Raw genomic sequence first — 115,343 nt, 5'->3', positions numbered from 1 at the left:
AGACGGATGGTTTCCGATTGAATCCATGAAGGAGGGAATAGGATGGAACGTAAAGTGCATATCATTCCTTACCAAGTGATCAAGCAGGAGCAACAGGTGAATGAAATACCGCGAGGTGTGGAGCTGATTCAGGCCCCTGCGGTGTGGCATCGAACCCGAGGCCAGGGAGTGAAGGTGGCTGTGCTGGATACGGGCTGTGATGCGGACCATCCTGATTTGAAGGAACGCATTATTGGTGGCCGGAACTTCACAGATGATGATGACAGTGATCCGAATATTTTCACGGATTACAACGGTCACGGTACGCATGTAGCAGGCACAATCGCGGCAGCAGAAAATGAGGATGGTGTGGTGGGTGTCGCCCCGGAGGCGGATTTGCTCATTATCAAGGTGCTGAACAAGCAAGGCTCCGGTCAATACGACTGGATCATTCAGGGAATTCATTATGCGATTGAACAAAAGGCAGACATCATTTCAATGTCGCTTGGTGGTCCCGAGGATGTGGCTGAGCTGCATGAAGCGGTGCAGAAGGCAGTGGCAAGTCAAATTTTGGTCGTCTGCGCAGCAGGTAATGAAGGAGACGGTGACGACAGAACGGACGAGCTGGGATATCCCGGCTGCTATAATGAGGTGATCAGTGTAGGTGCTGTGAACTTTGACAGACATGCTTCCGATTTCAGCAACTCCAATAATGAGGTAGATTTGGTTGCGCCGGGGGAAGATATTTTGTCTACTGTTCCGGGCGGCAAATATGCGACCTTCAGCGGTACTTCAATGGCTACCCCGCATGTAGCTGGGGCTTTGGCGCTGATTAAGCAGTTGGCGAACGCGAGCTTTGAACGGAATCTCACCGAGCCGGAGCTATACGCCCAACTGATCAAGCGCACCATTCCACTCGGCCATTCTGCTAAGCGGGAAGGCAACGGTCTGTTGTACTTGACGGCGGTTGAGGAGCTTTCCCGTATTTTCGACACTCAGCGTGTGGCAGGGATATTGAGGACAGGATCATTACATGTTAAATAAGCCGTAACTGCGGTTATATAGCGGTTCTCCTGAAGGGGGAGCTGCTTTTTTTGTGTTTCAGAATTAGATAAACCTTATTTACAGCGTGTTCAAATGTCGGGTAAGATGTATCTCAAAGATATGGGATGGATTATAAGCGGAGGAACTGATATGAACGATATTATTGCAAAAGCCAGCGAGCTAAGGCGCACAGGGCAGGCGGAGGAAGCGCGGAAGCTGTTATTGAAGGCATTGGAGCAGGAGCAGAATGATGCTGAGCTGTGGTATCAGACGGCTTGGACACATGATGCATTAGGATTGGAGAGGGAAGCAGTATCCTTTTACGAAAAAGGTCTGGGTATGGCGTTATCGGCAGAATCGAGGAAAGGGTCGATCCTGGGATTAGGCAGCACGTACCGTGTATTGGGAGAGTATGACAAGGCGAAAGCGTGGCTGGAAACAGGCATGAACGAGTTTTCGGATTACAGGCCGTTTCGCGTATTTTATGCGATGGTGTTATACAATCTTGGAGAACATGGGAAGGCCATGCAGGGCCTGTTAACGGAGCTGGCTGAAACGACCTCGGACTCACCAACACAAGCGTACTCACACGCGATTCAATATTATGCAGATAAGCTGGATCAGATTGAGACGTAAGTATGAAATGATGAGAAAAACAATAGATAATCATTATCGCGCATTTATTCGGAAGTGCATACTAAAAAAGATCGTAGCCGGAGAGCATCAAGTATCTCTTCCGGGCTGCGATCTTTGGTTTTTACTTGGGGTTGGCGGAGTGGCGCGTCATGTACATCTCCAGTTCAATTTATATAGACTGTACCTTGTTGAGTCATGCCCTGTGATTATTGCGCACCTTCAGTAATGGCGATTTCTTTCTCCAGATTTTCTCTGGACAGATTGGCGGTCAAATAATCTGGTGTTTCGGGTAGGACGAGGTGCAGATTGGATTTTTGACAAACACGAATTGTGCACTTGTCGACAACAAAATCAAAGACATGCCCGCCTCCGGTACGCTCGTCGTTAATAAAATGCAAATGGAACCCGGCCACTCCAATTCCTTGAGCATATGCAGGTGTCCAAAACCCGGTAATCACGCCGGAAGCGTCGTTAAAAGAGAAGGTGGGCTGTGATTTGGTCGCTTCGATAAAAGGTTTGTAAGGTTTCACTTGGTGAGGCACGGTACGTGTCTTCACTTCACGAAAAGTGCCATCCATACGGAAGGCGTAGAACAGATTACGGCTTGGAAACAGCTTTAGCAGCAGGGCTTCCAGCTCTTCACGATGCATGGGACGATCAATAGTATATGTGAAATCTTCACGGAAAAAGGTGACTGTGGAAAAGGGAGTTGTCTCTTCCGGTTTTACACGATGGGCCGTACCGTCTGGAAGCAAGTGATAAAACTCACCATCGAACGCAATCATCTCTCCATTCAGTTGATCAAAGGTACCGATCCCGAAATCCCCGTGCTTTTGCAGTTCCTTGAAGGAAACGACTCCGTCATAAAGACCATCCAATAAAGCGAGCATGGTGGACGTTTGGTAAATATCATGATCAGCTTCTTGCTTTGTTTCCAGTTCTGCAACGGTCATGGCAATACACTTCCTTTTGTGATTGGATACATTTATTTTCTTTCTTTTTCAATAATAAACGTAAAATTTCAGTAAATAACATGGATAACCCAAAAAACTCATAAAAAAACGTTAAACTCCATTCATTGTCACGAAGCCGTCACGATTGGGCAACTGTGAAGTCAGTTTAACTGATTGGGCAGCAGTTTACGTCCCAACTGGATATTATCCTGATAATCAATCGGAATATCGACGACCACGGGGCCATCGGTATGTAATGCCTGTTGCAATACGCTTTCCAGTTCTTCAGGGGAATACACGCGCAATCCGGTTGCCCCGAAGCTTTCGGCATATTTCACGACATCCACATCTCCGAATTCTACGCCGGACGTTCTGCCGTATTTAATCTGTTGCTGAAAAGCGACCATGTCGTAGGTACCGTCTCTCCATACAATATGCACAAGTGGGGAGTTGAGACGTACGGCAGTTTCAAGCTCCATGGATGAGAAAAGAAATCCTCCGTCGCCAGAAATGGAAACGACTTTTTGACCGGGATTGACTAGTGTGGCAGCAATGCCCCAGGGAAGAGCTACACCGAGCGTCTGCATTCCGTTACTGAACAGAAGGCGACGCGGCTCATAGGAGCGGAAATACCGGGCCATCCAAATGTAGTGTGAACCCACATCGCAGGTGACCGTGACGTTATCATCAATCAGGCTGCGCAGCGTACGAATGAATTGTAATGGATGAATCAGATAGTTGTGCTTGCGAACAGGAACGGCGGCTTGCTCGTTCAGCTCGTGACGAAGACGATTCAATTGGGCGCATGAGGCTTCAGACAGCTTTACTGTAGGCAATTCTTCTGCGAGACTGCGCACGATCAGGGCTATATTGCCGATCAGTTCGTAATCCGGTTGATAATCATGGTCAATATCCGCCTGATGATCATCGAGATGAATGAGGGTCCGGTTTGCAGGAATGTTCCAGTTTTTCGGATCGTATTCAATGGGGTCATAGCCGATAGTCAGCACCAGATCAGCGGCTCCAAGGAGCATGTCACCCGGCTGATTGTGGAACAGACCGACTCGGCCAAAATAATGATCCTCCAATTCGCGGGAAATGGCTCCGGCAGCCTGGAAAGTTTCGACGACAGGCAAATCCGTGTTCTGAATGAGTGCGCGAATAGATGCTGTAGCTTCGGGAGTGCTCGCTTTCATACCAAGCAAAAGAACAGGCAGCTTGGCTTGGCTGATTTGGTCTGCTACTTGTTTGATAAGTCCGGCTGGTGCAGTTCCAAGCTGTGGGAGGGACAGCTTCTCAATGGCGGTCACTTCGGATGACGAAGTCAACACGTCCTGAGGTAGACTGACGAAGGTTGCTCCAGGCTGTGCTGAGGTCGCAATCCGAAATGCGTTGGTAATGGCTTCTGGTATACTATCGGGATGCTCTACTTCCACACTGTATTTGGTGATAGGCTCGAATAACCCGGCGTTATCCATCGATTGGTGAGTGCGTTTCAAACGCTCGGATCTTGGAACTGCGCCAGCGAGAGCGACAACAGGATCACTTTCCGCATTAGCGGTGACAAGTCCTGTAGCCAAATTCGACGCACCGGGACCGGAGGTGACGAGACATACGCCCGGTTTACCAGTTAGGCGACCGACAGCGGCTGCCATAAAGGCGGCATTTTGCTCGTGACGGCATAGGATCAGTTCCGGGCCGCGCTCTTGAAGGACATCGAAAACCGAGTCAATCTTGGCACCTGGAATACCAAAAATATGCGTTACACCTTGTTTTATCAAGCAATCAACAACGAGGTCAGCTCCTTTCGTACCGGTTTTAGCATGGATAGTTTGCACTTTTGTGCTCAACGCGATCACCTCTTCATTGGATATGGTTATGAAATACTTTCAATGTAAAACATTGGTTGTATATGACAATTATAATACAATAACTGGTACTTTCAAGAGCAAAATTTTCTGAAAAAGAGCAAAAATATATAAAAACGTTTTCAAAGCGCGGTTTAAGAGGGAAAATAAAAGTGCGGAGATTTGGGAATAAAGAATTTTCAAACAACGCTCCATGCCCAAAAATAAGTGAGGGTCATTTTAATGAAAATGACAAGATGAAGGGGAAGAGGGAGTGTAAGTTGAAACGTTTCATATAGTCTGAAATAAAGCCGGACGAAGAAAACAGATCTGCAGAGGTTGTGGCAGGTCTGTTTTTTTTGTTCCTCCACATGATAAAAATCACTTTCCTCTGCAAAGGATAGCGGTTACAATGTAATTGTTGTTAACGTAAACATTAAATTTAAGGAGAAGTAATCAAGGGTGATTCGACATGCAGGTATCGTATTATAGCGGTATCATTTGATATAAGTAGGTAACCTGCTATGCGTTATAGAATGCTATTACTGAATAGCAGCAAGATCGAATTCTTTTTTTTTGTTCACGTTAACAATTATTCAGAAACATGATTAAAGAAGGGACGAATAAGCCATGACCAAAGCATTTTTGGACGACAATTTTTTGTTGAGCAATCCAACCGCTGAAACTTTGTATCATCAGTATGCCAAGGATTTACCGATTATCGACTATCATTGTCATTTAAGTCCACAGGAGATTTACGAAAATAAAACGTTCAAAAACATTACAGAAGCATGGCTGTACGGAGATCATTACAAGTGGAGACTCATGCGGGCCAATGGAGTTGAGGAACGCCTGATTACCGGAGATGCGGAAGACTATGACAAATTTTTGGCTTGGGCCAAAACCGTACCTACACTGATTGGCAACCCGCTGTATCATTGGACGCATTTGGAGCTTCAGCGCTTTTTTGGTGTCCATGAGCTGCTGAACGAACAGAATGCGCCTGTGATTTGGGAAAAGGTGAACCAAAAGCTGCAAGGCAAGGGCTTTGGGGCACGTGATCTGATTGTGAATTCAAAGGTAACCGTTGTGTGCACTACCGATGATCCGACGGACCATCTCGAGTATCATAAGCAAATTAGCAAGCTGACGGATTTTCCAGTAGCTGTACTGCCAAGCTTCCGCCCTGACAAAGCACTGGAAATTAACCGTGAAACATTCCAGCCTTGGGTGGCTCGATTGGGTGAAGTGAGCGGACTGGATGTTTCCGGTCTGGAAGGATTTTTGAACGCGCTGGCGAGCCGGGTCCGTCACTTCCATGCTGCTGGAGGGCGGGTGTCCGATCATGCACTGGATACGGTCGTTTATGAAGAAACAACACGTGAGGAAGCGGCAGCGATATACAACAAGGCGCTGGAGGAAGGCCATGTGACTCCATTAGAAGAGGCGAAATACAAATCGTACGTCCTGGTATTCCTTGGGAAACAGTATGCAGAGCATGGCTGGGCTATGCAGTACCATATTCACGCACTGCGTAACAATAACACAGCCATGTTCCGCAGCTTGGGACCGGATACAGGCTATGATGCAGTGAATGACGGCTCCATCGCTCGTCCGCTGGCGGCATTGCTGGATGCACAGGAGCTGGCAGGAGGTCTGCCGCGAACAATTTTGTATTCACTCAACTCAGTTGATTATCCGGTGCTGGCAAGTCTTGCAGGCGGTTTCCAGTCTGGTGGAACACCTGGTAAAATCCAGTTTGGTACCGCTTGGTGGTATAACGACCATATCGAAGGCATGCTGGAGCAATTGAAGCTGCTCGCAAACTATGGCGTGCTGTCCCGCTTCATTGGTATGCTGACGGATTCCCGCAGCTTCCTGTCCTATACACGGCACGAATATTTCCGGCGGATACTCTGTGATTTGATCGGAACATGGGTACAGGAGGGCAAGGCACCTGAGGATATGGAGCTGCTCGGAGAAATGGTACAAAACATTAGCTACAATAATGCGAAGCAATATTTTAATTTCCCGACGGTTGTTCACAGCAAGTGATGATGTACAAGAGGAACTTGTAAATTCACATTTCAATAGATGCCCTTGCCGGGAGGCAATTCAAGCTCCGGGTAAGGGGGATTGAAAACAGAATACGTATCAAACAAGAATGTGAAAATAATTACAAAGATAGAGGAGTGAGCAGCTATGGGAGTGCCTATCGTTCAGGAGAGCATCCAAACTGACAACAAGACAGGTGAGCATATCAGCCTGAAAGAAAAGATTTCTTACGGTATGGGTGACTTTGGAAACGGCTTTATGTTTGATTTGGGGCAGTTGTACCTGTTGAAATTCTTTACGGATGTAGCAGGTGTTTCAGCGGGAGCAGCCGCAGGCATTTTTCTGGTCAGCAAGCTGTTTGCCGCCATTTGTGATCCTATTGTCGGGTCCTTTGTGGATTATCGCAAACATATCGGTCCGCGTGGGAAATTCAGACCCTTTCTCATTGTTGGAAGCGTTATCCTTGCTATTCTTACGGTTCTTACCTTTATTTCACCGAACATTTCACCAACAGGCAAGCTCATTTATGCCTATGCGTCCTATATGATCTGGGGAGTCGGTTACTCCATAGTGAATATTCCATATGGCTCACTAGGGGCGGCTATTACACAGGATACTATTCAACGGGCATCACTATCATCCTTCCGTCAGGCAGGCTCACTGGGCGCATTATTCGTAACCAGTGTCATTGTCATGCCGCTTATTTTACTGTTTCCTAACCATCATGTTGGATATCCAGTCGTGATGGGGATCATGTCACTCATTGGTGTGATCGCTTTCATCGTATGCTATCGGGGAACGAAGGAGCGTATTGTCAGTCAGTCGGGACCGAAGGAAAAACTTTCTTTTGGTGTGATCGTGCATACCTTTACGACCAATAAGCCTCTGCTGGTACTCGTGTTGATGACGATTTTCACCATATCCGCGTACAATATCAAGTCCGCGTTACTGATCTATTTTGCCGAATATAATTTGGGACATGTAGAATTAATGGCTTATATGAATTTTATTATAATCGGTTCATCGTTGCTGGGTGTATTGTTCCTGCCCAAGCTGGTGCGGCGCTTCGGTAAACGAAAAACAGCCATGCTTGGGATGCTGGTCAGTGTCATTGCCGACTCCATGAACTTCTTTATGCCTTCAAATGTATATATTTTCACCATTCTGGCCAGTATTTCGTTCATTGGTATTAGTATTCCTAACGGGGTTACCTGGGCCTTTGTCTCCGATATCATTGACTACGGCGAATGGTCATCCGGGGAGCGGAAGGAAGGGATTACCTACTCACTGTTTAACTTTTCACGCAAATTGGCTCAATCCTTGTCCGGCTTTCTGTCCGGTATCGGGCTGGCGTTTATCGGATATGTCCCGAATGTAGTTCAAACCTCTGGAACGCTGCTCGGAATCAAGGCGCTGCTGTGTCTCTATCCGGCTGTTGCCCTGCTCATTGCCATGCTGGTAATCGGTAAAATGTACAAGTTGACAGACAGCAGACACGCAGAAATGGTTCAAGAGCTACAGCGTCGACATGCTGATAACCGCGTATAATTTGTGAAAGTCTTCTTTTCCGGGCGGCTCTTGTGGTATGGTGGGTATATAATTTTTTAGAGCCTCAGTAAAGAAAGGATACGTATATGGCAGCTACCATTAAAGACATTGCCAAATTGGCGAATGTTTCCCATACGACCGTCTCCCGGGCGCTCAACAACAGCCCGCTGATCAAAGAAGATACTAAACGCAAAATTATGGAGCTGGCGGAGCAACTCAATTACATTCCGAATTTTAACGCCAAAAGCCTTGTTCTCCAGCGCTCGCATACAATTGGCCTGTTTTTCACCAGTATTTCGGAAGGCACTAGCTCCAGCTTTTTTGCGGATACTATCCGCGGGGTTAATCATGTCATCGGGGTGGATTACAATCTGTTTGTGCGAGGGATTGACGATTACGCCGATTTTTCGGCCATTCACCGCAAGCGTTTTGACGGCATTATCCTGATGAGTCAGAGCGAGGCAGACAACCCGTTTATTTATCATGTGCTCGGTCAGGGTATTCCGCTTGTGGTACTGAATCGACAGGTGTCCGGGGCAGGTATAGTGAATGTCATTTCCAACGATAAGGAAGGGTCTTACGCGGCCGTTTCCTTTCTCATTGAAAGCGGACATGAACGCATCGCGATCATTGAAGGGGTAGAAGGCTTTAAGTCCACCCAGCAACGGCGCGAAGGTTTTATGAATGCGCTGATTGACAGCGGCAAGCCGATTCGGCACGAATACATCGTGCATGGTCATTATGACACCGAAAGCGGAAGCCAGGCGATGAAGCAGTTGCTTTCCCTGGAGGAACCGCCGACGGCGGTGTTTTGTTCTAACGATGACATGGCTATCGGGGCGATAAACGCGGTATTCGAGCATGGCCTAAAAGTACCGGATGATATCTCTGTCATTGGCTTTGACGATATCGGCTTTTCGATGTATACGACCCCGCCGTTAACGACGGTCAAAAGACCGATTGAGCAGATTAGCGCGCGTGGAGCCGCATGTATTTTGGAACGAATTCAGTCACCGTCGAACGAGGGCGAGCTCATATTTATGGAAACTGCGCTCATGAAGCGGAAATCGACGGCAGACAGGTAGCGTTAAGCTTGATTTTATTGGAAAAAGGCAGGCCAAAAAGGGCAGGTTCAGTGCATGACGCGCTGTTCTTGCCCTTTGGTATTCAAATCTGTGCGAGTGCGGCGGCTTTCTATCTTAAAAGATTGGTTTTCGCCAGTTCAATAATTTCGTCACCGCGCCCGTTCAGCACAGCTTTCATCATCCACAGTGTAAAACCTTCAGCCTGTTTGAGATTAATCTTGGGTGGCATGGATAGCTCCTGACGGTTTACCACCACATCCACCACCACAGGACCATCGTGAGCCAATGCTTGTTGAATCGCGTCCTCCAGCATCGCCGGATCTTCGACTCGAATTCCCTTGAGACCCATAGCTTCCGCCACTGCGCCAAAATCAGGATTCACCAGCGTGGTGCCGTTTTCCAGAAAACCGGCTGCTTTCATTTCCAGCTCAACAAAACCGAGGGCGCCGTTATTGAAAACAATGACTTTTACAGGTAACTGTTGCTGTTTCAGGGTGAGGAGATCGCCCATCAGCATCGTCAATCCGCCATCGCCAGAGAGAGCAATCACTTGTCGGTCAGGCTCAGTGGCTTGTGCCCCAATCGCTTGCGGCAATGCACTTGCCATCGTTCCGTGATTGAAGGAGCCGATCAGTCGGCGCTGGCCGTTCATTTGTAAATAACGTGCTGCCCACACGGTAGGCGTACCCACATCACAGGTGAAAATGGCATTTTCATGTGCGGCATCACTGACTACCTTGGTGAGATATTGCGGATGGATCGGTGTATGACCGGGTTTACCAACCGCCAGTTCATCCAGTTCCTGACGCACCTTGGTATAGTGGGAGATGGTTTTTTCCAAATGCTTGGTATCATGTTTTGTCGTTAAAAGAGGAAGCAGCATTTCGAGTGTTGCTTTTACATCCCCGCACAGCCCATACGTTAAAGGAGTGCGTCTGCCGAGGTGGGCAGGCTCTATATCCACTTGCAGCACAACTGCATTTTCGGGATAAAACTGTCTGTAAGGAAAGTCTGTTCCGAGCATAAGCAAGACGTCACAATCCATCATCGCATGGTATCCGGAAGAATATCCGATCAGACCTGTCAAGCCTGCATAATAAGGATTGTTATACTCCAGGTATTCCTTGCCTCGAAGGGCAGCGACCATAGGGGATTTCAGCTTGTCGCACAATTGCATGAGCAACTCATGGGATTTAGCACAGCCGGAGCCGCATAACAAAGTGATTCGCTTACCTTCATTCAGGTACTCGGCCAGCCGGGAAATTTCCGAAGCTGACGGATGCACCACGGGTGCAGTGGGATGGTAGACATGTTCGGGAATAGGTGCCTTTTCCGCTGCTAAAGCTGCCACATCCCCAGGAAGAACAATGACGGAGACACCTGAACGTGAAACGGCCTGTTGTATAGCCATCGTAACGGTTCTTGGAATTTGTCGTGGAGTCGTAATGACTTCACAGAAGTGGCTGCATTCCCCGAAAAGATGCTCGGGATGTGTAGCCTGGAAATATTCGCTTCCAATTTCGTCGCTTGGAATGTGGGCCGCAATAGCGAGTACAGGTACCCGATTGCGGTGACAATCATATAATCCGTTAATAAGATGCAGATTTCCGGGACCACTGCTGCCAGCGCAAACTGCAATGCTGCCGCTAAGATCAGCATCTGCCCCGGCTGCAAAGGCAGCCACTTCTTCGTGCCGCACATGAATCCATTCAATTTGACCGTTGCTTCGAATGGAATCGACCATATTATTTAAAGAATCTCCAACGATACCATAAATTCGCTTGACCCCTGCATTGACTAAAACTTCTACAATAGTATCTGCGATTGTCTTCATAGATGTTCCTCCTGCCTAGTAAGTAATGTTATCCTGCCCGTGCTATCTTGCATCTATTCTAATTAGCCTTAACCGTCTTGGTTCAGATGCGAAACAGCGGGAAGATAATCATAGATCCGAAAAAGGTTGCATAGTTTATATGTTAACGTGTTCATATTATTGTCATTAATAATTTATAAAACCAAAAATATTGAGAAAACTATTTTGTTAACGTGTGCATTGTGATAAAATGTTGTTGAAATCATTAAGGTAATAATGGGAGGTTACTCCGGATGAAACAAGTAGATGAATTGGACCAATTAAACAGAAAAAGCTTTATCGTGACAGAACCGTATCCTGAAAGAGTGCTGCAATTCGGGGAAGGGAATTTCCTGCGTGCTTTTGTAGATTGGCAATTTGACAAAATGAATAAGCTGGCCGATTGGAATACGGGTGTTGTCATTGTACAGCCGCAGGCAGGAGGTCTCGTAGAGAAGCTTAATGAGCAGGATGGCCTGTACACGGTTATTCTCGAAGGGATGAAAGATGGGCAGGCCGTGAAGGAGCATACCGTTGTAGAATGCGTCACCCGCGGGCTTAACCCGTACGGCTCAGATTGGTCAGAATATGAGGCGTTGTCCCAAAAACCGGAGCTGCGCTTTGTCGTATCGAACACGACGGAGGCAGGAATCGCTTACGGACCGGAGGATCGGCTGGAAGATCGCCCGCAAAATAGCTTTCCAGGTAAGCTGGCTGCTTTGCTGTATAAGCGCTTTCAATTTTTCAATGGAGATCCAGGCAAGGGCCTGGTTATCATCCCATGCGAGCTGATCGACCGCAATGGAGATGCGCTCAAGGAAATTGTGTTGAAATATGCAGATCAGTGGAAACTTGGGGCTGAGTTTACAGCTTGGCTGGAGGAAGCGAATACGTTCTGCAACAGCCTTGTGGATCGGATTGTGCCGGGTTATCCCAAAGACCGGATCACAGAGATTCAAGCAGAGCTGGGTTACAAGGACAGCCTGGTCGTTGTCGGTGAACAGTATCACCTGTGGGTCATCGAAGGACCACAATGGCTCAAGGAAGAATTACCTGCTCATCTGGCTGGACTGAACGTACTGATCGTCGATGATATGGCACCATACCGTACACGCAAGGTGCGCATTTTGAACGGGGCACATACGGCGCTTACGCCTGTCGCTTATCTATATGGTTTGGATACGGTGGGGCAGGCGGTCGAGCATGATGTCGTGGGTGCTTTTATCCAGTCACTCATTCGAGAAGAAGTCATTCCAACGCTGGATTCGCCAGCAGCGGAATTGAATGTATACGCCGATGATGTTGTTGAACGGTTTCGTAATCCGTATGTGAGTCATTATGTCATGAGCATTGCACTCAATTCGATATCCAAGTTTAAGACACGTAATTTGCCTTCCCTGCTTCAATATGTGGAGCAGCATAAGGCATTACCTGCCAAAACGGTATTTTCGCTGGCGTCTTTATTCGTATTTTACCGTGGAAAGAGAGACGGCGAGCCGATTGCTTTGGCAGACGAAGCGGAAGTGTTGACCGCGTTTGGCGAGCTGTGGAGCGGATATGACGGAACACCTGCCGGAGCCAAGCAACTAACGGCGCAGATACTGGGCAAGCAGACCTGGTGGGGGCAAGACCTCAACCAGATTGCAGGATTGGCTGAACAGACGGCACAGCATGTGTATGAGATTACAAGCAGGGGAATGAAGGAGACGCTGGATTCTCTAACCGGGAACAGCGTGCCCAGAGCATAAGCAAGGAGGAGACTGGAATGCTGGAATTCATTCAAATTCATGATCAAGATAACGTGGCTGTCGCTTTGCGTGATTACAAGCAGGGTGAGACGTTGGCGTGGGGAGCACATGGAGAACAGCGCGTAGTGCTGGCTGAGGATGTGGCACGTGGGCACAAAATTGCGTTGCAGGACATTCCTGAAGGTGGAAATGTGCTGAAATACGGATATCCGATCGGTCATGCCATTCAGCCCATTCAGGCAGGGCAGCATGTGCATACGCATAATACAAAGACGAATCTGACGGGCGTGGAGGAGTACACTTACAAGCCTAAGCCAGCGCTTCATTTATATGAACAGGAGAGTCGTACGTTTCAGGGTTATCGGCGAAAGGACGGTCGCGTGGGGATTCGCAATGAGTTGTGGATTGTGCCAACGGTTGGTTGTGTGAACGGGATTGCCGAACTTATTTTAAATCGTTTCAAGCAGGAAGCGGGCGATATTTCGCCTTTTGAAAATGCACTTGTGCTCAAGCATAACTACGGCTGTTCCCAGTTGGGAGACGATCATGCACATACCCGCACGATTTTGATTGATGCAGTCAAGCATTCCAATGCGGGTGGCGTGCTGGTTCTTGGCTTAGGTTGCGAGAACAATGAAATGAAGGAGTTTAAGGAAGCCATCGGGGAATATGACCCGGAACGGGTGAAGTTTTTACTTTCCCAGGAAGTATCGGATGAAGTGGAGGAAGGGGTACGACTGCTTCATGAAATTTATGCGGCAGTACAGGAAGATCGGCGAGAGCCTGTACCTTTATCTGAGCTGAATATCGGCTTGAAATGCGGCGGCTCTGACGGCCTATCCGGTATTACCGCCAACCCGCTGCTCGGTCGGCTGTCGGATTATATGGCCGCGCAGGGCGGAACGACGGTACTGACTGAGGTACCGGAAATGTTCGGCGCGGAGACGATTCTTATGGAACGTGCGGCAGACGAGGAAGTATTCGGCAAAATCGTGCATCTGATTAACGATTTCAAGCAATATTTTCTGGATTACAAGCAGCCGGTATACGAAAATCCGTCGCCGGGCAACAAAGCAGGAGGCATCACGACACTGGAAGATAAATCGTTGGGTTGTACGCAAAAGTCCGGTTCTTCTACGGTCACCGATGTCATTCAGTACGGGGAGCGTCTCAAAACCAAGGGACTCAACCTACTCAGCGCACCGGGGAACGATCTGGTTGCTTCTTCGGCGCTTGCGGCAGCGGGCTGCCAGCTCGTTATTTTCACAACTGGACGCGGTACGCCTTTCGGTTCCTTCGTTCCGACGATGAAGGTTTCGACCAACTCGCCGCTGTATAAGGCCAAACCCCATTGGATCGACTACAACGCCGGTTCACTGGTGGAGGATGTTAGTATGGAGGATGCGCTCCGCAGCTTTGTGGATTACATTGTCGATGTAGCCAGTGGAACCTGGGTGAACAACGAGAAGAACAATTTCAGAGAGCTGGCTATTTTTAAAAATGGTGTTACGTTGTAAAGGATTACAACGAATGGGGAGGCGGAAGGATTCCGCTTCCTTTTTTGTGTTGGCGTGACCTGCTTCGGCATAATGCATAATTGGAATTTATTATCATAAAAAGCTTGCGGCATAGTTGATTTTATGATATAACTTAATTAAGTAATAATTACGTAATTAAGTTATTATATCATATCATGAACGGTATTCAGTTCATTCTTTTATTTTGCGAACTTCTATTTGGTGAATATGAAAAGTCGGACAAGGAGGTGGGGAGGGTGGATGATCTTGTTCACTCCGACATCACAGATTTAGACACACTTGTTAACATGATTAAGCTGTCATTTTCGTTTAACGACGGAGCCAATATGATTGCTTTATGTGATCATCTGTACGACCGTGCCAGCCAGAAGTATCAGGAGTTACAGTTCTACAAAGCGCACAAGAAATCCGTACAACCCATACATACCAAACGTCCACTAGTATATTACTATGGATACAGTCATCTGATGAAAGGAATGGCCTTTCAGAAACAGGGTAAATATGATGAAGCCCGAGATTGCATTGAAAAGTATGCGGAATTGGGCTGGTTTAATGGTCTTGATCCTCACGGGGAAGCGGAAGTCGAGTATTATCGCCATGCCGCCAAAGCCAATCTGTACGCCCTTGATATTTTGTCAGGTCGTTTTGAAGTGTTGCAGGAATACGTTCAATTTCTTCAGGACAATCCGGAAGAACTGTTACCGGGGCTTCTTTCCATTGTAGAGGGGGCATCCAGGCACGACTATCCTTTAGAGGCTGTGCTTGAACCCTTTGCTGAACAAATTGACGATTTCAAATATCTCGAAGAGCCTGTGAATGTGTCTTATTATTTTCGCTTTTGCTATCAATTGTCTCTCTACTACATCAAGCAGCAGCGGTTTACGGTTGCGCTGAACTATATTCTGCAATCCCTCATGCTGTCAGATACCCTGGGTATGGAACATGAGCATGAGTTCAGGAAGTGTACCGCGATATTTGAGATTTTCAGATCCCAAGCTACGGCAACACAGCAAGACCAATATATAACTATTTTAAAAGGAGTGTTAAAGGATGAAAAAATTGATTTCACAGCCTCTGTCGCTCAGTCTGTTTAGCTTGCTGGTGTTTGTTACAAGTCATGACCTCATTTCCGTGTTTTATCATGGAGCAAATCATTAATTGGACAGAAGTAAGTAGAAAAGAAGCTCTCTGACAACTAGATAAATGATGTATAAGTATGCCAAATAGCAAGCAAGCTCATTAGGAACCGGGCTTGCTTGCTATTTGGTGTTTCATGAATACTAAGCCGTAGTAGGCTTATGCAGAACACCCTGATCTGATGAATGCAATGAAATTTTCAACTGCTGGTAGGTCGGGAATGTTTCTTTCATTTGGTATGGACTGCTCTTTAAGGCCCCATCCAATGCTTGTAGCAAGGAGCTCACGAATTGCTCTGGAGAAAAGAAAATACTTTGTCCGACCATATGAACGTGAAGCTCGTTATGGTCACGGTTGCTCACTGACAAAAGCAATCCACGACCCTGGAAACCAGTGCCGATCGCTCGTACCTTGTTTATGCCCGAAAGCAGCATTTCCGTTTTCAACGCACGACCCTGTTCCTCTATAAACACGGAAATCAGGCGTTTATCCGTCACGATAATAATTTGGTTCCCCCGAAACGTATGGGTAAGATGCACAAAATCTTTATACACTCCAATTGCCTGCTCATCGGGAGAGATGATCCCCAAACGCACAAACTCTACTAACTCGGCAGCATCAGGCTCCTGATGATTTTTAATCCGTTTCTTGATACTAAATTGAATCGTGAGGATACACAAAATAGTTATGACAAAAGAAGTCAGTCGGGCATGAAACACGAAAAACATCAGAGCGGTAGAGATGCCTACTATCCATTGTGCCCAGGTGAGATAACGCAGCTTTTGTTGAACCGTAAGGCGATAGTACCAGTAGCCCTTTCCTGGCTGATATTCCGAAGTAAACCGGGTCATACCGCGCAACAGCCTTAAAGCATAAGCGGATAAAACCGTTATCCCCAGGGAAAGAATCGTCAAAAGCCATTCTTGAGCCGCAATGCCGACTAAAGTACACAGGCCAAACAAAATGATTCCCGCCCAGCAGGCTACCTTTTTAATCCGTATCTGTTTTTGAATCGAACGAACCAATTCTTCCATTCTTCTTAATCCTCCTGATCTAGATGTATAGGTAATGATTGGAATAATATATAGGCATATCGTACCATTGGATAGTCTTCTTCGTAAATCAATAGATTGTAAAAAATTCGCAACAGGCCAAAAATATTCTGCGACTCGGAATGCTGCTACCTGAACTTTAGACACCAAAATCAAAAAAATTGGTACTACTCATGAACAGCAGATGCCTCTAAAATAAGAAATGTAAGTGCTTACATTATAGAGGAGGGAGGTCTGTCGTATGCGTACAGAATGGAGGCCGCGACAACAGCCGCCGAGCCAACCCGGAAAAGGGAGAGCACTGGCTCGTAAATGGGTGCAACAAAGACATTTGCAGACCATGGCGCTGTTAGGTGTGGTATGGATGATTATTTTTCATTACATTCCGATGTACGGCATTCTGATTGCCTTCAAGCATTTTGACATCATTGGCACCATATCAAGCGCACCTTGGGCGGGATTGGAGCATTTTCGGGCCTTTCTGGAGGATGATAACTTTTGGTATGTTGTCAAAAATACGCTGGGCATCAGTCTGCTCAAGCTGGCAATCGGGTTCCCGTTGCCCATTTTATTTGCTTTGTTCCTGAATGAAATCCGGTCTACGCGGTTTAAAAAGTCCATTCAGACCATTTCGTATCTTCCTCATTTTTTATCATGGGTTATTCTTGGCGGGATCTTAACGACGTGGCTGGCAGATACCGGGATGATCAATCATCTGTTGCTGGCTTGGGGCTGGATCAACCAGCCGATCAGTTATTTGGCGGAGCCGAGCTACTTTTGGGCCATTGTCGTCAGCTCGGATATCTGGAAGGAGCTTGGATGGTCAGCCATTATTTATTTGGCAGCCATAGCGGGTGTATCGACGGATATGTATGAAGCGGCGACCATTGACGGAGCTGGACGGTTTCAGAAAATGTGGTACGTCACGCTTCCTGCGATCAAGGGCACGATATCCATTTTGTTTATTTTGGCGGTCAGCGGAATATTGAACTCTAACTTTGACCAGATTCTCGTATTACGTAACTCACTGAATGAAAGCGCAAGTAATGTTGTGGATATTTATGTATATCAGGTGGGCATACAGCAGGGGCGTTTCTCATATTCGACCGCAGTGGGGTTGCTGAAATCGGTTCTTGCTCTTATTTTGCTGCTGATCGCCAATTCGGTCACCAAGCGGATTAATAATACATCCCTATTCTAAAGGAGGACGGCTGCATGCAGCTATTGCAACGCAAAACGACAGGCGAAGCGATATTCGATGTCGTGAACAGCGTCTTCATGCTGATCATATGTTTTGTAACGTTGTATCCGGTGTGGTACGTGCTGGTGAACTCCTTTAACGAAGGAGCAGACGCCATGCGGGGCGGTATTTACTGGTGGCCGCGAGTATTCAGTCTGGGGAGCTATCAGGCCGTGTTTGCGAACAACGGTATTATGACTGCAATGGGGGTGACCATCGCCAAGACGGTAATCGGCACGATTGTACATGTGTTTTTTACCGCCATGATTGCATATGCATATTCCCGTAGGGAGCTGATTGGGCGCAAGCTGTATATGCTGATCGGTACGATAACCCTGTTTTTTGGCGGGGGATTGATTCCGACGTATTTGCTGATACGTGATCTCGGGCTGTTGGACAGCTTTTGGGTTTATATTATTCCGGCGATGTTCAGCTTTTTTGATCTTATAATTTTTATGGCTTTTTTCCAAGAGCTGCCGGATGCATTGGAGGAAGCGGCGAAAATAGACGGGGCGAACGATTTCAGTATCTTTTGCCGGATTGTGCTTCCCGTATCCATGCCCGTGGTAGCGACGATTGCGCTTTTTCATGGGGTGTACCAGTGGAACGATTATTTTACCGGAATGATCTATATCAATAATACGGACCTTCAGCCGATTCAGACGTATTTGTACCGGGTTGTTGCCCAATCCAGCTCTAATCAGATGATGTCTGCTGCACCGGGGATTGTTGCCCAGTCCGTCACTTCGCAGTCGATCAAGCTGGCGACGATGGTCGTGACGACACTACCGATTGTACTGGTATATCCTTTTCTGCAAAAATATTTCGTCAAGGGTCTGATGATCGGCTCGATCAAAGGATAGCACATCATCCAAGGGGGAGATTTATGATGAACATTCGCAAATGGCAGAAGGGGCTGCTGGCTGCCGTTCTGCTGGCGGGTTCGCTCGCGGCATGTACGTCCGGAGGAGGCGGAGCTGTCACGGAATTGAAGGACGAGAAGACAAAGGCTACGGCAGATGAGCCGGGATGGAAGGCGGATACCGAGCCGATTACGTTTGACTGGTATTTGAACTTTTCCTGGTTCCCGAACAAGTGGGGCACGGATGAGACCTCGAAGTATGTTACGCAGAAAACCGGGGTCAGCGTCAATTTTATCGTACCTGCAGGGAATGAAAATGAGAAGCTTAATACCATGCTGGCCTCGGGCAAGCTGCCTGATTTTGTGACGCTCGGTTGGGGAGAGGATGCAGTCAAAAAAATGATTGAGGGCAAAATGGTGCTTCCACTCAACAAGCTGGCTGAGAAATACGATCCGTATTTGATTAAAATGGCAGACCCGGCGAAAATGTCCTGGTATCAGCAACCGGACGGAAATGTATACGGCTATCCCAACGCTTCCTCTTCACCGCAGGATTATCAAAAATACGGGCAAAATTTTGTTTCTAACCAGACGTTTATGGTGCGGAAGGACATGTATGAGGCGATTGGTAAGCCGGATATGAGAACACCGGAAGGATTTTTGGAAGCGCTTCAAAAAGCGAAAGAGAAATTTCCTGATGTGAACGGTCAGCCGCTGATCCCGATAGGGTTTCACGAATTTACGGACAACGGGAATTACTCTTTTGAAGACTATTTACTCAATTTTCTAGCCATTCCTCATGAAAAGGACGGAAAGCTATACGACCGCCGTTCAGACGAAGAATATATTCGGTGGCTCAAAACCTTCCGTCAAGCGAATGAGCAGGGGCTGATCGCCAAGGATGTATTTATCGACAAGCGTCCGCAAATGGAGGAAAAGGTAGCACAGGGACGGTATTTTGCCATGCTGTATCAGCGCTCCGACTTTGCTGGACAACAGGCTACATTGTATGCGAAGGACCCGAACTCCGTCTATATCGCGGTCGATGGGCCCTCGAACAGCAAGCTGGATCCGCCTGCGCTGGCTGGACCGGGTATTTCTGGCTGGACGGTAACGCTCATTTCCAAGGATGTCAAAGACAAGGAGCGGGCTATTGAATTCCTGACCTATCTGATTAGCGAGGAAGGGAACCGTGACCTGTACCTCGGGGAGCAGGGGAAGCTGTGGGATACGGTTAACGGTAAGCCAGCCTTTAAGCCGGAGGTGCTGGAGCAGATGAACAAGGACCGCGCTGCTTTTGATAAAAAATATGGTGCTGCCTTCACCTTCTGGATGCTGATGGACACGAATATGAATTTGCAGTGGGCGCCGCCCAGCGTGGAGCCATACAAGCAGCCGGAGGATTGGACGAAGGGCAAGACGAAAGGCTTCTCCCAATACGACAACATCAAACCGACCGGAACATCGGCAGAGGGCATTGCGTCAGGACGGATAGATCAAATCTGGGGCAAGGCATTGCCAAAGCTGCTGCTGGCTTCCTCGGATGAGAAATTCGACCAATTGTTTGCCCGCTTTTTGGAAGATCGCAGAAAAGCCGGTTATGACAAGGTCATGGCTTATCAGCAAAAGGCCTATGAAGAAAACCTCAAGAAAATAGAGCAGTTCACCAAATGATCTGATTTATTGAACCGATAAGGATGTGATTTCATGCCAAGCCGCAGACGTTCACGAATAAGAAGACCGCTACTCCGCGAAGTATGGCGGTGGCTGACGGATACGGCGGATCGGCTTGGTGGCTGCTCTCTGCAAGTCAAGCTCATTGTCGCATATATCGCCGTTATTTTAATCCCGGTTGTATTATTCTCGCTATATACCTTTCACCAGCTATACGAGAACACCATGCAAGAGATTACCGCCCAAAATCAGTATGTGCTGGATACAGAGCTGGCCCATATTCACAGCAATATGGAAATTATGGAGCGAACCGCACAGCTTGCGATTTCAGATCGCAACGTACTCCGTTATTTGACTGAGGAACGTGAAATGAGCAGTGATGAGCTGGTGCAATTCAACATGAACGTGTTTCCGAATTTGCAGCATTTGCTGTACAGCAATCCCAATGTGGCGAATATTCGGCTGTATACGAGCAATCCACACGTACGCGAAATATGGCCGATGATTTTCAACGAGTCACGATTACCTATGGTTTCCTGGCTGAAAACAGCCCAACATCAGCGAGGAAAAATCTGGTGGGAAATGTATCAGGGACCGAAAAGCTTGCTTCGAGGGCAAGCACGACAGGAAAGCGAAACGGTGCAGTATATGGCTTTGCTGCGTGAAATTCAGGCTGCAGGAAGTGCTGGAGAAAGACACGCGGGCTTGGTGGAAACGAACATGAGGCTGGAGTTATTTTCGCCCAGAGTATTTGATACTCCGCAAGATAACCGTGCATCGTCACAAATGCTCATATGGGGCGGCAGCGATTCCAGCCCATGGAACAGCGGCAAGCTCATGTCTTTTAACGATATAGCGACAGCCTCCTCTCCATTCGATGCGCTTCCCATACCTGAGTCCGATTTGCGCCATCTGTTTCAGTCCCGCGTTCAGGGACCAGGTGGTGCTTTTGATTTTACTTATGAAAATAAGCCTTATCTCGGTCTGTACCGTTCTATAGAAGGGCTGGACGCTTATCTGCTAAACGTGGTAGCGCTGGACGGTTCGCTGGGTGATCTCCGTCAGAAGCGCAATGCTATGCTGCTTATTATTTGTGTGCTGATTTTGTTGATGTCACTTATTTCCTACACCTTGCACGCTTTTATCCTCAAACAGCTTCATACACTGCGGGAATCCATGAAGAAGGTACAGCAGGACGGAGACTTTCAGCTTCGGATTCCCGTGTATGGACAGGGAGAGGTGGCGGAGCTGGCCCTGTATTTCCGCAGTCTGCTGAGTCAGATTAACGGGCTTATTGCCGAGGCAGTACACAAGCAGGCTGCTGCTCAGGAGGCTGAATTGCAAGCACTCAAGCATCAAATTGATTCCCATTTTCTTTATAATACGCTGGAAAATTTAAAAATGATGGCAGAGCTGGAGCGTCAGTATCCGTTGTCGGATGCCTTGACCTCTCTTGGCTCGATGATGCGTTACAATCTCCAATGGTCCGGGCCATATGTTGCGCTGCGGGACGAAATTCGCCATATTCAGCATTATGTGGCTATTATGAACATTCGCCATGACAACCAAATTGGTCTGGAGGTTCATCTGCCGCCAGCGTATATGGAGCAGGAAGTGCTGAAAATGTCGCTACAGCCTGTGGTGGAAAATGCCATCAAGCACGGCTGGAGTGCATTACACAATGAAATGGTTGGATGGGAACAGCCTGAACGGACTTTCAGCATTACCATAGAAGCCTGCATGATGCAGGAACGATTTGAACTGCGCATTCGGGATAATGGAGCAGGGATACTTGAAGAGAGAAGACAAGACATTATGTCAGGTCTGGCACAAAAAGATATGGATTCTCGTGAGCCGGGAGTGAATGGAGGGATCGGTTTGCGCAATGTGCATCGTCGCCTGACTATGCATTATGGCGTCGGGTACGGCATCAGACTGGACAGCATCCTTGGACAATCGACGACAGTGACCCTGATTTTGCCCAGACGTCACATGATGAGAGGGGTGGACAATGGCGACCAGACTATTGATTGCGGATGACGAAAAGAACATTCGAATGGGCCTTCAGGCCATGATTGAACGGGAATTTTCCGGCTTATATGAATGTGCACTAGTCAAGGACGGAAGAGAGGCTTGGCAGCATGTACAGCACTATTCACCTGAGCTGGTCATTACGGATATCCGTATGCCTGTCATGGATGGCATTATGCTGATGCAGCATATCCGCGAGCTGGAGCCGGGACGCAGACCTATGGTAATCATTCTCAGTGGATATGATGAGTTCCAGTATGCAAGAGAAGCAATTCGCTGCGGAGCACGGGAGTATTTGCTCAAGCCGATTGTCAGGGAGGAGCTGTTCGGTGCGCTGACAACCTTGAACGAGGAATTGGAGCAGCACGCAGGTCAGGACAGACTGGAACAGAGGAACCCTATCATAAACGATAATATTGTCGGAGTGGAGAAGGATAGACGGGCCGGAAGCATGGATGGAGCTAGTGTCATCGCCGATAGAAGCGGTAGTATGACGCGAGCTATCCAATACATCCATGCTCATTACAGCGAGGATTTGAATATGGCGGTAGTATCCAATTCGGTATCGTTGAATTACACGTATTTTAGTCAGGCGTTCAAAGCCTGTACAGGCATGAGCTTTGTTCAATATGTAAAAAAATTGCGCATTGCAGAGGCCAAGAAACTGCTGGGGTGTCAAGGCGGCAAGATTTATGAAATTGCGGCTGCCGTAGGCTTTAACAATGCAAAGCATTTTAACAAGGTGTTTCGTGAGCTGGAAGGGATGACGCCGCAGCAGTTTCGAGTGAGGAAGCTTACGGGTAATTAGAAGTAAGGATGCGGAAAACTTCGCTGCCTTTTTACCCTTATCCTGATATAATGAAAATAAGTATAACCATGGCCTTCAAACAGAGATTTTATACACGAATCAGATGAATCGCCGGACGGAAGGGGAGAGCATATGGTTATTTATGAAACGGACCAAGCATATATGATGACGACGCAACATGACCATGCCCATATTTCAGGTGAGCTGGCTTCACAGTGGGAAGAAAGTGCTTTTAAGAATAGACGACATAAGCAGGATTTTGTATATGCAGCACGGGAACATGACCGAGGGTGGATTGAGTTGGACGCCGCTCCTTTCTGGAATGATCAGGTGTCTGCCCCCTATACGTTTATTGATTTTCCACTCAATCCACGTTTTGTGTTCTATCGTCTCGGAATTGATGAAGTCGAGCAAGTGAATTCCTATGCGGCACTGCTGTGTAGCCTGATGTACAAGGAACTCGTCGGACGGACCGAGCATAAGGATGCTCAGGACAAGCAAGTGACGCGTGCTTATCAGGTGGCGGAGGAACAGCGTCGGCACAGGCTCAAACAGGAGATGTCATTTGGTGTAACCTTTGACCATCAGGTGCGGACGGATGTACGCAGAATGTTGTTCTGCGACGAATTGAGTCTGTTTCTGTGCAGCCGTGAGCCGGGTACACCTGCTGCAGATTATGAATGGTTTGCTGACGGATTGAGCTTTCCGGCGGTTCGCCATGAATGTGGGCGAGTCCGTGCCGAGTGGCTGTCGGATCAGGCTGTGGGCCTTTCCTTTTTCCCTTTTAATGGAAAGGTGGGAATAACTCATACCTTCAAGAAAGTAGATAAAGAGCAAATTCGTATAGCAGGTCTTTTACACGCCTACCGATCCTCCGAATGGATGCATCGAACCTTTACGGTCGAACATATTATGGAAGTAGAAGAACATCAGGAGAATGCCTGACCATCTTCAAATACTGCTTCGAACGGGCATTGTGTTCGTGGACGCAGAGGAAGTCAGAGCAAAGCCTCCCTGAATGCCTATTCAGAGAGGCTTTCTTTTTCTTAATTTAAAGCTTTACGATGTCCTTGCGCGGTTGATCAGGGTCTGTGCCTTGTTCAATACTTTATCACGCGCTCCTTTATTTTTCATCAGATACGCAACACCCATTCCCAATGCAGCTACCACCCATTTTTTATTCTTCATGATTCATGCCTCCTTATGCTCATGTTGTCATACACAAACGATTTAAAATCATCCAAAATGTGAAATGATGAACGGGATTTCACGATTTAGTGCTTCATTGCGCCCGTTCCGCATAACTATGATTTTACCCTTTCCATCAAATCTTACCCGTTCCTTCGGCTATGAAACGATTACGACTGCCTATTCACGTTTAATGGATATTACCAAGTATCCTGCCGCAATTGCTTCAGATGCACATGACAGGGAGGTCTTTGTTATGAGAAAGAAGGAAGTAGTTGCCATGCTGCTCGCTGGCGGACAAGGCAAAAGACTCAAAGGACTGACCCGTACACTTGCCAAACCGGCTGTATTTTTTGGAGGAACCTACCGCATCATTGATTTTCCCCTCAGCAATTGCACTCATTCCGGTATTGATACCGTGGGCGTGCTGACCCAATATGAACCGCTGGTGCTTCATTCCTATATCGGTATCGGCAGCGACTGGGATTTGGACCGACTGGACGGAGGAGTTTTCGTTTTGCCACCCCACGAAAAGGAGAATGGAAACAATTGGTATAGAGGTACGGCGGATGCTATTTATCGGAACCTCCATTTTTTGGATCAATATGACCCGGAGCATGTACTCATTTTGTCTGGAGATCACATTTATAAAATGGATTACAGTCGCATGCTCGATTATCACAAGGAAAAGGGAGCAGACTGCACCATTTCCGTAATCGACGTCACAATTCAGGAAGCCAAACGTTTCGGGATTCTGAACGCCGATGATGATCTGAAAATATACGACTTTGAGGAAAAGCCGGAACAGCCAAAAAGCACGCTGGCCTCCATGGGCATTTATTTGTTCAAATGGGAGGTGCTGCGCCGATATCTGCTGGAGAGCGCGAGTGATTCTGAATCCTCGCATGATTTTGGCAAGGATATCATTCCGTTGCTGCTCCAGCACGGGCGGTCGCTGTATGCGTATCCGTTTGCCGGGTACTGGAAGGATGTAGGCACGATTCAGAGCTTGTGGGAGTCCAACATGGATCTGCTTGCTCAAGACCCGCCTCTGGATCTGAACGACCCTTTCTGGCGCATCTATACCCGTAGCCCCAATCAACCGGCCCAGTATATAACCCAACGGGCGATTCTGAAAAACAGCATCGTGAATGAAGGCTGCGTGGTGGACGGAGAGGTCAGGCATTCCGTGCTATTTTACGGAGTTGAGGTAGGAGAAGGGAGTGTTATTACCGATTCTGTCATTATGCCAAACGTCAAAATTGGTCGCAATGTTCGCGTTCACCGGGCCATCGTGAGCGAAAACATAATTATTGAAGACAACGCGGTCATCGGATCTGAGGGCAGTTCGGATGAAATTGTTTTGTTCGATCAGGAAAGCCAGCTTCATGCACGAATATAACCCGGATAAGGACGGTGTCCGCTATGAGCCGACTCATTGGAGTCATCAACCTGGATCACGAACTGGATCAGTTGAAGGAGTTGACCTATTTCCGGTGCGGGGCCGCAGTACCCTTTGCCAGTCGATATCGGCTCATTGATTTTACCTTATCTAACATGATGCATGCAGGGGTGCATGATATTGCACTGTTCATCCGTCGCAAATACCGTTCGCTTTTGGATCATCTGGGTGAAGGACGGCCTTGGGATCTGGACCGCAGACGGGGCGGATTGTTCATTTTACCACCGGACTGGAATGATCCGACGGATGCATCACTTGGAGATTTGCAGCATGTACACAACAATCTGGACTTTTTTCATCGTTCATCGGGTCAGACCATTGTTCACGCCGGAACGCAGCATGTCAATAAGGTTGATATTGAGGATGTATACCGTTACCATCGGGAGAAGAACGCGGACGTCACCCTTGTGTACAAAGCAATAGATCAGCTCGAATCTGAGCACGCTCCCTGTGTTCGACTGGAGATTGATGAGGACGGACGGGTGACGGGCATTCATCAGGAGCAGGATCATCATAATATTTATCTGGAAATTTTCGTCATGGACAAAAGCCTGTATCTTGATCAGGTGAAGCATTGCATTGCTCATCAGGATAACCATTTTTTCCGGGATGCCATTCAGAAAAACCCTAGTGGTCTGCGCATTTATGCATATCCCTATGAAGGCTATCATGCCGTGATTAATTCCATTGAGAGTTACTATAAAAACAGCATGAAGCTGCTGGATCAGCAGCAATATCAAGCGCTGTTCCAGAATCAGCCGGTGCATACGAAAATCAAATATGAAGCTCCAACCCGTTATACGGACACTGCCGAGGTGGATCATTCGCTTATCGCCAACGGCTGCACGATTGGGGGCAAGGTGGAGAACAGCATCCTTTTTCGCGGGGTACGGGTGGAGGAGGGCGCACGGGTAAGCAACTCGATCATTATGCAAAAATGTGTCATCCGTAAAGGCGCAGTGGTGGAGAATGTGATTTTGGATAAGGATGTGCAGCTTTCACCGGATCGTACCCTGATTGGAGACGCCAGAGTACCCTATGTCATTGCCAAAAATAGCGTGATTTAAAGATATAATTCAGCATTTAAAACGGAAATAACAGGAGGTCACACCTTTGTTCAGCAATAAAGAAGCATTTAAGCAGGCTTTTCGAGAGCAACTGGTCGGAAGGCTGGGCAAGACGATGCAGGAAGCCCAGGCGGAAGACATATACAAGGTTTTGGGCGGTATGATCCGCGAACAAGTCGGCAGAAATTGGGCGGAAACGAACCAAGCCTATAAAGAAGGACAAGAGAAGCAGGTCTATTACTTTTCACTGGAATTTTTGATAGGCCGTCTGCTGGGCAGCAATTTGCTGAATTTGGGCGTGCTGGATATGGTCCGGCAGGCACTGGGAGAGCTGGGCTGGGATCTGGAAGAGATTGAAGAACAGGAGGCAGACGCGGGGCTGGGCAATGGCGGTCTCGGCCGTCTGGCGGCTTGCTTCATGGATTCGCTGGCATCCCTTGGCTATGCAGGACATGGCTGCGGCATCCGTTACAAGTATGGCCTGTTCGAGCAGCGTATTGTGGACGGAAACCAGGTGGAGCTGCCTGATTACTGGCTGCAAAAAGGAAACGTCTGGGAGGAGCGCCGCCCCGACAAGAAGGTCGAGGTTCAGTTCTGGGGACGTGTGGAAACTCGGGAGGAGAACGGTCGTCTTGTATTCGAGACGCAGGATGCCGAAACGGTCTGGGCAGTTCCGTACGATATTCCGCTTGTGGGCTACGGACATGCGCAGGTGAATACGTTGCGGATCTGGAGCGCGGAATCAGCACTCGACCCTGTCCGAGGGCCGATTCGAGGCGAGGGCGGTTACTACCGCTTTCTCGACTATAATCGCTCGGTGGAATCCATTTCGTCGTTCCTGTACCCGGATGATTCGAATTATGAGGGCAAGCTGCTTCGCTTGAAGCAGCAGTATTTCCTCTGCTCGGCCGGCTTGCAAAGTATTTTGCGGACGTTTGAGAAGCTTCGGTTGCCCTACAGCCAGTTGCCTGACAAAATAGCGCTGCATATTAACGATACACATCCGACGCTCGTAATACCGGAGCTTATGCGTATTTTGATGGACGTGAAGGGCTTGGGCTGGGATGAAGCGTGGGATATTACGACGCGGACGGTTTCGTATACGAATCATACGATATTGAGCGAGGCGCTGGAGCAATGGCCTATCAATATGGTGCGGGAGTTGCTTCCGCGAGTTTCTCTTATCATTGAAGAGATTAACAAGCGTTATTGTGCAATGCTGCTGGAGCGTTATCCGGGACAGGACATCAAAATTGGTGAAATGGCGATTATTCACGGTGAGCAAATTCGCATGGCCCATCTGGCGATTGTCGGCAGCTACAGCGTTAACGGAGTGGCTGCGCTGCACACGCAAATTTTAAAGGAGCGGGAAATGAAGCCGTTTCACGAGCTGTACCCCGGCCGCTTTAACAATAAAACGAACGGAATTGCCCATCGCCGCTGGCTCATGCACGCGAATCCCGAGCTGGCAAGCTTGTATGATGAAACGATAGGCACACGCTGGAGAACCCGTCCACGCGAGCTGATCGATCTGCTTCGTTACAGCAGGGACGAGTCGTTCAAGGAGCGGATACAGGCGATTAAGCGAAGTAATAAAGTCAGGCTCGCTGAGCATGTTTTTGCTAAACAGGGCGTGCGACTGGATACGTCCTCGATTTTTGATGTACAGGTCAAACGATTGCATGGATACAAGCGACAACTGCTTAATATTTTACATGTGATGCATGTTTACAACCAGCTCAAGCATAATCCTTCTCTGGATGTGGTACCGCGTACGTTTATTTTTGGGGCTAAAGCTGCTCCCGGCTATTATCTTGCCAAGCAAACGATTAAGCTCATTAACAACGTGGCGGACACGATCAATCGGGATGTGGATGTCAGGGACAAGCTGAAAGTCGTTTTTCTGGAAAATTATTCGGTTTCACTGGCCGAGCTGATTATTCCTGCGGCGGATGTCAGCGAGCAGATTTCCACAGCAGGTAAGGAAGCCTCAGGCACCGGGAACATGAAATTTATGATGAATGGTGCACTCACCCTAGGCACGCTGGATGGAGCCAATGTAGAAATGCATGAAATGGTGGGCGACGCCAATATGTTCATTTTCGGACTGAAGGTGGATCAAATCGAGGCGTATTACCGGGACGGACAATATTCAGCACGCAAAACAGCCAACAGTGACGAAAGATTGCGTGAAGTGCTGGATCAACTGGTGAACGACGCTCCTTTTACGCGGCATGAACGGGAGTTTGAGGCTATTTATCAATCCCTGATTGATCATAATGATGAATACTTTGTGCTCAAGGACTTTGCCGCATATGTAGATACTCAGGTGCAGATCGAGCAGGTGTACCGGAATCCGTCCGAGTGGACGCAGCGTGCCATTGTAAACATGGCGCATGCTGGTAAATTTTCCAGTGATTGCACTATTCAGCAGTACGCGGCGGATATTTGGGACATTATACCTCTCCAAAACGAAGTCAACAAGCGAATCTTGTCCTAAAACAGCGAAACAGGCGGAATGGCATTGCTTTTCGAACGCTGAGGGTTATAATGACAGTATAGACATAAGTAAGGATGGGAGGCTGTATAACCTCATTCCTGAACTTGAATTGTACTGTTAAAGGAGTCCTCCTATTGATAAAGCTCAATCCGAACAGGCTCAAATCTAAACAATCAAAGAAGAAATATAATGTGCTTCAAAATATATGGCGGGCGATTCGTCTGAATTTCATCAAGCTGTTGCGTGCGCCGGGTGGAGTGAAGAAAATATCTCTGGGCTTTGCCATCGGCTTCGCTCTGGAGATGATTGTCATCTCCACGGCTTCACTGGTGTATCTCGTGTTTTACCCGGTTGTTCGGTTGTCCGGCGGTTCGCTGCCTGCGGCAATTGTGGGCAACGTTGTAGGTAAGCTGACCTTTTTGCCGATTGTGCTGATGCCGTTCGCCAAGCAACTGGGAGCTTGGGTTTATCCGTCCCATTACCCGGTCCATGTCCGGGGAGGTCGGCTTCACGAGCATTCCTTTATGGAGCTGTTTCATGGAAACTGGTCTGTATTCAGAGACCTGCTACATGGAGGATTGCATATTCTGATCGGCATGTCGATTTTTGGCGTGGTCCTAGGGATTATTTCGTATTTTGTCATTCAATTTCTGTATAACCGTTCACTGCACAAACGGCTGGAAAAGCGGAAACTGCGTCACGGCGCAGCCTTTTCAGGGGCCAGATTATTAAAAAACGGATAATGTAGCGATGAAGAAGCTCCTTAAGCCTATGAACTAGGCCTGAGGGGCTTTTTTGGTTTGTTTGTGATGGGGGAGGAATGACATGAATGTGTTCGCCATGATCATGGCTAGTGAACGAGGAACGGAACCACACAGTACCGACAGTATCAGCTTAGCTATATCGTTGGCTATCAGAACGGTGAGTTGAAGATTGTAAGTGGTAAGGCTATTTTACAAAAAGCTCGCCCTGTTCTTTAGAGAGAACAGGGCGAGCTTTCAGGGTTTAACGCTTTGTTAAAAATAAATTATTGAATCGGTTTCAATGATTGAACCTCGGATTTAGATAATCCGCTCGCTTTGGCAATAACTTCAATCTCAATACCTAAAGATAGCATGTTCCTTGCGATTTCAACAGCTTTTTTGCGCTCGCCTTTAGTCAGTCCTTCTTCCAAACCTTTAGCCAAACCTTCTTCTAGCCCTTTTTTTAGCCCCTTTTCCGTGGCCCACTCAATCATAGAGGCTTCGTCATGAAGGTATTTTTGACGTTCCTCGTACAAACGCCGCGCTTCCCGATCCTGGCTTAGGAACTCCAGTGTATCCATCGCTTTTTTTAAAGTTGGTTCATTCACAGTTAGCACCCCCCAGTTGGATTTGTCAGCCCCTTTCAAAAAGAGTAGCCAATTAATTAAGCCACCTTCCACTGGAACGGACGTGTCATTTACCTTCGATAATTCCATAAAATGAACCTCAAGGTCATCACTAAGCTCAATTCCCGTGTGATCCTCACGTAAATGAAACACATTGTGATATCGATCATTCGGCAGAAAGGAATAGTTTAGAATATTGATAGTGACACATTTTTTGAGTTCTTTGTACGTTTGTCGCTCTTGTAACTGACCCGAATATCTTTTGCTCCAATAAAACAGGGTTCGTTTTTCAATATCATATTTATTAAATAGCTGCATTTCCACGTTAATATGCTTGCCTGTCGCCGTTTTTGCCCAAATGTCAAAAATGGATTGCTTGTCAAGTGGAGCATCTTTATCCGTATAAGGATTCAGCAAAATGATTTAAGTTAATGGCGACTCACCTGACTCCGCGAAAGTACGGTTAAGAAAAGTCAAGAGTACATCTTTATTGTCTTCACTGCCAAAAATACGTTTAAACACAAAGTCATTTCGGGGGTCCAGTAGCTCGCTCATTCGAGATCATCTCCATTCCCATTTATTATATCATGTACCCCGCATATTATTGAAGGTGAGCTTGTGAGTATGCACACAATAATTGGCTTCATTCGCTCGAATCGTTTACAATACGTGTGCATACAACACTGGACTACAGGTTAATGTACATACAAGGAGTGGTGAAGTTGCGGAGGATATGGCAAATCTACTTAACAGACTGGAAAAATGTATTCAAAGTATCAACCGGGACTTTATTGGTCATAGGTATCATTCTTTTGCCTTCCGTCTATGCATGGGTAAATTTGAAAGCAATGTGGGACCCTTATGCGAATACATCTGGTATTAAAATTGCAGTAACGAGTCAGGATCAGGGCACTGAGGTGAACGGAAAGAAGATTAATATCGGTGACGAGGTTTTGCATAATCTTCAAAATAACAAGAAATTAGGCTGGACCTTTGTCAATGAAGCGGAAGCGCGAAAAGGTGTGCTGAACGGAGATTATTACGCAAGCCTGCTCATTCCAAAGGATTTCTCCAAAAAAATTACGAGCGTGCTCACGGAAAATCCGCAAAAGCCGGAGATTGATTACGCCGTCAATGAAAAAATCAATGCGGTTGCTCCCAAAATCACTTCTTCTGGAGCAACCGCTCTGACGAATCAGATTAGTCAAAACTTTATTGAAACCGCCAGTCAGGCTGTGCTGACCAAATTGAAGGAAGCCGGGGTGAAGCTGGAGGAGGAATTACCGACCATTCGCAATATTGAGAACCGGGTGCTGGAGCTGAACAACCGACTGCCGGATATCGACAGATTAGGAAAGCAGGCTATCGAACTGGAACAGAATTTGCCGAAAATTAAGGCACAGGGACAAAAGATCATTGCATTAAAGGAGAAAATTCCTGAAATTAACCGCGCTGGCGATCTGGTGCTGAAAATTGAAAAAAACTTGCCCGAGCTGGACAAGGTGGCGGCGGTTATTTTAGATATACAAAAAAGGCTGCCGGACATTCAAAAGGCCGGGGATCGAATCGTGGAGCTGGATCAAAATTTCGGTAAGGTAGAAAGCGCATTAGCTACGGCATTGGAGGACACGCAAACAGCGCTCAAGGTCATTAATGCCGCACAAAAAGCGTTGCCGGAAGTACAAAAAATTGCGGATACGGGCAAGGATTTTACAAACGGATTGCTTGACTTTCTGGATAAAAATGATAGTGCGCTTGATTCAGTCGGAACGGTGGTCAAAGAGGATTTACAGTTGGTACAGCAAATGGCAAATGAAGTTTCGGAGATTACAGGGATCATCCGTGGTGTTGATTTTGATCCTAAAGCAGCACAGGCTGCGGTGAAACGGGTTAGCGGAAGACTGACTACTGCCGTGGGAGTGCTGGATCATATTTCTCAATTGTTGTCCCGTGTGAACGGATATTTGCCGAGTCAGCCGCTGGATTCGCTCATTTCCCGTGTGAGCGGGATAGAGGACCGTTTCCGTCGCTTGAATAGCACGGTTACAAGCATCGGGGATGCCATTCAGCGCGGCGAGAAGCCTGCACAAAATCTGCTGGATAACGCTGACCGCCTTGCTGGAGAAATCAGCAGCGGGATTGACAGCATTTTGGGCAACTATGATACGGAATACGCACCAGCCATTCAAAAAGCGTTGGATCAAATGAAGACCGTTGCCCGCAATTCTGCGAATGTGCTGAATACGGCCCAAGAGCAGCTACCGAATATTGAAAAAATATTAAACGATGCTCAGGCTGCCGCACAATTTGGTCAGGAAGAACTGACCCGTCTTCAGCAGGACCTGCCACAATATCGGCAAAAGCTGCATGAAGCGGCTACGACGATTCAGGGCCGCATGGGCGAATTTACGAATGCCGTAAACAAGGCAGCGGACTTCGTAAATAACGATTTGCCTGGGGTTAAAAGCAAAATTCATCAGGCGGCGAATTTTGTACGTAACGATTTGCCGAAAGCGGAGCAGCAGTTTGTCAAAATGGCTGACCTGATTGAGAACAAGTTTCCAGAGGCCGAACACGCGGTGCACCAGGTAGCCAACTTTGTAAGAACGGATCTTCCTGCGGCTGAGGATTCCATACGTCAGGCTGCGGACATGATTCGCAAGCTAAAAGGTGAAAATGCCCTCGGACGGGCCATTGCGCTGCTCAAGGGGGATGTGAAAAAGGAGAGCGATTTTCTCGGCAGTCCGGTGTCGTTGAAACAGGAGCGGATTTATCCGATTCCGAACTACGGTTCTGCAATGTCGCCTTTTTATACTACATTGTCCATTTGGGTAGGCGCGATGCTGCTGGTGTCGATGTTCAGGGTAGATGTGGAGGACCCGGAAGGTAAATATAAAAGCTACCAGGTGTACTTCGGGCGACTTATGACCTTCTCCACCATTGGTATATTTCAGGCGCTTAGTGTGTCGCTTGGTGACTTGTTCCTGCTCGGTGCGTATGTGGATGCCAAGGTGGCATTTGTACTGTCCTCCATGCTGATTAGTCTCGTGTTCACGGCCATGACCTATACACTGGTTTCGGTGTTTGGCAATATTGGTAAGGGGCTGGCGGTTATCTTGCTGGTGCTCCAGTTCTCCAGTTCAGGTGGCACGTTCCCGATTGCTACAAGCACGCCGTTTTTTCAAGCGCTGAATCCGTTTGTACCGTTCACCTATGCGGTTAGTCTGCTACGGGAAACGGTAGGAGGAATGCTGCCTTCGACGGTGACGCGGGATGTGGTGATGCTGTTTGTATTTATCGGGGTTTGCTTCCTGTTTGGATTGGTATTTAAGAAGCCGCTCAGCAAGTATACGAAGAAGATGGCTGAGCGAGCGAAAGAGACGAAATTGATTCCTTGATTGTTAAAAAAGAGTGAGTTACGGTGGATGGAGAGAGCGCTCCGCGAAGGATTTGATCTTACGATCGCTGTTGCCACGGGATTCTTTGGTTTGGATAGGACATGAAAAGGTAAGAATCCCGTGGCAAAGGCGAACGCTCCGCTTCTACAGATTCAAATCCTCCGCTCCGCTGGGGCTACCACCGTAAAGTCACTTTCTTTTTAACATACGGCGGGTTGTATGAGGGGGGATGGCCTCGCGCTGACTGCTTCGGCAGGGTGTGGGGCTTTTTTGTTTGCGCTAAATAATACATTTCTATTTTAGGGTGTTTCAAGGTGGTGTTTTCTGGTGAATAAAGTGGGTATGGTCTTTTTTGGCAGGGATTTTTGCGAAATTTTAAAATTCTTAGGCAAAGGCGGGAGGCAGTATGGAATATTCATATTTGGGAAAGTCAGGCTTGCAGGTTAGTCGGTTGTGTCTGGGGACAATGAATTTTGGACCGGAAACCGAAGAAAAGGAAGCGTTTAAAATTATGGATGCCGCGCTGGATGCGGGCATTAACTTCTTTGATACAGCCAATGTGTACGGACAGGCCCGTAAAGGGTGGACGGAAGAAATTATTGGACGCTGGTTCCAGCAGGGTGGCGGAAGACGCGAGAAGGTCGTGCTTGCAACGAAGGTATACGGGGATATGAAAAATGAGAACGACGGTCCGAACGCAGGATCAGGCTTGTCAGCTTACAAAATTCGCCGTCATTTGGATGCTTCTCTGAAACGTTTGCAGACCGATCATATCGAGCTGTATCAGATGCATCATGTTGACCGAAATGTGTCATGGGATGAGCTGTGGGGCGTTTTTGAGTCGGTTGTGGACCGCGGGCAAGTTGACTATATCGGTTCCAGTAACTTTGCCGGCTGGCATATTGCTGTGGCGCAGGCCGAAGCGAAGGCACGCCGTTTTCTGGGGCTTGTATCCGAGCAGCATTTGTATAATCTGAACGAACGTTCTGCTGAGCTAGAGGTATTACCTGCGGCTCAGGAGTTGGGACTCGGCGTTATTCCATGGAGCCCGCTGGCTGGCGGGCTGCTGGGACGTAATGCATTGGCAGGCACCGGCTCACGCAGCGCACGTTCCAAGGAAAAGATTGAACAGAATCGTGGGAAGCTGGAGCAATTTGCAGCGTTGTCTCGCGAGCTGGGCGAAAAGGAAGACGTGATTGCGCTGGCTTGGGTATTGTCCCATCCGGCCGTAACGGCTCCGATTATCGGTCCACGGACATTGGAACAACTGGAGGATGCTCTCCGGGTGCCTGAGGTCAAATTGAGCGAGGATGTGCTTGCCAAGCTGAACGAAATTTTCCCTGGTCCCGGCAAACCTGCGCCGGAAGCCTACGCTTGGTAAGTTGAACCCTTTCTATTCAAGCATCATTCCTATTTAGGCATCATTCGTGGAAGCGAAGTGAGCATTGACGGTGAGTGCCAAGGTGACAAGAAGCGAATCGCAAAAAAGCAGCAGAGCAGGAGTAGCCTCCTGAGTCTGCTGCTTTTTTACCAGATTGCCCTGTCAGAACCTGAATAATAAGCGATCATGACTAGAATAATCCTGCGCTAAACGTGATCTGTCTTTTTGGGCATTATCCGAGGGATGATTTTCTTATCATGTATAACATAACTGTGCAGAACCATGCCAAGAATAACGATGAACATACCTATCCATGATAAAAGAGAGGGAATCTGTATGGATAATAAGATCAGTTCTCCCATTAATGCGAAAAGCACTTCCAGAGATTGTGTTGCTTCCACCGTTGCTAACTTTTGCATATTTCCCCGAACCTGATCTGTTGCTTTAAAAAACAGGACTGTAGCAATCACTCCTGAAAACACGGCCACCAAAGCGGATTGCAGCGTCTGCTCCTGACTCGGCATTCCCACGCTAAAAACCCCGTATAACGAAAGGAATAACCAGAACGGCAAACTGGCTAATGTCATCCCGAGAACACGTTGATAGGCATCCAATCGCCCTGCACAAACTTCCATCATTTTACGATTACCTAGTGGATAGGCAAATGAAGCGAGTACGACAGGCAGAATGCCGAATACAAAATTCTGGGTAGAAATGGATTGCGACTGTTCGAATTGCATGAGAATAATCCCAAGTAAAATAACCAAAGACATCATAAGTCCCTGAATGGGGATTTTTCCTCGTACTTTTAAAGGGCCATTTTCCGTTTGCACAATTTCAGAAAATAAAGGAACAAGCAATGAACCGGAAATAATGGTAATTTGCCATGTTCCCGCGATCAGCCAGCCTGGTGAATAAGCCGATGCGAAACACAATGGAGCATAAAACAGTCCAAACCCGACGAAGCTCCATAAAACCCAGATCCCCGGTCGTTCTCTCATGACGTTCCAAAGAGGTTTAAGCTTGCGCTGGGTCAAAACGATGACGAATAAAACGGGGAGCATAAACAGATAGCGCAAAGAAGCACTCCATATCCAGCTTCCGCCTGATAACTCCATTGACCTATTGAAAACAAATGTAAAAGCAAAAAAGAAAGCCGCCAATATACCGAGCCAGATTGATCGCAAAACATTCACCTTATTCTTTAAGTATCGTTATTACCATATATTAATAACTTTTTATGATTCATTACAAGGGTTTCTTCGTAGTTGACAAGGCGAAAGGGATACTGTATATTACTGAATGCTAATGATAATAGTAATTATTACTATTTAAATGACGTGCAGATAATGAGCTTATATTAAAGGGAGCGTACCACCAATGAATAAGAAAGTAATACCGGTAACGGTGCTGAGCGGATATTTGGGTGCAGGGAAAACAACGATTTTGAATCATGTGTTAAACAATCGGGACGGAATGAAAGTGGCCGTGATCGTCAATGACATGAGCGAAGTAAACATTGATGCCGAGCTGGTCAAAAAAGAAGGGGGCTTGTCCAGAACAGAAGAAAAGCTGGTCGAGCTGTCCAACGGCTGTATTTGCTGCACATTGCGCGAAGACCTGCTGCTGGAAGTCAAGAAGCTGGCGGAACAAGGCGAGTTTGATTATATTTTAATCGAATCCACAGGGATCAGTGAACCTGTACCTATCGCTCAAACCTTTACGTACGCCGATGAAGGGACAGGCATTGATTTGGCTTCCCTAGCAAAGCTCGATTGTATGGTGACCGTGGTCGATGCGAATCGTTTCTGGCATGATTTTGAATCGGGAGAAACGCTGCTGGATCGCAGGCAGGCTACGGGAGAAGACGACACGCGTGATATTTCGGACTTGCTGATTGACCAGATTGAAACCTGTGATGTACTGATTCTGAATAAATGCGATTTAGTTCAGCCTGCGGAGCTGGACAAACTTGAGGGCGTTCTGCGCAGATTGCAGCCTGAGGCCAGAATCATTCGTACTTCCAAGGGACAGGTCGCTCCTTCAGACATTTTGAACACGGGATTGTTTAACTTTGACAAGGCTAGCCAATCCGCCGGATGGATTCGTGAGCTGGAGCTGGAGAACCATACACCGGAAACGGACGAATATGGGATCAATTCCTTTGTATATCGCCGCAGAAGACCGTTCCATCCTGCCAGATTGGCTGAATTTATGAGCTACTGGCCGGAAGAAGTCGTTCGAGCCAAAGGATTGGCCTGGATCGCCTCCCCTCAGGATTGGGCGGCCAGTATCAGCCAGGCAGGTCCTTCCATTCAATTTGGCCCTGCTGGAAGCTGGCTGGCGGCGTTGTCCGAGGAAGAACGTCAGGAGATCGTCGCGGCTGATCCTGAGGCATTAGATAACTGGGATGAGCAGTGGGGCGACCGCATGAGCGAAATCGTCATGATCGGTATCGGAATGAATCAACCGGAGTTGGAAGAAGAGCTGGATGAATGTCTGCTGAACGATAGCGAAATGGACATGGACTGGTCCGGCTTTGAAAATCCGTTACCATGGCCCACAACGGATGAATCCTCGTTTGTAAATTAAAAGGTGTATTTAATTTACAGAAAGAGGATATAGTTTATTGTCACATGGACCTATTGATCCATTCAGCAATGAAGTCCATACATTTTTTGGCCGCTGGAGAAACATTTTTTAATGAAGCGGTAGCGATACCAATAGTGCGGGAATGTTTTCCTTCCAAAGGTCGAATAGAGATGTCATAAGGAATATGAGATAAAATCATTTCAGGAAGAATGCTCACACCTAAGCCGTTCTGTACCATGGCCATAATGGCATGATCATCTTCTAATTCATATTTGATTTTCGGTGAAATATTATACTGTGAAAAAATATTTCGCACATCGGTGTCACAGCCTGCAACAGGCATAATGAAAGGCTCATCTATGAGCTGTTCCACACGAATAGCGGCTTGTTCACCAAGAATATGATTGGAAGGAAGCAGGCAAAGCATTCTTTCTACTTTTAGTGGCAAGGCCTCTAAAGTGTCTAACGTGGGCAGGTTTACGAAGCCAAAATCAGCCTCGCCGCTGACTAACCAACTCTCAATTTCATGGTAGTTCCCATCGAGCAGTTTCATCTCAATGAGAGGAAACTGCTCGTTGAATTTTTTTATAATACACGGCAGCCAATGAATAGATACACTTGAGAATGTACCTATTTTTACGGTTCCGATTTCCAGTCCTTTAATTAAAGCTACCTCTTGATAGAGCTTTTCGTCCATTTGTATAATCTCTCTGAAGTGCTTCATCAATCTTTCTCCGTTGTTGGTTAATTTGATGCCTGAACGACCCCTGATCAGGAGTGTTAACCCTATTTCATGTTCTAAAGCAGAAATGGCATGGCTGATTGCTGATTGTGTAAGATTTAGAACTTCCCCTGCCTTTGTGAAACTTCCCATTTCAACTACGCTAAGAAAAACCTTATATTTAAACAACGAGTGCTCACTCCTAACTTATATGAAATATATTCATGTAACGTATCATATAAATTCATTTTTTTTATTTAATAATTATGATTATAATCAAATTAAAGAAAGATTACTTATTTTGTTCTTGGGAGGTACACATGGACTCAATTGCTAAAACTCCACAGCCGCCTTATTATGCGGCCATTTTTACTTCTGAACGTAACGAAGGAGATCGTGGGTACGAAAAAATGGGTGACAAAATGTTGGAATTAGCTGCTAAACAACCTGGTTTTTTAGGCGTGGAAAGTGTTCGTGACTCACAAGGAGTAGGCATCACCGTCTCATATTGGGAGTCCCTAGACGCTATCAGGAGTTGGAAGCATCATGAAACGCACCAAGTCGCACAGGAAAAAGGAAAAGCAGAATGGTATAAAAGCTACGGTCTTAGAGTATGTAAGGTAGAACGGGATTATTTTTTTGAAATGTAAAGTAAGGTAGTTATAAGTTTAAGGGAGCATCTTCATAGCCATTTTTGGCTTTGAAAATGCTCCCTTTTGGATGTTTCAGATCTTAAAATATGAGGTACTCAGGAATTGGCAGAGTTGATCGGCTTCATATCCTGTATAGCTTCCTTCAAACTTTGGGAGCATTGCTCATACAGTTGTTTTCTTTGCTGTTCACTGGAATCCGCCGCCAGCTTTTGCAATTCCGTCGTGCATTGTTCCAACAGCGTCAGCACGGTTTGATTAGAGTCCTGTACCTTGGACATCTGTACATTATCGCTGTACTGGTCAATGTATAACTCCCCTTGCGGGTCCACCTGCGCGAAAAATACGTCTTTGACCGTCAGGCTCTTTTCTTTCAGCTTTGCATCCAACCATTGTTGAGTAATTCCCATGTATGCCATTTGCTGCTCCATAACTAGTCCATCCATAATAATGGCTGTTGGTTCCTTCTCCGGTAGCTGCACCATGTTGAGATCCTTAAGCGTCACAGCCTGCTTGTCTTTGGCCAGCAGTACGTTGATCGCTCCGCTGGTCTCCATAATAGCAAATTCCACGTCAGACACCTTGAATACATTTTTACTCCGCAGCTGCTCCATGAGCTCATCGATCGTAAGCCGTTCCTTTCGCATATTATCCTCTAAAATTTTGCCGTCTTTGATCAGGGTAGTGGTCTTTCCATCGGTAAAATCTCTGATTTTCTTGCTTTTAATTTGCAATATTTCAATGACAAATGTTGTCAGGACCCATACTGCCAAGGCTATAAAGCCCAAGTACCAAGTGGATTCTCGCTCCATAGGAATGGTAGCGGCCAGATTCCCTATCGTGATTCCCGTTATATATTCGAACACGGAAAGCTGGGATACCTGACGTTTCCCGAGAATTTTGGCAATTAAAAATAATACAGCGACAGCCATTAATGTGCGTGTAGTAACCTCGGCCCAATCCTGCATATGCTCACCTCATTTCATTTTGCCGCAAGCGCGCTCATATTCCAAGCATATCCGCACCAAGGTCTGTTTAAACTCCGGGCTCTCCAATTTTAATTAACTCATTTGTCGTTAAACGATTTAAATACTTGCCAGTATACAAAGGAACTATAGCATTAAAATTTTCTATCGTTGCATTATCAATGTCTATTACGCAGGCGATTGACGGAAAGGGGGGGGCAGGATACATTATAAATATAATTCTTATTTAGTTCATCGGGATTATAAACATTAAGTTTACGGAGGTATGTATATGTCATCCAAACCTAAAGTTGTATTGTGGAGTAAAACCGGCTGTCATTTTTGTGGAGAGATCAAATCATATCTGGAATCCCAAAATCAGCCTTATGAAAATATTCAAGTGGACGGAAATGATGCCCTGCGTGACGTGCTGGAGACTAAATATGGTGTTCGCTTTGTCCCTGTTGTTGAGGTAGGTGGGGATAACAAATATGAAGCGCTGCTCAACCCGGATCTGGAAGAGCTTGGGAAAGTGCTGGAAGGTTACAATCAAGCGGTATAAGCCGAAGGATAACAATATTTTCAAGAGAGGTGGAACAGTTCATGGCTAAAGACAGACAAATCAAATTTGGTGCCATTATTCACGGTGTTGGAGGAAGCATGACGACTTGGCGTCACCCTGAAGTGCCTGCGGACGCGAGTGTTAATTTTGAATTTTATAAAACACAGGCGCAAAAGGCGGAGGAAGGCAAGTTTGACCTTGTTTTTATCGCAGACGGTCTGTTCATTAACGAAAAATCCATTCCCCACTTTCTGAACCGTTTTGAGCCGATTACGATTTTGTCCGCTTTGGCCGGGGTGACGAAGCATATCGGGCTGGTTGGCACGCTGTCGACTTCCTACAGCGAACCGTTTACGGTAGCACGTCAGTTTTCTTCTATTGACCATATTAGCGGAGGTCGTGCAGGCTGGAATGTGGTGACTTCCCCGCTGGAAGGCTCTGCTCTTAACTTTAACAAGGGCGAGCATCCATCGCATCCACAGCGTTACAAAATCGCGGAAGAATATTTGCAGGTAACCAAAGGACTGTGGGATTCGTGGGAAGAGGATGCGTTCGTTCGTGATAAGGAATCCGGCGTGTTCTTTGACCCTGAAAAGCTGCATACCCTGAACCATAAAGGCGAGTTTTTTTCTGTGCAGGGTCCGTTGAACATTGGACGATCCAAGCAGGGACAGCCGGTTATTTTCCAGGCAGGCTCCTCGGAAGATGGCAAAAATCTGGCCGCCAAGGAAGCGGATGCTGTTTTTACGGGACATGAAACGCTGGAGGAAGCGCAGCAGTTTTACCGTGATGTGAAGGAACGGGCGGTACGCTATGGCAGATCCGAAGAGGATATTGTCATCTTGCCGGGAATTTCACCGATTATCGGTAGCACGACGGAAGAAGCAGAGCGTAAGTATGAGGAGATTACCAATTTAGTGACGATTGAGGCTGCGTTAAAATTTTTGGGCCGTTTCTTCGATCATCATGATTTCTCACAATATCCGCTGGATGAGCCATTCCCAGAGCTTGATGGTATCGGCAGCAATTCCTTCCGCAGCGGCACGGATAAAATCAAACGGACGGCCAAAGAGCAAAATCTGACGCTGCGCGAGGTGGCATTACGTTCGGCAACACCTAGAACTGCGTTTATCGGTACAGCTGAACAGGTGGCAGATCGGGTGCAGGAGTGGTTTGAAAGAAAAGGAGCAGATGGATTCATTATCGGCTCTGATGTACCATCGGGTCTGCATGATTTCGTAAATCTGGTTGTGCCTATTTTGCAGGAGCGCGGCATTTACCGTCAGGATTATAAATTCAGCACATTGCGTGAAAACCTGGGTGTACCTATTCCTGAGAACCGCTACACAGCAGCTAAATCCATAGTGAAGGTAGACGCATAACAAGAAGGAGGGAAAAGCATGTCCAAGGTTGTCATCCTATCAGGCAGTCCATCTACACAATCCCGTCTATACGGCTTAATTAACTATACGACCAAGCAATTGCAGCAGGCCGGAGCGGAGGTCACATTGCTGAATGTGGTCGACTTGCCAGCCGAGGATCTGGTTAAGGCAAACTTTAACAGTCCCGATATCACAGCCTCACTTGCGTTAATTGCGGCAGCGGATGCGGTCATCGTCGCTTCTCCCGTGTACAAAGCGGCCTATTCTGGATTATTGAAGATATTTCTGGATTTGGTGCCGCAGGAGGGGCTGAGAGGCAAATCTGTACTTCCTTTATTTATCGGTGGCACGCTGGCTCACCTGCTGGTCATTGATTATGCTTTGAAGCCAGTTCTTAACGCGCTGGGAGGAAGACATATTCTCGGCGGCGTGTATGCGGTAGATCAGTGGGTTGAACGGCTGCCTGATGGAGCATACGGGTTGTCCGAAGAATTGGTTGCACGGTTGGACCGTTCTGTGAAAGAGCTAAATGAGATATTAAAGTGATAGATATTTTCAATATTTCCATTGACAGGTCGTTCAGTGAGTTTTATGATACAAAAAACCGAGTTAACATATTGGATAAATGTATATAAACTCACTGGGGGACTTGCGTATGAATATCGAGAATATGGAAGCCTTTGTATACGTGAATCATTATGGCAGTTTTAACAAGGCGGCAGAAGCGTTGTTCTTGTCACAGCCCTCTGTCACAGCCCGGATTCAGACGCTGGAGCGCGAGCTGGAATGCAAGCTGTTCGACCGCCAAAGCAAGCAAACCATTTTGACGGAGGATGGACGAAAGTTTCTTCCTTATGCGGAGCAAATGCTGCAAGTGCTGCAACGGGGCAAGCAAAAGCTTCAACAGCGTAAAAAATCCCCTCAGCAAGTTCGGATTGGCTGCACGATATCGGTGTCGAACTATATCATTCCTGAGATATTAAGGCAACTCCGCACCCGTTATCCGGAGATTAACTACAAAATTGTGACGGCTACAACGGATCAACTGGTACATAAGCTGTTGAACCGTGAGGTAGACATTAGTTTTGTCCGTAAAGTGATGCATCCGGCCATTCGTACGCTTGCTTTTTATGAAGATCCCATTTCCCTGTATGTATATGACGGTCATCCGTTTATGAAGACAGGAAAGGCCAGCATACAGGATATTCAGCATGAAACGCTGGTATTTTTTGAATGCGGGTCATTGGACTGGATGAGGATTCATCGGTCTTTTGAATCGCTGGAGCAGCCACCGGATATTGCCTTTCAGGTAGATAATGTGGTTACAGCCAAAAAGCTGGTGCTGGAAGAAGCGGGCATCGCCTTTTTGCCGGACGTTTGTGTGAACCGTGAGGTGAAGGATAAGAAGCTGTTCCGCATCCATGTGCCAGAGGTAGCCGGGGTGTCCATGCAGATCAGCATTGTGGCGACTAAAGAAGACTGCGCGGTAAGCTCGGATTTTGCAGATGCACTGACAGAAGGCTTCCGGGGTGCTGTTTTGTAAACCGTTTTTTGCAAATGTATGAAATGGATGAAATGTTCTCTTGCCTAGTGGATTGACGTAAATGATCGCAGGTGTTAAATTAGTCACATCCTAAAACCAATTAAACTCATAGGAATTGTTATTTATTTAATGTGGTAGCTACCATGTATGTCGCAAACTGCTGATATACAAAGAGATGAGGGGGATTCATATGAAAAAGTGGTTTGCAATGTTATCCGTTATGGCGATTATTCTGGTGTTGGCAGGCTGCGGTTCCTCTGATAATGCGTCTAACGCGTCTGGCGCGTCCGGTTCAAACGGTGACGTGAAAAAAATTATTGTAGGTACAGGCACTCAATTTAAAAATGTATGCTTTATTGACGAAAACGGAAATTTAACAGGCTTTGATGTTGAGCTGATTAAGGAGCTGGACAAGCGCCTGCCTCAATACGAATTTGAATTCAAAACGATGGACTTCGGCAATCTGCTGCTGAGTCTGGATGCCGGTAAAATTGATCTGGTATCGCATCAAATGGAAAAAAACCCGGAGCGTGAAGCGAAGTATCTGTTCAACAAAAATCCGTACAGCATTTTCCTGAACAGAGTCGCTGTAGCGAAGGATAACAATACCATTCACTCGATTGATGATCTGAAAGGCAAAAAGATACTCACCAGCCCGACGAGTAATGCGGCATATGTGTTGAAGGAATACAATAAAACACACGGGGATGCCCTGAACATTGTCTATACAAGCGGTGCAGCCAATGATACAGTGCAACAAATTACGAGCGGCCGTATAGATGCTACCATTACGACAGACTTTGCGAACCGCTTTAACACCGATGAAAAAGGAGAAGTAGCTCTGAAAACAGTCGGTGATCCTTTGACTCAATCGGATGTATTGTATGTACTGAACAAAAATGAGCAAGGATTGGCGGATGATCTGGACAAAGCCATTCAGGAAGTAAAAGACGACGGTACACTGTCGAAGCTGAGCATCAAATGGCTCGGAGAAGATTTCACGAAGTCTCTGGAAGATGTGAAAAAAGAAGGCACAACCAGCAAGAAGTAGCGATAAGCTTGAATATTTCAGCGGTCAGGGTACCCCGTGTATTCTGACCGCTGATGTATAGGAAAGGAGGCAGGCATATGAGCAGAGAGTTTAATATCGATTATGTTTTTAGCTTTATTCCGAAAATGCTGTCTTATTTACACATCACATTGTTTATTGTGGCAAGCTCGCTTTTGTTAGGGTTAATCATCGGCCTGTTGGTTGCACTGCCTCGTATGTATAATATTCCTTTTCTCAAACGTGTCTCTCAGGTGTATGTTTCATTTTTTCGTGGAACGCCTATTCTGATCCAGCTCTTTCTGGTGTATTACGGCCTGCCTGAGCTGCTGAAGTTGGTGGATATCAATTCCTCCAGATGGGATGTGTTGTGGTTTGCCGTAGCGACCTATGCACTAAACAGCGGGGCCTTTATTTCCGAGATTATCCGATCGGGAGTAGAGGCGGTAGATCGGGGACAAATCGAGGCAGCACAGTCGGTCGGCATGTCAGGCTATCAGACTTTTACACGTATCATATTGCCTCAAGCACTGGCTGTTGTGGTTCCGGTATTCTCCAATCTGGTGATCGGCAATCTGAAGGATACTTCGCTGGCATTTACCATTGGAGCTATGGAGATGACGGGGAAATCACAGACACTGGGAGCGGCTACGCAGCATTTTGTTGAAACCTATATCGCGTTGTCTCTTATTTATTTGGTCGTCAGTCTGATTTTGCAAAGACTGTTCAAGGTACTGGAAAATACGCTTCTCAAGCATGAGCATCGGGACACAGTCCAAAGCGAGCCTAAGAAACGAAAAAGTTTTGTGGTTCGTTATCTGAACCCCCGTTTGAGTAAAGGAGGCAAGAGCATATGAGTCTGGATTTTGGATTTATATATACGGCCTTTCTGGGATTATTCTCGGCGTTACCCAACACTTTAATCATTACGGTGGTTTCCGTACTGGCGGGACTGGTCATCGGCATTATAACGGCTCTGGCCCGAATTTATAAGGTGCCTGTATTGTCCCAGATTTCCCATGGCTACGTCACCTTTATCCGTGGTACGCCGATGCTGATGCATTTGCTGCTTATTTATTTCAGTTTACCTTTGTTCATTGATGCGGGAGCCAAGCATTTTGGCTGGTCGTTACACTCTAAAGATGTTCCCTATATGGTATTTGCACTCATTTCGTTCTCGATTACAAGTGGCGCGTATATGTCCGAGGTGGTCCGTTCCGGGATTCAATCGGTGAACCGGGGGCAAATCGAGGCGGCTTATGCGGTTGGCATGACAACGTGGCAAGTGTTGAGACGTATCGTGTTTCCGCAGGCGTTCGTGGTCAGTCTGCCGAACCTGACGAATTCCGTCATTGGAATGCTGCATGGCTCTACCTTGGCCTTTACGGTTTCGGTCACTGAAATCCAGGCTCAGGCTGAAATTTTAGCATCTACTAACTGGAAGTACCTGGAGGTTTATATCGCGGCAGCCCTGATTTTCTGGGGTTTGACGGTGCTGATTGAACGAATTTCCGGCTTGGTGGAGAAAAAAATTAATGTGTTTAATGGGGGGAGAGCATCATGATCCGTCTGCAAAATATTACGAAATCGTTCGGCAAGCATGAGGTGCTCAAAGGCATTGATTTGACCGTGAATAAGGGAGAGGTTGTCGTCATTCTCGGACCGAGCGGCTCGGGTAAAACAACGTTGCTGCGCTGCATCAATTATCTGGAAAAGCCGAATGACGGGGAGGTCAGCATTGGCGATTTTACGGTAAACTGCAAGCGACCTGCGAAGAAGGATGTTTTGGCCCTGCGCCAAAAAACGGCTATGGTCTTCCAGCAATACAATCTGTTCAAGCATAAAACGGCGCTGGAAAACGTGATGGAAGGGCTTGTCGTCGTCCGTAAGGTGAAGCATGAGGAAGCGAAGAAGATCAGTATTGAAGTGCTCGAAAAGGTCGGATTGGGCGAAAAGCTGGACCATTATCCGAGTCAGCTATCCGGTGGACAGCAGCAGCGTGTCGGCATTGCGCGCGCTTTGGCGCTGAACCCGGAAGTGATTTTGTTCGATGAGCCGACATCCGCGCTAGACCCTGAGCTGGTAGGTGAAGTGCTGTCGGTTATTCGCAAGATTGCGAAGGAAGGTATTACGATGATTGTCGTCACGCATGAGATGGGCTTTGCACGGGATGTCTCCAACCACGTGGTATTTATGGATGGCGGCCACATTATCGAAGAAGGCAGTCCGGATGACATTTTCAATCATCCCAAAGAGGAACGCACGAAGCAATTCCTGAAACGGATTACACCGGAGTATAACTATTCAATTTAGATGGGAGAGGGAGACATGAGTATTAAAATCGGAGTATTGGATCAAAGCCCTATACACGCGGGGGAAACGGCGGCACAGGCTCTGCGTAACACGATTAAGCTGGCACAGCGTGTAGAGGAATTGGGATTTTCGCGCTTTTGGGTATCGGAGCATCACGATTCCGAGCAGGTTGCAGGCTCTTCGCCGGAGGTACTCATTTCTCATTTGTTGGCACGCACCGAGCGCATTAAAATCGGCTCTGGCGGAGTGATGCTTCAGCATTATAGTCCGTATAAAGTGGCGGAAAATTTCAATGTGCTGGCGTCTCTTGCACCAGGTCGCGTAGATTTGGGCATTGGACGTGCGCCGGGCGGTCTACCGAAATCCACACAGGCATTACAATGCAACGTGCATGATGCGCCTTCTCTCGAAGAAAAGATTGATGAAGTGAGCCGCTATATTCATAATATTCCGTCCGAAGAGGGACCGCTAGCAGGGCTACAGGCTAATCCAATTCCGGAAACACCAGCGGATATTTATGTTTTGGGTACAAGTACAGACAGTGCTGGAATTGCTGCACGTTCGGGGTTGCCCTACGTCTTCTCGCAATTTATCAACAGTAACGAACAGGTTGCACTGGATGCATTCCGCACGTATCAGGAGTCCTTTGACTATAGTCATGGACGTGAGCCGAAGGCATTTTTTGCGCTGGCGGTCATCGTAGCGGATACTTCTGAGGAAGCTGCGGAGTTGGCAGGTGAGCACAAGCTGTACAAAATTCATCTGGCCAGCGGCAAAACGGCTACGGTGGGTACGCTGGAAAGTGCAGAGGAGTTCGGTAAGCAATCGGGTGAAGAATATACGATTGAAGTTACACAAGCGCAAATTAATAAGGGAAATAAAGAGGAAATCTATGCTACTTTGACGGAAATTCAAGCTAAATATCAGGCTGATGAGCTGATCGTAACGACAGGAATACGGGATATCGGAAAGCGCGTTCGCTCATTTGAGCTGTTGCATGAAGCTTTTGCTGGTCTGCCTGTACAGTCCTAGGTGTTGTTGGCTTGAGAAAGTTGTAACCATTTTGGATTTACGAAGGAGGAATAGGGATGAGTGGATCAACCGGGACGAAGGAGCAGGTTTTGGAGCAGAAGTTGGTAGACATTCGTCGCCATCTTCACCAGAATCCCGAGCTGTCTAACGAGGAGGTTGAAACTACCGCCTATATCCGCCGTCTGCTGGAAGAACAGAACATAACCATTCTGGATGTGCCGCTGCGCACCGGACTGGTGGCGGAAATCGGCGGGCAGCAGGAGGGGCCGATTGTGGCGCTTCGCGCGGACATTGATGCGTTGCCGATTCAGGAGGAGACGGGCTTGCCCTATGCTTCACTACATCCGGGCAAGATGCATGCCTGTGGGCATGATTTTCATACGGCATCCCTCTTCGGAGCTGCCGTATTGTTAAAAGAGCGGGAGCAGGAGCTGAAAGGCACGGTTCGCCTTGTGTTTCAGCCAGCGGAGGAAAAGGCGAAGGGCGCAGCCCAAGTGCTGGATAGCGGTGTGCTGGCAGATGTGCAGGCTATATTCGGCCTGCATAACAAGCCGGACCTGCCTGTAGGCACGGTCGGCATTAAGGAAGGCCCGCTGATGGCGGCGGCAGACGGCTTTTACATCGAGGTAGAGGGCCTGAGCACGCATGCGGCTGTGCCGCAAGCAGGGATTGACCCCATCGTCGTGTCGTCGCACATCATCACGGCGCTGCAATCCATCGTGAGCCGGAGCGTCAACCCGCTGGACAGCGCGGTGATTAGCGTGACGAAGCTGCACAGCGGCAACGCCTGGAACATCATTCCAGATCGTGCCCATCTGGACGGCACGATCCGGACGTTCGATGAGAACGTGCGCGCACAAGTGGCTGAACGCTTCGAGCAGGTCGTAAAGGGCGTCGCCGATGCTTTTGGCACAAAAGCGAACATTCGCTGGATCGAGGGCCCGCCCCCCGTGCTGAATGACGGCAAGCTGGCCGTCCTCGCGGAGCAAGCGGCCCAAGCGGCCGGTCTGGAGGTCGTTCGTCCCGTGCCTTCCTCGGCGAGCGAGGATTTCGGGCTTTACCAGAAGAGCATCCCCGGTGTGTTCGTCTTTGTCGGCACTTCGGGGAGTCAGGAATGGCATCATCCAGCCTTCGATCTGGACGAACGCGCGTTGCTGGGAACCGCGAAGCTGCTGGCTTCACTTGCAGAATCAGTATTGGTATAAATAGAGTAAGGCAGGACGTGAGTCTACTCTTTCAATGCTAGGCCCCTTCTTGTATAGAGAAGGGGTTTTTGATTTGTTAAAAGATCAAAAGAATAACCTTTTTCTAAATCATAAAGGAAAATATTGACGTTATAGTATCCTAATGATAATATAAAATTGGTATTTTTTTCAAATGAAAAGAAAGGAGAGAGATAAGAGATTTCGATTGCCATTTTATGAAGTCAATAATCAAATACAAAGGTATGGAGGTTAAAGAAATGCCGAAGAAAAAAGGAATGATGATGGCTTCTTTTTCATTGGTAGTAGCTGCTTCTTTACTGGTTGGCGGGGCTAATGTTGGTGCAGCAGCCTCTAATTTGGAAAGCACTTCTGTAATAGAGTCCACAAGTGTTAGCTTGGCTGCTACAGATATACCTGCAAAATTTAAGCCATCGGTAGAATGGGTTTGGAATAATAGAATCGTCAAAGAAGGCTCAACCAACCGTGAAAATTTGATTTTTGATCAAATATATGCGGGAAAAGGAACGCTGTATTATGTAGTGCGCTGGCAATCTCCCAAAAATCTCACGCTTCAACAACGCAAGGATATGGCTTCCATGCTGAGTCGCCAAGTCAATAATTGGAATAAGCAGTTGAAAGGGTATGATGGCTGGCCTTATGACAATATTACAGTAAAAATAGTAGGCTGGGCCGTTGCAAATCCGTCTCAGATTCTTAACAAACAATCAAATGAAATCGTTTACACTGGCACAATCACAGATGATTTAAGCAAAACGAACCCGAGTATTCCTGCTAAACTCCCAGTTGCGCCTGACGCACTTTCCAGATTTGAACATTTTAATGATCCCAACTATGCTTATCCCGGCGGATTGGACAAGCGGTTTGATATGTATCTGTGGGGAACAGCTAATTTTGGCGGTGGGGCCGGTGGTGACTGGGGACAACGCATGTCTGATGATTATATCCTGAGCACCCTGAACTCTGATGAAGTTCATATTACGGAGCATGAAATGGGTCATGGATTCGGCCTGCCTGATTTCTATGAAGAAAATGACCGTCCACCCGGCGGGTTCCCGACACCCACAATTATGTGGGCAGGAAATTCTTCCAAAATAACAGAATGGGATACCTGGATGTTGCGCTATACCTGGAGTCAGATCAAGAAGGATACTTCTCGTTTTCCTTCCCGATAAAAGTTACGCAGAATAGAGCAAAAAAGCTTATGAATAGGACCGTTTCTTCCAAAATCAAATTCTGTGATGGAATTGATTTTAGTGGAGAAGCGGTTTTTTTATTTCACAAAATACCAGTTTTTTGCATATAGAGGGTCGAATTCGTTCCAATATGATCTCAAAATACCTAATTTAATTCATTAAGGAAAATATTGACGATGCAATAATCCAGTGATAATATAGTTTGTGATTATTTACAAAAAACGACAAGGAGGATTAATAGATTATCGTTGATCTTATATATCAATACATAAACACGCAAAAGAGGTGATAGAGTTAAGCGTTTCAGGAAAACTACCGTAATCATATTAAAGAGTTATGGAGGTATATGTATGTTGAATGGAAAAGGCATGATGATGGCTTCCTTTTCTGTGGTGATCGCCAGTTCATTGCTGATGGGAAATGCTAGTTTTGTATCAGCAGATTCTCATGTGAATGGGAGTTCTGTAGTTGCGGCAACAGGTGATTCGACACTGGCTGATATGCCCGCTTATCTCAAATCATCGGTGGAGTGGGTTTGGAAGAATAGAATGTTGACCGAAGGCTCGACTGCTCGTAACAACACGATTTTTGATCAAATCCATGCGGGAAAGGGTACACTGAATTACGTCGTACGCTGGCAATCTTCTAAACCCGTTACGCTACAACAACGTCAAGATATTGCTAGAATGCTGGGCCGTCAGATGAACCATTGGACGGAGCATCTCCAGGGATATGACGGCTGGCCCTACAAGGATATTAAAGTAAAAGTCGTAGGCTGGGCTGTTGCCGATCCCTCACTGCTGCTGGACAAGCAGCCTGACGAGGTCGTTTATACGGATACGACTACAGACGAGTTAGCTTCCGAAAAACCGGAAATTCCTGCTGTACTCCCGGTTGCACCTGAAGCTTTGTCCAGATATGAGCACTATTGGGATCCACGCTATTCTTATCCTGGTGGATATGATAAACGCTTTGATATGTATTTGTGGGTTACCGAAAATTTTGAAGGAGGAACCGGTCAGGATTGGGGCCAACGTGTGAATGATGATTATCTTTTTAGCACTTTGAACTCGGATGAGATCGAAATCACGGAACATGAAATTGGACATGGCTTTGGCTTAACTGATTTTTATGAAGAACACGAGCGTCCACCGGGTGGCTTCCCAACGAACACGATTATGTGGGCTGGTGATTCCGATCATATCACCGACTGGGATATTTGGATGCTGCGGTATACCTGGAGTCAGCTCAAAAAAGATACGTCTCGTTTCCCAAACACGACTAAAGGTGACGAGGGTCCTATCGAAACATCACCCGATGAAATCGTGAACATTGGGCCTGCTGCAACGGCCAGCACTTCTTATACTTCACCTTGGGAAAATGTGAGCGCACTCAATGACGGCTTTGATCCAACCAGCTCTAATGATCGAAGTCATGCTGTGTACGGAAACTGGCCTGAGGTGGGAACACAATGGGTTCAATATGATTTTGATCAAGAACATACGGTATCCCAAACGGATATATATTGGTTCAAGGATGGCTCCGGCATCGATGTTCCCAAGTCTTACAAGATTAAGTATTGGAACGGTCAAGGCTGGTCTAATGTCAAGCAGACCAAAGGATTGGGTACTGCGGTAGATCAATATAATACCACCACTTTTACGCCTGTAAAAACAACGAAATTAAGAATTGAAATGGTATCCAAAGGTTCTGCATCCACGGGGATTTTAGAGTGGAAAGTAGCGGCTAAACAATAAATAATATTTTGAAATGATTATGGAGGGGAAATGAATGGTGAAGAAAAAAAGAATGATGGCGGCTTCTTTTTCTGTGGTGATTGCTAGTTCATTACTGATGGGAAATGCTAGTTTTGTATCAGCGGATGCGCATATGAATGGGAGTGCCGTGGCTGCGGCAACAAGTAATTCGACATTGGCGGACATGCCAGCTTATCTCAAATCATCGGTTGAGTGGGTTTGGAAGAATAGAATGCTGACCGAAGGCTCGACTAACCGTAAAAATTTGATTTTTGATCAAATTTTTGCGGGAAAAGGAACTCTAAATTATGTAGTGCGTTGGCAATCTTCTAAGCCAGTTACGCTTCAACAGCGTCAAGATATTGTCAGAATGCTAGATCGTCAGATGAACCATTGGACGGAGCATCTCAAGGGATATGATGGATGGCCCTATAAGGATATTAAAGTTAAAGTGGTAGGCTGGGCTGTTGCTAATCCTTCACTGCTGCTGGACAAGCAGCCTGACGAGGTTGTTTATACGGATACTATTGCAGATGGATTAGCTTCTGAACAACCGGGAATTCCTGCTGCACTTCCCGTTGCGCCTAATGAAATATCCAGATTTGAGCATTTTTCAGACCCCAACTATTCGTATCCGGGTGGATTGGATAAACGCTTTGATATGTATCTTTGGGCTACAGAAAATTTCGGTGGGGGAGCCGGCGGTGACTGGGGACAACGTATGAATGATGAATACGTTCTGAGTACGGTGAACGCTGATGAGATTGAGATTACTGAACATGAGATTGGACATGGCTTTGGATTAAACGATTTCTATGAAGAACACGAGCGTCCACCGGGTGGCTTCCCAACGAACACGATTATGTGGGCTGGAAATTCCGATCATATCACCGACTGGGATATTTGGATGCTGCGTTTCACATGGAGTCAGCTCAAAAAGGATACGGCTCGTTTTCCAACCACGACTACAGGTGACGAGGGCCCAATTGAAACAGATCCGAACGAAATCGTGAACATAGCGCCTTCGGCAACGGCTAGTAGCTCTTATACTTCATCTTGGGAAAATATAAGCGCGCTAAATGATGGATTTGAACCTGCCAATTCCAACGATAGAAGTCATGCCGTGTATGGCAACTGGCCTGAAACGGGAACGCAATGGATTCAATACGATTTTGATCAAGAACATACGGTATCTCAAACTGATGTCTATTGGTTTAAGGATGGCGCTGGCATCGATGTGCCTAAGTCTTACAAGATTAAGTACTGGAATGGTCAAGGCTGGTCTAATGTCAAGCAGGCCAAAGGATTGGGTACTGCGGCAGATCAGTATAATGCGACCACTTTTGCTCCTGTAAAAACAACGAAATTAAGAATCGAAATGGTATCCAATGGTTCCGCATCTACCGGAGTCCTGGAGTGGAAAGTTGCGGCTAAGCAATAAGTTATTTTAAAGGCTGTCTCTTGAAGATATTGCAGGAGACAGCCTTTTCTAATTCATAGCTGGAACAACTGGAGTCTGATCATATCAGGCTTTTTTTGCATCTTGATTATGTCGCTTGTTTCGTTCATATTTGTATGCAAGGATCACTGGGAATGAACGGATGTACAATAATATGTATAATGAACGTCAGACATGAATGAAAAGAGGACGGAAAGTGATGACCTACGACGTGAAAGCCCCTTACGATGTACATGTGGGATTTGGACCGATGTTTGAGCTGCTTAGCAGCTTGCATACCTTTATTTGCCGCAAGGCATACAAGAAGACGGATTTGTCATCCGGGTGGGCCGAGCAGGTACGTGGCAAGCTGTCGCCAGGTCTGTCCGAGCTGCTGGATTCCATGGAAATCAATGCAGACTGGAAGGTCATATACGGACTCGTCTGTATGCTTTCCGAAGAAGGGGGCAGTGACGAGGTTATAGATCGTCTGGAGAGCCGGACAGCACTGGAACTGCATGAGCAGGCATTAGCCTATGGTATCCCGTTATCTGAGGATATGGAGAAGCTCCGCAGTCTTGCTTTACGGCTGCTATCCGGTTGGTATGAGGAATACTTTCGCTATGCGGACGCTAACATTCTGATTGGGCTGGAACAGGAAGCCGGGCGGAGAAATAAGGAGAAGGATGTCTATAGCACTGCGGAATGGGTGGATCGTATAACTAATGGCTTCCAGTTTGAGCCTTCCGATGGACTGACGCGGATACTGCTGGTACCGCATTACCATTTTCAGCCGCTTAATATCATTTATCGGTTCGGGTCGCTCCTGCTGTGTCATTATTCAGCGGGCATTTATTTTCAGGAGGACGATTTTTTATCTCCACAGGAATACCGGATGATTCGAAGCTTAGGGGAGAAAAGCAGGCTTAAGATTTTAAAATATTTACACCAAAGCGATGCACCGCGCACCTTTATTGAAATTGTCCGTCACCTCAAGCTATCGAAGGGCATTACGCACGACCATATTTTCAAGCTGCGTGCCTCCGGCTTTATCCATGCCCACTTTGATAGCGAAACGTTGCTCGGCTATAGTTCAAGGCTTTCAGCGGTGAATGAAATACATAGCAGTATCCTTGGCTATATGGAACGGAAATAAGCTGCGGCGTACCCATAGACTTTAATACTTTAAACGAATAGACGTCGGTCACCTGGAGATGGAATCCAGATGATCCGGCGTTTTTTTTGTCTAAATACAAAAAAAAGTAGAGTTCTCCCTTTACAGAACCGCATTAGATTCCTATAATGGGATTTATCTTATTAATTACAACTTGTTTGATCGGAATTTAACTAATTAACGCGGGGGGATTATTTTGAAAAAAGGAATCATTCTACTAAGCAGTCTACTACTAGCAAGTTCAGCCTTACTAGCGGCTTGCTCCAGCGGTGGATCGGACAGCGCTAACAGCGCCACTCCGCAGAGTAATGATGCTGCACAGACGGCTGCTACTGCACAGCCTTTGACAAGTCTGGTACAGGCATCCGATTTGACCAAGCTGCCGGATGTGTCCAAAAAGAGAAGCGACACAATTATTGTCGGTCTGACCGACCCAGCTGGGGTGTTCACTCCTTATTTCAACCAAAGTGGCTATGACGGCAACGTGATTTCGCAGTTGTGGACTCCGCTGGTCACGGTAGATGAGAAAGGGCTTCCACTACCGAATCTGGCTAAGAGCTGGGATATCTCAAAGGATAATCTGACGTACACGTTTCATCTGGTTCCCGATACGAAATTCAGCGACGGTTCCCCTCTGACGGCAGAGGATGTGGCTTTTACATGGACGCTGATTTATGACAAAGCCTATGCCGGAGACAGCCCCATCCGCAAGCTGAACATCAAAGGCGGCAAGGCCTATACCGAGGGCAAAGCGAAACAAATTGACGGCATCAAGGTCATTGATCCGCAAACGATCTCGGTAACGCTGGAAAAGCCAAACGCGCTGGCGCTGACAACTCTGGGCTCCAATGTCTTGTCCAAAGCCTACTACGGCAAGGATTACAAGTTCGGACAACTGGATTACTTTAAAAACCTGCACGGTAGTCCTTTGGGCAATGGCGCTTACAAGCTGGAGAAATTCATTCCGGGGCAAGAGGTTCGACTGGAGGCCAATGAAAACTTCTTCAAAGGCAAACCGAAAACACAGCATTTTATCTACAAAACAGCGGAAGGCGATGCTTGGCAGTTTATTGAGACGGGCGATACCGACTTTGCCCAATTCACCACGACTCAGGAGAACATTGATAAACTGAAAGGGCTTGGCTTTTTGAACATTTTGCCTTATACCCCAAGCACTTACGGATATATTCAATTAAATCTGGAAAATGAAAAGCTTAAGGATAAAAAGGTTCGTCAGGCGCTAACTTATGGTCTGGATCGCAAAACCATTTATGTAGATGCAGCGCAGGGAGCAGGAGCAGTGGCTAACATTCCGTCTTCTCCAATTTTCTGGTCCTATACGACAGACGGGGTAAACCCGTACAATTATGACCCGGAAAAAGCGAAAAAGCTGCTGGATGAGGCGGGCTGGGTAGCAGGCAGTGACGGTGTCCGTGAGAAAAATGGTCAGAAGCTGACCATTCACATGCTGACCTCCAAACGCCCGGAAACAGACACATTTATTGCACTCGCGGCTGAAAATTACAAGGAGATTGGCGTTGATTTCCAACCGGAAATTTTTGCAGACTTTAATGCGATGGTCGCCAAGGTAGATGGTAAGGATTACGATATGGCTTCCTTCTCCACTCCGATGCTGACTGACCCATCTGATGGAATCGAGCAATTCGTGGATGGGGAAATCAAGGGGTATAACAATCCGAAGGTAAAAGAGCTGTATGAAAAAGGCTTGTCCACAACGAATATTGAGGAACGCAAGAAAATATATAAAGAGCTGTACTTGTTGCTTAACGACGAGCTGCCCGTCATTTTCACGAACTATAAGAAAACAGTGTATGCCTACAATGGCCGCATGGAACATGTAAAGGTCAGTCCGTTCATTGGCTTGTCCGGCAATCTGTTTGAATGGTCCCTTAAATAAATCCACGCTTGCGGGCCCCTTGTGAAGAATCGTCAGGTTCGGATCAAGGGGCCTCCCAAATGGGGGAAATGAAAGGAGTCTGTCATGAGCTCGTTTTTAACGAAAAGACTGACGTATATGGTCATTATTCTGTTGGCCGCTTCGATGATGATTTTTTTCCTGTACGCCATGACACCGGGAGATTTCATCAGCGGCGATCTCAAGCTGTCACCAGAGAGGAAGGCGGAGCTGAGGGAAATATATGGCCTGAACAAGCCTATTCTGGAGCGCTACGGAAGCTGGCTGTGGAATGCGCTGCATGGCAATTTTGGTTATTCACTTGCCCAGCAAAAGCCGGTGCTGACCTTGTTTAATGAATACATCTGGAACTCGTTTTTACTGGCGATTGTATCGACCTTCCTGACGTGGGTTATTGCTGTCATTATTGGTGTGGTTGCTGCTTATAAGCAGTATTCATGGTTCGATACCCTCGTTATGGTGGTGATTTTTGCCGCCATGTCTGTTCCATCCTTTTTTATCGGGCTGTATCTGATCAAGGTTGCAGCGGTCGATCTCAAATGGCTGCCGCCGGGCGGCATGCTCAATACGGGCAGTAACGCTACAGGCATGGAGTATGTGAAGGAGGTCGTTCAGCATATGGCCCTGCCGGTGACTGTCATGACACTGCTGGGACTGGGTTCGCTGACCCGTTATTTCCGCAGCAATATGATCGACGTGATCCAGCAGGACTATATCCGCACGGCTCGTGCGAAGGGCTTAAAGGAAAGAAAGGTACTTTTTACGCACGCGTTGAGAAATGCGTTGCTGCCTGCAATTACGCTGATTGGCTTCGAATTGCCCGCGTTGTTTGGCGGATCTCTTATTATTGAAAAGATTTTCAACTGGCCGGGAATTGGTCAGCTGTACATGCTATCCTTTTCGCTTCGGGATTACCCGCTGCTCATGGGCTTCACGATGCTGATTGCTATTTTGAGCGTCATGGGGACACTGCTGTCCGATATTCTGTATCGTATCGCGGACCCGCGTGTAAAGGTGTAAGGAGGGGGCTATGGAATGTCATCCGTTAGCAGTAATTTGAGCAAAAGCAGCGGCAGACTGCGAATAGCTGCAAAATCTTCAATGTGGCGGCAAGCGCTGCGGCAGTTGTTCAGAAACAAGCTGGCTATGGCCGGGCTGCTCGTCGTTGTTTTTATGTTTTTGCTCTGTTTTATCGGCCCGTTATTTTCTCCCTATGCCGATAACAAAACGAATATATTAATGATGAACAAGGCACCGAACATTCATCACTGGCTGGGAACGGATAAGCTGGGAAGGGATGTGCTGACCCGCGTGATGCAGGCAGGCCAAATTTCCCTCACCGTGGGATTGGCTTCTATGGTATTGTCTGTCTTTTTGGGAGCTACGCTGGGCGTCATATCGGCGTATTTTCGCGGAATTGCAGATCAGATCATTATGCGGATCGCTGATTTGCTGCTGACCATTCCGAGTTTGCCGCTGCTGTTCATTATGGGCGCACTGTTGTCTGACTGGAAGGTTCCGCCAGATCAACGTATGTATATCGTCATGCTGATGCTGAGTCTGGTCAATTGGCCGGGGATTGCGCGGATGGTGAGAGGCCAGATGCTTAGCTTGCGGGAGCGTGAATTTATGCAGGCTGCGACGGTGTTGGGGCTGTCGAACCGACGCAAGCTGTTCAAGCATCTATTTCCTAATATTATGCCATTACTGATTGTTATCGCCACTTTGAACATTGGCGGAGCTATCCTGAGTGAATCTGTACTTAGCTTCTTCGGCCTTGGCGTGCTACCTACAACACCGACTTGGGGCAACATGATTGATGCGGCCAACAATGTGCTGGATTTTCAACAGCGTCCGTGGATGTGGATACCGCCCGGCCTTTCTATTTTTGCTACGGTCATCGCCATTAATATTTTTGGTGACGGACTGCGGGACGTACTTGACCCGAAACATAAGAGGTAGGTGATCATACACCATGAACAATTTACTTTCGATTGAGCATTTAAGCACTCATTTTTATACCGAAGAAGGCACGGTCAAGGCGGTGGATGATGTCAGCTTCCGTGTGAAGCCGGGCGAGACGGTATGCATTGTCGGCGAATCAGGCTGTGGCAAAAGCATTACCGCGATGTCAATCATGGGCTTGATCCAGAGTCCCGGCGGTAAAGTGGCAGGCGGAAGTATTCGTTTTGAGGATACCGACCTGCTGGGACTTAGCAGAAATGAGATGCGCACGATTCGTGGTCATGAGATATCCATGATTTTTCAGGAGCCGATGTCCTCGCTGAATCCGGTCATGACCATTGGGGAACAGTTATCCGAGCCGCTAGTCGAGCATTTGAAAATGGGCCGCAAGGAAGCGCACAAGCGGGCGCTGGAGCTAATCGCACAGGTAGGCATTTCCCGACCTGAGCAGATTATGAAAAGCTATCCACATGAGCTGAGCGGTGGAATGCTACAGCGCATTATGATTGCCATTGCCGTGTCCTGCGGACCCAAGCTGCTCATTGCGGATGAGCCGACTACGGCGCTGGACGTGACGATACAGGCGCAGATCCTCGACATGCTGCGTGAATTCAAGGCCCAATCCAATATGTCGCTGATGCTGATCACCCATGATCTGGGCGTTGTTGCAGAAATGGCGGATTACGTGATTGTGATGTATGCAGGCAAGATTGTTGAGGAAGGCGAAGTGGTACAGCTATTTAATCATCCCAAGCATCCCTATACGCAAGGATTGCTGAAATCCAAGCCCGTGCTGAACCAGCGGCAAAAGGAGCTGTACTCCATCCCTGGACAAGTGCCTAATCCGCTGGAGCTCACCACATCCTGCTATTTTCATGACCGCTGCGGGCATTGCATGGACATATGCCGCGTGAAGGAGCCTGTATTAAAAGAAGTTTCAGCACAGCAGAAGGCATCCTGCTGGTTATATGAGGAGGCGGTTGTTCATGGCTGAGCCATTGCTGGAAATCGACCGCTTAAAAACGTATTTTCCGGTTAAGTCCGGGTTTATGAACCGTACCACAGGGCATGTGCGGGCGGTGGATGATATCAGCTTTACGATCCGTCAGGGGGAAACCTTCGGTCTGGTGGGCGAATCGGGGAGCGGCAAAAGCACTGTGGGCCGCACGATTGTCAGATTGACAGACAAGACGGATGGCACCATTAAATACAAAGGCGTCGATCTGCACAGCCTATCCGCAAAAGGGATGCAGGAGCTTCGCCCTAAAATCCAACTGATCTTTCAGGACCCGTACAGCTCGCTGAACCCACGCGTGCGCATCGGAGATGCCATCGGGGAGGCGCTGCTGGATCACGGTATAGCGACGAAGGAGGAGGTCCGGCAGATTGTGCTGGACGTGCTCAAGCTATGCGGATTGTCGGAGTATCATATTGACCGTTTTCCGCATGAATTTTCGGGAGGGCAGCGCCAACGGATAGGCATTGCCCGCGCGCTGGCGCTCCAGCCGGATCTGATCATCGCAGATGAGCCAGTATCGGCGCTGGACGTGTCCATTCAGGCGCAGATTATTAACCTGTTCTCCAAGTTGCAGGCCGAGCGGGGGCTGACGTATTTGTTCATCTCGCATGATTTGAGCGTGGTGGAGCATCTGTGTTCTCGCATAGGAGTGATGTATCTAGGCTCCATGGTCGAAACGGCTTCGCGTGACGAGCTGTTCGGGAATCCGCTTCATCCGTATACGAAGGCGCTGCTGTCGGCTGTACCGATCCCGGTGCCGAAGCTAAAAAGAGAGCGGATTTTGCTCAAAGGGGATATCCCAAGTCCGGTTAATCCACCTTCCGGCTGCAAGTTCCATACCCGCTGTCCCTTTGCGATTGACCGCTGTTCCAAGGAAGTACCTCTCTATCGTGAGGCTCGACCAGATCATTGGGTGGCTTGCCATTTGGCTGAATGAAGAGGGTTAAACAGCAACTTTTAAAGCTGTCGAAACAGTAGACCGTTCACCACAATGAAACGGTTCTGCTGTTTCAACGGCTTTTTAATATTGGAGATTCAATTTTAGGTCTACTACAATCGATCAAACAGAAAATGATATTCTCCGGACGGTTGATTAGGGCATATACACAAAATGTAAAATAAAGCTCTATTTTTTAGGTTTTCGTGTCATTCACACAATTTCTACACACTTTCTTTTTACAATAACTCAGATTAAAGAACTCAAAAGGAAGGAAGAGATGAATGAAAAGATGCGGAATCTTCATTGTGATTATTGGACTCCTCACGTTTGCCAGCACAGCCTTGGCAGATGAGGGGACGAAACACGATGGGCATGGAGAAGGAGGGCACATGGCGGTACAAGAACTACAGAACCCGGTAAAAGAAGAAATAACTTCTGAGATGCAGATGGATGATACCAATTCGCACAGTATGACCATGGAGGAACATCAAAACATGGATATGGGCACCAGTGAAGATGACCCTAATAAATCTGTGGAAAGTGGTGGACATAGCGGACACGGCGAGGAAGTAGTAGAGACACCTCCCAATATTCCAGTATTGAGTACATTTGCAAGCATTATGTTGGCATTTATCCTCTATGGAGCCTTTCGTAAATGGTTACTGAAGAAGGGGCGTGCTCAAGCATGATAAACCCGGCAAATAAAACGCAGCAGTTGAGCACCCCACCTGAAAAAAAGAAATATAACTTCTTGGATATTCCGTTTGTAAAAGCCTTTATTAAGAGTCGATGGTATCCTGGGATTTTCCAGTGGACGGCTATGATCGTATTTTCTGTTATTGTATATGAACTGGTTGCCGGGACGGTCAACCCCAGTCGAAATTTTGGAACTTCATTGACGTGGGTGCTGTGGTGGCCGGCCATTCCAATTATTTTTCTGGTATTGGGTCGTTTCTGGTGCGCAGTCTGTCCTTTCGGTAAAATCAGTGACATTGTTCGAAAGCTGGTCGGCAGCGAAAGGCCGATGCCGAAGTTTTTAAAGAAATATGGAATATGGATGATTGATATTTTTTTCATCATGATTACATGGTCAGATCACATTTGGGGGATCATTGAATCGCCGCGCGGTTCCGGATATCTGCTTCTTGTTCTGACGACGATGGTTGTCGGTACTTCCGTATTTTTCGAAAGAAGAACCTTTTGTAAAACACTTTGCTTTCTCGGAGGATTAGCGGGCAACTATTCCCGTTCAGGTATGTTGGAGCTTCGGGGAACACCTGACGTTTGCAAAACCTGCAAGACACAATCCTGTTTTAAAGGTAACGGCAAGACAGAAGGATGTCCAATGTTTCAATTTGTCCGTACAATGGATGACAGTGCGGATTGTAACCTTTGCGGAAACTGCGTGAAGTCATGCCCTAACAATTCCATCCGTATTACCCCGAGAACGCCGACTGCAGAGCTGTGGGGAATCAAAAAACCAAAAGCTGAGCATGCATTTTTGGCAGCGGTTATTATGGGGATCGTTTTTGTACAGAATCTTACGATGTTAGGAATTTGGCAAGATATTTTAAAAGTAATTAGCAAGATCACACAAACTACCTACTACCCGGTGAATTTTACGGTTGCTTTTGTGGTTTCCATGATGATTCCAATCGCCATGCTGTGGGGGACAGCGAAATTAACTGCCCGCAAAGAAACATTCGAGAAAGTGAAAGAGAATTTCGTACGTTTTGGTTACGCCGTTATTCCGCTTGACTTGGCTGGTCACTTGGCGCATAATCTTTTCCACGTGTTCACGGAAGGAAAAGCCATTTGGTTCAATACGGGTAATTTGTTTGGCTATAAATTAACTGGAGACCTGGCATTGGCTTCTGTGGGTACTGTACAGCTTATGCAGTATCTTGTTATTCTACTGGGTCTTGTCGGTTCAGCTTATACCGTTTATCGCATAGGGAATAGGGCTTCCTGGAAAAAGTTGCTGCCTTATTATGCTCTAATGATTTTGTTGGCAGTAATCAATATTTACCTGTTCTCTTTACCAATGAACCACCGGGTATAGCTCCTGATAACAAAACAGCCAGCCTTCCTCGTACCACGGGTCGGCTGGCTGCTTTGTTTGCCAAAGCATAATTGTTTCCGAACAGATTAATCCATAAAATTAAGATCTTAGAGTTACAACTCTTGATGAAACATGTCATCTAGTACTGGCCGGACACTTGTCGGATCTTGGACCGATAATGTCACTGCAACCGATTGGAAAAGAGGCTCTGGAAGCATGTTTCTTGCACTTTCCAAATTTGAGCAAACGATCAAGTCAGTCGTTTTAATCATGGCCTGCTCCTGAATAATCTGACCGTCTTTAAATTGAATCTGGTTATTTACTGATTTTTGTACCAGGATGTTTGTTTTGGGTGTCATAAAGATTTCGATAAGAATAGTGGGGTAGACAACTCCGTTAAAATTCGGATTGCTCACATAATCGTAAGGATCGTTTCTCGTTTCGTTAGTGTGCAAGCCGTTTGACAAACAGTTTCTTTACCTCTTGGTTCTTAGGAAATTCAAAAACGGTCTCTGTGTAGCCATGCGTATCCAGCACACATCTGTTAACATAGCTTCGTAAGGCCTGATTAATTATTTCTGAAATCACGCTACTCTTCCCATGCCCGGTTTCAAGGGCTTTATGCAGCAAGGTGCGATCTACATTCAATTCGTTAAATAAAGATGGATCTTCGGTCACACTGTTACCTCCCTAAAACATAATGTTGAAGCTTGTTATTAAAGTAACGGAAAATTATAGAGAAACCATGTGTTTTTTGTGGTCTTTTTGTGAATGTACGATACGATCTAAAGAACCAACTTTTAGGCTTTAGTAAGAAAAGGAGGACAGCATGAAATGGAATAAGGTTTATTTAAAACTCAGTCTCACCATGTTTAGTTTGTTCCTTGTGATTTTGGTTTTGCTTAGTATTGTCATCAACCAGTTATTCAGCAACTTCTATACCAAAAAAGCACATGAGGAAGCAAATGAGTTAGCTTTACACTTATCCATTATGCTCCAGGATCAAATCTATGCTGTAGAAACGATGGCCGAGTTCTCCGAAGTTAACATTCGTGTAGTGAATGAGCAAGGTCAATTTCTTGACATGTCCGCCTCTACAGAACAGAAAAAGATTCAGGATTGGCCGGACGTGTGGGAAAATACACGATTACTCCAGGGAAAGCAAATTGAAAAAGAGTTTACTGCAGGTGATCAGCTATATTTATTGCATGGTATCCCGGTTAACAGTTCGGAAAATCCTGCGATCAAGGGGATTTATGTCGTTAGTTCATTAGAAAATATGAAAGAATCAATCCGCTCTGTTCGTTATCTCATCGGTTTTGCAGGTTTTGGTACATTGCTACTGGCGCTCGGTTGTATTTTTATTCTCGCCAAAAAGCTATCCGCTCCATTAGTAGAGATGGAAGCGGCTACTCGAAGTATAGCAAAAGGGGAATTGGAAGTACGTCTTCCCGTCCGTTCCCATGACGAAGTAGGCTCATTGTCCGGAGCGATTAATGACTTGGCCATGGAGCTCAAACGATATCGTGATACACGCTCAGAATTTTTTGCGAATGTCTCTCACGAGCTTCGAACTCCAGTCACTTATTTAGAAGGATATGCGAATGTCTTAGCCAAAGGACTTGTGGATCGTGAAGAAGAAAAACAACAATATTTACACATTATAGCCGATGAGGCTCATCGATTAACGGTGATCATTAACGATTTGTTCGAGCTTGCCAAAATGGAGGAAGGGAAAATTACATTCCATTTGGAATCCGTTGATTTAAGGCGGGCTATTGAAAAGTCGGTAAATAAGGTAAGGATAAAAGCGGAGCAAAAGGGATTACAATTGGTATCCGCTCTGGAAACGATACCATTATGTCTTGTCGACCCTGTCCGCTTGGAGCAGGTGATTTTAAACTTACTCGATAATGCCATAGGCTATACAGCAGAGGGGACGATCCAACTCACTTTACAGCAAGAGAATGGATTCGGGGTCATTATGATCTCCGATTCAGGGTCAGGGATTCCTCCGGATGAGCTTCCTTACATTTTTGAGCGGTTCTACAGGGTGGAAAAGTCTCGATCTCGGGAACTTGGAGGTACGGGGCTTGGCCTTGCCATTGTCCAAAAATTGGTGCAGTTACAAGGAGGAACGATTGAGGTAGAGAGTGCATTGGCACGGGGAACCGTCTTTCGTTTGTCTTTTCCCACGATATAGAGAAAGATGCCCAACACAAAAGCCAGACTTCCTTCTCAGGAAATCCGGTTTTTGTGTTGGGCTAAATTTGCTTTATTCAGGAGTATTGATCAAGCCCGAATCAGGTTGAAATGTATTTAGAAAATCTTTATATTTCAGGTCCGTCACCATACCAGCGGAGGCATGATGTAAGTCGTGGCAGTGAAACATCCAATCACCGGGGTTATTTGCTGCAAACGCTACGACGTATTCTTCTCCGGGTTTAATGTTTAGAGTGTCCTTATATATGGGAGAACCTTTAAGCGGCTTTCCGTTTTTGCTTAGGACTTGAAACGTGTGACCGTGCAAATGCATAGGATGGTCATCGGTTGCAGATGTATTTACAAAATGGACCTTCACCTTATCCCCAGATTTTACGGAAAGCGGCTCCGTGTTGGGGTACAGCTTGTTATTGATCGTGTATACCTGTTTTCCTTGCTGTTCACGGGTTCCCAGATTCATGGTGTAACTTACATCATAAGCATCATTCAACGAAAACCGTCCTTCTTGCGATTTTCCGTAGTTTGTTAGATCTACTGTAGGCAGCTTTGTTAATGGATTGGGTTGATCATTTGTTTCCTGATCATTTGTGTATTGAATCCGTTGCTTCATGTTCGAAATCATTGAGCCGGAACCATGCTCTTCCAAGTACCACGTTCCCGGGTTATCGGCCTGAAATTCAATATCCACCCGTTCACCGGGGGCTATCGAAATCAGCTTGTCTTTAATCCACTCAGGATTAGAGGTAGGATTGCCATCGGTAGCAATGATACGGTAACGATGTCCATGCAAATGAAGCGAATGACTCAAATACCCGGCGTTAATCAAGCGTAGACGAACGGTGTCTCCTTGGGTGACTTGCAGCGGCTGCGAACCATCATAAGTTTTGCCGTTTATCGTATAGAGATCATACATACTCATATCATGTCCCGGCTGAGTAGATGTATTAAGTTCACTTTGTTCACTTGGACCGGTTTCGGTTGAGGAATGATCCATGCCGTGCATGCTCATGTTCATGTTCTTCATGCCTGCATGATCACGCTCCGAGCTTGAACTCATCCATTCATCCAACATTAACGTATAATCCCGATCCGCTTTCACCAGTTCATCCTCCACAATAAAGGAACCATAAAGCCCCTTATCAACTTGATTGGCGCTGTCCTGATGAGAATGATACCAGTACGTGCCGGGAACCGTCGCTTTAAAGGTATAAGTAAAGCTCTTGCCTGGAGCAATCGCATTTTGCGTGACCCCCGGAACACCATCCATCTTAAAAGGTAAAGGATATCCATGAATATGCAAAGAGATGGGCTCTGATAGCTGATTTTTCACGGTAATATTTACGGTTTTTCCTTTTTTAATTCGGATTTGGGGGCCTGGTACTGAGTTATTGAACGTCCAAACCGGGAGGGACGTTCCTTTTTCTACTTCCAGGTTACTGGCCTCGGCCGTCAAGGTTGCCAGTTCACCATTTAGTTCAGTGGGCTTAACGGTTTGTTTTAACGATACTGCTTTAGACGTAGTTTCTTTAGATAAAGCAACTGTAGGTTTAACGTCCTTAGCTGTTGAACAACCAGCCAAGATGCTACTGAGCACAAATATACCCAGGATTGTCTTCCCAAGTAAGGCTTTATTCATGACACTTTTCCTCCTTCTATTATTAATAAGACGCATTATAGGTCACAATCATGTGGAAAGTATGAAGTTACCACAAATTTTAATTATAAGAATTTCCTCATAAAAAACACACAATTGAGGGCTATATTCAAGACATCCAGAGAGGAGGGATCAGCATGGATTGGAGTTGGTTGCTTGTGCTTGCGTGCCCTATCATGATGATTTTTATGATGTTTGGCATGAAAGGACACCATGGTCATGGTAAAAGAACGGAGGTACAAGATTCGGTAAGCAGATCAGAGTATGAGGTACTTGTTAAGGAAAACCAGGCAATACAGAAGCAATTAAATCAGATACATGAGAAGGTTAATGGATAATAGCCACTGTAGCATAGAAGAAAATAGAAAAAATGAGATGAAATGGAGCGCATAATAGATGAAAAAGAAATACTGGTTGCTTGCGGCAATGATCACATTGTCAATGATTGGAGTTACTCTGGTGAGTCAATGGAACATAAGTCAAGGTAAAGGGAATGAAACAACGCAGTCGGTTAAGGTTGACCAGGCAGATGAACATGGGCATACGTCAAACGTTACGATGAGTATGATAAAACAAAATGGAGGTATGCACGCATCCATGAGTAAAGATATGGACATGGAGGGGATGATGGATAATCAGAAGAATATGCAAAAAATGATGGAAGGCAAGAAAGGAGCAGAAATGTTGAAGCAGTGTCAAGAAGATATGAAATCATCTAAAAATGCAAAATCAGGAGTATAACCTCAAATGGATACTTGTTCTCATGTTTGTTATGCTGATGTAGGGACAACGACTACACTAAGGTAGGGGAATAGGCGTGAGTCAGTTAAGAGTGCTTGTGATCGATGACGAATGGAATATGCGAAATCTTCTTCGAATTTATTTAAGTAAAGAAGGGTTTCACGTAACCGAATCATCTAACGGGAGTGAAGGTTTGAAGGCTTTTCGGAGCCAAACGCATGATGTTGTTTTATTAGACATTATGATGCCGGACATGGACGGATGGCAGGTTTGCAAGAAAATGCGAGAAATTGCGCCTGTTCCAATACTCATGCTAACCGCTCGGGGCGAGGTCAAGGACAAGGTACAGGGGCTTGGCATAGGGGCGGACGATTATGTCGTGAAGCCTGTGGACCCGGAAGAACTTATTGCCCGAATTTATGCATTGTTGCGACGCTCCAGCCATCAAGCCCATGCTGTGGTCAGGGAGCAGAAGCTTATGTTCCCGGATTTGACCATATATCTGGAACGGCGGCAAGTGGTGGTGCTGAACGAAAACATCGACTTAACACAAAAGGAGTATGATATTTTACAATTATTAGCCCAGCACCCGCAACGTACGTTCTCACGGGACGCTATCGTTGAACGCTTATGGGGGACCGATTTTTTTGGGGAAAATCGTGTAATTGATACTCATATCAAAAACATCCGAGAAAAATTGCAACTTGTTGGACTGTCTTATAACCCTATAAAAACGGTTTGGGGAGTAGGCTACAAATGGGATGATTCGTCTTATTAGCTTGTTTTAAAGTATAGAGGTGAATGATGAATAAATCGGATTGGACAATTGCTGTCTCCATAATCTTCGTCGGCTTGTCCTGCATGATCATGTCAGCAACGGCGTATGCACCAAATCCGATGTTATCCTACTTTAGAATAATGCTGAAATTAGCAGTGGTCGCCGGCATCCTGATGTCTTTGTTTTGGCTCTCATACTTATGGTTGAATAAAAGAAAAAAATAAGACAAAAACATGCTCCAAATTCTGAGGAGCATGTTTTTTTAGCTGGCAAACACGTCATAAGCCATTTCGTATCACTTAGGATTAAGATAACTGATGTTGCCTAATCCATACCACCCAGACAAAGAGCTCTCTGGAGGAATATATTATAGTTTGTATTGATTCTCCCCGGATGGTTAGGTAAAATATGGACGGGTTAAAAATAATACATAACAAAAGATTACATAATGTGGCGATATCAGATTATGTATCCCTCAGGAGGAAAGCTACAGGATGGTTGAGCAGCAGAAAAAGGATTCATTTTGGAGTCTGGTGAAAAAGGGGAACAAATCCTCGGGCTCGGCGGCGCTGGGTAATACCGGCATTGCGCTAATTAAGGGGATTGCTTTTGCCCTGACAGGCAGCGGTTCCATGTTTGCCACGATGATGCATTCGATTGCAGATGCGGTGAACCAGGTGTTTGTATTCGCGGGCAGCGTGCTGGCAGAGAAAAAGCCGACAAAGCGCTTTCCTACCGGTTTTGGACGGGTGATTAACCTGTTTTGTATGGTCGCTGTTATTGTCGTAACGATCATGGCCTATGAAACCGCGTTGGAAGGCATCCATTTGTTGCAGCATCCGGCTGAATCCACGCATGGATTTTGGATTAATGTGGTGGTCCTGATTTTGTCTCTGGTGGTTGACGGTTTTGTATGGAGCAAAGCGATGAAGGAAGTGCTGCATGAATCCAGAGTTGAGGCGAAAGGGTTCGGCATTTTCACCTCTGCGTTTCGCAATGTGGGACGTGCTGCACCGCCAACTCGTCTGGTATTTTATGAGGATCTGGTAGCAACAACGGGTGGTGTGCTTGCTCTGCTGGCTGTTGTGGTCACCTCGCTGACAGATTTTAAACTGCTTGACGGAATATCGAGTATTCTCATCGGCTGTCTTATGGTAGGCGTTGCGTTTCGGGTCGGCTACGACAATATGGTGGGCTTGATTGGGGTATCTGCTCCCCCTGATATCGAAGAACACGTGGCTTCCATTATTCTTGCAGATACGCATGTGACGGATATTTACCAAATGCGTATTTTGCAGGAGGGACGCTATTATCACGTAGAAGGGCTGATCGAGCTTACACCGGGAATGACACTGGCAGATGCGGACGATATCAAATTCAGAGTCGAGGATGCTTTGTTACGTGATCCTAATATCTCAGACGCCGCGCTTGGTATTCTGGAGGATGACGGAATTAAAAACTGGAAACCAGAAAAGCCAAAGGTCTAGAAACGATAAATCCAGGCCAATCTGGACTCAGTCTGGCAAAAGAGTAGAACAAGAACTTCCATGACTACAGCAACGTGGCGTGGAGGTTCTTTTGTGTTTTGCGGTATTGTTTTTCTACCCCTTTGAATTTAGGGTGATTGTTAGATACAATGAAAGCGTTAACAAAAAAGAAGCCGAAATGAATGTGTCTCATGGGGAGGAAATACAAATGAGTCTTCTGAAGGAGGCTTGGCCTGCTTCGCGGCTCGTCACGGTGCTGGCTGGCGGCTCGCAGAATGCAGCAAGGCGACGGTTAAGGCGTGAGTGGACAAAAAGGCTGCGGGCCACTGTCTCTGAGCCGATATATACCGGGCTTTGGAAGGATATTGAGCGTGTCTGTGAGAATAACCGGGAAACATCATGGCCGACGCTTCCGTTGACTCTGTTCAGGCAATTTGCGAATACAGGGGAGCGCAAGCCGTATGAGGATGTGTACTTTGAACGGCGTGGACGACTGGTTGCCCTCGTGCTGGCAGCCGTTGCCGAGCCAGATCCTTGGCGGATCAAAGAGGTGGAACGCGGTCTGCTGGACATCTGTAGGGAGTATACATGGGCACTTCCTGCACATGTCAGGGAAGAGGATACGGTCACGCCGCCCTGGCAGCAGGTGGATTTATTCGCTTCCGAAACCGCGCAAACGCTGGCTGAAATCATACTGCTGCTCGGCGAGCAACTGGATAGCCATGTGGTCGCTCAGGTGCGCGGTGAGGTAGAACGGCGTGTTGTAGAACCTGTATTTTGGGAGCCGCGTCACTTTCCATGGGAAACAGCGGATCACAACTGGGCGGCTGTATGCGCTTCCGGCTGTGGAATCGCCGTGTTGCTGTTATCAGAAGATAATCCGCGCCAAGCTGCGGCTATTGAGAAAATGCTAGGTGCGCTGGATTGCTTTCTTGCAGGGTACAAAGAGGACGGCGGCTGTCCCGAGGGTGTCGGCTACTGGGTGTACGGCTTCGGCTATTTTATTTATTTTGCCGATATGCTGGGTGAGCTTACCGAAGGTGCTGTGGATATCCTCAGCTCGGAAAAGATTAGGCAAATAGCGGCCTTTGCGGAGCGGGTTCATTTATCGGACGGCGTTTTCGCCAATTATTCGGACAGCAGCGAAACCGAATGTGTTCCTTCCGGACTCATCTCTCGTGTGAATGCTTTGCAGGGACGACCGTCCACACTGCCTTTCCGCGTACCGGGTCTGCTGGAGGACCCTTGCCGTCGTTGGGCGCATGTATTCCGCAATCTGGTCTGGACGGATCCTTTGGCCTTTGGGAACAGTGAGGCTGTAGTCGATTATTTGCCACAACTCGGGTGGTTGGTGTGCCGCAGTCACAGCCACAGCATATCTGGAATCCCGACAGTTGAACAGGGCACGATATTTGCCTTTTCATCTAAGGGTGGACATAACGATGAACCGCACAATCATAATGATCTGGGACATTTTATCCTTCATGGCGGTGGTGAAAATCTGCTGTGTGATCTGGGAGCCGGCTTATATACGAAAGCCTATTTCTCACCGGGGCGAGAGTCGATCACCAACATTTCTTCCGGTGGTCATTCTGTGCCTGTCATTAACGGGACCATGCAGCAATCAGGTGCGGAGGCGCAGGCGGTTGTGCTGGATATTGCCTTGGAAGAGCAAGGGGCGGTATTGGCGGGGGCGAGGCTGAAGCTGGATTTGACATCTGCGTATCCCGTAGAAGAATTGGCGCTGTTCACCCGCTCATTTGTCTGGAATGTATTGGAGGGAAACGAGGGGGCGAGGCTTACCGTCACAGATCATTTTGAGTTTGTAGTGTCTTCCGACGGGAGCATACAGCCGTGGGATGTGCAAGAGAACTTGATCAGCCGTATTCAGCCTTACACGGGCACGGGCTTCGTGGAATGGAAGGGAGCGAATACATTGGTCAGGCTGGATTATGATGCCAGGTTGCTGTGTATGGAGGTAGAGGCTGTGCAGCATATGGATCATGACGGGGTACCGTTTGTGTTTTACAAAACATCGTTAAGCCTGGTCCCGGATCGCTGTGGCGGCACTACAAGCGTGGATTGCGAGCTATTTTTTACCATAAATCAATCTTCATTTTGAATGGGAGGCAGACAGGATGAATAAGCTGCATACAGGCAGCGTGTATCCTTGGCAGACGGAGCTGGAGGAATTTATAGTGCAGTTGGATGAACAGTTGGAAAACGGGCTGAATCGAGTGGAGGACGGCTGGACTCACCAACGTAAGCTTGCCATGCTGGAAAAGCTGGTTCGTGCTTATACTCCGCATCAGGATGAAAATGGGGCCATTATCGACCCTCATTCTGATAGTGAACGGTATTACTCGACTCCATCCTATGCTTTGGCAGCGGCGGTACTGGTCAAAGAAGGTCGGCATGACTTGCTCGAATCCGCTGCTGCGGCTCTAACACACAGCATAGCATGTGTGGTGGAGGAAAGGGCCCCGGATCACCATCCGGACTTTTTTCCGATCATGATAATGGGGGCGTATCGGCTGCTCAAAAACCTGCTGCCAGAGCAGGCCACAGCATGGAAGCAGCAGTTGAGCCAGATTCAGCCGGAAGATACCTACATTTTTACGATGAGCAAAATGAAAAATCCGAATCGTATGATCAACTGGAACGCAATTATGATGTCCGGTGAGTTTATGCGTGCGGCGGAAGGAATTGCCGCGGATTCGGAATGGATGGAGACGTATATCCGTAGTTATCATTTGCCTCGATTTACCGGATTGGGATTGTATCAGGATGGTCCGCTGGACCGGCCCAATAGCCCGTTTGCCTACGATATCGTCACACGCTTTCATCTGGGCGTGATGCTGGAGGCGGGATATGATGGCGGGTGTGCCCCTGAGCTGCGCGGCCATCTTCGCAAGGGGGCGCTCAGTTCGTTGCTGGCGTTATCCCCACACGGGGAAATTCCGCCGCGTGGAAGAAGCGCGCAGCATCAGTGGAATGAAGCGGCGGCGGCCTTCGTTTTCACGACACATGCGCAGCAGGCTTTTGCAGCGGGCGAGCATGGGCTGGCAGGCGCATTCCAGCGGGCAGCGGATCTGTGCTGGCAGGCAATTGGCCGCTGGCAGACCGACGAAGGCAAGCTGCATATCGTCCGCAACCATTATTCGTCCGAGGCGCGGCATGGCTTCGAGGTGTATTCGAACCATACCTGCTACAGCCTGTGGACGGCTGCTGCACTGGCTTATACACTTCTGCACGGAGCAGATTTGGAGCGCATTTCACCATGCTCAATTCCGGCGGAAATCGGCAGCCGAGTGCTGGAAACGGACGGCTGGTTCCAGACCGTCGTTGCGACCGTAGATGGGCAGCAAATGCTTGTGCAGACATCGGTCAATGACCCGTACAATATTCCTGGCATTGTGCGTATTCAGCGTTCCACGTTGCCTCCGCTCATCGGTCCGTCCTCGGCAGGGCATGCAGACCGTGGCTTTACAGGCTTTGCGGAAGGGGAAATTTTCCCGCTCAGCTATACCCCGGCCTGGCAAACGGAGGATGGGAAATGGCACAGCCTGTCGGAAGGCATTCCCGGCACGCTGGAGTTCGACCGAGATGGAGGTATTGATCCGTTGGACGGTGGGGGATCGGTACAGATGGAGCAAAGCACCACATCTGATGGAGAGACTGATTTTACGTTGTTGTGGAAGGGTCCGTTTCCGGGCGTGTGGGAAATTCGAACGCAATATCGGCAGGTACCCGGCAAAATTGAAGTGACATATGAGCTTCAAGGCAATATTCAGGCTGTGGGGGCACTTATTCCTTTAATGGCGTATGACGGCCAGGAACGCAGTGTCATTCACCATGTCATGTCGTCAGGTGAAGAAAAGGAAAGTATTCGGGTGGAATATGCAGGTGCGAGTCTGGAGGTTATTCCAGCAACGAAAGGAACGAATGTCGTGTGGCCAGAAGAACTGGCTTCTGTGGCCTGTCGGAATGGTTTGCTCAAGGGAGCACGTCTGGAATGCGAGGGTAGCCATATTTCTTTTATCATTCATTTGCCAGCATAAATAAGGGCCGGAACAATAGAGTTTTTAACATGTGGAAAAGGGAGAGTGAAGAGCAATGACTGAAACGGAAGCATGGCTGGAACAATCGTGGGAGCTGGCTTTGGATAAAACGCTTGCCTTGGCGGCAAGACTGGGGAACGCCTTTCCACATGTTGCAGAAGGTGGACGTTATGATCATCGTGAGGAAGAGTGGTGGACGGCAGGCTTTTATCCGGGTTTGCTGTGGCTGGTAAATCGGGCACGTCCTGACAGCGGAGCTGCCAGCATTGCACAGCAGTGCGAGGATCGTCTGGAAAAGGTGCTCTACAACAGTGAAGCCGTAGACCATGATCTTGGCTTTATTTGGCTGTTGAGCGGTGTGGCAGCCCATCGGTTGACTGGAGATCCAGAATCCAGAAGACGTGGGCTGTTAGCCGCTAACCTGCTGGCTGCGCGTTTTAACGTGAATGGCCGTTTTATTCGCGCGTGGAATTTCCACGCCAAGGACATGGATACGCGGGGCGTAGCGATTATAGACTGTATGATGAATCTGCCCTTACTCTATTGGGCTTCGCAGGAAAGCGGGGACCCGCGTTTTGCCGCTCTGGCTGTACAGCATGCCGATACCGTAGCGCGTGAGTTTGTACGTGCTGACGGTTCGATTGCGCATGTGGTCGAGTTCGACCCGGAGATTGGAAAAAAACGCGCCGAGCACGGCGGACAGGGATTTGCACCCGGCTCTGCCTGGGCACGTGGCACTGCATGGGCTTTGTACGGTTTTACGCTTTCGTACGGGTACACGCGCGATTCGCGTTATTTGAAGGTAGCCGAGAACACGGCAGACTTTTTCCTGTCCCAACTGGGCGATGCTTGCCTGCCTGTGTGGGATTTTAGAGCGGAGGAGGGGCACCGTGAAGCTTGGGATTCATCTGCTGCGGCTATTGCGGCGAGTGGTCTGCTGGAGCTGGCAAAATATTCGACGCGTGCGGAGCATTTTACGACGGCAGCAGAATCCATTCTCAAGGGCTTGCATGAGACATGTACAGCATGGGAGCAGGATCATGAGGGACTGCTCATGAATGGAACTGTACATTATCCCGAGCAAAAATACATTAACGTTCCCATCATCTACGGCGATTATTTCTTTGTCGAGGCACTGGCAAAACTGCGTGGAGAAGAAGGCTTGTTTAGTGTGTAATTCGGGATTATCGGGGAATCGGGATGCGGAAAATCTACGGCAGGCCGGACTATTATTTGCGTAGGTGCCTTGTAGGGCCGATGAAGGCAGCGTGTGTGTAATCTTCAATTACATATACGCTGTTTTTTATAACCGAAATAGCTGATTGCAATTCGATGCTAAAGAACTACTTCTAGTAGAAGAGAGGGGATAGCTTTGTTTAGCTCATACTAAATCAGAGGGAAAATATTAAAGATAAGCTCTTAGCTCTTATAAAATTTTTCATTTTAATGCATGGATATAGGTCCTGTTGCTTATTTATGAAAATTTATTCGTAAATTGACAAATGGGGTAGGCATCCGTATGATAACTTCTTGGATAAAGGGATAAATTGGGTTTTAAATCTCATTTAAAAAGGAGTTATGCATCACCATGGAAACAACGAACGATAGTGAAAAACAGATATACGGAGGGTTTTGGAAAAGGACGGCTGCGTTTGTGATTGATCTGATCATTGTAACTGTAATGGCTCTTTTAGTAGCGGGAATATTTTCCATAATTCCAGTCCTTCTAGACATGGAGGAGGTTGGCTTCATAAAAGCATTACATATGTTGTGGCCGCTGATCCTATGGCTTATAGTGCCGTGGCTGTATTGTGTGTTGTGGGAGTCATCGAATGCTCAAGCAACACCAGGCAAGCTTGCGTTTTCTCTAATTGTCGTGAACGAGGAAGGAAAGCGTCTTGGATTCATGCACGCCTCCGGGCGTTATTGGATTAAAGCTACTTCTGGTGTATTTGTTCATATTATTTACATCGTTGTTGCTTTTACTGCAAAAAAACAGGGACTACACGATCTTTGTGCCAAAACCTTGGTTGTGAATAAAAAAGAGCTGCAACGACATGAACAGCATCCGTCTTTATCCCCGGTATCTACGAATATCATGAATTGATGAACAGCGAAATTTGGAAAACGATTCCTGGGACAAATTCCGGATTTGATGAAGCAAAAGTAAACAAGAGACCAGCTAGTTGCCTGAGAAGCATTAGCCGGTTTCTTTGTTTTACATTTTGCCAGGGAAACTTTCCTTGGTTCCTATCTCTCTATTAGCTCTCTGGCACAAAATTCTAATCTTAAAAAGGTTTAGACAATCCAAGAATCCCACGGCAACAGCGATCGTAAGATCAAATCCTACGCGCATCGCCTTCACACAGCCGACCACCCATGCCCTTTCTTTTACAGAGAAATCTCTTCCTTTTCACGTCGAAATAAAAAAATGTAAGCTGTTCGCACAGTTTCCATGTTCTTTTTAGCTTGTTTTGCGTTATAATGAAAGGATGCACATTATGAACGAATTGGAGGCACAGCCCGATTGACTACTTATCCTTTTGCCTTTGATCCGTCCAAGCCGTTTATTGAGCAGGCAAGTGACTGGATTGCGGATGTATTTTATGAAGTTTTGCCTGAAGTCGGCTTTGAGGTTCGGGATGAACAAATTTATATGGCATTCCAGTTGGAACGTGCCTATAAGGAAAAGAAAACGATTTTCGCGGAAGCAGGTGTGGGCACAGGCAAAACGCTGGTGTACCTCCTGTACGCTATTGCATATGCCCGGTACATGAGAAAGCCCGCGATTATCGCCTGTGCGGACGAGTCGCTGATTGAACAACTGGTGAAGCCGGAGGGAGATATCGCCAAGCTGGCGCGGCATTTGAGCCTGACGATTGATGCCCGACTGGGTAAGTCGCCGGATCAGTATATTTGTCTGAACAAGCTGGATAATGTACGAAGCGGATTGGATGATGACGCGGATGTGTTCCGTGATATCTATCAGGATCTGCCGGATTTTGTCCATTTTCCGGATACGCTACAGGCCTTTACCCCTTACGGGAACCGCAAAGAGTATCCCGAGCTAACGGACGGACAGTGGAGCAGACTGGGCTGGGATGTATTTCAAGATTGTCTCGTTTGCCATCAGCGGCATCGTTGTGGACAGACGTTGTCCCGCGATCATTATCGCAAAGCGGCAGATCTGGTTATTTGCTCTCATGACTTTTATATGGAGCATGTATGGACCTATGAGGCGAGAAAGCGTGAGGGCCAGCTGCCATTACTGCCGGAGCACAGCTCTGTCGTCTTTGACGAAGGGCATCTGCTGGAGACAGCGGCGCAGAATGCACTCACTTATAAGCTGAAGCACGCTCAATTCGAGGCCATTATTACCCGTCTGCTAGAGGGGGAAGTGCGAGAATCGCTGGCAATGACGATTGAAGATGCGATAACCCAAAGTGAGGTTTTGTTCGCTGCGCTCGATGAGAACAGTCAGCCTGTACAGGGTTCTAATCGCAAGGAGTTTACCTTGAGTGAGTCGCTGATTCGAGAGGTAAACCGCTTTGGCGATCTGATCGGCACGATTGAAGAAGAGCTTGTATTTGAAAGCGGGTTATTCTCTCTGGATGAGTACCAGGTCAAAATCGTGGAAGAACATCTGGAAATGATTCAGACGGCGTTGGCCTTGTTTAAGCGCCCGGAACTCCTGATTTCGTGGGTAATAGAGGATCAGGATGGATTAACGCTTGTGGTTATGCCCAAGATGGTAAAAGAGATTCTCAAAGAACGGGTATTTGCACAGCATATACCGATTGTATTCTCCTCAGCCACACTTTCCGTGGAGAACTCCTTTGATTATATGGCGCAAAGTCTAGGTATTGAGAATCCGCTCACGTTTTCCGTTGCATCACCGTATGATTACAACGACCAGATGCAAGCGGCCTTGTATCCATTGCAGGTGGGGCATGATCCAATCCAGAGAGCGTTGGCCCTGCTGGAGAAATCGCAGGGAAGAGCGCTTATCCTGTTTCCATCACAGGAGGAGCTGGTTGCATTCAGAACGGGTCTCGCGGCTTACCGTGAAGCGTCTGCTTTTCGTTTTCTATATGAAGGATCGGCTGAAATCAGCCATCTGATCTCATCTTTCCAAAATGATGAGGAAAGCGTCTTGTGTGCTGTTACGTTATGGGAAGGACTGGATATTCCGGGCCCGTCCCTGTCGCACGTCATTATCTGGTCGCTGCCTTTTCCTCCGAATGATCCGGTTTTTACGGCACTGCGCAAGGATGCGACAGATCCGTTTATGGAAATAGATATGCCTCACATGGCGCTCAGACTCAGACAAGGCATCGGGCGATTAATTCGCTCGCGAAATGATCGGGGCTGGATCTCCATCATGGGCCAGGATCTGAACCGCCAAGAAGTACGTACACAGGTTTTACAACTACTGCCTGCGGGCGTAGAATGCACTGTAATCGAAGGAAATCCGGAGGGAATGAAGACATGTTAAATTTTACATCGTACACGGTAGATCAGATTAAAGACGCTTTTGGTATTTTGAGTGGGCAGCGTTATGAATTTATAATTGATGTAGAGGTTGAAGAGGACGACGAGCTCTACACCGAAAACGGGCTGTATATTCGCACCCTTTATTTAGTAGATGAAGAGAAAACAGGAATATTGAAATACGAGCTGATTGAAAAAGTAACGAACCGTTACATCGAGCTTGAATTGGAAGAGGATGAGTTGCAGGCTGTTGAGAGCTTCTGCAAAGAGCATGTGCAGGACGGAGCCGTAAAGTAACCAAATAGAACGCTTGGGTGTGATAGCCCCCGTATAACGAAGTATGTAAAGGAGTCCTGATGTAATTGATCAGGCTCCTTTTTTCATGCTCATTCCAGAAATATTCGTCTGTCTCAGCGCAGTTTGTCCCACACATTCACCATAAACAGCACAACCCCGGCCGCCAGTAGTACCCACCCTATGATGATCAAAATTCTAATATCAGGCACCCTATACTGTTTCCCTGCAATCGCTAATACTAATAACGGAAGGCCGATATTATGCAGCCAAAAATGGGCGCGTGCCAGTGCGGTAACCGAAAGCGCAGGAAAGGCGACATAGACCAAACCTATCATTCCGAGAGCCATCCAACCGAGCAAATGAATATGAGACTGAACGCTGGACAGGCTGTAATCGCCCGACACGCCAATAATCATATTAAGCAGCGCACCGAGGGCAAAATACACAGCAGCTATTTTAATGAATTGCTTTCCCATATGAAATCCTCCTTATGATTATAGCCATTGTGTAACACACCATCTATCTTATCGGGGAGGGAGACCAAGGGTGTGGGTGTTGTGAAGGATGTCATTTGACAAATACTTTAAATACACATAAAATCTTATTGCGTCAATACTTACCGTATTACTGTGTTTTCTCGGAGATGATAGTGAACTTCTCCGACAATAGGTCTGTATTTTTGACCATTGGTTTATTAGGATTCGTCATTAAAAGGAGCTTGAAATCATGAATGTATATCATAATACGCTGGAATTAATCGGGCGCACGCCGCTAGTAGAACTGCACAGCTATTCTCTGCCGAGGGGGATTCGTCTGTTCGCCAAGCTGGAGTTTATGAACCCCGGCGGTAGCGTGAAGGACCGGGTGGGCAAGGCTCTGATTGAAAAAGCCTTAAAAACCGGTCAGTTGAAGCCTGGCGGAACTTTAATTGAAGCCACAGCAGGCAACGCAGGTATTGGTCTTGCTATGGCAGCGCTCCATTATAATATCTCGGTTATTTTTGCAGTGCCTGAAAAGTTCAGCCAAGAAAAGCAGGATCTGATGAAAGCGCTGGGAGCACGTATCGTTCATACCCCGACAAGTGAGGGGATGAAGGGAGCCATCGAGAAAACGAAGGAGCTGGCTGCTGAATTTCAAGATGCTTATTTGCCGCGTCAATTCAGCAATCCGGATAATCCAGAGGCTTATTACACGACGATGGGACCGGAAATTTGGAACGATCTGGACGGAAAAGTAGATGTATTTGTAGCAGGAGCAGGTTCGGGGGGAACCTTTATGGGAACCTCGCGTTACCTTAAGGAACAAAATACATCCATTAAAACCGTAATCGTGGAGCCGGAAGGTTCCATTTTGAACGGCGGAGAATCGGGTTCGCATAAAACCGAAGGGATTGGCATGGAATTGATTCCTGAGTTTATCGATAAGGGTTATTTTAATGCCATTCACACGATTAGCGACGTCGATGCGTTTGACCGTGTCAAAGAGCTGGCAGCGCGTGAAGGACTTCTTGTCGGCAGTTCTTCCGGGTCGGCATTACATGCCGCTTTACTGGAAGCAGAGAACGCGGCGGATGGCGCACATATCGTCACCATTTTCCCGGATAGCAGTGAACGTTATCTGAGCAAAAAAATATATGAAGGCGGGATATAAAATGAAACGTAAAACAAAGCTGATTCACGGCGGCCTCCCTACCGATCCGCATACAGGTGCAGTTAACGTCCCTATTTATCAGGTAAGCACATATGAGCAAGAGGAAATCGGCGTTCATAAAGGCTACGAATATTCGCGTACAGGCAATCCGACCCGCTTTGCACTGGAAGAGTTGATCAAGGAGCTGGAGGAAGGAAAACGCGGTTTTGCTTTCGGCTCGGGGATGGCGGCGATTCATGCGGTATTTTCACTGTTTAATGCTGGAGATCATATTTTGCTGACCGATGATGTATACGGGGGCACATACCGTATTGTAAGCAAGGTGCTTAACCGGATTGGCATTGAGGCTACATTTGTAGATACGACCGACCTGGAGGCTATCTCCAAAGCGATCCGTCCGAATACAAAGGCACTGTATGTAGAAACGCCTACGAATCCGCTGCTGAAAGTTACGGATATCCGTACGGTTTCGGAGCTGGTGAAAAAGCATGACCTATTGCTGATCGTGGACAATACATTTGCCACGCCATATTGGCAGACACCACTTACGCTTGGAGCCGATATTGTCATTCACTCTGCTACCAAATATTTGGGCGGCCACAGCGATGTTGTAGCTGGTCTGGCTGTTGTGAACAGCGACGAGCTGGGAGAGCAACTTCATTTTCTGCAAAACGCCATTGGTGCTATTCTCGGCCCGCATGATTCCTGGTTATTGATCCGCGGTATTAAAACATTGGGTCTGCGTATGGAAGCGATTGAGCAAAATGCGAAGGAAATTGCAGCCTTTTTGGAAAAACATCCGAAGGTTAGCAAAGTGTACTATCCTGGACTGGAAAGCCACGCGCAGCACGAGCTGTCCAAAACTCAGACCGAAGGCTTTGGCGGCATTATTTCCTTTGATGTAGGTAGCGATGCTAACGCGGTTGCACTACTGAAAAAACTGAAATATTTTACGCTGGCTGAGAGTTTGGGAGCGGTTGAAAGTCTGATTAGTGTTCCGGCACGCATGACACATGCATCTATTCCGGTAGAACGCCGCGCAGAATTGGGAATTACCGAAGGACTGGTGCGGATCTCAGTAGGAATTGAAGATCTTGAGGATTTAATCGAAGACTTACAGGCGGCATTGCAAGGCTAAGAATCATTTGAAAAGTAAGGGGTGGCTGAGGCCGCCTCTTTTTTTTCGAAAATGTGGAAGAAGGTATTGATTTCCCTAGATAACCGAGTATAATACTTGGTAATAGGGTGCATCATAAGGAGAGAGACAATATGCAACTGATAAAAACACATAGCTATCTGCAAGTGGATGACTATTTGGATCTACTTAATTATGCGAAACAATTAAACGATACAGAGTGGCAGCAAGAGCTTAAAGAAGCCTTACAGCATCAATTGCTGGAGAATGGCAGAGAGACTAAAGATTCTGAAATCAATGCGCTTTGGCAGCATTTTGACCAGATCAACGATAGATTATTGGAGTTGTTTGATCTTTTACGAAATAGTAATAATTCGGTAGAGAGAAATTCGTGGAGCGAACAGATTTGGGAACTGAAGCTGGAGCGCATCAAGTTAGAAAAGCAAATTCAAGCGAGATATGCACATTATTAAGGGTTCGGCATACCAATAAATATAACAAAACTAGATAAAAAAAGGCATGCAGTTGTAACTGCAATGCCAAGAATTCGCGAAAATCAGTTAAAAAATAATGCTCAATACAAAGAAATTATTTTGAAGTTTGTTTCATGTCGCGCATCATTTTCATCATCATCGTCATCATTTCGTCGCATTCTTGCATTTTAGTCATCATCATATCCATGTTCATGTCCATCATATCCATATCCGACATTTTTTCCATGCACATGTTCATGCTTTTCATTTTAGCCATCATGTCTTCCATACACATGGTCATCATCATTTCCATACACATCTTTTCCATTGTTTTCCCTCCTCATCATTTGGAAATAGTAACTTCTTCCTAAACATACTATACCCTAGTAGGGATAGCAATAATCATGACAGCTAAAAACAGGTTTATGAGTATAGAAATTTTCAATAACGAAGTTAAGCACTCTGCTTTCTTCGTTTTTTTGTTTTTTAAGAATAGCCTCTTTTTTTGGGAGGAAGAAAGGAGTACGCAAAGGTGATAACGAATAGCTTTATATAGTTAAAATGAATGTTAACGGAATATTATCGCGACGTCTCTGAGGAAACAAAAACCTGGAGGGGGAATGTTATGAGGTTCACGCATCTGGAAAAAGCGACAACTGTGCTGTTGGATCATCCGGTTCGTATGACGTCTGCTTATGCAGTCGGTCCGGTCAAGCTGCCGGAAAATTGCGGTGTGGGTAGGGCATGGTCTGATCATTTTACCCCTGAGGAATGGGATTTGGAAAGGGCTTGTAATGAAGAAGGACTGGAGCTTTCGGCTGGAGGAAAGGTAGCGTGCCGCTTATTAACTGAGCTGGACCCTCGAAACGCCGAATTGAATTTAGGTGTCTTTCCGCCCTTGACTGAGCAAGAAAGGCTTTTGCTGGTTTCGAATCTCCGCTGCGCGGCAGCACAGGAAGTTATTTTCAGACCGTTTGAAGGAACAGGACAAATTTGGGTGGACGGCATATTGGTATATGCGGAATCCGGTCCTTTGCGCTTGTATTTGGAGGAAGGTAATCATACGGTGGTGGTCGTTGCAGCCTTTATTCCCGGTGAAGCTCGCTCTATTCGGATCAGTGGAACTCAGACGTGCGATAGCCCAGATGTGGAGGAACTGCATCAGGAATTCGTAGAGCGCAATATACGTTTTCATATGGCATGGCTGGAGGTGGAGAAACCCGCTGGCAGGGAGGGAGAAGACAGTCCGGTCTCGTTTTATTTGCTGCGCAAGGATCGTATAGATCTTCCTGTAGATCAGTCATTATGGGTCGAGGTAACGAATGATGAGGGAACGCTGCTGGATCGGTTTCAAGCGGTTTGGGAGCAGGAGCGGCAATATGCCTGGAATGAGGAAGTTACTGGGAATACGGGGATGCTGCATTTTACGGTTACATATCAGGACCATGAGGCAAGAGAGCATTACTTTGTGTACTCAATGCTTGTGCGGCCTTTGTCGGCGGTTGTGGAAGACTTACAAGAAGAGTACGACCAGTATAATCATTTTTATAATATAGATGCTCCTGGCTCTGCGAGGAATTTACAGGCAGAAGGCTTGCTGGAGGAACTGAAAAGATTAACTGCTTTGCCGGAAGACCCTTTTGAAATCTGGGATTATCGCATAGTGCGGGAATATATCAAGCTGCTAAAACGGATTTTCACACATGCATATACGGAACGACCTCAGCATCCATCTCGGGAAGATAACATCCTTTTGTGCCCTGACGGGATTGGCGAAGGCTTTTTTGTCTCCCGTTTGGACAACAGCCTTCAACGCTACACGATACAGCTTCCCCGAAACTATTCGGCGGATCGGCAGTATCCTCTGATCGTCCTGATGCCGGGCAAACGGTATGAGCTGGGTCTGCCGGATTTTCAGAAACGGGGCTTTGGACGGGGCTGGGAGGAAGAAGCGATATTCGTCACTTTTTCGTGCCGTGGAGTTACGCTGGGCAGTTACATTGGCGAAGCCGCTTTTCTGGAGGCGCTGGATGTCATTCTGCAAGCGTACCGGGTGGATGAAGACCGAATCTATCTGACGGGCTATTCTAACGGCGCATACGCAGCCTGGGCGATGGCACAGGCGTATCCTTCGCGTTTTGCGGCTATTGCTGTCATTGCTGGCGCACCGCATCCGAAGCATCTGATGAACTTACTGAATATGCCCATATTCAATGTGGCTGGAGATCAGGATTACTTGTTTGCGCAAGCTTATACGGCTTCTGAAACCGACCTTTCATCCGACCATTATAAAGGAGTAGTGGAACGGTATTCCAACCATTGGGACACGCATGAACTGAGGCTTTTGGACGGTGTACTGAGCTGGCTTATGCAATGGAAGAGAGTGACGGTACCTCAGCGTATTGCCTACCGAACGGAACGGGGGAGACATAACCGGGCTTATTGGCTGGAGCTGACGCAAGTGGATGAAACCGAGGAATACGCCGAACTGTACGGTGAATTGAGCAAAACGGGTGAACTGGATGTTAAAGCCGTCCACGTCGATGAATTTATTATTCACCTCTCACATGAGAGCGTACCGTTGGAGCTTGTCCATGTCCGTATTGGAGCGCGGGTTTTCGTGTTGGATTTACTAGAATATAACCGCTTTCGCTTTGTTAAAATAGAGTCGCGGAAACGCCCCTCACCTGAATATCGATTGATTGCTGAACGGGGTAGCGAAACGTATGGAAGTTCTGGAAAAGAAACGGATGACGAAACGGCAATGTTCAGGTTAAAAAGCGCAGGTCGGAATCCTTCTGGCCATGGTATGGGAGTGCTCGACGTTTATATGGGGCGCCTGCACATTGTCCTTCCGTCCAGCTATGCTACACCCGAAGAAGAGCAGGCGGTAAAACGGACGGCAAAGGCTTTGGCCAGCCCACGCACAGCAACCTGGAATCCGTATATCGGTGTTCATTACCCTGTTGTGGCTTCTCATGCAATTTCGGAGGAAGAGTTGGCTGACAGTAACGTTATCTGTATCACCTCGGGCTTGTCCAGACATGAGCTGCTTCAGCGGCATCAAGCCCATTTACAGATCACCTGTACGGAAAAAGGGTATATACTGGACGGCGATTTTACGGCAGGCGAGTATTGTCTTTCGTATATTCAGCCTGCCCCGTGGTCCACAAGCCAACAAATGCTTGTTGTGGCGACAAATTCTTCCCGTATGCTAGGTAAAAACCTGTTCACGCGCAGACTGATTATGCCCGGTTATTTTAACGGTCTGCACCCGTATTTGAACAAGGATATTATCGTGTATGACAGCAAGGGTGTACGTGCTTTTAATTTTACTTCCATAAATCAAGCGCAGCAAAAGCTGCAAGGCTGATCCAAAAGCCAGAACTAAAAAACCGTCCGGAGGCACGCTGGCGATCCTGACGGTTTTTTTTGCTGCTTCATTGCAGTGCTTTGTCATGGTAATGACGTCATATATAGAAGGGTGTTAGGACAGATCAGTTTTTATACTGCTCCATCAGGTATACGATCTTGACCTCATCGGCCAAATCGCCAAAGGGTTCATAAGGATTCTCCTGAATGATATGATATAAACGCTGGACTCGTTCCTTTGGCAGTTTGCGCACATATCTGGAAATAAAACCGGCGTGCGTGACCACATAGCGCTTTTTACGGACTGCCGCGCTGGCAACACGGACAAGAATATCCTCGCCTCCTGCCATTTCCAGAATGCGGCGCTCATAAAAGGTGACATAACGGAACGTTCGATCCTTAATTAGCTCACGATTTAATCTCGCAATCTCTCCGATATATCTGACCATAAGCGGTTCAAAGCTTTTGATCAGGAGAGGGTCGAGCGTTAGCTCCATATCCTTGCGGAGAACAAAAGATTGCAGCAAGGCGACTTGTTGGAGCCTTATCCGGTCGTTGTGAATGAGTACGGCAATCTCACGCAGCATTTCATAGGAGACACGCTCGCTGAGCTGTCGCAGGGCAACCGCGTTTTTATGATTGATGCTCAGGCCCTCTTTAATCTGCCCTATGCGGCCTCTGAACAGGCGTATAAGCTGCCTGTGCTGCTCATAGGGACGAATACGCTGCTGTAGAAGCACCAAGGGTAGCAGGAGAAGCGCGCCGACGATACCGCACAGGAGCATTTGCTGGGTTGAATGACCGAAAAAGACGGCGGCGGCCAGCAGAGCGATGCCGAAGGCGAGGTCCTTGCGAAAATAAAGCTTGGCTTTGCGGTTGGCATATTGCTCTACAGGCACCAGTGCATCGCGACCGCATGACGTACATTCCTTCTCCCATAGGGCAGTGAATTGTCCGCATCGTTTGCAGATCCGCAGCTTTTGGTACGCATGCTCGGTGTGGGTAAACGGACGAAATTGTACAGGCTGCTTGGAACTACTCATTGCGATCACTTCTCCGGTTCAGCAGGGCTAGAAGCTCAGTGTTCATTTGCGTAATCGAGGGAGCGCGTTTTTTATGTATAGTGTAAGTGATTAATTTGATGGCGACAAAAAGAAACAAAATCGCCAAACATCCGTATGAGATCATAGTGTACTTCCTCTTTCTGCTCAGATTTTTACAGCGATATTTTACAAGGGCGGGTTTCGCTTCTGTCATTTTTGTCGTATAAAGGAGAAGGCTGGTGCCCAATTGCCCTCGTTGGGGTATAATTATATCATTACTGCAGGATATTGGTAAAATCCCGCGATATAATAGACTTCTTGGCTGTATTCAGGCTATTCGGGCATCATTTTCAGCTGGCTCTCATGTAAAACTCATTATAATTTAATAGTAGGGGAGTACAACTGTAATTTAGAATGAGAACTAACCGGCAAAGGGGTACAGGCGATGTTTAGTAGAGACAGAAAATGGTTTTTGGTCATCGGAATCATATGTGCAATGATCATGACCTCAATTTCGGCATGGCAGCCGCAGACGGCGAATGCCGCTTCAACCTCCGCCTCCAAGGTGGATGCGGTGCTGGTCGTCGATGTGAGTAATTCCATGAACACCAGTGATCCAGGCAAAATTGGCAATGAAGCCATGAAAATGTTTATTGATATGCTGTCGACGCAAAATGACAAGGTGGGCATTGTAGCGTATACGGATGTCGTACAACGCGAGAAGGCTTTGCTTAATATTACGTCTGAAGCGGACAAGCAGGAACTGAAGTCGTTCATTGACGGGCTGAACCGGGGGGCGTATACTGACACCTCCGTAGGTGTCAAGGAAGCGATCCGAATTTTGAAGGATGGCAAAACAGCGGGACATGCGCCTATGATCGTCATGCTGGCCGATGGTAACAACGATTTAAATAAAACGACGGGCAGAACTGAAAGCCAGTCGGATCAGGATATGGCGAAGGCTGTGGCCGAAGCTAAAAATAGCGGCGTTCCAATCTACACCATCGGTTTGAATGCAGACGGAAAACTGAATAAAAACAAGCTCGCAGACATTGCGCAGCAAACGGGCGGTAAATCCTTTATTACCAGCTCGGCGGATGATCTGCCGAACATCTTGAGTGAAATTTTCGCCAGCAATTTGAAGCTGAAGGTTGTTCCCTTGCAGTCCATTACGGCTAACGGCAACTATCAGGACGTTACGGTAACTGTACCGAACGATAGCGTGCTGGAGGCTAACATTTCGATTATGTCCTCCAAGCCGGTGGATGCGAGACTGATAGACCCGTCGGGCAATACCAAGCCAATTCCTTCAAGTGATGTACTGTTGTCCAAGTCGAAAAGCTACTCGCTGATTAAGCTGCTCAAGCCTGTGGCTGGCGACTGGAAGCTTCAGGTCAAGGGAGTCCAGCAGGATCAGATTGATATTAATCTGGTATTCAACTATGATTTGGAACTGAAACTGGATGCACCGCCTGCCAAAGCTTACAAAAAAGGTGACGCAGTCCAAATTCGTTCCTACCTGACGAGTAACAATCAGCAGCTTCAGGATCAGGAACTGTATGCAAATATGAATGCAGTTCTGAAGGTCAAGGACCTCGATTCCGGTACAACGAATGAGGTTCCGTTGAAGAATGAGGGGGACGCTTTTACCGGCTCGTACACGATACCGGATGAGCATGACTATGAACTGACCGTCAGAGCTGAGGAAAAGAGCTTCTACCGTGAAACCCAGCCTGTGACCCTCAGTGCCAAGGCTGCGGCGGGCAGTGGCACGAATAACGGTACTACGACGGCACCGGCAGCACCTGCCGAGAAGTCCAAACTGCTACCCCTCATTCTGTTGGGGCTGGGACTGATCGTTCTGCTGATTGCAGCTTACTTTATCTGGAAGGCTGTCAAAAAAGCCAACCGCGGCTTTGTCGGACAAATCGTTCTGGAGATTCGGGACGAAAATACCGGCGAAAAAACGTATCCGCAATACAAAAAGCTGAACACCTTCCGGGGAAAATTCAATCTGCACCAGTTGCTGCAACTGGCACCGGAATTTGCCGGAACCGATAAGGTGGTGTTCACGCCAGCCAATCAGGACCGTATCATTGTGCGCAGCACTCCGGAGATTACGATTGAAAAATCCGGACGCGCTGTAGATGCAGGCAGTGGTCTTGAACTGAAAAACGGCGATCGTCTGACGATCCCACTGGCAAGCGTGGACAAAACCATTTTGCTGGAATTCATTTCAGTAAACAGCTAAATGAACCCTAGGAGGTCAAATCTATGAAACCAGTAGTCAGAGAGCATATCCAGCAATTAGACGTATCACTCGGTGGAGGGATCGTAAGCGATAAAATCAGGGTTGATACCATTGACAATCCCATTTTAATTATCGGACTCGGAGGGACGGGAATCGATGCCCTCCTCCGCTTGAAATATCAGATTAACCGCAGATTCAAGCTGCCAGCAGATCCGATTTCCAAGAAAAAAAGCGAGAAGCCGGACAACGTGGAATTTCTTGCTTTTGAAACGAATGAACAGGACCGTAACAAAAAATATAAAGGGATTGGCTTGGACCCGATCAACGAGTTTGTCCTGCTGTCCAATGCGGAAATCGGTGGCTTGCTGCAAAACCGCAGCATTTTGGAGCCGTACATTACGGATTGGCTATCACCCGAGCTGAGCATTACCGATGGCATGAACGGGGCAGCAGGGGTGCGTCAGGCTGGACGTTTGCTGCTGTTCACCAAAATCAATCAAGTCGTGCAAAGCATTGATAAAAAAATCAAAACCCTGTCTGAAGGTACTAATAAGAAGCTGATGGTGTTCCTCCTGTCCGGGTTGTCCGGCGGTACGGGGAGTGGTACCTTCCTCGATATCTCGTATATCGTCCGTGGGATTATTGAGCGCGATTACGGCTCCGCAGGTGTGGACCGCGTAAATACATTAGGGTATTTGTTTACGCCGGACATTAATCTGGCGAACAAAAGCTTAAGCGAGCATACACGTGAATATATTAAAAAGAACGGCTACGCTGCGCTGAAAGAGCTGGATTACTGGATGAATGTGGACAGCCGCAGTGAACGGTTCAAACAGCAGTATGGCAACATTTTGACCGTAAATTCACCGTTGCCGCCATTTAATCTGTGTCATCTCATTTCAGCGACGAATACAGAAGGCAAGCTACTGGAAAACGCTTATGATTACTGCATGAATGTCACCGCCGAGAACATCACCAACTTTATGGCGAGTGAGGAAAAGCAATCGGGCGAAGAGTTTGCCATTCATGACTATATCAGCAACATTCGTACCAATATTGCACAAATGAACAAGGCATATCCTGCCAACTACGATTACAATATTATCGGGGCTTCCTCAGCGGTACTGCCAATGGAGGAAATGACAACATATCTGGCCTACCGGATGTTTGGCAAAATGTCCAAAATGTTCGAGCAATCGCCGAATCAAGAGGATGTCGAGAAGTTTGCTCGCAAGCTGGGTGTCGATCTCGATAGCATGATCAAAAACTTTGAATCTCGTGTACCTGAACCGCTGCCGGGCTTTGAAAACAGTGAACGACTAAGCTACAACAATGTAGTCAAAATGCAAGTTGTGAATATGGATACCGAGCTGGAGCAGACCTTCCTGACGCGTGCCCGCGAGGAATATATCAAGGCGAAGAAGCAGCTTCCGGGTGAAATTACCGGGCAGTTTACCGACCAAATTCGCCGGATGTTCCTGCATCCCGAGCAAGGGCCGTTCTATGTATCCCGTATGATTTATACGGAAAAAGGCTTTAGCTTGCTGAAAATGCTGCTTTCGTACATTGAGACGCTGCGTGAATCACTGCATCGTATCCCTACGGATATTGAATGGGCGCGTGAACAGGCGGGTGAAAAGCTGGGCGATGCCAAGAGCGCATTCGTGTCCAAGGACAAAAAGAAAAATGCGTACATTGAAGCGAAAATCAATGAATACTGGCTTCGGGCCGATGTGGAGCGTACAGAGCAGCTTATTGAATTTTATGAAGACCTGTATGATCTGCTGAATAAGGAAAACAGCCGCATTTATAATGTATTTACTGAAATTTTGAACGCACTGAGCGCGATTTTCGAGAAGAATGGCGATCTGCTGATCAACGGCGAAGAACAGTCCGATCACAGAGGCAACAAGACGTACTATTGGAATCTAGTCAGCGTGCCGGATATTTCCGAAGTCGTAACCAAGCTGCTGGATAAGCGTGATGGTGATGATCTGATTCGTGATTTTGCCCAAGAGTTGTTAGAAAATTCAGATCAATGGGTGAAGGATCAGGATATCGACATCATTAGTTCCATCTCCAACTTCCTGACCGACAAGTTCGGTGATCTTATTACCCGTTCGATGGAGGATTTCCTCGTTATGAAATACGGGCAAGATGAGGCCATTGAAAAATTCGTAGAGCGCTATATTGCGAGCAAACTGGATGAAGAAGCTGTGCCTGTTTTCCATCTGAGCAATAGCTCCGGTAACTTGTACTTCCCGTCATGGGGCTTCGTCTCGGTTCCAGTGCAGTCGCCTAATATTCTGAAAGGCGTTCGCAATTATCAAAATAATGCCATTGGTAAATCACACTTTACAATTAAAGAGAGCGAAGTCCGTAACCGGATTTTCTGGCTCAATACGCGCAATGGTGTGCCATTGTTTGTCTATACGCCGCTCAAGGTGTATGAAGAAAGCTATGAAAAAACGATTCTCGACCGTGAAGGTATTGGCCGCCATCTGGTGCAAACAGGCCAGAACAACTGGACGAATCTGCCGTCGCCGATTCCTGAAAAATCCTGGGGCGAAACGTATGTCAATTCGCGTGTGCAAGCCTACAATGCCCGCATTCGTAATGACTTCGACCGTGCCAAGTCACTTGGTGTGATCCGTGAAAAGGATGTCGACCAGAATACGAGCAGCCGCTTTACCGTGCTGCGTTCACGTGCCCTGGATCTGAACGGTCTGCTGGCAGGCTACGATATGCGTTTGCAGGAATCCAAGCCGAATCTGGGTGAGGTAAAGAGAGCATGGTCCGAGCTGAAACGTCTGCTGGCTGAAGGGCTGGAACAGGCGGGAAGCAAGGACATCTTTGGCAGCATCAATGAAGAGATGGCGAAGGAAAACCTGATCCGTTCACCGGAGTTAACGCAGGTGGTTCGTGAAGAGCTGGCTAAATATACTCAAATTGAAGCGAAGGCCGCCGAACTGGAAGCCTTGCTGGGCAAATATCAGGATGAGGAAAAATGGCTGGATCAGTTCATTCAGGCACTCTATACCGACACGATTACGAAGAAAGGCGCTTTGTACGTCTATGACCGTGATGAAGAGGAAGAGGCTTGGGAGCCGTTTGCCAATGTCATGAAGAGCCGCAATTACGTGGAGTTTGAAGTATTTACGAACTTCCGGGGTCTGGAAGAGAAAAAATATGCAGCTCTGATGCGTAAGGCGGATCGCCGTGATGCTGTCCTGACTTCGTCCGAGGATATTACGCCGTTGCTGACGAAGCTGGATGAACTGGCTGCAACCTACACCGAAGCCCGAAATCAATTGGAATATGAAAAGGTGGAGCTGGCTAACGGAGCGGAACTCTATGCGTTCTACGCTCAAATGTCCGGGAAACTAAACGATATCCGCAGAAAGTTGAAGTAAAGTATGAGAGAGCAGCTGTTACGTTATGCGGCTGACTATGCAGTCGCAGAGGACCAATTAATCGGTAGCGGGGATGGACGCAGCAGCATCCATTTCCCTTCCGTGTTTCTTTTTATCGGTGACCGTATGGGCCCGGCGATGAACACTATTGCAGATATCAACCGGACCAAGTGGGATAACAGTACGGGGGTAACGTACATCCACATCCGCTCGCAGGAGGATCATGCCGCTGTTGACCGTTCGATGGATGCCATTGTCCATACAGTAGCGGTACCGGAGGAAAGCAGCCACAAAACCGGGCGCCGTGATTTGCATCAGGCTTTTTATACACATGAATCGCAGTTGATTGAGCTTAATGCCGCGTTGCGCCGGGCTAGTGGGCACTTGGCAGATTACGGTCGCTTGTATTCCTCGTTCGAGCGTGTCCATCTGTCGATCCTGACGACAGCGGATGATCCCATGAATGTATTGGTTCCCGAGATTACGCTGTTGGCGGAATACATTTTTGCACAGTCCTTTAAGTCGGTACAGATGGATCTGTACGTATTGGTCAGCGAAAGCGATCAGGCAGCCCAATATGGCTACAGCAGCGCAACGTCAGTCGCTTTTATGCGGGAGCTGGACTATATCCAAAGTCCGGATTATACGTTCACGGCACCACTGCATATGACCGAGGACAAACTGACCATTCCTGTATCTCATGCTCCGTCGCCGTTGTTCGATCTTGTCTATGTGCTGTCCGACAAGAACGAACGCGGTGTAACGGTGCCGAATAGCCTGCGGGAGAGCTGTGATATCATTTGCCACATTCAGCTTCTTAAAAATCGTTATCAGGCGGGGGATTCCTATCGGTCACAGGATGGGGGATACAACAATACATCGTTTAAAAACAACATCATGACGGAATCCGGGCGGCAGGGCTATGTGTCGGCCGGATTTTCCCGGGTAAAGCGCCCTAATGAGTCGATTGCGCTTACGGTGCTGTATCACTTTTATGTGAAGCTGCTGGCGCGTATGAGAACAGAGCAGGAATGGGATATACGCGATAAGCTGGATTATTTCGGTCTGGATGCTACCGAGCGCGGCCGTACACGTAATGACCTCGTTCCTGGCGATGAGGCCATTACCGACATGAGCGCACTCATGACCAGCGGAGCCAGCTACGGCTCGTTGAAGCGGATGACACTGCGCGAGGCAGAGGAAGCCTTGTTCGGACAGGGCTGTGAAGCCTTTTTCCGTGATAATTGTGAACGGATCGTACACAAACGGTTGGGGGATTTTCAGGCGGAATTACGTCTGCAAACGGCTGTGAACGAATCGGCCAAGGAGCACCCTGAGATCGGTTTGTTCGAGCTTACGGACTGGACGGATGAGAATAAGACTGGGAATGTGCTTACCGCCATTCGGGGACTGATTCGCGATACGTCCAATGATTTGCAGGTCAGCGCTGCCGAGCTGGATGCCCTGTATAGCGGACGAGTGGAGGACCAGCCTTTTCAACGCTTACCGCTGATGGATAAACATAATGTGCGCAGCTTGATCCGTTATCTGACCGAGACGGTTTATGGGCACAAGCTGCACATGCTGCGGATTCAAACGGATCTGGAGCTACTTCGCCGTTATGAGCTGGCTCTTGAAAAATGGCATATGCAGGCGAAACATATTACTGTACAGCTTGCCAATTTGGAGCGTGATCTGCATCAGGCTGCAACGGACAGCGTCCGTCAGGCTGACAGCTACACGGGCCAAAATCTGTTTGAGTATTACGAGCGTGTGACGGAAGATGTCATGCAAGAGCTGGAGACCAAGCGGGGCAAATCTGTATTCTTTGATGTACGACATATGGGTCCTGTGTCCAATTTGCTGGATGGAGGTCCGTCAAAGCTGGTGGATCGACTCACACAGACTTGCCGCACCCTGATCCTCAGCGCACAGCCGTTTAACCAGACATTCGAGGAAGAATTGCTGCGGCGGGCGAATGTGGCTGCTGCCTATGAAAATCGGCTGGTCGTTCCGAAGGATGAGCTGTTTAAAAAACTGTACCAAACGCTGGAGGAAAACGGCGGGATTAACGTGCGTTTACTGGATTACACTCATGAGCATCGGTATGAGGAAAAGTATTTCTTTGGTGACTACGAAGGCGAATTTCTTCCTTATGCGCTGGATGTGGATATTACCTCGCGCATTTACAAGCTGGGGTTTGTGCATGAGCGCCGCAGCAGCGGGGTAGAAAAGCTTCATTTGATGGGTGGTTTCCATCTGGAGGATCTGATGGTCTACCGCAACGGCAAGACATATTATGAGACATATATCGCGAATGGTTTCGTGTTTCACGGGATCAACGCGGATCGGCTGCCGGAATTGCGGTAGCAACATTTGTATCCTACTTTAATTATGGAAGGAAGCAACGATTCTTATGAAGCAGCGTAAATTTAATGTTCTCCTGCTGCTGTTCGGCTTGCTGGGCGCCGTAGTGGGCTTCATCATTGGAGAGCTGATTCTTAACAAACTGATAGGCCACTGGCCGCATATCATCGTGATTGGGCTGTATTTTGGCATCATGGCGCTGTGTATTGGCCTGGGATGCCTTATCGGCGAATGGATTTCGCCACAACTGAACGGGCCGTCATGGCGGCAGCGATACTCCGGACTGTCCTGGAAGCTGCTGGTGCCTGCTACGCTGGTGATGCTGTTCGTGGCAGGGCTGCTGCTGGAGCTGGGCTATCAGGTGAATCCAGAAGGTCGCAAAAGCGTACAGGACCTCGTGCTCGTCATTGATAATTCCGGAAGTATGCAGCAGACAGATCCCGATAACGAACGCTTGACAGCCGCCAAGAGTCTAATTGGTCAAATGGATGGAGACAAGCGGGTAGCCATCGTTTCCTTTGAGTCCACTGCGCAGTTGGTTCAGCCGTTTACCCCGATTGGCACAGATGCGGAGAAGCAAGCCGTTTATGCCAAGATCGACAGCATGCAGACCTTAATGACAGGCGGCACAGAAATCGGTCTTGCTTTGGATGAAACCATCAAAGAAATCGAAACTCAGGGTAATGCGGAAAAGGGCTCTCTGGTTATTATGCTGTCTGACGGCTTTAGTAGGCTGGATACTCAGACGGCATTGGCTCCTTACATCGCCCGGCAGATTCCGATTAATACAATCGGTCTGAAGCTTGCTGAATCCGATGGTATAGCATTATTGCAAAATATTGCCCAAATGACGGGTGGAACTTACTTCAGTGTGGCGAATGCGCAAGGTCTTACTCAGGCATTTGGTAAAATTTATGACAAAATCGGCGACCGTACACTGGTAACGGAGCGAACAGGTGAGTATGCGGACAGTCTGTATTTTGCCATTTATCGCGTAACGGCTCTGGTAATTGTTGGAGTCCTACTGGGATTGGCGCTCGGACTGATGTTCGATAACCGTTTTCTAGCGCGGAATTTCGCGATTGGCGGGGTTCCTGCCGGATTGCTGGCTGGCTTTATTTTGGAAAAGGGTCTGTCCGGCTCGCCCATCGGTGATTTGATGATTCGTTTGGTGGCAGCGCTCGTATTGGCGGCCCTGATCGCCGTCTTCTCGCTCGTGCTGCCGATTGCGGAAAATACTCGCCGTTCTTCCGGCGGAGGAAACCCCGGTGCGCCAACAGGTCGCCGGAGAGGCGCACCGGAAGGTCCGCCGCGTAATCGACGAAGCAGTGGATTTTAGAACGGGAGGCGGAACTTATGCAGTATAGGGATGCACAGCCCGGTGATCCTGTTATTTCGGAGCTGAGCCACAAAATTGACGACAACCGGGTTGTGCTTCGCTGGCAGTGGCCGGAAGGAGCAGCCGTGGTATATATTGCGAAACAATTAGCCGATCCGGGTGTGAACAGGCAGGAAGATGCCGAAGCCTTGCCGCCTTTTTCAAGCCTTAAGCTCTTCACACGTGAGGAGTACAAGGCTGCTGGCAGTTACCGCGACCGGATCGATGGCATTGGACGCGTGCGGTATACCGTGTATCCGGCTGTGCGGGAGGACGGAGATACTTTTGTGATCCGTCAGCAGAACGGAGCTAACCGGCTGGAACTGAGCACGGGTAAAGCTAAAATCAGATATGCGGTCCACCACAAAAAAGGCTGGTTTCGCAGCCGCAAAACGGTGCAGATTCAGGTGACGGCTGAAGTTCCTGTTCCGCAGGAGGCGCTTTGCTATGTGAAAAAGCGTGGTGGCTATCCGGCGGACCGGGAGGACGGGACCTTGTACCCGTTCACGGCACCGTTTGCTGCGGGACGGAATGTGTTGCCTGCTGTGGAAGTAGGCGGAGATGAATATGTGCGGTTGTTTTTTACGGACGGTCAGAAATATAGCACGGTATATGAATTAGTCCCTGAATGAAAGGAGGCCGCAACCGATGAGTTTTCTTAGCAATTTATTCAGAAGAAAGCCACAGGCAGCACCAAGGCCGTTATTTTATGATATTGTGTGCCCTTATTGCTTTAGCAAATTTTCCCCGGAAGAAGTTGTATTCCGCGCTTCCCATCACCGTGAGGATGACGAGGATTATGCTTTGGGCGAGGATGAGCTGCTGAACAAATATCGGGAGCGCTTTGGCTTGGACAGTGTACATGATATGGAAGCCATTCTTCACCCTCTTGATGTTCCTGAGGAACATCGTTTGTACTCAGATCATGTACTGACAGGTCTGACGGATCGTTACGGCGAGCTTACACGTCGCAGATTGTGTCCACATTGCCATAACGAACTGCCAGTGACCGCTGGTAAGGTGCCGAGTAATATTATTTCGATTATTGGAGCTTCGCAGGCGGGCAAATCTGTCTACATGACCTCCCTGATTCATACGTTGCAGCATGTTACGGCCGATCATTTTGATGCGGCTTGCATGCCACTCAATGCGGAGATCAGCCGCAAGTTCCGTACGATGTATGAGGAACCGTTGTTTGAGCGTGGGGATCTGCTGACCTCTACACAGAAGGAAAAGATGCAGGAGCCTTTTATCTTCCAGTTTGTGTTTAAGGATGAGGAAAAACCGCCACTGACGCTGGTGTTTTTTGATGTCGCCGGTGAGGGGATGGTCGATCAGGACTATCTGGGTCTGCACGGGCAGCATATTAAAAATTCGGCGGGTATTCTGTTTATGGTCGATCCGCTGCAAATCCGTTCTATTCGGGAGCGTATCAAGATTAACATCGGCGACAAGCCGGGCGAATGGGTTTCGCAATATGATGAGCCGCGTGACGTCGTACTTACGATGTTCGGTGATTTTATTGCCTATCAGGAAAAAGGGAAGACGGACATTCCAACCGCCATTGTCCTGACCAAAAGTGACATGCTCACTGCGCTGGCAGATGAAGAAGGCACGTACATCAAGACGAACAGCAATATCTTTAATCCAATGGAGCATCGGAAGTATATGGATTTGGATGAGTTTGCGAACATTGATGGCGAGGTTCGGCGGTTCATTGAAAAGGTGGATAAGCCGTTCAAGGGCACGATGGATGTGTATTTTACAGATACGGCCTATTTTGCGGTTTCCGCCTTGGGCAGCAATCCGGTAGATCAAAAGCTGCAAGGGCTGGTTAGTCCGATCCGTGTGGATGAGCCCTTCATTTGGCTACTCTACAAGCTGAAGTACATTGAGGGGAGAGAATCACAGTGAGTAATTCTACCTCTCATTTGATACAGCAGCAGATGTACACACGGGAACGGCGTGGTATTTTCCGTTCAACGGAAGGCTTCGATACGGTGGCCAATTCCAAGGGGCTGGACACTACCTTTATTAAAAAGATGCTGCATCCCTTGTGTGTGTATGATGCGCCTGCTGCTTTAACGGCGCGTGGCGAGAAGCAGGAGAGCGTCTACCCGGAAGCCATGCATCTGGTACGGACGGAGTCCGGGGATGTGGTGCTGGGACGCAGTATCTACAAGGCAGCGGATTTTACCGGGTTGCGGAGCGCCTTTTTTACGCACAATTATGTGATTCCAGGCGGGCATGGTGAATCTCCGTCTGATTACAAGCAGTGGCTGAACACATCTTTTGTCGATACTTACGATATTGAGCAAGGAACGGAATTGCCGGAATTGGAGCGTCTGCCGGGTGGGAGCGTATTTCCATCTGTTGATCCGTCTGCGGTGCTGTCTCAATTGCAGCTCGGCGAAGAAGTTTTCAAGCAGATTCTATATGCAGTTATGATGTCCGCGACGGGACGTAAAAAGGTATATATAGCATTGAACGTTCCTTCAGAAGCGGTGGCATCTTCAGCCAAGCTGTTGCTGGGTGTGTTGTATGCGGCGCTGCCTTATGCATTTCGCAACAGACTCGGATTTCTTACATACGCGAAGGAGCCGCACAGCAGAAAAGGCATTCATTTGATGTTTGTTGAGCCTTTCAGTTTGCGTCCTGGTGATCGGAATGTGGAAAAGGATTTTGTATTTGACCTTACTAACAGTGGCCGGATACTCAATGTGGATGCAGAGCAGGTAAGACAGCCGTATTTTGACTGGATTACCCGTACGTTGCTGAATGGCGAGACGCCGGACGATTTTTTCAAATTTGCCGAGCAGATGCTGACTGGCATGGAGGCGGGGCGTGATCTGACGCTATCCAGCTATCACGAGCTCATTACGCTGTACAGAATAGAGCAGGGAGAGCGGGCGCTATATAACGAACGGCGAATTTCCGTGCTGAGAAGCTTGACTGATTATTTGTCTTCTCCCGATGCGTTGCCACGTAAAATGCGGCTGAATGACTTGTTTCTGTCGTTTTTTGATCATGAATTTGATCGGGTGAAGGATGGATATATTCCTGACGTGGGTCTGGTCGACTGCTTCAAGGATTACTATAAAGTTCACGCTCGTAGCAGCGAGAATCGGTTGGTGGAGTATTTGATCCGCTCGCTGAATAACGCCTATACCGCCAGAAATACGGAAGCTGTCACTTTTATTTATCATACGATTGAAGAAAATCCTTCATTGGGCAAGGCGTATTTTACGAAGGTGCTGGGTAATCCGGCGCTCACGAAGATGCTGTTCATTCCCTACATGGACAGTCAGATGAAAAGAACACCGGATGTGAAGGGCTTGCTTGCTGTCGTGCATGAATGGGGCAGTCGATATATTGAAGTATCGGCGAATGCCGATTTTCAGCTTTTAGCTGAGTCCGCATTGATGGGCAGACTGCGTGCTGAAAGAAAGCCGGTAGAGGCTGTGGCTGCTATTCATCAACGGTTGCAACAATGGGAAAGTAGCTCTACGGGAGGCCAACTCTCTCCACTGGAGCAATCCGGGTTAACCGAACGCTTGCAGGAAGCGTCGGATCGGTATTTGCTTACCGAAGTGGAGCTAAAGGAAATCTCACCTGATCAGGTCGTACAGATTCCGTTCTTTACTCGTCCTGATTTGGTGCAGTGGGTCGGGAAGCTGCCGGCTCCGCTCAAGGGACAAGCGGTGCGATTGATTGCGGCTTACGATTGGTTTAGCACGGAGAACCCAGAACCGTCAGTGCTGGACGGTCTGGAGCCGGGCGAAGTGGAAAAGGTGCAGGACTGGGCTTACAGCTGGCTGCCCCAGCAGCTTGCGGAGGGCCATTTTGCCCGCCTGCTGCCTGCCTTCTATCGTTCTGACGGCACAGGCGAAGGAATGCTGGATTTTGCCCGTTTGGTCAGCTCGATCCGCAAATGGGCGAAGGATAACGATACGATGTACCGTTTTATTCGCTGGTCGGAGGGCCAGGCTGAATTTGCTACGCCACGGGGCGGCTTTGAACCAGCCTATCGACGTGCGTTGCTTTTGTTCTTCCAGAAGGAAGGACGCGAGGGGCTGCATAAAAAAACGCTGTGGCGTGAATATTTTGAACCCGCGAAGCCTGTTTTTAAAAATTTTTATCTGACAGCGAAGCGTGAGACGGATACGTCTTTAGTCAAAACGCTTCGTCGTTTCCGAAAGGGCGGGGTGATTTCCGGAATCGTGCTTGTCGTCATTGCTGGCACGCTAGGAGGCCTGAAGGCAGCAGGTGTTATCGGTTCTGATGCCGCCGCGCCTGCGCCTGTCAATACACCCAAGCCAGTGCAGCAACCTGTAGTGAAGCCTAAAGTGCCCGTAAAGGAAGAGCCTACGGCGATTGTGACTCATGTACCTAACACCAAGGCGACTACGAAAATGGTCAAGCTTTTGTTCGCTTTTCAAAATTCGACGGAGCAGACGACGTTTAAGCCTAAAAAGCTCGTCATTGTAGGTGCGGATCAACAGGAGCATTTATACGAAAATTTTACGCTGGTTGAACAGAATGACAAGGAAGCAGCTAGCAAAGCCAACACTGGACAATCTGGTGACACGAAGACCGGCAGTGCGACAACAGGAAGTACGACAACAGGGGGGACCACTGGCAGTGGTTCAACGGCTGGGGGCGGTACATTCAGCGGGAACAGCGCTGATCAGGTCGGAACGGTGACAGGGGAATCGGGCGCAGGCACGACATTGGGCACTCCTACGGAGGGGAACGGCGCAGCAACCGATGGAACCACAGGCAGCAGCACAACGTCAGGTGGTGCTACAGGAACAACATCTAATCAGGGTACAGGTTCAGCCAATGGAACCGGGACCGATTTTAACGCGTCAACCGAGTATGACTTGAAGCAGTATCCTTATCGCACACTGCTGACCATTTGGCAACGGCTGGAGCTAGACGATGCCAGTACAGTAACGGTGGATGGAAAAGAGTACCGGCTGGTTCAAGTGAAAACCGCAGACTAAGCCGTATTCCAATGGTTTCTCATGTACAAGCCATTATACATGAACCAACAAGCAAAGAGACGGGCTTCCCTTACTGGGCTCGTCTTTTGCTATACATAAGATTTTAAATAAGTTTAACTAGAAAATGTACTTAAAAACGACTAAAGTATTGACACTAGATAGGCGACTGTTTAAAATTAGTTGGAATTCAAACTATTAAAATCCAATGATTATGGAGGTTAGCAACCACATGGGAAGTGAGGTGTATCCCGTTTGTCTTCCCTGGGAGGAAGAGAGCACGATGTATTTAATTAAATGGATTTTCACTACAGTCCGGCGCGAGATTGAGACGGCGTTGCGTCCTTTGGGGCTTACCTCCCCGCAATCGCAGACGCTTTATATACTGGCAATGTCGCCTGGAGTGACCAATACGGATTTGGAAAAGCTGCTGCTTATAGATAAATCAAGCGTCACCAGCCTGGTGAACGGGATCGTTAAGAAAAATTGGGCAGTACGCAAGAGTCACCCGCAAGATGCGCGTATGAAGCAGATTTATTTGACTGAGGAAGGCTTGAAAATTCACAAGGTAGCTGAGCATACGGTTGAGAAAGTTAAAGGCTCGGTAGGCGAAACGTTATCTGTGGGGGAGTTAGAGGCTCTTCGAGGTCTTTTGAAAAAAATACTTCACGATTACCGTCCTGCGAACGCCCGCGTTTGAATGGATATATAGAGAAAATTCCTGTATAAGCTAACTTGAAAAGTGAACATCAAAACGGAGTAGGCGGAATGGTGTTGTACAAGCAAAGCGGTAGCGATGGGAAGCATCATCCAACTGAGAGTGGCTATAGAAAACTCTGCAGCATAGATAGTTTTTTCAGGAGAGGGAGAGACCAGATGATAAAAGAACAAACTTACCCCAATGCGGATAAGCTTATGCGTGTGTTGGCCTTCACACTTGTTTTTTCAGTGATGAATGCCTTTATGTTTAATGTAGTCATGCCTGTGATTCGCGAGGAGTTTCATATTAGTGCTTCCGATGTGAGCTGGCTGTTAACCGGTTATATGATTGTGTATGCGGTTGGCTCAGTGACCTACGGTAAGTTGGCGGATAAATACCGCCTTAAGGATTTACTGACGTTTGGGATTATCTTTTTTGCGTTAGGTTCGCTTATTGGTCTGTTGGCCAATCAATTTTGGATGCTGATTGTAGCCCGTTTGCTTCAGGCCGCAGGGGCTGCTGTTATTCCGGCGACAGCTATGATCGTTCCTGTCCGTTATTTCTCTGCTGAAAAAAGAGGACGCGCCTTGGGCATTACTGCAATCGGATTGGCACTGGGTACAGCGCTGGCTCCGATTATTTCCGGTTTGATTACAGGCTTTGCAAGCTGGCGCTTTTTGTTCGTTATTTCCATGCTGCCGCTTATCGCCTTGCCGTTCTTTCGCAAATATTTGGACGACCAGCGGGGAGAGAATCAGAAATTTGATTTTCTGGGTGGATTGCTGCTGGGCGGAACGGTAGCCTTCTTACTGCTTTCCATTTCGCAAAGCAATATTATATTTTTTCTGGTCGGTATTGTGCTGTTTGCTCTGTTTATATGGCGGATCACTACCGCTAAAGATCCATTCATTCAGCCCAAGCTGTTCCGCAACAAGCAATATTCTTACGGATTGTTTATCGCCTTTTTGGGAGCAGGGGTCAGCTTTGGGCTGCCGTACCTGGCGCCGCAGTTTCTGAACAGTCTCAATCAGCTTGCGCCTGCAACGATTGGATTGATTATGTTTCCGGCTGCCATTGCGTCGGCGTTGCTTGGTAAAAGAGGAGGGCGTTTGGCCGATAGCAAAGGAAATTCATTTCTAGTCTACACGGCAGTTACGCTTATGTTTATCTGCTTTATCAGCTTGTCTACCTTTGTGGGCGCGTCTCCGTATCTCATTTTATTTTTGCTTATTTTCGGAAACGTAGGTCAAACCTTTATGCAGATTGCCATGTCTAACACGATTTCCCGCACCTTGTCGAGGGATCAGATTGGTGTTGGAATGGGATTGCTGTCTCTGCTGAATTTTATTTCCGGTGCAGTGACGACCAGTATTTTGGGTAAAACGCTAGATACCTCGTCTACCTTTCATCTGAATCCTGTCGTAACCAACGTGCAGGTGTTCAATTTTAGCAATATATTTACGGTTCTTGCGCTGATTGCGCTCGCAACCATGGGACTTTACGCTTTGCAGTTTCGCCGGGGCCCACGCCGCAATACGACTGCTGCCCAGCAAGGATAAACATTTTATGCAAACTCATGCCAAAACAAGGGTATAATATAGAAGGAAAAGTTCATCTACGGAAGGATGGAGTGTCCGGCATGACAAGAAACCTTCAATATGTACCCTATGGCTATGAGCCTCCAGTCGAGACGCATAAAGGGACTATGATCTATTATGATACATTTGAACAGATTACAGCCAGGGAACTGGATATTTTCGCTAAAACGGGAGCTGCGTTATCCTTTAAAAAACTGGTACTATACCCGTTACATGAGGAAACAGTCAGAAGAATGTGGAAGCAGCCGGTTCGCTCGTATTACAAGCGGGTGGACGACCTTGGGGAGTGGCAGCGGGAACAGGCTTTGAGTGCTGTCGTAATTGAGAGCTGGGAAGGTAAACGCAAAAAGTATACGCCGATTGAAGCAGCAATCCGTTTTCTGGCGGAAAAATATACTCCCCCGCTTTTTCTGTATATGAGTCCTGAAACTGCTAATTTGTGCGCATCCTATGCCTCGTTCGATGAATGGATCAGAAACGTCAGATTGGTACTTTCGACTGAACCATTAGAACTTCATCCGAAGCTGGCACAGTACCGTAATCGCTGGAATACTGTAGAAGAAGCGATAAACCGTCAGTCAAAGGTTGACAAAGAGCACCATGAATTATAGAATAGAACTAATCGTAAAAATTACTATTGTAATTGTATACCATGTATTCCATTTAAGGAGGAAGAGAAATGCGCGTAATTGTTACCTTGGCATGCACTGAATCTGGTGACCGCAACTATACAACAACCAAGAACAAAAGAAATCATCCGGAGCGTCTTGAAATGAAAAAATACTCTCCGCGTCTGAAAAAGTACACGATCCATCGTGAAACTAGATAATTTGGGGCTTGCTACATAGCAACCTGAATTGTTTTGCATCCTGAACGGAGCCTGAATTCTACTGATACAGGGCTTCATGAAAGGAGCCATGGCATGGTCTCTCCACTTCATGATGAAGAAATCGTGTTAAGTTTGCAAAAGCCTGCGTTATGGAACCGGCGAAAACTTGAATTAGTCCAGTGGATAGAGCGTCCAAAGATAAAGCTTGCACCTAAGCAAACGGCCTTTTTTCATAGCTGTACGATAGATGCCGAGCTGCATGGTACGCTTTGCCTTTTGAATCGAAAGCACGTGGCTACCGAATTCTCCTGTGCTGGTGTCAGCATTTGGGACGAGCCGGAAGACCATTCACTATATGCTTATATAACGATGAAGGCTGACGAAAGATCGGGGGCGTTCATGCAATGGGCGATGCGATATATGCGGCATCGTTTGCTTGTCGTTTACGAACCTGAGCGCAACCGTTACGATCTGTCGTCTTTTTTTCTGGGACATAACCGTTCCTTTTGCCAACTGATGGAGTATTGCGCCAGTACGTTTGAGTTTGAACCAAAAAAATGATATGAAAGCTTAGGTGAATAATATGAAAAAAGATCTTCATCCAACATTGAACAAAGTTATCTTTTTGGACCCTAGCTGTGGATTCTCTTTCCTGAGTGCTTCCACTAAGTATTCCCAAGAAACGATGGAATGGGAAGACGGCAACACATACCCGGTTATCCGTGTAGATACCAGCTCCGCTTCCCACCCGTTCTTCACTGGTAAACAAAGAAACGTGGATATCGGTGGACGTGTGGATCGCTTTAACAAAAAATATAACCTTTAAAACAAGACGAGCGTTATATTCACGGATTATACAAATAATTCGTGAACATCGCTTTTTAAAAAAACCTCTTGCATCTGCAGGAGGTTTTTTTGTCTTAATCTAGACCTGTCATTTAAAGCGAAATAAAGCACTGTTCCCATTGGTCGGCAATGGATGCTTTGTCGAGCTGCTCCCCAATGAGCGTGACATACCCCTGGCTCACGGGGAGTGCAGTGGGTTGCCACTCCAAATGACTTCCTGAATATTGCAAAAGCATTGTACCTTCGTGTGGAAGCACGCAATAGCCTTTCGCCCGAAGCAGCGAGGAACCGAGCCCGGTCAGGAAGCTTTCCAATCGTTCCTTTTCCAATGGCTGTGGAGAATATTGATGCAGCGTTAAGCTCTCCAGACGGGAAAACGAATGGGGCTGGTTTGGATCGTAGCTGTGGCTATGACTGTGCGCAGAAATAACTTTGAATGCCGTACTTCTGGAGATACTGCCGGGTCGTTCGATACTTTTGGTGGAAATAGGGACGGACGCTGCGGCTGCATCGGTTCGCTGCGCCTGTGCTGATGTGGGTTGAGTTACCTGTACAGGTTTTGCGGCAACGGATACGGAAGCCAGAACAGGCTCTAGCAGTGGTTCAAGGTCAACCCGGCTATATTCAGCGGTTTGCAGCTTGGCCGTATCGTTGAGCTTGCGGATGCTCTTGACGACCTTCGTCACTTTATGGCTACTTGCGGCATCCGTCTTGTTCACCACAATGAAGTCTGCGGTGCGAAGCTGCCCATGCAGGGTTCGAACCAGCTCCTTATCCGCGGTGAAGCGGCTGTTGTATTCGTGAAAAAGCTCAGCGTCCACAACACTGATGCTGTGAACCAGATACAGCCGATCTGCCAGCAGCGGGGAACGAAGCTCTTCCAGCACTTGCTCAGGGTTGGCTACCCCGGTGGTTTCCATGAAGATCAGATCCGGCTCCTGACTGAGCAGGGTGTGCAGAGCGCCTGCTAACTCATTTCTTTTGCTGCAACAAATGCAGCCCTCCAGCAGTCCTTCCACCGATACGTCGGGCATTTCTTCAGAAATAATGGCACCGTCTACATCGTATTCACCCATTTCGTTCATTAATACAGCGGGACGGAGCGGAAGTTGGCGGGTATGGGCCAGCAAGCGCAGAAGCAGTGTCGTTTTGCCGCTGCCAAGAAAACCGCTGATTAATATCACAGGAACCTTGTTCATCATTATTCCTCCTTGTTAGGGTTAGTGTGTTGCATTCAAGCGATCAAAGGTGGCTACCGAATCTGCCTGGGTATAAACATAAGGGGATTCCGGCTGTGCCACAGTGGTTATTTTCTCGGATCGAATTTCGAGTACGGGGGTATTGCCTTTCTGTGTGGCATGTAATGTGCCTTCAATAGTCACCCACGTATCCTTGTCAAAGGACGGGACCTTCTTGGATTGGACGATGATCCCGAAAGGCATGGCATCGGCAGTACAGCACATAACGAGGAACCTTCCCACCGCAAACAGACCATTGCCCGGCAAGCTGCCGTCTTTATAGACAAAGCCTGTCACCTGCACTTTTTTTCCTTCAAAAGCGGGCTTATACAATTCGATGGCTCCAATGGTTTCGGAAAAAATCTCCGGTTTGATCTGTATGGTCGGCTGCTGGTACAGACGTTTCGCCAGCTCGGCAAATTCTACGTTGTATTTATCAGGTGGAACGAACAGCTTATCCAGCGTTTCCTGACTCCATTTTCCCCCTGGAGGGAGTGAAGTTGGAGTAGAAGATGCAGTTGGTAACATGGAGACTTCCGGTGCTTTTGTGGTCTGTATATCAGTTTTGCGCCGGATATCCGGGTTGGGATACGTGAAGGACATGCCTTTTTTGGCCGCCATGTCACTGCCGAGCGCCTGATTGGGCAGCAGAGAACCGAATAGTAGCGGAATAAGCAGCATTCCGTATACAAGTGTTTTTTTGACCCAGCTTTGTGGCAACGGATGCTCACAATCACATAAATCCTCGCCTTCCTGCTCCCCGGCTATGCCGTGCCACGCCATAGCCAAGGCGATAAACAGCAGGGGTACGGGGCAGAGCAGGAGCAGCTTTTGCATTTGTGGAGCCAAGTAGTAATGAAGGGAATTCGATTGACTCAATGTGATGATATACACAGCCAATCCAATCATGAGCAAGGAGCGCATGCCATACTGCCAGCGGATGCTAAAGGTTGAATTCACGTTCGTATTCACCTCCCCAATAACCATTCAGCAGCTATAGAGCCCACCAGGACAAGCGAAACAATGAGCAAGCACAGGACGGCGACAAATTTGGTGCGGAAGGTGCTTAGCAGCATGAGCGTGCCTTTGAAATCCAGCATCGGGCCGAGTACAAGAAAGGATGCCAGCGGACCCAGTGTAAAGGTATGCGAAAAAGCAGTAGCGACGAAGGCATCGGAGGTGGAGCATAGCGACAGGACGTAGGCAAAGCCCATCATAAAGGCATACGAGCTAGCCGTTCCACCGCTTAACGAAAGCATTTCATCACGCGGGATAAAGGTTTGGATGCAGGCTGTCAGCAACGCACCGATAATGAGATATTTATTCATGTCCAAAAACTCGTCGCCAGCATGTACAAAAAAGCCCCGCCATGTGCGATTATGCCGATGAGTCTGGTTGTTCTGCTTTTGCTGGTTAAAAGAGAGCAACGACCGTTTGAGCGGGTGCACACGCACAAAGGCATACACGATCAGCCCGATGATCGCAGAAACGACAAAGGCCAGCCCCATTCGAACGGCAGTGACCTCGGGATGGGAAGGAAACGCCATCATCGTCGCAGCCAGCACCACAGGATTGAGAATCGGCCCGCTTAAAATAAAGGTGATGCCCATATAGGCAGGCATTCCCTTGAGCATCAATTGGCGAACGACAGGGATCATACCGCATTCACAGATGGGAAACAGCAGACCCAGCAAGGAGGCCAGCAGAACACCTGGCACAGGATGCGCAGGCGCTATTTTGCGAATCCATGTTTCCGGTACGAGCCATTGCAAAAGGGATGAAACGAGCACACCGATAAGGAGAAACGGGACGGCTTCCAGAAAAATACCCATAAATACCGTTTTTAACGGCTGTAGCTGACTCATATCTAACGAACGAAGCCACCGGGGAGATAGCGTAACAAGCACAGGGATGAGAAAGGCAAACGGAATCATAAAAGGCAGCATCTTCAACAGCGTACTGTTTTTCATTCTACGTCTCCTTGGGAATAAGGGTCCTTGTCTACATCCTATGCCTGCAATGGGACAAACATGACCGCTGAATCGTGCTTGAATCACCCCCTATATTGACAAATCCGAGCGTATTCATATATATTTATGTTCATTAATAGTAATTATTACGATTAAAATCCGATAAACGATTGCAAGAAGGAAATTTTTACGGTACGATCCTTAGTAAAACGTTGTAAAGACAAGGAGGATTTTATGATACCGATTGTTGTTTTATCCGGATTTCTGGGCAGCGGTAAAACAACTCTTCTTCAGCATGCGCTGGCTTATTATAAAGGGCAGGGGCTCAAGCCGGCTATTTTGATGAATGAGTTGGGTGATGTTAATTTGGACGGCAGTTTGGTGAACGGTCAGGCTCCCATGAAGGAAATGCTTAGTGGTTGCATATGCTGTACCATTCGCGGAGATTTAGGCGTGGAGCTGATGAATCTTGCCGAGGAATATAAGCCGGACGTGATTATCGTTGAATGTACCGGAGTGGCTAATCCGATGGAAATTGTAGATGCGGTGACAGATGCCTCCATCTATTCCTCAATGATTTTACAATCCGTTATTACGGTGGTGGATGCGCGTCAATTTCTGGATTTTGCCTCGGGTAACGAGAGAAGCAAGTCACATCGCTTGATGCAGGATCAGCTACGATGCGCTTCCAAGCTGATTATTAACAAGACCGATTTATTGGCTGCGGGGGAGTTGCAGAAGGTACAGGCCCTCGTAAAAGAATTAAATCCGTATGCGCTGACGGTGAGCACGCAACGGAGCGACGTGGACGCGGATACTTTTTTCTCCATTCAGGGAGAGGATCGTATGGACGTTTCGCGGCGGAAGGAGTCCAAAGCCGATAGCGGGAATGATCACCATCATTCGGGAAATCATCTACACGCTCATGATCATGGAGACCATCACCATCATGACCACCAGCACCATGAGCATGACCACGAACACGAACATGGGGAGCATTATCATTCCTACGACCATGTAGTCGTTCACACGCATTTCTTTGGACAACCTGTGCCACGCTCCGAGTTTGAACAGTTGTTTCGCAGTTTGCCAGCTGAAATTTACCGAGCCAAAGGAATTGTACGTTTTCTGGAATCAGAGGGTCAGATGATGTTCCAGTTTGCCTACCGGGAGCTGGAAATCATTCCGATTCGCCCGCAAAAGCAGGTGAACGATGTAGCGGTTGTTATGGGCGAGAATTTCTCTGCTTCCGAGATCGAAGAACGTTTGAGAAAGTTGGAAATGGCCGAAAAGCCACTGACTGGTTCATGACGTCAGGAACGAGCAGTGTTTATCCGTCAAAACATAATTCTCGCGTTAACGTAGCTGGAAAGCCTGCTTGGCGATTTACAACGATTCTGCTGCTGCTGACTGCCGGGTTGGTACTGTCGGTCACACTTGCGGTCATGCTCGGCCCCGTGGCCGTCGCACCGGGAACCGTATGGCGAATTGCGCTGTCCCATCTTCCCTGGCTGGATCAATGGATACCTGTGACATGGACAAAGCCGGAGCAATATATCGTCTGGGAAATTCGCTTTCCGCGCGTGCTACTAGGTGTCGTCGTAGGAGCAGGACTTGCTGTTACAGGTGCGGCTATTCAGGCCTTAATTCGTAATTCGTTAGCTGATCCTTATATTTTAGGGACCTCGTCCGGGGCTTCGGTGACAGCGACGCTGGTGATTGTGTTTGGGGCTTTCGGCTTTCTCGGACGACTTGCGTTGCCTTTATCTGCTTTTATAGGCTCGCTTGCTGCCATGCTCATGGTATTCGCATTGGCCCGTGTGGCTGGGCGGATATCGACGACCCGCTTGCTGTTGGCAGGGGTGGCGGTGTCCATGATGCTGTCGGCTGTGACCAACTTTATCGTCACGATGGCCCCGAATGAAAAAGGTATTCGTGATGTGATGTATTGGATGATGGGAAGTCTGGCAGGGGCGCAATGGGACACGCTTCTCATTCCAAGCCTCATTATAGCGGCTGGAACGGCTGTCCTGCTTACCCGATATCGGGCGCTGAATGCTTTGCTCACAGGTGAAGAGGCCGCGGTAACGCTTGGTGTGAATGTACAGGCATTCCGGGTATTACTGGTTGTTGTGGCATCCCTTTTAACCGGGGCAGTTGTATCTGTCAGTGGCTCGATTGGCTTTGTCGGGCTTATGGTTCCGCACATCATCAGGCTGATGGTGGGATCGGATCATCGACGTGTTCTCCCCGTCAGCCTGTTGGCGGGAGCTATCTTTGTTGTGTGGGCAGACGTATGTGCCCGGCTCGTGCTGGCTCCCCAGGAGCTGCCGATTGGTATTGTGACGGCTGTGTGTGGAGGACCCTTCTTTGTATGGCTGCTGCGGCGCAGTTCCTACTCGTTTGGAGGCGAAAAATGAATATAGAAGTCGAACACGTGACCTTCAGTATTCACGATAAACGGCTGATTGACGGCATCTGCCTCCAGGTAAAAGCGGGGGAGCTGGTCGGACTGATCGGTCCGAACGGCAGCGGCAAATCGACGTTGCTCAAAAGCATGTACCGTGTGCTAAAGCCTGACAGCGGTTGGGTTACGCTGGATGGCCGGGATATGCTGCGGATGAAGTACAAGGAAACGGCCCGGCAAATGGCAGTGGTGAGTCAGGACGCACCCCAAGCGTTTGATTTTTCAGCACGGGACATCGTACTGATGGGCCGCCATCCTCATAAGAAACTGCTGGAAGTAGACACTGCTTTCGATCATGAGCTGGTCGAGCAAGCGCTGGAGCGCGTAGGCATGGATGCTCAGGCGGATCATGGCTTTACCACCTTGTCCGGCGGTGAAAAGCAGCGCGTATTGATCGCCAGAGCCTTGGCCGGACAGGCCAAATTTCTCATTTTGGATGAGCCGACGAATCATCTGGATATCCGGTATCAGCTGCAAATTCTGGATTTGGTCAAAGCGCTACAGGTAACCACACTGGCTGCGTTGCATGATTTGAATTTGGCGGCATTGTATTGTGACCGAATTTATGTATTAAAAGAGGGCAAGGTAGTGGTCTCAGGCATAACGGAGGATGTGCTTCAGCCGGACCTGCTGCGCAGCGTATTTGGGGTAGAGACAGAAATCTGCATTCATCCAAAAACCGGGAAGCCGAGTATTACCTTTTTACCGGATTCCCTCAGGAGAGGAGACAATCTATGACGTTAACAGAATGCAGCTATTGTCATTTTACCTATGATGAATGAAAAAGGAGCAGAGCATATGAAAAAACATAGAAAATCCGCAATATCGCTTATCATGCTCGCTTTGGCGTCGGTGCTGTTGCTGTCAGCCTGTGGAGCCGGGAACACGGCCCCAAACTCCGGTTCATCCGCAACTGAACAGCGGCCTGCTGCATCGCAATCGGCGACAAAGGAAGCATCCGTGGAGCTTGAAAATATGGGTGTTAAAATGGTATTTCCCGAAGCGCCCAAACGTGCGATTACACTAAATCAGCACGCGACGGAGGTTATGCTAGCGCTTGGACTGGAGTCCTCCATGGTGGGCACGGCCTACTTGGACGATAGCATTTTACCGGAATATAAAGCTCAATATGATAAAATCCCAGTGTTGGCCAAGCAGTACCCGTCCAAAGAGGTATTTATGGCCGCTGCGCCGGATTTTGCCTATGCGGGCTGGAAGAGTGCCTTTAACGACAAAAATCTCGGTTCCCGTGAGGAGCTTGCCAAACAGGGCGTGGCGACCTATGTACAGGAATCATCAAACAAGCCGGGTCCCACACTAGAAGACGTATATCAGGACATACTAAATATTGGACGTATTTTCCGGGTGGAGGACCGTGCGAAAAAGCTGGTAAGCAGTATCCGTGAACAAGTGGAATCCATTCAGACTCAGATCGGTACTGTAGAAAAAGCGCCAAAGGTATTTGTATATGACAGCGGCGAAGACAAGCCCTTTACGGCTGCCAACAACTATTTGACCTCGCTGATTAAAAGTGTGAAAGCTAAAAATATTTTTGATGATGTGGACAAAAGCTTTGCCGAGGTAAGCTGGGAAGAAGTCGTGAAGCGTAATCCTGACGTGATTGTGATTCTGGATTATGGAGATACCTCACTGGCGGACAAAGAAAAGCTTCTGCTAAGCAAGCCCGCGCTGGCTGGTGTGGAAGCGATCAAAAACAAACGATTTGTAGTGCTGCCTTTGTCCGCAGCGGCTGAAGGGGTGCGTGCGCCGATTGCGCTGAAAACCTTGGCTTCCGGCCTATACCCGGACAAAGTAAAGTAAACGAACAAAAGACTTGCAAAACATTGACGAACCTTTCCTAAACTGTTAAACTTGCTAATGCGTAAAGGTTACGTTTATCAAACGCTTGTTTTTTTATTATCAAATCGTAATGATTACGGTAGATGGTTTCATGAGAATAAACGACCTGGAGAATCTGCGCGGAGGTAAATCGTTCAGATGGCTCCAGGCTTTTTAAAGGAAAGGGAGATTTGCGTCATGTTATTAGCCTCACTGGAACAAGTTACATTTGGCTACGGGGACGTTCCTAATCTGGTGGATGCCAATGTTGAAATTTTTTCTGGCGAATTTGTGGCCATTACCGGGCCGAATGGGGCTTCCAAATCGACAATGCTCAAGTTGTTGCTCGGTTTGCTTCAACCTTGGAAGGGTAAGGTGTTTATGTCCGACCGTACAGGTGAGGGTAAGAAGCTTGTTGTCGGATTCGTATCGCAGCAAATTGCTGCTTTTAATGGTGGATTTCCAAGTACCATTCTGGAGTTTGTCCGTTCCGGAAGATACACTCATGGTTCGTGGTTGCGCCGTATGCGGCCCAAGGATCATGATCTGACAGAGCAGGCGCTTCGTCAGGTAGGCATGTGGGATTTGCGTCATCGTAAAATCGGCGAGCTGTCCGGTGGACAGAAGCAGCGCATCTGTGTTGCACGAGCGCTCGCTCAGGAATCGGATTTGCTCATTTTGGATGAGCCCACGACCGGGATGGATCAGGAAAGCCGCCATCACTTCTACGATCTGATGAATCAGCAGGTTAAGGAATATGGAAGAACTGTAGTCATGGTTACCCATGGATTATCGGAAGTGCAACATTATCTGGATCGTATTATTGAACTTGAGAGGAAGGAAGATGGCGGATGGAAATGCTGCACTACGACTTCATGCAGCGGGCATTTTGTGCCGGTGGGGTAATTGCACTGCTGGCCTCGGTGCTTGGAGTGTACCTGATGCTGCGGCGTCAGGCTCTGATGGCGGACATGCTATCGCATGTATCGCTGGCAGGGGTGGCAGCGGGTGCCTATCTGGGCATTAATCCGACGATAACTGGTTTTATCGTAGCTATAATCGGAGCGATTATCGTTGAATACGTCCGCAGGTCTTATAAAACGTACAGTGAGATTTCTGTGGCCATTATTATGGTAGGCGGCCTGTCGACGGCTGTTATTTTAATGAACCTGAATCAGAGTATTAATAAAGGATTTTCCGCTTATTTGTTCGGTTCAGTGGTGGCGGTTAATCAGACAGAGCTGATGTTGATGATCGCAGTGGCTGTGATCGGGGGTATTTTCTTTTTCGTATTCCGGCGTCCTTTGTATCAGATTACCTTTGATGAAGAAACAGCGAAGACAAACGGCCTTCCTGTCAAATCCATTTCATTTGCGTTTAGCATTTTGACAGGGATGATTGTAGCCGCTGCAATGCCGATTGTCGGTGTGTTGCTTGTCTCCTCACTGATTGTGTTACCGGCTGCATTTGCGATTCGAATTGCACCGAGCTTTGCCGCAGCCATCTGGATATCTATGGTGACCGCATTGATCGGGGTATTTTCGGGTTTAACTGCATCGTATGAACTGAGTACCCCCCCGGGGGGGACGATTGCCATGGTGCTGTTATTATTCCTGATCGTGGGAATCGGTATTCAAAAGCTGGTCCGCAAGCTGGGTAAGCAGCAGGCTTCCCGGCAGAAAAATGCAGCACGCCAGTGATTTTATAAAAAACCAAACAAATAAAGGAGCTATGAACATGAATACATGGTTCAAAAAATCATTCGTATTGTCTGCGGGGCTGGTACTTATTTTGTCCGGCTGCGGAGCCAAATCTGATAATACAGCTACCAACACTCCCCAAACCGAGCAGAATCAGGCACAAACGACGGACAGCGGCAAAAAGCTGAAAGTGGTTACCACTTTTTATCCGATGTATGAGTTTACAAAGCAGGTCGCTGGAGATCATGCTGATGTAACTGCGCTGATTCCTGCTGGTGCTGAGCCACATGACTGGGAGCCAAGCGCCAAAGATATGGCACAGGTGAAGGATGCCGACGTTTTTGTATATAACGGTATCGTCGAAGGCTGGGCAGAGCAGGCTTTGAGCAGTGCGTCTAACGACAAGCGTGTTGTGGTTGAAGCAAGCAAAGGGCTGAACCTGATGGAAGGTACTGCTGAGGAGGAAGAAGGAGAAGCGCACGCAGAGGAAGGCCATGCTCACGATCATGTGCTGGACCCTCATGTATGGCTTGATCCAGTCTTGGCCCAAAAGGAAGTAGAGTCCATTAAAGCGGGTCTTATCTCTGCAGATTCTGCAAACAAAGCTGATTATGAGAAAAATGCTGATGCTTACATCGCCAAGCTGAAAGAGCTGGATACCGAGTTCAAAACAGGTCTGAAAGATGTAAAACGTAAAGACTTTATTACGCAGCATGCTGCTTTTGGTTATTTGGCTAAGCAATATGGTCTGACCCAAGTACCAATTGCTGGATTATCTCCGGAGCAAGAGCCTACACCGGACAAGCTGGCGGGTATTATCAAATTTGCTAAAGAGAATAATGTTAAAACGATTTTCTTTGAAACTCTTGTTGATCCGAAGGTCGCTGAGACCGTAGCTACTGAAATCGGTGCAAAAATCGATGTACTGAATCCGCTCGAAGGACTGACGGATGAAGACAAGCAGAAGAACCTCGACTACCTTGGCGTTATGAAAAACAACATGGAGGCTTTGAAAAAGGCCCTGAATGAATAAGCAGACTTTAAACGAATGGTTTAAAAAAATGACCCCGGAATGATACTGGCGTCATTTTTTTATGTCTATATATACTAAACTTAAAAGTTACTTATCGTGCCACTACGCATCCGGATGGTGCTTCCCATCGCCACCGTCCCCGGATTTCTTGAATAAAACTATAATTAGGGGAGAAATCCGGGGACAAAAGCGACCGCTTCGCTTGTACAGCACCATTCCGGCTACTTCGTTTTAATGTCCATCTTTCCAATTCAAATTCTATAATAAACAATAATGAATAAATACAAAAGAAAGGACTACCACAATTTAATCGGGGAATTAACTGCACGTCTGTA

95 protein-coding genes and 1 pseudogene are annotated in these 115,343 nt (G+C 47.5%); 78 read left to right on the top strand and 18 right to left on the bottom strand.

Translation table 11 applies throughout. The features are described 5' to 3' along the window. The first annotated feature begins 42 nt into the window (after positions 1-42). The gene (locus tag ACQ4MX_RS02770; RefSeq protein ID WP_431089226.1) at positions 43-1,023 is read left to right on the top strand and encodes a S8 family peptidase; all 981 of its coding nucleotides are present in this window, start codon (positions 43-45) and stop codon (positions 1,021-1,023) included. A gap of 150 nt (positions 1,024-1,173) precedes the next feature. After that, positions 1,174-1,659 carry a tetratricopeptide repeat protein gene (locus ACQ4MX_RS02765; RefSeq protein ID WP_431089224.1) on the top strand — a complete coding sequence of 162 codons (486 nt, stop codon included), beginning with the start codon at positions 1,174-1,176 and terminating at the stop codon, positions 1,657-1,659. A gap of 206 nt (positions 1,660-1,865) precedes the next feature. On the opposite strand, the gene budA is transcribed toward ACQ4MX_RS02765, so the two are convergent. Together budA and alsS are read right to left on the bottom strand one after the other, a co-directional pair. After that, positions 1,866-2,612: an acetolactate decarboxylase gene (gene budA, locus ACQ4MX_RS02760; protein WP_134909934.1), complete on the bottom strand. Its 747-nt coding sequence runs from the start codon at positions 2,610-2,612 to the stop codon at positions 1,866-1,868. Positions 2,613-2,773: 161 nt separating this feature from the next. Beyond that, positions 2,774-4,471, bottom strand: a complete 1,698-nt coding sequence (gene alsS, locus ACQ4MX_RS02755) for an acetolactate synthase AlsS (protein WP_189338210.1) — start codon at positions 4,469-4,471, stop codon at positions 2,774-2,776. A gap of 618 nt (positions 4,472-5,089) precedes the next feature. Here alsS and uxaC point away from each other — a divergent pair. The 3 genes from uxaC (at position 5,090) to ACQ4MX_RS02740 (ending at position 9,147) form a co-directional block, all read left to right on the top strand. Further along, on the top strand, positions 5,090-6,514 hold the full coding sequence (gene uxaC / locus ACQ4MX_RS02750; RefSeq protein WP_431089222.1) for a glucuronate isomerase: 1,425 nt from the start codon (positions 5,090-5,092) through the stop codon (positions 6,512-6,514). A 147-nt stretch (positions 6,515-6,661) separates the two neighbouring features. Continuing rightward, the gene (locus tag ACQ4MX_RS02745) at positions 6,662-8,062 is read left to right on the top strand and encodes an MFS transporter (RefSeq protein WP_431089220.1); all 1,401 of its coding nucleotides are present in this window, start codon (positions 6,662-6,664) and stop codon (positions 8,060-8,062) included. Between the two features lie 86 nt (positions 8,063-8,148). Further along, positions 8,149-9,147: a LacI family DNA-binding transcriptional regulator gene (locus ACQ4MX_RS02740; RefSeq protein WP_192510453.1), complete on the top strand. Its 999-nt coding sequence runs from the start codon at positions 8,149-8,151 to the stop codon at positions 9,145-9,147. Positions 9,148-9,256: 109 nt separating this feature from the next. Here the strand turns inward: ACQ4MX_RS02740 and poxB are convergent, their stop codons facing one another. Then, positions 9,257-10,981 carry a ubiquinone-dependent pyruvate dehydrogenase gene (gene poxB, locus ACQ4MX_RS02735; protein ID WP_431089218.1) on the bottom strand — a complete coding sequence of 575 codons (1,725 nt, stop codon included), beginning with the start codon at positions 10,979-10,981 and terminating at the stop codon, positions 9,257-9,259. Between the two features lie 272 nt (positions 10,982-11,253). On the opposite strand from poxB, the gene ACQ4MX_RS02730 reads away from it, so the two are divergent. The 3 genes from ACQ4MX_RS02730 (at position 11,254) to ACQ4MX_RS02720 (ending at position 15,379) form a co-directional block, all read left to right on the top strand. After that, entirely contained in the window at positions 11,254-12,747 is a 1,494-nt protein-coding gene (locus ACQ4MX_RS02730; RefSeq protein WP_431089217.1) for a tagaturonate reductase, read from the top strand. 17 nt (positions 12,748-12,764) lie between these two features. Further along, positions 12,765-14,264 carry a UxaA family hydrolase gene (locus ACQ4MX_RS02725; protein WP_431089216.1) on the top strand — a complete coding sequence of 500 codons (1,500 nt, stop codon included), beginning with the start codon at positions 12,765-12,767 and terminating at the stop codon, positions 14,262-14,264. A 257-nt stretch (positions 14,265-14,521) separates the two neighbouring features. Further along, positions 14,522-15,379: a DNA-binding protein gene (locus tag ACQ4MX_RS02720; protein WP_134909919.1), complete on the top strand. Its 858-nt coding sequence runs from the start codon at positions 14,522-14,524 to the stop codon at positions 15,377-15,379. A 186-nt stretch (positions 15,380-15,565) separates the two neighbouring features. On the opposite strand, the gene ACQ4MX_RS02715 is transcribed toward ACQ4MX_RS02720, so the two are convergent. Further along, entirely contained in the window at positions 15,566-16,456 is an 891-nt protein-coding gene (locus ACQ4MX_RS02715; RefSeq protein WP_431089215.1) for a hypothetical protein, read from the bottom strand. A gap of 259 nt (positions 16,457-16,715) precedes the next feature. Here ACQ4MX_RS02715 and ACQ4MX_RS02710 point away from each other — a divergent pair, with 259 nt between their 5' ends. The 6 genes from ACQ4MX_RS02710 (at position 16,716) to ACQ4MX_RS02685 (ending at position 24,034) form a co-directional block, all read left to right on the top strand. Further along, positions 16,716-17,675, top strand: coding sequence for an ABC transporter permease (locus ACQ4MX_RS02710; RefSeq protein WP_431089213.1), 960 nt, complete (start codon positions 16,716-16,718; stop codon positions 17,673-17,675). Between the two features lie 14 nt (positions 17,676-17,689). Next, positions 17,690-18,577 carry a carbohydrate ABC transporter permease gene (locus ACQ4MX_RS02705; RefSeq protein WP_431089212.1) on the top strand — a complete coding sequence of 296 codons (888 nt, stop codon included), beginning with the start codon at positions 17,690-17,692 and terminating at the stop codon, positions 18,575-18,577. 26 nt (positions 18,578-18,603) lie between these two features. After that, the gene (locus ACQ4MX_RS02700) at positions 18,604-20,250 is read left to right on the top strand and encodes an extracellular solute-binding protein (RefSeq protein ID WP_431091240.1); all 1,647 of its coding nucleotides are present in this window, start codon (positions 18,604-18,606) and stop codon (positions 20,248-20,250) included. A gap of 33 nt (positions 20,251-20,283) precedes the next feature. Next, positions 20,284-22,290: a sensor histidine kinase gene (locus tag ACQ4MX_RS02695; RefSeq protein WP_431089210.1), complete on the top strand. Its 2,007-nt coding sequence runs from the start codon at positions 20,284-20,286 to the stop codon at positions 22,288-22,290. Further along, on the top strand, positions 22,262-23,089 hold the full coding sequence (locus ACQ4MX_RS02690) for a response regulator transcription factor (RefSeq protein WP_431089209.1): 828 nt from the start codon (positions 22,262-22,264) through the stop codon (positions 23,087-23,089). Before ACQ4MX_RS02695 ends, ACQ4MX_RS02690 begins: the two co-directional genes overlap by 29 nt. Before the next feature lie 132 nt (positions 23,090-23,221). Continuing rightward, positions 23,222-24,034 (top strand): DUF3891 family protein, encoded by an 813-nt coding sequence (locus ACQ4MX_RS02685; protein ID WP_431089208.1) that lies wholly within the window; start codon positions 23,222-23,224, stop codon positions 24,032-24,034. Between the two features lie 114 nt (positions 24,035-24,148). Here ACQ4MX_RS02685 and ACQ4MX_RS02680 read toward each other — a convergent pair whose 3' ends face one another. Beyond that, the gene (locus ACQ4MX_RS02680) at positions 24,149-24,277 is read right to left on the bottom strand and encodes a hypothetical protein (RefSeq protein WP_431089206.1); all 129 of its coding nucleotides are present in this window, start codon (positions 24,275-24,277) and stop codon (positions 24,149-24,151) included. Between the two features lie 256 nt (positions 24,278-24,533). Between ACQ4MX_RS02680 and ACQ4MX_RS02675 the strand changes: the two genes are divergently transcribed. The 4 genes from ACQ4MX_RS02675 (at position 24,534) to ACQ4MX_RS02660 (ending at position 30,049) form a co-directional block, all read left to right on the top strand. Next, positions 24,534-25,679: a glucose-1-phosphate adenylyltransferase gene (locus ACQ4MX_RS02675; RefSeq protein WP_431089204.1), complete on the top strand. Its 1,146-nt coding sequence runs from the start codon at positions 24,534-24,536 to the stop codon at positions 25,677-25,679. Between the two features lie 23 nt (positions 25,680-25,702). Then, complete coding sequence (gene glgD, locus ACQ4MX_RS02670; RefSeq protein WP_025685562.1) at positions 25,703-26,806, top strand: glucose-1-phosphate adenylyltransferase subunit GlgD; 1,104 nt, start codon at positions 25,703-25,705, stop codon at positions 26,804-26,806. A gap of 46 nt (positions 26,807-26,852) precedes the next feature. Then, positions 26,853-29,306 carry a glycogen/starch/alpha-glucan phosphorylase gene (locus tag ACQ4MX_RS02665; RefSeq protein ID WP_431089202.1) on the top strand — a complete coding sequence of 818 codons (2,454 nt, stop codon included), beginning with the start codon at positions 26,853-26,855 and terminating at the stop codon, positions 29,304-29,306. Between the two features lie 134 nt (positions 29,307-29,440). Beyond that, positions 29,441-30,049 carry a DUF2062 domain-containing protein gene (locus ACQ4MX_RS02660; protein ID WP_431089200.1) on the top strand — a complete coding sequence of 203 codons (609 nt, stop codon included), beginning with the start codon at positions 29,441-29,443 and terminating at the stop codon, positions 30,047-30,049. Positions 30,050-30,333: 284 nt separating this feature from the next. On the opposite strand, the pseudogene ACQ4MX_RS02655 reads toward ACQ4MX_RS02660, so the two are convergent. Next, positions 30,334-31,230 (bottom strand): annotated as a pseudogene (locus ACQ4MX_RS02655) (Rpn family recombination-promoting nuclease/putative transposase). 167 nt (positions 31,231-31,397) lie between these two features. On the opposite strand from ACQ4MX_RS02655, the gene ACQ4MX_RS02650 reads away from it, so the two are divergent. Continuing rightward, a complete protein-coding gene (locus ACQ4MX_RS02650) occupies positions 31,398-34,073 on the top strand; it encodes a YhgE/Pip family protein (protein ID WP_431089199.1) in 2,676 nt (891 codons plus the stop codon). A gap of 406 nt (positions 34,074-34,479) precedes the next feature. Then, entirely contained in the window at positions 34,480-35,454 is a 975-nt protein-coding gene (locus tag ACQ4MX_RS02645; protein ID WP_431089198.1) for an aldo/keto reductase, read from the top strand. Positions 35,455-35,660: 206 nt separating this feature from the next. Here the strand turns inward: ACQ4MX_RS02645 and ACQ4MX_RS02640 are convergent, their stop codons facing one another. Beyond that, on the bottom strand, positions 35,661-36,641 hold the full coding sequence (locus ACQ4MX_RS02640) for a DMT family transporter (RefSeq protein WP_431089196.1): 981 nt from the start codon (positions 36,639-36,641) through the stop codon (positions 35,661-35,663). 193 nt (positions 36,642-36,834) lie between these two features. Here ACQ4MX_RS02640 and ACQ4MX_RS02635 point away from each other — a divergent pair, with 193 nt between their 5' ends. Then, complete coding sequence (locus tag ACQ4MX_RS02635; protein ID WP_431089195.1) at positions 36,835-38,046, top strand: GTP-binding protein; 1,212 nt, start codon at positions 36,835-36,837, stop codon at positions 38,044-38,046. A 40-nt stretch (positions 38,047-38,086) separates the two neighbouring features. Here the strand turns inward: ACQ4MX_RS02635 and ACQ4MX_RS02630 are convergent, their stop codons facing one another. After that, complete coding sequence (locus ACQ4MX_RS02630) at positions 38,087-38,956, bottom strand: LysR family transcriptional regulator (protein WP_431089194.1); 870 nt, start codon at positions 38,954-38,956, stop codon at positions 38,087-38,089. A gap of 131 nt (positions 38,957-39,087) precedes the next feature. Between ACQ4MX_RS02630 and ACQ4MX_RS02625 the strand changes: the two genes are divergently transcribed. After that, entirely contained in the window at positions 39,088-39,417 is a 330-nt protein-coding gene (locus ACQ4MX_RS02625; RefSeq protein WP_025685554.1) for an antibiotic biosynthesis monooxygenase family protein, read from the top strand. A 98-nt stretch (positions 39,418-39,515) separates the two neighbouring features. Here the strand turns inward: ACQ4MX_RS02625 and ACQ4MX_RS02620 are convergent, their stop codons facing one another. Beyond that, entirely contained in the window at positions 39,516-40,385 is an 870-nt protein-coding gene (locus ACQ4MX_RS02620; RefSeq protein WP_431089193.1) for a DUF421 domain-containing protein, read from the bottom strand. Between the two features lie 289 nt (positions 40,386-40,674). Between ACQ4MX_RS02620 and ACQ4MX_RS02615 the strand changes: the two genes are divergently transcribed. From ACQ4MX_RS02615 to ACQ4MX_RS02515, 21 genes are all read left to right on the top strand, one after another. Beyond that, on the top strand, positions 40,675-40,944 hold the full coding sequence (locus tag ACQ4MX_RS02615) for a glutaredoxin family protein (RefSeq protein ID WP_431089192.1): 270 nt from the start codon (positions 40,675-40,677) through the stop codon (positions 40,942-40,944). 41 nt (positions 40,945-40,985) lie between these two features. Next, a complete protein-coding gene (locus ACQ4MX_RS02610; RefSeq protein ID WP_431089191.1) occupies positions 40,986-42,326 on the top strand; it encodes an LLM class flavin-dependent oxidoreductase in 1,341 nt (446 codons plus the stop codon). A gap of 18 nt (positions 42,327-42,344) precedes the next feature. Beyond that, complete coding sequence (gene ssuE / locus ACQ4MX_RS02605) at positions 42,345-42,872, top strand: NADPH-dependent FMN reductase (protein ID WP_431089189.1); 528 nt, start codon at positions 42,345-42,347, stop codon at positions 42,870-42,872. A gap of 109 nt (positions 42,873-42,981) precedes the next feature. Next, complete coding sequence (locus tag ACQ4MX_RS02600; RefSeq protein WP_431089187.1) at positions 42,982-43,869, top strand: LysR family transcriptional regulator; 888 nt, start codon at positions 42,982-42,984, stop codon at positions 43,867-43,869. A gap of 190 nt (positions 43,870-44,059) precedes the next feature. After that, on the top strand, positions 44,060-44,920 hold the full coding sequence (locus ACQ4MX_RS02595; protein WP_149094130.1) for a transporter substrate-binding domain-containing protein: 861 nt from the start codon (positions 44,060-44,062) through the stop codon (positions 44,918-44,920). Positions 44,921-44,997: 77 nt separating this feature from the next. Further along, entirely contained in the window at positions 44,998-45,774 is a 777-nt protein-coding gene (locus ACQ4MX_RS02590) for an amino acid ABC transporter permease (protein ID WP_431089185.1), read from the top strand. Then, the gene (locus tag ACQ4MX_RS02585) at positions 45,771-46,481 is read left to right on the top strand and encodes an amino acid ABC transporter permease (protein ID WP_431089183.1); all 711 of its coding nucleotides are present in this window, start codon (positions 45,771-45,773) and stop codon (positions 46,479-46,481) included. Before ACQ4MX_RS02590 ends, ACQ4MX_RS02585 begins: the two co-directional genes overlap by 4 nt. After that, positions 46,478-47,230 carry an amino acid ABC transporter ATP-binding protein gene (locus ACQ4MX_RS02580; RefSeq protein ID WP_134909884.1) on the top strand — a complete coding sequence of 251 codons (753 nt, stop codon included), beginning with the start codon at positions 46,478-46,480 and terminating at the stop codon, positions 47,228-47,230. Before ACQ4MX_RS02585 ends, ACQ4MX_RS02580 begins: the two co-directional genes overlap by 4 nt. A gap of 15 nt (positions 47,231-47,245) precedes the next feature. Beyond that, positions 47,246-48,262, top strand: coding sequence for an LLM class flavin-dependent oxidoreductase (locus tag ACQ4MX_RS02575; RefSeq protein ID WP_431089180.1), 1,017 nt, complete (start codon positions 47,246-47,248; stop codon positions 48,260-48,262). Between the two features lie 56 nt (positions 48,263-48,318). Continuing rightward, on the top strand, positions 48,319-49,467 hold the full coding sequence (locus ACQ4MX_RS02570) for an amidohydrolase (RefSeq protein WP_431089178.1): 1,149 nt from the start codon (positions 48,319-48,321) through the stop codon (positions 49,465-49,467). 257 nt (positions 49,468-49,724) lie between these two features. Then, a complete protein-coding gene (locus ACQ4MX_RS02565) occupies positions 49,725-50,660 on the top strand; it encodes a dockerin (protein ID WP_431089177.1) in 936 nt (311 codons plus the stop codon). A gap of 371 nt (positions 50,661-51,031) precedes the next feature. Further along, a complete protein-coding gene (locus ACQ4MX_RS02560; RefSeq protein WP_431089175.1) occupies positions 51,032-52,438 on the top strand; it encodes a discoidin domain-containing protein in 1,407 nt (468 codons plus the stop codon). A 34-nt stretch (positions 52,439-52,472) separates the two neighbouring features. Continuing rightward, positions 52,473-53,879, top strand: a complete 1,407-nt coding sequence (locus tag ACQ4MX_RS02555; protein ID WP_431089173.1) for a discoidin domain-containing protein — start codon at positions 52,473-52,475, stop codon at positions 53,877-53,879. Between the two features lie 217 nt (positions 53,880-54,096). After that, positions 54,097-55,032, top strand: a complete 936-nt coding sequence (locus ACQ4MX_RS02550; protein WP_431089171.1) for an ArsR family transcriptional regulator — start codon at positions 54,097-54,099, stop codon at positions 55,030-55,032. A 214-nt stretch (positions 55,033-55,246) separates the two neighbouring features. Continuing rightward, the gene (locus tag ACQ4MX_RS02545; protein WP_431089169.1) at positions 55,247-56,968 is read left to right on the top strand and encodes an ABC transporter substrate-binding protein; all 1,722 of its coding nucleotides are present in this window, start codon (positions 55,247-55,249) and stop codon (positions 56,966-56,968) included. 84 nt (positions 56,969-57,052) lie between these two features. After that, complete coding sequence (locus ACQ4MX_RS02540) at positions 57,053-58,006, top strand: ABC transporter permease (RefSeq protein WP_149094120.1); 954 nt, start codon at positions 57,053-57,055, stop codon at positions 58,004-58,006. Positions 58,007-58,021: 15 nt separating this feature from the next. After that, positions 58,022-58,948, top strand: a complete 927-nt coding sequence (gene opp4C / locus ACQ4MX_RS02535) for an oligopeptide ABC transporter permease (protein ID WP_192512448.1) — start codon at positions 58,022-58,024, stop codon at positions 58,946-58,948. 13 nt (positions 58,949-58,961) lie between these two features. Beyond that, positions 58,962-59,945 (top strand): ABC transporter ATP-binding protein, encoded by a 984-nt coding sequence (locus ACQ4MX_RS02530; RefSeq protein ID WP_431089167.1) that lies wholly within the window; start codon positions 58,962-58,964, stop codon positions 59,943-59,945. Then, positions 59,938-60,906, top strand: a complete 969-nt coding sequence (locus tag ACQ4MX_RS02525) for an ABC transporter ATP-binding protein (protein ID WP_431089166.1) — start codon at positions 59,938-59,940, stop codon at positions 60,904-60,906. The genes ACQ4MX_RS02530 and ACQ4MX_RS02525 overlap by 8 nt, the downstream gene beginning before the upstream one ends. A 284-nt stretch (positions 60,907-61,190) precedes the next feature. Further along, on the top strand, positions 61,191-61,598 hold the full coding sequence (locus ACQ4MX_RS02520; RefSeq protein WP_431089164.1) for a hypothetical protein: 408 nt from the start codon (positions 61,191-61,193) through the stop codon (positions 61,596-61,598). Beyond that, positions 61,595-62,971 carry a 4Fe-4S binding protein gene (locus ACQ4MX_RS02515; RefSeq protein WP_431089163.1) on the top strand — a complete coding sequence of 459 codons (1,377 nt, stop codon included), beginning with the start codon at positions 61,595-61,597 and terminating at the stop codon, positions 62,969-62,971. The genes ACQ4MX_RS02520 and ACQ4MX_RS02515 overlap by 4 nt, the downstream gene beginning before the upstream one ends. Positions 62,972-63,084: 113 nt before the next feature. Here ACQ4MX_RS02515 and ACQ4MX_RS02510 read toward each other — a convergent pair whose 3' ends face one another. After that, positions 63,085-63,438 carry a hypothetical protein gene (locus ACQ4MX_RS02510; RefSeq protein ID WP_431089162.1) on the bottom strand — a complete coding sequence of 118 codons (354 nt, stop codon included), beginning with the start codon at positions 63,436-63,438 and terminating at the stop codon, positions 63,085-63,087. Continuing rightward, a complete protein-coding gene (locus ACQ4MX_RS02505; RefSeq protein WP_431089161.1) occupies positions 63,416-63,649 on the bottom strand; it encodes a hypothetical protein in 234 nt (77 codons plus the stop codon). The genes ACQ4MX_RS02510 and ACQ4MX_RS02505 overlap by 23 nt, the downstream gene beginning before the upstream one ends. 151 nt (positions 63,650-63,800) lie before the next feature. Here ACQ4MX_RS02505 and ACQ4MX_RS02500 point away from each other — a divergent pair, with 151 nt between their 5' ends. Beyond that, positions 63,801-65,174, top strand: a complete 1,374-nt coding sequence (locus ACQ4MX_RS02500; RefSeq protein ID WP_431089160.1) for an ATP-binding protein — start codon at positions 63,801-63,803, stop codon at positions 65,172-65,174. 72 nt (positions 65,175-65,246) lie between these two features. Here ACQ4MX_RS02500 and ACQ4MX_RS02495 read toward each other — a convergent pair whose 3' ends face one another. Further along, positions 65,247-66,830, bottom strand: a complete 1,584-nt coding sequence (locus ACQ4MX_RS02495; protein WP_431089158.1) for a multicopper oxidase family protein — start codon at positions 66,828-66,830, stop codon at positions 65,247-65,249. A 155-nt stretch (positions 66,831-66,985) separates the two neighbouring features. Here ACQ4MX_RS02495 and ACQ4MX_RS02490 point away from each other — a divergent pair, with 155 nt between their 5' ends. The 10 genes from ACQ4MX_RS02490 (at position 66,986) to ACQ4MX_RS02445 (ending at position 78,703) form a co-directional block, all read left to right on the top strand. After that, positions 66,986-67,186 carry a DUF2933 domain-containing protein gene (locus tag ACQ4MX_RS02490; RefSeq protein WP_431089157.1) on the top strand — a complete coding sequence of 67 codons (201 nt, stop codon included), beginning with the start codon at positions 66,986-66,988 and terminating at the stop codon, positions 67,184-67,186. Positions 67,187-67,244: 58 nt separating this feature from the next. After that, positions 67,245-67,589 carry a hypothetical protein gene (locus ACQ4MX_RS02485; protein WP_431089156.1) on the top strand — a complete coding sequence of 115 codons (345 nt, stop codon included), beginning with the start codon at positions 67,245-67,247 and terminating at the stop codon, positions 67,587-67,589. A gap of 76 nt (positions 67,590-67,665) precedes the next feature. Continuing rightward, a complete protein-coding gene (locus ACQ4MX_RS02480; protein WP_431089154.1) occupies positions 67,666-68,367 on the top strand; it encodes a response regulator transcription factor in 702 nt (233 codons plus the stop codon). Positions 68,368-68,861: 494 nt separating this feature from the next. Continuing rightward, on the top strand, positions 68,862-69,854 hold the full coding sequence (locus ACQ4MX_RS02475) for a cation diffusion facilitator family transporter (RefSeq protein ID WP_431089153.1): 993 nt from the start codon (positions 68,862-68,864) through the stop codon (positions 69,852-69,854). Between the two features lie 208 nt (positions 69,855-70,062). After that, positions 70,063-71,976 carry a hypothetical protein gene (locus ACQ4MX_RS02470; protein WP_431089151.1) on the top strand — a complete coding sequence of 638 codons (1,914 nt, stop codon included), beginning with the start codon at positions 70,063-70,065 and terminating at the stop codon, positions 71,974-71,976. Between the two features lie 16 nt (positions 71,977-71,992). Next, positions 71,993-73,915, top strand: coding sequence for a glycosyl hydrolase (locus ACQ4MX_RS02465; RefSeq protein ID WP_431089150.1), 1,923 nt, complete (start codon positions 71,993-71,995; stop codon positions 73,913-73,915). Between the two features lie 55 nt (positions 73,916-73,970). Next, the gene (locus tag ACQ4MX_RS02460; RefSeq protein WP_431089148.1) at positions 73,971-75,092 is read left to right on the top strand and encodes a glycoside hydrolase family 88 protein; all 1,122 of its coding nucleotides are present in this window, start codon (positions 73,971-73,973) and stop codon (positions 75,090-75,092) included. 411 nt (positions 75,093-75,503) lie between these two features. Then, positions 75,504-76,022, top strand: a complete 519-nt coding sequence (locus tag ACQ4MX_RS02455; protein ID WP_431089147.1) for an RDD family protein — start codon at positions 75,504-75,506, stop codon at positions 76,020-76,022. Between the two features lie 420 nt (positions 76,023-76,442). Further along, positions 76,443-78,410 carry an ATP-dependent DNA helicase gene (locus ACQ4MX_RS02450; RefSeq protein WP_431089146.1) on the top strand — a complete coding sequence of 656 codons (1,968 nt, stop codon included), beginning with the start codon at positions 76,443-76,445 and terminating at the stop codon, positions 78,408-78,410. Continuing rightward, complete coding sequence (locus tag ACQ4MX_RS02445) at positions 78,404-78,703, top strand: DUF6509 family protein (RefSeq protein WP_134909852.1); 300 nt, start codon at positions 78,404-78,406, stop codon at positions 78,701-78,703. The genes ACQ4MX_RS02450 and ACQ4MX_RS02445 overlap by 7 nt, the downstream gene beginning before the upstream one ends. Positions 78,704-78,816: 113 nt before the next feature. On the opposite strand, the gene ACQ4MX_RS02440 is transcribed toward ACQ4MX_RS02445, so the two are convergent. After that, positions 78,817-79,179: a hypothetical protein gene (locus ACQ4MX_RS02440; RefSeq protein WP_431089145.1), complete on the bottom strand. Its 363-nt coding sequence runs from the start codon at positions 79,177-79,179 to the stop codon at positions 78,817-78,819. Between the two features lie 250 nt (positions 79,180-79,429). Between ACQ4MX_RS02440 and ACQ4MX_RS02435 the strand changes: the two genes are divergently transcribed. The 3 genes from ACQ4MX_RS02435 (at position 79,430) to ACQ4MX_RS02425 (ending at position 81,961) form a co-directional block, all read left to right on the top strand. Further along, the gene (locus ACQ4MX_RS02435) at positions 79,430-80,353 is read left to right on the top strand and encodes a PLP-dependent cysteine synthase family protein (RefSeq protein WP_134909849.1); all 924 of its coding nucleotides are present in this window, start codon (positions 79,430-79,432) and stop codon (positions 80,351-80,353) included. Position 80,354: 1 nt separating this feature from the next. Beyond that, the gene (locus tag ACQ4MX_RS02430; protein WP_431089143.1) at positions 80,355-81,491 is read left to right on the top strand and encodes a bifunctional cystathionine gamma-lyase/homocysteine desulfhydrase; all 1,137 of its coding nucleotides are present in this window, start codon (positions 80,355-80,357) and stop codon (positions 81,489-81,491) included. 131 nt (positions 81,492-81,622) lie between these two features. After that, positions 81,623-81,961: a hypothetical protein gene (locus ACQ4MX_RS02425; RefSeq protein WP_044645523.1), complete on the top strand. Its 339-nt coding sequence runs from the start codon at positions 81,623-81,625 to the stop codon at positions 81,959-81,961. Positions 81,962-82,076: 115 nt separating this feature from the next. On the opposite strand, the gene ACQ4MX_RS02420 is transcribed toward ACQ4MX_RS02425, so the two are convergent. Next, positions 82,077-82,289, bottom strand: a complete 213-nt coding sequence (locus ACQ4MX_RS02420; RefSeq protein WP_134909843.1) for a hypothetical protein — start codon at positions 82,287-82,289, stop codon at positions 82,077-82,079. Positions 82,290-82,586: 297 nt separating this feature from the next. Here ACQ4MX_RS02420 and ACQ4MX_RS02415 point away from each other — a divergent pair, with 297 nt between their 5' ends. Next, the gene (locus tag ACQ4MX_RS02415) at positions 82,587-85,334 is read left to right on the top strand and encodes a PHB depolymerase family esterase (RefSeq protein ID WP_431089142.1); all 2,748 of its coding nucleotides are present in this window, start codon (positions 82,587-82,589) and stop codon (positions 85,332-85,334) included. A gap of 124 nt (positions 85,335-85,458) precedes the next feature. On the opposite strand, the gene ACQ4MX_RS02410 is transcribed toward ACQ4MX_RS02415, so the two are convergent. Next, positions 85,459-86,376: a hypothetical protein gene (locus ACQ4MX_RS02410; protein WP_431089141.1), complete on the bottom strand. Its 918-nt coding sequence runs from the start codon at positions 86,374-86,376 to the stop codon at positions 85,459-85,461. A gap of 445 nt (positions 86,377-86,821) precedes the next feature. Here ACQ4MX_RS02410 and ACQ4MX_RS02405 point away from each other — a divergent pair, with 445 nt between their 5' ends. The 13 genes from ACQ4MX_RS02405 to ACQ4MX_RS02345 all read left to right on the top strand — a co-directional run bounded on the left by ACQ4MX_RS02405 (position 86,822) and on the right by ACQ4MX_RS02345 (position 104,741). Next, positions 86,822-88,627 (top strand): vWA domain-containing protein, encoded by a 1,806-nt coding sequence (locus tag ACQ4MX_RS02405; RefSeq protein ID WP_431089139.1) that lies wholly within the window; start codon positions 86,822-86,824, stop codon positions 88,625-88,627. A gap of 23 nt (positions 88,628-88,650) precedes the next feature. Next, on the top strand, positions 88,651-92,040 hold the full coding sequence (locus ACQ4MX_RS02400; protein ID WP_431089137.1) for a tubulin-like doman-containing protein: 3,390 nt from the start codon (positions 88,651-88,653) through the stop codon (positions 92,038-92,040). Between the two features lie 3 nt (positions 92,041-92,043). Beyond that, entirely contained in the window at positions 92,044-94,410 is a 2,367-nt protein-coding gene (locus ACQ4MX_RS02395) for a transcription initiation factor TFIID (RefSeq protein WP_431089136.1), read from the top strand. A 46-nt stretch (positions 94,411-94,456) separates the two neighbouring features. After that, positions 94,457-95,746, top strand: coding sequence for a vWA domain-containing protein (locus ACQ4MX_RS02390; RefSeq protein ID WP_431089135.1), 1,290 nt, complete (start codon positions 94,457-94,459; stop codon positions 95,744-95,746). Positions 95,747-95,763: 17 nt separating this feature from the next. Continuing rightward, positions 95,764-96,417, top strand: coding sequence for a beta-mannanase (locus ACQ4MX_RS02385; RefSeq protein ID WP_431089133.1), 654 nt, complete (start codon positions 95,764-95,766; stop codon positions 96,415-96,417). 16 nt (positions 96,418-96,433) lie between these two features. Next, positions 96,434-97,699: a TRAFAC clade GTPase domain-containing protein gene (locus tag ACQ4MX_RS02380; RefSeq protein ID WP_431089131.1), complete on the top strand. Its 1,266-nt coding sequence runs from the start codon at positions 96,434-96,436 to the stop codon at positions 97,697-97,699. After that, a complete protein-coding gene (locus ACQ4MX_RS02375; protein ID WP_431089130.1) occupies positions 97,696-100,791 on the top strand; it encodes a hypothetical protein in 3,096 nt (1,031 codons plus the stop codon). Before ACQ4MX_RS02380 ends, ACQ4MX_RS02375 begins: the two co-directional genes overlap by 4 nt. 229 nt (positions 100,792-101,020) lie before the next feature. Beyond that, on the top strand, positions 101,021-101,488 hold the full coding sequence (locus ACQ4MX_RS02370; protein ID WP_134909830.1) for a MarR family winged helix-turn-helix transcriptional regulator: 468 nt from the start codon (positions 101,021-101,023) through the stop codon (positions 101,486-101,488). 176 nt (positions 101,489-101,664) lie between these two features. Then, positions 101,665-103,047, top strand: coding sequence for an MFS transporter (locus tag ACQ4MX_RS02365; RefSeq protein ID WP_431089129.1), 1,383 nt, complete (start codon positions 101,665-101,667; stop codon positions 103,045-103,047). A gap of 80 nt (positions 103,048-103,127) precedes the next feature. After that, positions 103,128-103,697 carry a hypothetical protein gene (locus tag ACQ4MX_RS02360; protein ID WP_431089127.1) on the top strand — a complete coding sequence of 190 codons (570 nt, stop codon included), beginning with the start codon at positions 103,128-103,130 and terminating at the stop codon, positions 103,695-103,697. Positions 103,698-103,765: 68 nt separating this feature from the next. Continuing rightward, entirely contained in the window at positions 103,766-103,915 is a 150-nt protein-coding gene (gene rpmG, locus ACQ4MX_RS02355; protein WP_007430271.1) for a 50S ribosomal protein L33, read from the top strand. Between the two features lie 93 nt (positions 103,916-104,008). After that, positions 104,009-104,476 carry a hypothetical protein gene (locus ACQ4MX_RS02350; RefSeq protein ID WP_431089126.1) on the top strand — a complete coding sequence of 156 codons (468 nt, stop codon included), beginning with the start codon at positions 104,009-104,011 and terminating at the stop codon, positions 104,474-104,476. A gap of 22 nt (positions 104,477-104,498) precedes the next feature. Then, on the top strand, positions 104,499-104,741 hold the full coding sequence (locus tag ACQ4MX_RS02345) for a type B 50S ribosomal protein L31 (protein WP_014281334.1): 243 nt from the start codon (positions 104,499-104,501) through the stop codon (positions 104,739-104,741). Between the two features lie 112 nt (positions 104,742-104,853). On the opposite strand, the gene ACQ4MX_RS02340 is transcribed toward ACQ4MX_RS02345, so the two are convergent. From ACQ4MX_RS02340 to ACQ4MX_RS02330, 3 genes are read right to left on the bottom strand one after another with little or no spacing between them, the layout of a single operon-like run. Then, positions 104,854-105,963 (bottom strand): CobW family GTP-binding protein, encoded by a 1,110-nt coding sequence (locus tag ACQ4MX_RS02340; RefSeq protein ID WP_431089124.1) that lies wholly within the window; start codon positions 105,961-105,963, stop codon positions 104,854-104,856. A gap of 18 nt (positions 105,964-105,981) precedes the next feature. Beyond that, positions 105,982-106,959: a TIGR03943 family putative permease subunit gene (locus tag ACQ4MX_RS02335; protein ID WP_431089123.1), complete on the bottom strand. Its 978-nt coding sequence runs from the start codon at positions 106,957-106,959 to the stop codon at positions 105,982-105,984. Positions 106,960-106,967: 8 nt separating this feature from the next. Next, positions 106,968-107,969 (bottom strand): permease, encoded by a 1,002-nt coding sequence (locus ACQ4MX_RS02330; RefSeq protein WP_431089122.1) that lies wholly within the window; start codon positions 107,967-107,969, stop codon positions 106,968-106,970. Positions 107,970-108,203: 234 nt separating this feature from the next. On the opposite strand from ACQ4MX_RS02330, the gene ACQ4MX_RS02325 reads away from it, so the two are divergent. From ACQ4MX_RS02325 to ACQ4MX_RS02295, 7 genes are all read left to right on the top strand, one after another. Next, positions 108,204-109,280, top strand: coding sequence for a CobW family GTP-binding protein (locus tag ACQ4MX_RS02325; protein WP_431089121.1), 1,077 nt, complete (start codon positions 108,204-108,206; stop codon positions 109,278-109,280). Next, positions 109,277-110,389, top strand: a complete 1,113-nt coding sequence (locus ACQ4MX_RS02320) for a FecCD family ABC transporter permease (protein WP_431089119.1) — start codon at positions 109,277-109,279, stop codon at positions 110,387-110,389. Before ACQ4MX_RS02325 ends, ACQ4MX_RS02320 begins: the two co-directional genes overlap by 4 nt. Then, positions 110,386-111,174: an ABC transporter ATP-binding protein gene (locus ACQ4MX_RS02315; RefSeq protein ID WP_431089117.1), complete on the top strand. Its 789-nt coding sequence runs from the start codon at positions 110,386-110,388 to the stop codon at positions 111,172-111,174. The genes ACQ4MX_RS02320 and ACQ4MX_RS02315 overlap by 4 nt, the downstream gene beginning before the upstream one ends. A gap of 60 nt (positions 111,175-111,234) precedes the next feature. Beyond that, positions 111,235-112,257 (top strand): ABC transporter substrate-binding protein, encoded by a 1,023-nt coding sequence (locus tag ACQ4MX_RS02310; protein WP_431089115.1) that lies wholly within the window; start codon positions 111,235-111,237, stop codon positions 112,255-112,257. Positions 112,258-112,473: 216 nt separating this feature from the next. Next, positions 112,474-113,181 carry a metal ABC transporter ATP-binding protein gene (locus tag ACQ4MX_RS02305; RefSeq protein ID WP_431089113.1) on the top strand — a complete coding sequence of 236 codons (708 nt, stop codon included), beginning with the start codon at positions 112,474-112,476 and terminating at the stop codon, positions 113,179-113,181. Continuing rightward, complete coding sequence (locus ACQ4MX_RS02300) at positions 113,127-113,975, top strand: metal ABC transporter permease (protein WP_431089111.1); 849 nt, start codon at positions 113,127-113,129, stop codon at positions 113,973-113,975. The genes ACQ4MX_RS02305 and ACQ4MX_RS02300 overlap by 55 nt, the downstream gene beginning before the upstream one ends. Before the next feature lie 37 nt (positions 113,976-114,012). Further along, the gene (locus tag ACQ4MX_RS02295; RefSeq protein WP_431089109.1) at positions 114,013-115,008 is read left to right on the top strand and encodes a metal ABC transporter substrate-binding protein; all 996 of its coding nucleotides are present in this window, start codon (positions 114,013-114,015) and stop codon (positions 115,006-115,008) included. Positions 115,009-115,343: the final 335 nt, after the last annotated feature.

Origin of the sequence: Paenibacillus sp. 8b26, assembly GCF_050626875.1 — a bacterium.
Taxonomy (GTDB): domain Bacteria; phylum Bacillota; class Bacilli; order Paenibacillales; family Paenibacillaceae; genus Paenibacillus.
Note: the sequence above shows the minus strand (reverse complement) of the source record. Positions and strands in the feature narration are given on the sequence as shown.

Coding starts and splice junctions, on each gene's coding strand:
- uxaC (WP_431089222.1), top strand. CDS start 5,090: ATGACCAAAGCATTTTTGGACGACAATTTTTTGTTGAGCAATCCAACC.
- ACQ4MX_RS02635 (WP_431089195.1), top strand. CDS start 36,835: ATGAATAAGAAAGTAATACCGGTAACGGTGCTGAGCGGATATTTGGGT.
- ACQ4MX_RS02595 (WP_149094130.1), top strand. CDS start 44,060: ATGAAAAAGTGGTTTGCAATGTTATCCGTTATGGCGATTATTCTGGTG.
- poxB (WP_431089218.1), bottom strand. CDS start 10,981: ATGAAGACAATCGCAGATACTATTGTAGAAGTTTTAGTCAATGCAGGG.
- ACQ4MX_RS02295 (WP_431089109.1), top strand. CDS start 114,013: ATGAATACATGGTTCAAAAAATCATTCGTATTGTCTGCGGGGCTGGTA.
- ACQ4MX_RS02475 (WP_431089153.1), top strand. CDS start 68,862: ATGGTTGAGCAGCAGAAAAAGGATTCATTTTGGAGTCTGGTGAAAAAG.
- ACQ4MX_RS02415 (WP_431089142.1), top strand. CDS start 82,587: ATGAGGTTCACGCATCTGGAAAAAGCGACAACTGTGCTGTTGGATCAT.
- ACQ4MX_RS02440 (WP_431089145.1), bottom strand. CDS start 79,179: ATGGGAAAGCAATTCATTAAAATAGCTGCTGTGTATTTTGCCCTCGGT.
- ACQ4MX_RS02365 (WP_431089129.1), top strand. CDS start 101,665: ATGATAAAAGAACAAACTTACCCCAATGCGGATAAGCTTATGCGTGTG.
- ACQ4MX_RS02345 (WP_014281334.1), top strand. CDS start 104,499: ATGAAAAAAGATCTTCATCCAACATTGAACAAAGTTATCTTTTTGGAC.
- ACQ4MX_RS02555 (WP_431089173.1), top strand. CDS start 52,473: ATGGTGAAGAAAAAAAGAATGATGGCGGCTTCTTTTTCTGTGGTGATT.
- ACQ4MX_RS02610 (WP_431089191.1), top strand. CDS start 40,986: ATGGCTAAAGACAGACAAATCAAATTTGGTGCCATTATTCACGGTGTT.
- ACQ4MX_RS02695 (WP_431089210.1), top strand. CDS start 20,284: ATGCCAAGCCGCAGACGTTCACGAATAAGAAGACCGCTACTCCGCGAA.
- ACQ4MX_RS02315 (WP_431089117.1), top strand. CDS start 110,386: ATGAATATAGAAGTCGAACACGTGACCTTCAGTATTCACGATAAACGG.
- ACQ4MX_RS02400 (WP_431089137.1), top strand. CDS start 88,651: ATGAAACCAGTAGTCAGAGAGCATATCCAGCAATTAGACGTATCACTC.
- glgD (WP_025685562.1), top strand. CDS start 25,703: ATGAGCCGACTCATTGGAGTCATCAACCTGGATCACGAACTGGATCAG.
- ACQ4MX_RS02455 (WP_431089147.1), top strand. CDS start 75,504: ATGGAAACAACGAACGATAGTGAAAAACAGATATACGGAGGGTTTTGG.
- ACQ4MX_RS02325 (WP_431089121.1), top strand. CDS start 108,204: ATGATACCGATTGTTGTTTTATCCGGATTTCTGGGCAGCGGTAAAACA.
- ACQ4MX_RS02645 (WP_431089198.1), top strand. CDS start 34,480: ATGGAATATTCATATTTGGGAAAGTCAGGCTTGCAGGTTAGTCGGTTG.
- ACQ4MX_RS02565 (WP_431089177.1), top strand. CDS start 49,725: ATGCCGAAGAAAAAAGGAATGATGATGGCTTCTTTTTCATTGGTAGTA.
- ACQ4MX_RS02700 (WP_431091240.1), top strand. CDS start 18,604: ATGAACATTCGCAAATGGCAGAAGGGGCTGCTGGCTGCCGTTCTGCTG.
- ACQ4MX_RS02685 (WP_431089208.1), top strand. CDS start 23,222: ATGGTTATTTATGAAACGGACCAAGCATATATGATGACGACGCAACAT.
- ACQ4MX_RS02490 (WP_431089157.1), top strand. CDS start 66,986: ATGGATTGGAGTTGGTTGCTTGTGCTTGCGTGCCCTATCATGATGATT.
- ACQ4MX_RS02540 (WP_149094120.1), top strand. CDS start 57,053: ATGAGCTCGTTTTTAACGAAAAGACTGACGTATATGGTCATTATTCTG.
- ACQ4MX_RS02580 (WP_134909884.1), top strand. CDS start 46,478: ATGATCCGTCTGCAAAATATTACGAAATCGTTCGGCAAGCATGAGGTG.
- ACQ4MX_RS02570 (WP_431089178.1), top strand. CDS start 48,319: ATGAGTGGATCAACCGGGACGAAGGAGCAGGTTTTGGAGCAGAAGTTG.
- ACQ4MX_RS02445 (WP_134909852.1), top strand. CDS start 78,404: ATGTTAAATTTTACATCGTACACGGTAGATCAGATTAAAGACGCTTTT.
- budA (WP_134909934.1), bottom strand. CDS start 2,612: ATGACCGTTGCAGAACTGGAAACAAAGCAAGAAGCTGATCATGATATT.
- ACQ4MX_RS02495 (WP_431089158.1), bottom strand. CDS start 66,830: ATGAATAAAGCCTTACTTGGGAAGACAATCCTGGGTATATTTGTGCTC.
- ACQ4MX_RS02320 (WP_431089119.1), top strand. CDS start 109,277: ATGACGTCAGGAACGAGCAGTGTTTATCCGTCAAAACATAATTCTCGC.
- ACQ4MX_RS02675 (WP_431089204.1), top strand. CDS start 24,534: ATGAGAAAGAAGGAAGTAGTTGCCATGCTGCTCGCTGGCGGACAAGGC.
- ACQ4MX_RS02465 (WP_431089150.1), top strand. CDS start 71,993: ATGAATAAGCTGCATACAGGCAGCGTGTATCCTTGGCAGACGGAGCTG.
- ACQ4MX_RS02380 (WP_431089131.1), top strand. CDS start 96,434: ATGAGTTTTCTTAGCAATTTATTCAGAAGAAAGCCACAGGCAGCACCA.
- ACQ4MX_RS02410 (WP_431089141.1), bottom strand. CDS start 86,376: ATGAGTAGTTCCAAGCAGCCTGTACAATTTCGTCCGTTTACCCACACC.
- ACQ4MX_RS02575 (WP_431089180.1), top strand. CDS start 47,246: ATGAGTATTAAAATCGGAGTATTGGATCAAAGCCCTATACACGCGGGG.
- ACQ4MX_RS02765 (WP_431089224.1), top strand. CDS start 1,174: ATGAACGATATTATTGCAAAAGCCAGCGAGCTAAGGCGCACAGGGCAG.
- ACQ4MX_RS02435 (WP_134909849.1), top strand. CDS start 79,430: ATGAATGTATATCATAATACGCTGGAATTAATCGGGCGCACGCCGCTA.
- ACQ4MX_RS02300 (WP_431089111.1), top strand. CDS start 113,127: ATGGAAATGCTGCACTACGACTTCATGCAGCGGGCATTTTGTGCCGGT.
- ACQ4MX_RS02500 (WP_431089160.1), top strand. CDS start 63,801: ATGAAATGGAATAAGGTTTATTTAAAACTCAGTCTCACCATGTTTAGT.
- ACQ4MX_RS02585 (WP_431089183.1), top strand. CDS start 45,771: ATGAGTCTGGATTTTGGATTTATATATACGGCCTTTCTGGGATTATTC.
- ACQ4MX_RS02425 (WP_044645523.1), top strand. CDS start 81,623: ATGCAACTGATAAAAACACATAGCTATCTGCAAGTGGATGACTATTTG.
- ACQ4MX_RS02310 (WP_431089115.1), top strand. CDS start 111,235: ATGAAAAAACATAGAAAATCCGCAATATCGCTTATCATGCTCGCTTTG.
- rpmG (WP_007430271.1), top strand. CDS start 103,766: ATGCGCGTAATTGTTACCTTGGCATGCACTGAATCTGGTGACCGCAAC.
- ACQ4MX_RS02430 (WP_431089143.1), top strand. CDS start 80,355: ATGAAACGTAAAACAAAGCTGATTCACGGCGGCCTCCCTACCGATCCG.
- ACQ4MX_RS02710 (WP_431089213.1), top strand. CDS start 16,716: ATGCGTACAGAATGGAGGCCGCGACAACAGCCGCCGAGCCAACCCGGA.
- ACQ4MX_RS02680 (WP_431089206.1), bottom strand. CDS start 24,277: ATGAAGAATAAAAAATGGGTGGTAGCTGCATTGGGAATGGGTGTTGCG.
- ACQ4MX_RS02560 (WP_431089175.1), top strand. CDS start 51,032: ATGTTGAATGGAAAAGGCATGATGATGGCTTCCTTTTCTGTGGTGATC.
- ACQ4MX_RS02530 (WP_431089167.1), top strand. CDS start 58,962: ATGAACAATTTACTTTCGATTGAGCATTTAAGCACTCATTTTTATACC.
- ACQ4MX_RS02725 (WP_431089216.1), top strand. CDS start 12,765: ATGCTGGAATTCATTCAAATTCATGATCAAGATAACGTGGCTGTCGCT.
- ACQ4MX_RS02485 (WP_431089156.1), top strand. CDS start 67,245: ATGAAAAAGAAATACTGGTTGCTTGCGGCAATGATCACATTGTCAATG.
- ACQ4MX_RS02420 (WP_134909843.1), bottom strand. CDS start 82,289: ATGGAAAAGATGTGTATGGAAATGATGATGACCATGTGTATGGAAGAC.
- ACQ4MX_RS02590 (WP_431089185.1), top strand. CDS start 44,998: ATGAGCAGAGAGTTTAATATCGATTATGTTTTTAGCTTTATTCCGAAA.
- ACQ4MX_RS02515 (WP_431089163.1), top strand. CDS start 61,595: ATGATAAACCCGGCAAATAAAACGCAGCAGTTGAGCACCCCACCTGAA.
- ACQ4MX_RS02745 (WP_431089220.1), top strand. CDS start 6,662: ATGGGAGTGCCTATCGTTCAGGAGAGCATCCAAACTGACAACAAGACA.
- ACQ4MX_RS02730 (WP_431089217.1), top strand. CDS start 11,254: ATGAAACAAGTAGATGAATTGGACCAATTAAACAGAAAAAGCTTTATC.
- ACQ4MX_RS02330 (WP_431089122.1), bottom strand. CDS start 107,969: ATGAAAAACAGTACGCTGTTGAAGATGCTGCCTTTTATGATTCCGTTT.
- ACQ4MX_RS02525 (WP_431089166.1), top strand. CDS start 59,938: ATGGCTGAGCCATTGCTGGAAATCGACCGCTTAAAAACGTATTTTCCG.
- ACQ4MX_RS02390 (WP_431089135.1), top strand. CDS start 94,457: ATGAAGCAGCGTAAATTTAATGTTCTCCTGCTGCTGTTCGGCTTGCTG.
- ACQ4MX_RS02550 (WP_431089171.1), top strand. CDS start 54,097: ATGACCTACGACGTGAAAGCCCCTTACGATGTACATGTGGGATTTGGA.
- ACQ4MX_RS02350 (WP_431089126.1), top strand. CDS start 104,009: ATGGTCTCTCCACTTCATGATGAAGAAATCGTGTTAAGTTTGCAAAAG.
- ACQ4MX_RS02370 (WP_134909830.1), top strand. CDS start 101,021: ATGGGAAGTGAGGTGTATCCCGTTTGTCTTCCCTGGGAGGAAGAGAGC.
- ACQ4MX_RS02395 (WP_431089136.1), top strand. CDS start 92,044: ATGAGAGAGCAGCTGTTACGTTATGCGGCTGACTATGCAGTCGCAGAG.
- ACQ4MX_RS02625 (WP_025685554.1), top strand. CDS start 39,088: ATGGACTCAATTGCTAAAACTCCACAGCCGCCTTATTATGCGGCCATT.
- ACQ4MX_RS02305 (WP_431089113.1), top strand. CDS start 112,474: ATGTTATTAGCCTCACTGGAACAAGTTACATTTGGCTACGGGGACGTT.
- ACQ4MX_RS02360 (WP_431089127.1), top strand. CDS start 103,128: ATGACAAGAAACCTTCAATATGTACCCTATGGCTATGAGCCTCCAGTC.
- ACQ4MX_RS02620 (WP_431089193.1), bottom strand. CDS start 40,385: ATGCAGGATTGGGCCGAGGTTACTACACGCACATTAATGGCTGTCGCT.
- ACQ4MX_RS02705 (WP_431089212.1), top strand. CDS start 17,690: ATGCAGCTATTGCAACGCAAAACGACAGGCGAAGCGATATTCGATGTC.
- ACQ4MX_RS02520 (WP_431089164.1), top strand. CDS start 61,191: ATGAAAAGATGCGGAATCTTCATTGTGATTATTGGACTCCTCACGTTT.
- ACQ4MX_RS02715 (WP_431089215.1), bottom strand. CDS start 16,456: ATGGAAGAATTGGTTCGTTCGATTCAAAAACAGATACGGATTAAAAAG.
- opp4C (WP_192512448.1), top strand. CDS start 58,022: ATGTCATCCGTTAGCAGTAATTTGAGCAAAAGCAGCGGCAGACTGCGA.
- ACQ4MX_RS02470 (WP_431089151.1), top strand. CDS start 70,063: ATGAGTCTTCTGAAGGAGGCTTGGCCTGCTTCGCGGCTCGTCACGGTG.
- ACQ4MX_RS02690 (WP_431089209.1), top strand. CDS start 22,262: ATGGCGACCAGACTATTGATTGCGGATGACGAAAAGAACATTCGAATG.
- ACQ4MX_RS02615 (WP_431089192.1), top strand. CDS start 40,675: ATGTCATCCAAACCTAAAGTTGTATTGTGGAGTAAAACCGGCTGTCAT.
- ACQ4MX_RS02460 (WP_431089148.1), top strand. CDS start 73,971: ATGACTGAAACGGAAGCATGGCTGGAACAATCGTGGGAGCTGGCTTTG.
- ssuE (WP_431089189.1), top strand. CDS start 42,345: ATGTCCAAGGTTGTCATCCTATCAGGCAGTCCATCTACACAATCCCGT.
- ACQ4MX_RS02340 (WP_431089124.1), bottom strand. CDS start 105,963: ATGATGAACAAGGTTCCTGTGATATTAATCAGCGGTTTTCTTGGCAGC.
- ACQ4MX_RS02770 (WP_431089226.1), top strand. CDS start 43: ATGGAACGTAAAGTGCATATCATTCCTTACCAAGTGATCAAGCAGGAG.
- ACQ4MX_RS02385 (WP_431089133.1), top strand. CDS start 95,764: ATGCAGTATAGGGATGCACAGCCCGGTGATCCTGTTATTTCGGAGCTG.
- ACQ4MX_RS02405 (WP_431089139.1), top strand. CDS start 86,822: ATGTTTAGTAGAGACAGAAAATGGTTTTTGGTCATCGGAATCATATGT.
- ACQ4MX_RS02600 (WP_431089187.1), top strand. CDS start 42,982: ATGAATATCGAGAATATGGAAGCCTTTGTATACGTGAATCATTATGGC.
- ACQ4MX_RS02740 (WP_192510453.1), top strand. CDS start 8,149: ATGGCAGCTACCATTAAAGACATTGCCAAATTGGCGAATGTTTCCCAT.